The sequence below is a fragment of the Chitinophagales bacterium genome (genome assembly GCA_041392475.1).
GTDB lineage: Bacteria > Bacteroidota > Bacteroidia > Chitinophagales > UBA2359 > JAUHXA01.
Map to the genome: position 1 here is coordinate 2,215,928 of JAWKLZ010000002.1, position 115,343 is coordinate 2,331,270.

The window sequence follows — 115,343 nt, forward strand, 5'->3', positions numbered from 1 at the left end:
CCAAAAATATCAACCGCCATTCTCGCTCCAAAAAATCTTGGTCTTTGTCGCTGTATTCCATTTTCATAAACTCCTGAAACTTCAACAGGATTTTTTCAACATCCAAACCATTGTCGGGCAGGTAAAATTGGTTCTCAAAATTGTATTGGGCGGCTTTCTTTAATCCCACTTCCATATTGGAGGCCATGTAGTTGTAAATCAACTGTTCGTAGATTCGATTATGGATTTTGACATGCCCATTTCTTTTGAATATTCCATACAAAACTCCTTTATAGATAGTTGAATTATACTGGTTAAAAGCAATTTTATCTCCATCAATCAAAATCCTAAAGGTCAAATCGTATAAATCCTGATGGTTCTCCAAGTTCTTAATCAAGCTGTCAAAATTGGTGTTGTTCTCCAATAGCAATATCTGAACGGCTTCTTCAATATCATCCAATGTCCACAGCGTTTTCACCTCTCTTTTGGGCAGTATCTCTTCCGCCACTATTTTGCATAAACGACTCACCAAAAAGGGATAACCTGCTGTGTGATAATGCAAGCGTTCGGCAATCGCAGCAATATCCATAGTTGCGCCCTCTGCTTCCGAATACTGCTCAAGCATCGGAGCTATTTCTTGGGGATTGAAGCTCATGTCCACCTTAAAATCTATAGCAATGTTCCACGGAGAATTGTATTGAGCATCTTCAGGGTTGTGTAGTTTGTACTTCAATGATTTGATGTCGTGTACTCCTGCAAGAACAACGCTATGAAAAGTATAATGATAGGATTTTGTTCGTGACAGATACTTGGTTCGCAACATTCCTAAAAAACTCAAAAAGGCGTTGTAATTACTACTTGCATCTACTTCATCTATCAGCAACACCATTTTTTTAGGCATCTGATGAGCAAGCTCTGTAATGATGTCAGAAAGTTCATCCATCTTTTGTATGTCTTTCTTATCTTGAAGAAAAGCGGATAAATTGGGGGCAGTAACCTTTAAAACCATTGACAACTGATTGGCAATCATTTGTGCAAAACTTGTATCGGATTCAAACCATTCGCTATCTATTCCTTGGAAATTCAAGGCTATGGGAAAATACATTTCTGATGTTTCCAATTTTTCTGTCAAAAAATGTAGCGTAGTCGTCTTTCCATATTGGCGTGGGCGATTGATGGTGAAGTATTCTCCAAATTCTATCAATTCCATCACCTCTGATAACTTATTGTTGTTATCCATCATGTAATGCTGTTCAGGATAGCAGATTCCTGTCACATTGAATTTTTTCTTCATTGCTTTTATCTTTTCCTACAAATATACACCATTTCCATCCCTAAATCCACACTGCAAAAATCTCCTTATCTTCATACCTAATCCATTCCTTGCGCCAAGTTTTGGCGGTGCGGTACTCAAAAATCACCAAAAAGCCTTTTGTTTGGTTTTGAAGGTCGAGGTAGTCCGCCAACTGTTTTACTCCTTCTTCATGCAGTTGAGTCCATTCCACCGCTTCAATTCTGCAATGTATTGGCGTTGGAAAAAGGTAATGACCACATCCAAGCGTTTCTCTTGTGAGATTTGGGGTTCTTTGAAGGTGTAGCCACTGCCATTCACAATCGGACGGATAAATGCCAAAAATATCAACCGCCATTCTCGCTCCAAAAAATCTTGGTCTTTGTCGCTGTATTCCATTTTCATAAACTCCTGAAACTTCAACAGGATTTTTTCAACATCCAAACCATTGTCGGGCAGGTAAAATTGGTTCTCAAAATTGTATTGGGCGGCTTTCTTTAATCCCACTTCCATATTGGAGGCCATGTAGTTGTAAATGCGTTGCTCGTAAATGCGGTTGTGAATCTTCACATGACCATTTCGCTTAAAAACGCCATACAATATACCCATTTTGATGACCGAATTGTCGGGATTGTACGCCACTTTGTCTCCATCAATCAAAATCCGAAAGGTCAAATCGTATAAATCCTGATGGTTCTCCAAGTTCTTAATCAAGCTGTCAAAATTGGTGTTGTTCTCCAATAACAATATCTGAACGGCTTCTTCAATATCATCCAATGTCCACAGCGTTTTCACCTCTCTTTTGGGCAGTATTTCTTCCGCCACTATCTTGCACAAACGACTCACCAAAAAGGGATAACCTGCTGTGTGATAATGCAAGCGTTCGGCAATCGCAGCAATATCCATAATTACGCCCTCTGCTTCCGAATACTGTTCGAGCATCGGAGCTATTTCTTTGGGATTGAAGCTCATGTCCACATTAAAATCCGTAGCAATATTCCACGGAGAATTGTATTGAGCATCTTTACTATTGCGTAGTTTGTACTTCAATGATTTAATGTCGTGCGCTCCTGCCAGAATGATGCTATGGAAAGTATAATGTCGAGGGTTTTTGCGAGCGAGGTATTTGGTTCGCAACATTCCTAAAAAACTCAAAAAAGCATCGTAGTTGCTGCTTGCATCTACTTCATCTATCAACAAGACCAGTTTTTTATCAAATTGATTGACTAAATGGGTGATGACTTTTGACAAATCATCCAAATTGTGAATCGCTTCTTTTTGTTCTTTGATAAAATCGGCAATGCCTAGGTGAGGGATTTCAAAAAAGTCAAACAATTGATTGGCAAACATTTGTGCGAAAGTATAATCAGATTCATGCCAACTTCTATCAATGCCTTGAAAGTTCAGTGCAATCGGGAAATAGGTATCGGAACTGTTTAACCGTTCCATCAAAAAATGTAGCGTAGTCGTCTTTCCATATTGGCGTGGGCGATTGATGGTGAAGTATTCTCCAAATTCTATCAATTCCATCACCTCTGATAACTTATTGTTGTTATCCATCATGTAATGCTGTTCAGGATAGCAGATTCCTGTCACATTGAATTTTTTCTTCATTGCTTTTATCTTTTCCTACAAATATACAATATTCTCTCCTACTCCATTCAACGATTGAAGTAGCTCCCTTTTTTATCCCTATATTTGTCCTCCAAAAAAATCAACAATAAAATCCAATCAAACAATATGTACGACAAACTACTATCTCCTCTTGACCTCGGTTTTACGACATTGAAGAATCGGGTATTGATGGGTTCGATGCACACCAATTTGGAGGAAATCAAAGGCGGATTGGAGCGAGCCGCTGTTTTTTATGCAGAACGTGCCAAAGGGCAAGTTGGGCTGATTGTAACAGGCGGAATTGCTCCGAATTTGGAGGGAGCAGTGAGTTTCCATGCTTCAAAATTGACGACTATGGAAGAGGTCGAAGCGCACAAAGTGATTCCAGCAGCAGTTCACAAAGAAGGCGGCAAGATTTGTATGCAGATTTTGCACAGTGGTCGCTACGCCTATCACAACAAAGGAGTTGCGCCTTCGGCAGTGCGTGCGCCTATCAATCCTTTTACGCCAAAGGCTTTGAGTAGTGAGGAAATCGAACAGACAATTGAAGACTATGTACACTGTGCAGCAATGGCACAGTTGGCAGGTTATGATGGGGTAGAAGTGATGGGTTCGGAGGGTTATTTTATCAATCAATTCATTGTGCAGCGTACCAATCGCCGAACGGATGAATGGGGTGGCAGCTACGAAAATCGCATCAAATTGCCGATTGAGATTGTGCGCCGTACCAGAGAACGAGTGGGCGAAAACTTCATCATTATTTACCGCCTTTCGATGTTGGATTTGGTAGAAGGAGGCAGCACTTGGGAGGAAGTGGTGCAACTGGCGAAAGCGATTGAAGCGGCTGGTGCAACGATTATCAACACGGGCATCGGTTGGCACGAAGCGAGAGTCCCAACGATTGGTACGGTTGTACCGAAAGGTGGTTTTGCGTGGGTGACGAAGCGCATGATGGGTGAGGTGAACATTCCTTTGGTGGCTACGAACCGCATCAACATGCCCGATGTGGCAGAGCAGATTTTGGAGGAGGGTTGTGCGGATATGGTGTCGATGGCTCGCCCGTTTTTGGCGGATGAAAATCTGGTTCTCAAAGCAATGGAAAATCGAGCGCACGAAATCAATACCTGCATTGCCTGCAATCAGGCCTGTTTGGATCATACCTTCAATGGTCAATTGACTTCTTGTTTGGTGAATCCTCGTGCCTGTCACGAAACGGAATTGAACTTTGAGCCGACTGCGAATCCCAAAAAAATTGCAGTAGTCGGTGCTGGACCTGCGGGTTTGGCGGCAGCTACAATTGCAGCAGAGAGAGGGCATGAGGTGTATTTGTTTGAAGCGGCAAGCGAGATTGGCGGTCAGTTCAACATGGCGAAAGTGATTCCTGGGAAAGAGGAATATGCAGAAACGATTCGCTACTACGATGCGATGATTCAAAAACATGGAGTTGAGTTGAAGTTGAATCACCGAGTGAGTGCGGAGGAATTGAAGGAAGGAAACTACGATGAAATCATTTTAGCGACAGGCGTTTTACCTCGAAAATTGACTTTTGAAGGTATTGACCATCCCAAAGTATTGAATTACGCAGAGGTATTGTACGACAAAAAAACTGTGGGTAAAAGTGTGGCGATTGTAGGAGCTGGTGGTATTGGCTTCGATGTGGCGGAGTTTTTGGCACATGAGGGTAAATTGCCAAGCCTTGACACTGAGCTGTATATGGAAGAATGGGGCGTGGATATGGACTACAAAACGGCGGGTTCTTTGGAAGTGCCAAAGCCTTCTCCTTCTGCTAGAGAGATTTTCCTCCTCAAACGCTCGAAAGGCAAACATGGCAAGGATTTGGGTCGAACAACTGGATGGATTCATCGTGCGAGTCTGCAAATGAAGCGGGTGAATATGTTGGCGAATGTGACTTATCACAAAGTGGATGATGTGGGTTTGCATATTTCGGTGATGGATGAATACCGAGTTTTGGAGGTCGACAACGTGGTGATTTGTGCGGGTCAAGTGCCTTTGCGGAATTTGTACGATGTTTTGAAGGAAAGCGGTCAGGCGGTGCATTTGATTGGAGGAGCGAATGTGGCGGCAGAATTAGATGCGAAGAAGGCGATTAAGGAGGCTAGTTATTTGGTGGCTACTTTGTAGATTGAACGCAGAGGTTTTTGCTTGTGTAGTTTTGAAGTTTGAACGGAGATATAAAGCGTTTTTTTATGTTAAAAATTCGCAAATAATGGTTTAAAATGTTAATTTTGGTAAATATGATGAAGCACAAACACCCAATCGTAGAAAAACGCAAAATTTTGATCTATTCTTCAATCAGGCTGCAAAAGCTTATGAGCATTGAATTTAAACTTTTCAGTTTCAGGGGTGTTTGTGCTTTGTTTATTTATTTTATCATTTCCCAAAATAACGTAAAATTATGCGAATTATTTATTTATTGATGGTGGCACTCATTGGTTTTGCTGCCTGTACCAACTCGGCTGAACAAGCGAATAACAACGATACGAAAGCTCCTGAAACAGAAGCTAAAACTGCAGAAAATACGTCTGAAACACGAACAGTAAGCAATGCTCCAGATGCAATTCAACAATTGGAATTGGGTGATAAATTGCCGATGGATGATGTGGCTATGATGGATATTTCGGGTGGAAAGATTGCTCCAAAAGAGGCTGCAATGGAAAATGGTTTGCTGATAACATTCTCCTGCAATACTTGCCCTTATGTAGTGGCTTGGGCAGATAGATATGTGGCGGCTGCCAACCATGCTTTGAGCAAAAAAGTGGGCGTTTATACGGTGAATTCCAATGAAGCCCAACGAAAAGACGATGACTCTTATGATGCGATGAAAACCTATGCAGACGAGAATGGCTACAAGTTTTCGTATGTAGTGGATGAAAATGCTGCTTTTGCGAATGCTTGTGGTGCAACCAAAACGCCCGATGTATTTTTGTTCAATAACAAAATGGAATTGGTCTATAAAGGTGCCATTGACGACAGCCCGAAAGATGCTTCAACAGTGGAAGTGCCTTACCTCAAAAATGCAGTGGACAACATGATTGAAGGTAAACCAATCGATCCAGGTACGACCAAATCTATTGGTTGTAGCATCAAACGAATCAAGGCTTAATCGCAGATTTTGTAGATTTCGCTGATTAATGTGGATTTTGCAGATTTATAAATAAAATGCTCAATTGTTCTATCAAAACAATTGAGCATTTTGCTTTATAAATCAGTTGTTAGTTACCATTCACAAATCACAAATCACAAATCACAAATCACAAATCACAAATCACAAATCACCAATTACTAACTCAATACATCAACATCTTCTTAGTAATTACTTCACTATCCGTTCTCAATTGCACAAAATAAATGCCCGATTGGAGGGTGCTGCCATTGAAGTGAAGGCGGTAAGCTTCTCCCGCATTGGCTTGTTTGTCAAACAAACTGGTGATTTCTTGTCCATTTACATCATACACCAACACTTCTGCAAAAGTATCCGCAGTGCTTAAAAACTCAATATTGGTCGAGTAGGTGAAAGGATTGGGGAAAACTACAACATTGGTCATGTCCTCTGCCACAGCTTTGTTTCTACCTGCACGTGCTCTGCTTCTACCTCCCAAACGGTTGATGTAGGCATTGGCAGTGGTGAAAAAACCAGGATTGCTGCTATCGCTTACTTCAATATCATAACTGCCACCTGCTAAGTTGGACAAGGTAAAGCAACCAGAATCATCGACTTCTGTAACGATTTCGCCATTAGAAGCTTGGATAAGATAGGGTCTTGCGCCTCCTTCAATGCAAAACGTTGCAGTACCGTCGTTTTGTGCAACTCCGCTTTCTGGAGTGATTTGAATGTCATAAACATCCAACAATCCACCTTCATTACCATTTACATTTGGCTGAGGGTCATTGGTGAAAATACCAATTTGCCCTTTTGAATCAGTAGCTGTCACTTTCCAGTAGCTGCTGCCCAAATAAACAACCCTGAATATTCCTGGAGCTATTTCATTCCAAAATACCGTTCCATCGGTGTCCCATTGGTAGGTGTAAGGTGCTTGTCCGCCAACAAACTGAAACCCGACAACCGTATTATCGGTTGCATTGCCTTCGGTTTGGGGAGCAACAATAGACAACACTTCTGCCGTTACTCGTACACAAGTTTTGAGTGAAAAGGCCAAGTCCGAAGGAGTAGTAAAGTGTTCATTTATAATACAGTTATCCGTACCATCTACCCATACATTTTTACATTGCTCATAGATATTATCTAAGTAGGCTGCTGAATTCATTCGAGGTTTTCCTGGTGAAGATTGCACCCAAAACCAGTTGCCACATTCATTTCGCATAATCGGGAAAACAGACAACCAATATCTACCCGTTTCTACAATTGGTGGATTGTCAAATATCAGTTCAAAATTGGGACTGTTGGTGTTGATAATACTCGGAACTTCTTCTCGCCAAAGCAATTCACCAGGTAAGCCATCTTTATCGGCATAAACCTCCGCAACTACCGCTTCTACTACGGATTTTTCACAATTGCCTTGAAAATTGAGAATTGAAAAAACACCCTCTACACTTGCAGCATCAATCATCCACGTCATGCCTTCAGGTACTTCAAAATCATCGGCAGCTTTGAAGGATTTTCCCTGAGCAAACAACACAAATTGTTGGGAAAGCAGGAATGCCCTTCCGTCAAAAGGATTGGGAAATGCAGCAGGTTGATGGGAAAGGTTTTCATAGGTACACTGGGCGGATATTTTCAAGTTACTACACAAAACTAAGTAGCAGATACTTAGTAAAAGTATGGCTTTTTTCATGGTTTTAAATATTTAAGGATTGGTAAATTAGAGAGAATAGGCGAGAAAAATTACAATTATGTGACAAATTTAAAATAAAATGAAACCTTTGTTGCGTTTTTCCGTAGCTTTATTACAAACCTTGCATATAGATAGTCGTCAAGTGTGCTGTAAGCAGTTCACTGTCTATTAAATACAAAACGCCCTTTATCTAAAAAGACAAAGGGCGTTTCCATTCTTGTGTAGCAAATTGATGGAATCAGAAAGGAATATTCTCAAATTTACCGTTAGAAACAGCTACTTCTATTCCATCTGCATCTTGACAAGTAAACGAAAAAGTACCTGAAACCAATCGATTTGTCATATCGAACTTAGAGAAAGTGACTGTGCCTGTTTGAGCAATACAATCACCATTGATACCCGTTCCTGTAATGAATGCGGTATTCGTAATCATGTCAAAGTTGCCTGAGCGGGTAGTAAATTCTTCGCTATAAGTGATGGTAATAGTGAAGTCATTTCCTATACCATCACTATCCAAGCCTGAAATAGTCAGTGTTTCATTTACAATATCACCGCCAGCCTCTTTTGCAGACCAAGCAGTGCCGTTCACCTCTGCTTCAAAAACGGCATTGATTACAGGAGTTGTAGGTTGGTCGGGACAAGCAGCAGGACAAGGCCCACCACAATCCACCCCCAATTCTTCGCCGTTTTGAATACCATCCGTACAGGTACGCATATAAGCACAATTGGGACAAGGTCCACCACAATCAATGCCTGTTTCACCTTGATTTTGTTTGCCATCTTCACAAGAAAAACTATCATCGCCACAACCGTTCATGACCAAAAGACTACCGATTAGTAGAGTGAAAATTAAGATGTTAAGTTTCATTATTTTTTGTTTATTGAAGATTGATATTGAAGGATTAATATTGAATATCCAAATTCAAACGTTCTTGCATTTCCTTCAAAGCAGGATTTTCTTCTACCATTTTTTTGAAGCGGTCAATAGGAGAATACAATTTATTAGAAGTTTGTTCTTCTACCTTGCTTTTGTCCACTTCAATGTTAATGGTCAAGTCTGTTTCACCCAATCGTTGTTTTAAGAAATTCAAGAAGTTGTAGTTTTGTGCTTCAACAATTCCCTGTTGGGTAATGCCTGCAACGGTAACGAGTATTTCTTGCCCCTTCAGTTCGGGTTGTATGCCTCTGAAAAGCCCCTTACTACTTTCGGTATCTAACTGTTCGGCAAAAGACAACCAAATATTTTGGATGGTTTTGGTGGAAAGTTCTAATTTTGGGGCAGAGGCTCTTGCTTTGGCTATTTTTTCCTCTTCTTCCTTTTTGCGTCTTTCCTCTTCAATAGCTTCTTGCTTCTTTTGTTTTTTTAAGCCTGCCAATGAACCTGTAATAGAAGTACCTTTTTTCGATTTTAGAGCAGCCAGTTTTTCACTCATGCTCAATTTATCAGCAGTTGGCTCTTCAGTCTTTGGCATTGAAGGAACTGTTTGATAGGCAGTCTGAGGTTCTTCTACTTTCGGAGGAGTTGTAGGCGAAACCGTTGTTGTATTTGCAGCTACATTTGAAGGGGGCGAATTTGAATTTGTGCTTAAATTTGAGTTTTGAGGTTGGATTTGCGTTTGAACTTTGATTTCTCCCAAAGTTGTATTTTGAATTCGTGCTTGCGTTCTTGGCGCAGCCGAAAGATGTGTTACTGTTTTGGCTTCTTTCGACAAATCAATTGCAGCCATGAGGTAGCACATTTTCATCAAGCACAATTCTACTTGCAATCGCTTGTTTTTGGCAGCCTTGTAATTGATTTCACATTGATTGGCAATGTTTAAGGCCGTCAATAAAAACGAACCAGAGGTAATATTGGCTTGTTGGGCATAGCGATTTTTGAGATTGTCTGTCACCTCCAATAGCTGCACCGTTTGAGGGTCTTTGCAGACCAGTACATCTCGAAAATGACTCGCCAATCCACTGATAAAAATATCTCCATCGAAGCCTTTTTGCAGTATTTCGTTGTACAATACCAATGCAGTTGAATGGTCTTGTGATAATAGTGCATCGGTTATTTGAAAGTAATAATCATAGTCGAGTACGTTGAGTGTATGTAGGATTTTTTGGTATTCGATTTTGCCTTCTGCAAAACTCGCTACTCGGTCAAAAATCGAAAGTGCATCCCGCAAAGCTCCGTCCGCTTTTTGGGCAATAATATGGAGTGCATCTTGTTCTGCTTCAATGCCTTTGTCTTCACAAATAGATTGAAGATGCTCAACCGTATCACTGACCTTGATGCGTGAAAAATCGAAAATTTGACAGCGGGACAAAATCGTTGGCAAAATTTTGTGTTTTTCGGTGGTCGCCAAAATGAAAATCGCATAGGGTGGCGGTTCTTCCAAGGTCTTCAAAAACGCATTGAAGGCAGCTTGTGAAAGCATGTGTACCTCGTCAATGATATAGACTTTGTATTTGCCTGCTTGTGGCGCAAAACGCACTTGTTCAATGAGGTTACGAATGTCGTCCACCGAATTGTTGGAGGCCGCATCCAACTCAAATATATTGAAGGAAGCAGATTCATTGAAGGAAGTACAGGATGCACAAGTGCCGCACGGCTCTGTGTCTTCAGTGACGTTTTTGCAGTTGATGACCTTTGCCAAAATCCTTGCACAAGTCGTTTTGCCGACCCCTCTTGGGCCACAAAACAAGAAGGATTGCGCCAACTTGTCGTTTTTGAGGGCGTTCTTCAAGGTTGTAGTGACGGAGGATTGTCCGACTACTTCTTTGAATTTTTGAGGGCGGTATTTTCGTGCTGATACTACAAAAGCCATATTTGCTAAATGAAAATTAAAATGAAAATGAAGAGCAATTAAAAACCATGGAATATTTTTTGAAACTCCTCGATTACAATGCCTACAAAGATATTCAATTGCAGGCCATTATTGTAGTTTTTTGAAAGGAAATCACAAAAGTTCAAATTCAAACTCAAAGCTCAAATTCAAAGAATATGGCTTACTTTTGAACTTTTCCTATTACAATTGGTGTTTGCTTCAAAGTCTGTTAAGAGTCAAAAAAAGGATATACCACAAATTTGAAACACTTGAAAATCAGATTTTTCATTTCAATTTTGATTTTCATTTTAATTGTTTCCTTATCTTAGCAGTTCATTTTCTTATTTTTATATCAAACACATTTCATATTGAAAGGAAGAGTTTTAAAATCAATGGGTAAATGGTACATCGTTCAGCCCGAAAATCAAGATTTACCCGCTATTGAATGTCAAATAAAGGGCAAAATACGTTTGGATGAATTGAAAACAACCAATCCTATTGCAGTCGGTGATTGGGTTGAAATGGAAGAAGGTACAGGAATGATTTCTTCTATTTATGAGCGAGAAAACTACATCATTCGTCAATCTCCTCGTCATTATTGGCAGCGTCAAATCATTGCTGCCAATCTCGACCAGGCCTTGTTGGTCTTGACCTTCTCCAATCCTCGAACATCGCTGGGTTTTGTGGACCGTTTTTTGGTGACAGCCGAAATGTATGGTGTGCCTACTGTATTGGTATTCAATAAACAAGATGCTTATACGGAGGAGGATATGGAGAAGTACGAAGAAGCAAAGGTGACTTATGAAAACTTGGGTTATACCTGTATTCTGGTTTCTGCTGAAACGGGTTTTCAACTGGAAAAATTGGAGGCGCAAATGAAGGGCAAGGTGAGTTTGGTGACGGGGCATTCGGGCGTGGGTAAATCCACGATTATCAATCACTTTATGCCTGACTTGGAGCTTTCGACCAACACCATATCGAAATTTAGCGGCAAAGGAAAACACACCACAACTTTTGCTACGATGCACGAATTGGGTGAAGATACTTACCTGATTGATACGCCTGGTATCAAGGAGTTTGGCTTGGTTTATACGGAGATTGAAGAAGTAGCTGGTTATTTCCGAGAGTTTAAACCTTTGCTGAACCAATGTCGTTTTAACAATTGTCTGCACCGCAATGAACCAAAATGTGCGGTGAAAGAGGCTGTCGTCAATGACGAAATTGCCATGTCTCGCTATTCCAACTATTTACACATTCTGGACAATATTGAAGAAATAGATTATTGGGAGCGGAATAAGTAAATGGCTGAATGATTGGATTGCTATATTGCTTTGGTAGTTCAACAATATAACCATGTAGCAATTCAACCATTCAACAATATAAGCATTTTAAAAAGATGACTTTACACATCAAAAACATGGTTTGCCCTCGCTGCATTCGAGTAGTGCGAGAGGAATTGCTTCAATTGGGATTGGAGGTGGGAACAGTCAGTCTGGGTGAGGCTGAAGTGAAAGCTCCGAAGGGACAAATGTTGGATGTGCATTTGATTGGTAATACATTGCAGGAGAATGGGTTTGAGTTGGTGAAGGATAGAAATACACAATTGGTGGAAGATGTCAAACGCACGATTATTGACATCGTTCACCACGCCAAACAATTCAATCTTTCTGTCAAAAACTCCGATTATATTGCCGAAAAAGTGGGCTTGTCTTACAGCAGCTTGAGTCGCTTGTTCTCGAAACAAGAAGGCCTCACCATCGAAAAATACATCATTCTCCAAAAAATCGAAAAGGTCAAGGAACTACTCGAATACGAAGAATTGACTTTGAGCCAAATTGCAGATAAATTGGGCTATAGCAGTGTTCAACACCTTTCTAATCAGTTTCGCAAAGAGGTAGGAATGTCGGTAAGTGCTTACAAGGAATCACCCGAATCTTTGCGGAAGTCTATTTCGGATGTGTAGGGAAATTTGATGAGAAATTTAGCGTTCTTGTAAATACAATTTTTCTCCTTCAAAAAAACACCAAACCCATGACACGAGTAATCAGGCAGTTACCATTTTCACTAACCAAACTACTGCTGTTACTGACCGCTTTCTTTTTCTCAACCTTCAATTTATCCGCACAAGAACCCAATCCCCCCAAAAAAATCTCCATTGAAGAACTTCAAAAAGACCTAACTTTTCTGAAAAAAGCGTTAGAAGACATTCATCCTGGAATGTATTATTTTACCGACAAAGAAACCTACAATCAACTGTATGACAGCATTTATCAATCTCTCCAAACACCACTTTCCAGAGTAGATTTTCGAGAAAAAATTGCTCCGCTTATCCTTCAGCTTCAATGCGGACATACCCGCCTGTTGGCTTCCCATAAGGACGATAAGAAAAAACCTAAAAAATATTTTCCGCTGCAATTGAGGCAGATTGAAGGAAAAGTCTTGGTCAATAAAAACTATGGGGAAGATACAAGTATGATTTTCAAAGGAGTCGAAATTTTGGCAATCAACGGTATGCCGATTGACAGTATTCTCCAACTTTTTTACCGCAATACAACCCGTGGCTCGGACGGTGACAATGAAACGGGTAAACAATTCTACAACTTACGTTTTTTTACCAGTAGATTTGCAGAATGGTTTGGACGACCCGATAGTTTTCAAATCGAATATTTAACACCTAAAACAACTGATTATCAAACTATTTCAATAGCGGCTCTTACTTCAAAAGTTATGGCGCAAAACTACAAAACTCATTTTGGCAAACCACCCCAAAATATTAGCTTGGAGTGGCTCAATGATGAAACTGCTGTATTGAAAATTCGGTCTTTTGTGGATTTGGATAGCGATTACGGCTTAAATTTTTGGGGTCAAGTGCGGGCTTATTTTCGGGAAATCAAGCAATTAGAAGCTGAACATCTCATCATTGATGTACGGGGCAATGGCGGAGGAGCATTGAAGAACAGCTTCAAATTGATGCAATATTTGGAAACCGAACCTTTTAGTGTCAACAAAGCCTTGCTTGCCAAAGCAAAAGCAGTTTCTAATGTGGGTTTTCGGGAAAAACTGATGTTGGGATTTAGCTTTAAACGCACCGATAGCACCTATATTTCGAGCAAAAGTTTCACCCAAATTCGCCAACCCAAACAAAAGTTGGGCTACAAAAGAAAAGTTTATTTGTTGATAGATGGAGGTTCTTACTCTGCTTCTGCGCTTTTTGCTGCACATTTGCATTCCAAAAATCGGGCGACTATTGTAGGCGAAGAAAGTGGAGGTAATTATTATCTCGCTTTTGCAGGTTTTTGGACGGTCAAAACATTGCCTCACTCCAAAATCAGCGTGCGTATTCCGTTGATTAGATTGGAGTATGATGTGGAGTCGGATGTTCCCTTCAATAAAGGCGTACCTCCAAATATTGGAGTAACACAAACGTACAGTGATTTTTTGGAAGGAAAAGATACGCAATTGGAGGCGGTTTTGGATTTGATTGAAAGTGAGAAATGACAAAATAGAGAACAAAAAGCCATACAACAATAAGACAATTCAGCAGTAAAACAATAAAAAAATGTCCTCAACTTTTGAACAATTTAAGTTTACCCGTCAATTTCTCAATGCCATTGAAGATGCGGGCTTTAGCGAACCTACACCCATACAATTGAAGGCAATCCCTGCGGTCAAATCAGGCGAAAATGTGATTGGAATTGCGCCTACGGGAACGGGAAAAACGGCGGCGTATTTGTTGCCGATGCTGATTCAAATCAAATATGCGGAAGGTGAACAGCCGAGAGCTTTGGTTTTGGCACCTACTCGTGAGCTTTGTATGCAGATTGAAGATAGAGCCAAAATGCTGTCGAAATACACCAATATCCGAACGATTGCATTGTATGGTGGGGTGGGTAAAAAGCAGCAAATTGAAGAATGGGAAGCAAAGGGTGGTGCTGATATTGTGGTGGCTACGCCTGGACGTTTGATGGATATGTATAAGTTGAAGTTTTTGGAGTTTAAGAAAATCAAGTGGGTGGTGATTGATGAAGCTGACCGAATGATGGATATGGGTTTTATGCCACAAATTCGAAAAATTCAGGAGGTGCTGCCCAACAAACGCCAAAATTTGCTTTTTTCGGCTACCTATCCGCCCAAAGTGGAGAAGATGGCGGACGAATTTATTGACTATGCGATTCGCATTGAAGTAGCTCCACAAGCGACTACGGTTGAAACGGTTACGCTACGGGTGTATGAGATTCCGAACTTCAAAACCAAGTTGAATTATTTGCTGTGGATGTTGGAGGATGAGGAGCGGTACAATCGGGTGATGGTATTTGTGCGAACCAAACAGGCGGCTTCCAATATTACGAAATATTTGGAGCGAAAAATGGAGGATAGAGTGCGGGTGATTCACGCCAATAAAGACCAAAATGCCCGTATCAATGCGATGAATGAATTTAAGGAAGGTAATCTTCGGGTTTTGGTGGCAACGGATGTGGCTTCAAGGGGGATTGATGTGACGATGGTAAGCCATGTGATTAACTTTGATGTACCTGTTGTGTATGAAGATTTTGTGCATCGAGTTGGGCGAACAGGTCGGGCGCAAAATGAGGGTACTGCCATCACTTTCATGACTCCTGCCGAAAAATACCACCTCCGAAAAATCCAAAAACTCATCAAACAGCAAATTCCTATTTTTACGCTTCCACACGATTTGAAGATTGAAGAAACGCCCAAAGAGGAAGCGCAGGACATGGCTCGTGAAATTGACCACCAAAAACGAAAGGAGAACCCCGACTTCAAAGGGGCTTTTCATGAGAAAAAATGGATGCTGCAACAGGGAAAAGGTGGCAAATTGTATAAGGGGAAGGATAAGCCTAAAGAGAAAATCAAAGATAAGGAGAAAGACAAGGGTAAAGGGAAATTTGGTAAAAATAGTAGTAGCCATAAATTGAAGGGCGGAGCAAAAAATCGCAAAGGGAAAAAATGGGATTAAAATTATAAAAATTAAGATAGTACAATATGCAAACCGTTGAAGAATTATCGAATTTACTGAATTTAGAACGCTTGGATGCCAACCTGTTTCGGGGCAATAACTACCAAACTCCGTGGGGTATTGTGTTTGGTGGTCAGGTGTTGGCGCAGTCCTTGAACGCTGCTCGGCGAACCGTTCCCGAAGATAGATGTGTTCATTCGATGCACGCTTATTTCATTTTGCCAGGTGATTTGAGTCTGCCGATTATCTATGATGTGGACAGGATTAGAGATGGCGGAAGTTTTACGACTCGTCGGGTCGTTGCCATCCAAAAAGGTCGCCCGATTTTCAACATGGCTGCCTCGTTTCAGCTCAATCAAGAGGGGCTGGACCATCAAATCACCATGCCAAACGTACCACCTCCCGAAGCTTTATTGACAGATATAGAGCTTTCGGAAACTTGGAAAGAGGAAGCTCCCGAAGCCTACAAACGCTATCAAACGCCCCGTCCTATTGAGTTTCGTCCCGTAGAACGTTTTCACCCTCTCGACAAAAGAAAACACGAGCCGTTTCGCCATGTTTGGATGCGGGCTACAGGTTCGATGTTGGATTTGAAAGCTTTGCACTGCGAAGCATTGGCCTATGCTTCTGACTACAATCTGTTGGGCACTTCGGTTTTGCCGCATCGAGATGTGGTAAATGATACTGAACTCCAATTTGCAAGTATTGACCACGCCATGTGGTTCCATCGGGATTTTCGGATGGACGAATGGCTCTTGTATGCTTTGGATAGCCCAAGTGCTTCGGGTACAAGGGGTTTTAACCGTGGCAATATCTTTACAAAAGATGGTACATTGGTGGCGTCGGTAGTGCAAGAGGGATTGATTCGGAAACGGCGGAAGAAGTAGGGTTATTGGACAATCGCTTTGAATTCTCCTACAATGGGATAATTGCCATAAAATTTTCCTTGAATGACATTGCCCGGATTCTGTCCAAATTCGGTTATTTCCAATAGTACCTCATATTCTGAAAAAACATCGTAATCAAATAAAGATAAAGTTGTTTGCGGATATATCCCAACGCCTACTACATTTTCTGTGAGTATTTCGGCAAAACTATAGTAATTATAAGTCCATCCTTTAACCGACAAGTTGTTTTCGTCATCCACATTCGCTTCTAAACTAAATGAACAGTCTGTTTCGAAGCCATTTATAGTGATGTAAAAATAGGTTTCCAATTCATCGCAAACCGCTAAAGGACTCAACGCAATAGGCGTATCTGAAAAGTCAATGGGTACGGGGAAACTTGTTCTTTTATTCTTGGAGTCTATGATGCTGAGTTTGCCTTGAGTTGCCTCACATACATTTGCCACAAATTCAAAAGTGCCATTTTCCTGCAAAGGGTAGAAAGAAGAAACAATACTATTCAATTCAAATTTGACATCTCCATTTTCAACAGCATTTCCGTCACAATCCACACCAGAGCCACTGACCGTCACAAAATTACTGTCTGCGGACTGCACTACAATTGTTTCCAATTCAGTATCGCTTGCATAAGGGCCCAATTCTTCTTCCCACAAAATTTCTCCACACACACTTAAAATAGAAAGCGTAAAAGCCGTATTTGCAGGGAAATTATAAAACTCAAATTCGCCACTATCGTCCAAAAAACCACCTACTTGTGCTATTCCTTCAATGTCGACCAAGACCTCCAAATAAGGAATTTCCATATCTTCTTCATTCATTCTGACAAAAACTTTCCCTCTAACCGAAATAGGATTTGTTTTTATATCCACATTCCAAGAACTAAAATGCCCAACTTCTCCCACATAAAAACCATTCTCCAATGCTGCAGTACCTTCCTCTACCCATGTTCCCAAATTTTCGTCAAACGACCAAAGCGGAATCGTTGGAGGAGCTTGGTTTAAAATTTCGGCAGGAACGGGAAAAGAAAGCGTGGTAGATATTCCTTCTTTGAGCTGCAATTCCTTCCCATTTCCTGCCAATAATTCCACATTCAGCATCCCAAAAGTGCCCAAAGCTACGGGTTTACCCTCTTTGTCTATCCCACTCAAATCTCCTACCATTCTGGAGGCCAAATCCTCGGCAGTTGGATCAATCCAAGACATCACAACCTCTACATCTCCTGTATAGTCTTCGCCATTTTCATATCGAACACTGTTGGCGTTTAGTTGCACTTTTGCAGAACTCGAAACATCTTGCAGTGTTCCGCCTTCGATTGCAGAAATCGAACCAATGATGTTTTTATCCAAGAGTTTGATTTTGGTGTAGTTGTAGCTATTTTTGGTCAAACTCATTTTGCGAAAAGCATCAAACATTCCAGATTGCGCCACTTTCAGTAAAGCACCTTCTTTCAAGACCATGACATTGGAGTAGAGGAAATTTCCTTGTGCATCCGTTGTTGTGGTTTTGATGCCTCTTATTGTTTGCAGTGAAACTTCACTGTTCGCTACGGGATTGTCGTTTTCATCCACCACCAAGCCAAAAATGCTAGTCACCACTATTTCGCGGGAAGTCGGTGTGGTGAAAGGTTCTGTGCCATTGAGCGGAGTCAAGGGTGTGTCAATGAAGTTCTGCTCTTTGAGGCAAGAATGGAAAATTGCAGTTGTGCTGATGAAAAGGAGGAGGAAAAGGAGTGTTTTTGAAGTAAAGGCGAAAGAGTTCATAACTTGTGAGGTTTTGTATATTTAGAATGACAGCAATATACAAAATTATTTTGCAGTAACAAAACAATTTTATACCTTGTTATCGATTATGTCTATATTAAAGTTAAATCATTCATCTGATGTCGAAAATCATCAAAACCATAGGACAAATAGATAGAAAATGTAATAAATCTGATTTGATTGCATTAGCTCAACAACATGCAAGTGAAATTATGGCGAGCCCAAATTATGATTTATTGAAAGTGTATGTTGAGTTTAAGCGTTATGAGGTCTATTTAAAAACCCTCATTTGGGAAGTAAGAGGAGAAACTTTAAAAAGAGCAAAAGAAGAGGGGCGCAAGGATTTTGAATATGCAAGTGCAAGAGTAACACAAATCAAAATACGTAAATTTGATTATTCTATTGATGAGTATTGGGAAAATTTAAACAATGAAATAGAACGTTTGAAAGCCCTAAAGAAGGAAAGAGAAACCATGCTCAAAGCAATAAAAGGAGATTTCAAAGAAGTATTGGACGAAGAAACAGGAGAGATAATTAAAATTCCTGCTCCTTCTGTAGAATATACTGATTCTCTTAGAATAAAATTGTAAACAAAAAAAAGCCCATTGACGAAGAATTTTATTGTTTTTCTCCATCAATGAGCCATAAAATCTTTGTGTTATTGTTTGTTAGTCGGCGCAATGCAAAATCCACAGCATCACATTACAAATCATTTAGCAGCTGGTAAAGGCCTGTAATTTTAGGAGTTATCACAAATTCCGTTCTGCGGTTTTGCTGTCTGTTTTCTGGTGTCGAATTATCTATAATAGGATAAAACTCTCCATTTCCTACAGCCGACAAACGAGCAGGATTCACTTTTGAATCAGTCAGTTTTCGTACCACATTTACCGCACGAGCCACACTCAAATCCCAGTTATCTGCATATTTTTTGGTGCTAATAGGCACATTATCCGTATGCCCTTCCACATCTATATCCAAGCCTTGATTTTTTATAAAAATAGCAGCAATCGTTTCAATCATTTCGATTCCTTTTGCATCCAAATCTGCACTCCCACTTTTGTATAAAATTTGGTTGGGTAGAATGACATACAATTTACCGTTTTTTTCTTGAATCTGAATATCAGGATTTTGGCTATCTGCAAAAGCTTGTTCGATAGCAGCCTTCAATTTTTGAATCTTGTCATTGCTCTCTTTTATTTTTGCACGAATAGCATCCAATTCCGCATCTTTTCTTTGCAGTTCACCCTTCAATTGTTCATCTTTATTGGGTGTCTTGGGAGTAGTTTTCATCCGCATTTCAAGAGATTCCTTTTCAGACAACAAGGAATTGTACTTTTTCTTAGAAACGCAAGAACTAAAGGTCAGAATAACAGCAATAAGTCCGAAAACCAACGCATTGAATTTCATTTTTTGTTTTTTAAGGTTAAAAAAATCTAAAAGCGTAGTATAGACTAATGCCGAGATTAAAGGTAACACCACCTACTCCAAAATATTTGAGAAGATTTCACTACTTACAAAAATTCCCCAAAGAGCCTAAAAAAGTTCTTTGGGGAATGGTATATTTAATTGTAAATAAAGAGTTTACTGCTTATCAAAACCTTTCCTAAATCAATGTTCAATTTCCACTACCAATAAGCATCTGCGAAATCCTCTAATCCGAAAAATCTGCGATTTAGCTCACCACACTACCCTCTCCACCTTCGTCTCCAGCCCCAGCAAAAACCAATTTGCCATCTGAATTCGTAGCCATCAAAATCATTCCTTGACTCTCAATCCCTTTCAACTTTCGAGGCGCAAGATTGGCGAGCAACAAAACCTTTCGACCAATAATGTCTTCAGGTGCGTAATGTTCTGCAATACCCGAAACGACCGTTCTTTCCTCCAATCCAATATTGACCCTCAATTTCAGCAACTTATCCGCCTTCTTCACTTTTTCTGCCTCCAAAATCGTCCCTGTACGAATATCGAGTTTCGCAAAATCATCGTATTGAATCGTATCCTTCAAAGGCGTGTATGCAATTGAAGCAGTTTCTTCAACAACTTGCGCTGTTTCCGCTTCCTTCAATGCCTTGTTTTGACGCAATTTCTCCAATTGAAGTTCAATCGTTTCATCGTCAATTTTTGGGAACAAAAGAGAAGGTTTTGCAGTAATGTGACCTGCTTCAAGCGGATATTTACCCAACAAAACCGCCGAGCGTTGTGCTCCCGTCAGATTGAGCAAAGCCTGAATTTTGGGTGCAGAAAAAGGCAAAAACGGTTCGAGATAGACCGAAAGCCAAGTCACCAATTTCAGCGAATGCGCCAAAACCGCCGCAGTTTTGGCCTCGTCCGTTTTGATTAAATGCCACGGTTCATGGTCTTGCAAAAACTTGTTGCCGACAGCCGCCAAATTCATCACCACATCCAATGCCTTGCGGAACTCATATTGATGGATAAAACCGTCCAATTCTTTGGGCATTTCCTCCAATAATCGGTCAATTTCGTCCGCACCTTCGACTTCCGAATGACTTGCAGGAATAATGCCATCAAAATATTTGTGCAACAAGACCAAAGCACGGTTCACAAAATTACCCAACAAACCCACCAACTCTTTGTTGTTGCGCTCCTTGAAGTCCTGCCAAGTGAACTCACTGTCTTTCGTTTCGGGCATATTGACCGTCAAAACATAGCGCAATACATCCTCTTGACCAGGGAAATCTTCGAGGTATTCGTGCAACCAAACCGCCCAATTCCTTGAAGTCGACAATTTATCGCCCTCCAAATTCAAAAACTGATTTGCAGGTACATTCGTTGGCAATATGTATTCGCCAGCCGCATGAAGGATAATCGGGAAAATGATGCAGTGAAACACAATGTTGTCTTTCCCAATAAAATGCACCAATTTGGAGTCCGCATCTTGCCAATAGTCCTTCCAATCGTCTCGCAAAGCCTTTGTGGCAGAAATATAGCCAATCGGCGCATCCAACCACACATACAACACCTTGCCCTCTGCATTTGGCAAAGGAACCTTCACTCCCCAATCCAAATCACGGGTCATCGAACGTTCATACAAACCTCCTTCAATCCAAGAACGGCACTGCCCGAAAACGTGTTTTTTCCAAGATTCGGTTTCTTGTGCTTCTTCAATCCAGTTTTTCACCCAATCCTGAAAATCATTCATTGGCAAATACCAATGTGTTGTTTCCTTCAAAACAGGCGTTGATTCGCTCAAAGTAGATTTTGGGTCGATCAATTCCGTAGGACTCAAAGCCGAACCACATTTTTCGCATTGATCGCCATACGCTTCTTCGTACCCACATTTTGGGCAAGTGCCTTTGATGTAGCGGTCTGCCAAAAACTGTTGGTATTCTTCGTCGTAGTATTGCTCACTTGTTCTTTCGTTGAAAATACCTTTGTCGTAGAGGTTGGTGAAAATTTCTTGGGAAGTTTCGTGGTGAAGTTGGGCAGAAGTTCGGTGGTAAATATCGAAGTCAATCCCAAACTTTTCAAAGCTCTCTTTGATCATCGGATGGTATTTGTCCACAATATCTTGCGCTGTAATGCCTTCTTTTTTAGCCCTTAGCGTAATCGCTGCACCGTGTTCGTCCGAGCCACACACAAAACAAACGTCTGCTCCCGTCAAGCGCAAATAACGCACATAAATGTCGGAAGGGATATAGGCTCCTGCCAAATGTCCAATGTGCAAAGGCCCATTTGCATAAGGTAAAGCAGCCGTAATCAAATATCTTTTAGGATTTGAAGTCATTGTCTTTTCTTTTAATCTAACCAACTGCAAAAGTAAGCAATCGGCTTTAGAAATGAATGAATAAAATAAGGAAAGGGAATTTTGAAGTAAAGGATTCTACTTCAATCTGTTTATTGAAGAAAAGACATGAGAACGCCCAACAACTTCGCTGCAATGTTTTCTGCAAATGAAGTAAGCAAAGACTGCTTTTGTGGATATGTGAATTGTTGGGTCACGAAATTTTTATTTGTTTTTGAATGTGTTGGGTATAACTGTGATTCAGGGAGGAAAGTTCCCCTGCACTTCAAAAATAAGTTCCAAGGTCTTCAAAACAAGTTAATTAAAATCTCTCCGCCTCTCTATCTCTGCGTTCAAATACCAAAATCAGTTTTCGCAATCCATATTAATAAACATTACTTTAGACTTTGCATGATTTTTAATTATATTAACAATTTCAATGAAATAAATTGTTCTATCCACGTCTTTTCTAAGTATATTTGTAGTCACAACCGTATGTGTTTTGTACAAGCAGAACTCGAAGTACATACACACATTATTTGTGAAGGCGAAAAAAGTTGGATTCAATACAATCAGTTTGAACTTAGCGAAAATTGGCAACAATAAGTAGTCAGCCATATTTATCTTAACAATCAAAATTCTTTAAATAACTGTTTATCAGTGTGTTTTTTCATTTTAATTTACTGCTTACATTCAAATTCATTAAAAAATGACGACTTCAAAAACTACCTTACTACTATCCCTCTTATTGGTTTCTTTTTGCAGTTTTGCCCAAAGTCAAAACCAAAACCAAAAACTCTATTGGGGCTTTTCTACAGGCTTTGGAGGTGTCTCGACAACAATAGACAAGGAGGTCAACTTTTCTGATAAAATAGGATTTGCCATTCCAACCGAAGCAAACCTCAGCTACCATCTGAGTGATGCGTGGGCATTGCAATTGAGTGTAGGTTTTCACGCCAAACATTACCGAGTTTCAGCAGATAAATTTTATACAAACGACTTCCCAATACGCCCACAAGCCAACTTCTCCGAATGGCAGCCCAATTTGACCACTGGATTGAACGTAATCTTCCGCCAACCCTTCAATGCCCAGAAAAAAATGTATTGGGGAATGATGACGGGATATGGAATCAATTGGAAAAACGAAGGATGGGGAGGAAGGAGTTTATCAAGAAAAAATTGCGACAATATAATTTCCCTTCCTCCATTCAGTTTTGACCCTTCTGGATGCGAAAGAGCTTTGGAAGTCAATTATGATTTTAGCAATCAAGGGAGTCAATATTACCTATTCGGTTTGCTCACAGATTTTGTCTTACCTTCCCAAAAAACAGACAAGTCAAATATTTTGAGATTGGCAGTTGTCAATAGAACAGGCAGAGGGCTTCCGATGCCATTAACTGGCAACATCCTTTTTTATGAGGAAGGAGAACCTGTTGAAGATTTCGATTTTAGGAGCAATGGCTCTATGCTTTCTTTTGAAATAGGGTGGTTGATGGCTATTTAATCTTGAGGCACTTCAAAAGAATTATTAAAATTAAACCTATCAAGCCAATCGAAATACCATTGAAGGGCTTGATTTTGCTTTCTGCCATTTAAAATTCCGAAGTCTCAAATCACAGATTTTGTCAAAGAACCAAAATGAAAAGAAGATGTACTTCACGTTTTTTATTTTTTGATGAAGAATTTCTCTTTAGACAAGGAGAAAATTCAAATCCTTCTGTGGAGAGGAGAAATTCTTTTCATTGCCTTCTCATAACGCTCTATAGTTTATCAACAAATGATGAACAAAGCGTAACTTCTCTACTATGGAAGGATTAAAAATAAAAGGGTATAAATCAGGCTGCCCCATACTGCGATTAAGGCTATTGATTGCAAAAGTGAGCGATGCACAAGCTTCAATAATTCTATCAAAATCGGTTTGGTAATATGGATTAAAACCTGCTTGCATATTCATGGTTGATACCTTTTGCAGGTTGGGGTGCAGACTCAGACCAAAAGCATAAGCCGTTTCTAAAGTATCAATTAGGTGTAGGTAATGCGCCCATGTCTCTGCCCAATCTTCCCATGAATGGGCAGTTGCGTATTCACTAATATAACTATGCTGCCAAGAAGGAGAGGGGCCTTCTTTATAATATTTTTCTAAAGCCTCACCGTAATCTATACGTTCATCTCCAAATTTTTCCCGATATTCTGTCAAAATTTCTAGATTTGGTCGAACCAATACATCCCAATAGTAATGTCCAATTTCATGGCGAAAATGACCAATCAAAGTTCGATAAGGTTCATCCATTTTCTTACGCATATATTCTCGGTAGGCGGAATCGGCTTCTTCAATGTTCAAAGTAATGACACCATTGGCATGTCCTGTAAGTACGTTGGGTTCGTCTTCTGCTCTATTTTTATTAGACAAAAAATCAAATGCCAAGCCATTTTCAGGGTTATCCACTTTATTCTGTATGGGTAGTTCAAATCGCTGTAAGCTATAAACCAAACGATGTTTGGCTCTTTCTAACCGCTGCCATTTATCCAAGTCATCTGCATCTTGTGAATTTGGAATGACACGATTGATTTGGCAGGCTGTACACAATTCGTGCCTATGGTTGAGAGGTATCAACCAATTACAGGCATTGTAAGCAAAGTTGCCACAATATTGATAAAGGTCTGGTTTATCTGCGAAAAGCTGCCAACTATTTTTTTGGTTTGGATTCAAAGCATACATCTCAAATTCACCATCTAAGTATCCCAACCAATGTCCGCAGGATTCACAAAGCGTATTTTCAAAAAAAACAGGATGGTTGCAATTACTGCATTGAAATATTTTCATTTTTCACTTTTAATCGTTTCAAACAATTAAGTCATATCTTAGTTTAATTTTTCATTCATCAAATTTCACGGTATAACTCTGAGTATTTTGTAATTATTCAAAGGATAGCATCTTGTTCTTCAGGAGGGGGAGTTTTTTTAGACTTTGGACAGATTTAGAGTTATCAAATACTTGAAAAATACTTGAAAAATGCTTGTTTTCAAGTATTTGACAGTTAGTTTTTTGTGACTCAAACCATTATTTGGACTCTTGAACTTATGGGGTAATTTTCAAGAGTCCAAATAATGCTGCCTTAAATGGTTGGTTTAATCGTAACTGGTTCAATACCATACAAAATTTGTAATCACTAAACACAAATTTCGTCCAAAGTCTAAAGTTTTTATAAAATACGGAATATCACACAAAGTAAAAAGAAAAAGGTGTTGATAATTGAAGTAATTACCAACACCTAATTGCTATCATGACTTTAAGTTTGGGAATAATAAGGGATGTTATTACTCTTTCACTTTTCATCCTCCTAAAGACGGCTTTTTTTATCATCTGTCACCTTTTATGACAAAAAAAATAAATTTTCTTTTTGATTTGCACCTTCAAAATATTTGATTAAAATATATGTTATTTTTCAAATGTTTTTATGCTGGTTTTCCGCCTGCTTTGGTGAGAACTGCTATCATTTCGGTTCTGTGCAATATTTCTGCAAAATCAAGTGGGGTAATGTCTCTGAACTTAGCATTTACATTTGCACCTACTTCAATCAATATTATCAATGCTTCCAAATTATTAGTTGAAATGGCATGGGCAATCAGAGGAATCCCCAATATAGGAATATCTACACTGTCAATATCCATTGCCATATCTGATTGAAGTAGGCTCTTCAACATCACATTTTGGCGTTTTTTGATTAGAAAAGGGATGAGTTCTCCCACAGCTAATGCTGGTGTCACAGTCACTTTTGTATCAATTAATAACTGAAAAGCAAACTCATTGTTACAGTGTGCTGCAACGACCAATGGATTTCGGTAAGTAGTAGGATTGTAATCGTCCAAATCTACTTTTAGCGTTATTAACTCTTGAAGAATTCGGTGCTGATGCCTCAAGATGACTTTTCGCAATAGGAGGGCGTTGGTGGTATAAAGAGGTAGGTTTAAAGTTATCTTTATTTCATCAATACGGTTGTGTTGTTCTTCTTGCATGTATATTGGCAGTTGGTTTCTTATGAAAAAACGAAACTACAAATATTTGATTCATACCTCCAAAAAAAAGATGGTAGTCTATTGGTCAAAATATTGTTTCTTCAAATAGAAAAGCCGCCTATAGAAATGAATCAATAGGCGGCTCTTAAATCTAAACCTGAATTTGTCACTGAGATTTTCTTTGGTGGATTTATGGCTCAATGACCAATCTTGTACCAGGCTTTATATTTGTGTCTGCAAGTCCATTGCTTTTTTTGATTTGCTCCACTTTTGTATTGTACTTGCGTGCCAATCCATATAGGGTTTCTCCTTCTTTGACGGTGTGGGTAATTTTGCTTGAAGCATTTGGCTTTGGCGTTTCCTTTGTAGTAATTGCCTTTTCGTTTGTTGTACTGTTCTTTTTTTTCCAACTATTCAAAGCGGTGAATAGGTCTGCTTTAGCTTCCGTTTTAACTGTTTTTTTACTTGGTTTAGGAGTAACTTCTGCCACTGCTACGCTTTTCTCTGGTTTGGAAACAACCTTTGGCTTTACCTCTTCCTTTTTCTTTGGAGTTGGTTTAGTAGCAGCAATCGTATTTTTACTCGGTTCTGCTTCTTTTTTAACAACAGGTTTTGGTATTGTTTTTTTGACTTCTGCAATTGTAGTCTTTGTTGCAGTTTTCTTATTAGAAGCCACAACAACGGTCTTTACTACTTTTTTAGGTGCAACTGTTTTTGGTTCTGGTTTAGCAATAGAGGGTAGCTTAGCACTGGCAATTATCTTAGGACTGGATTTTTCTTCCGCTTTGGCTACTGTACTTTCAGTATCTGTTGTACTACTCCAACCATAAGTAGTGGTCATCATTGGTGTACGTCGTTTGATAGAGCTTAACAAACTTGGTTGTGATGGGCGATCGTTTATAAACCAAGTGGGATACAAATCTTCTTCATTCATCATGCCTTTCAATAAAAGTTGGTAATCACGCATAATGCGATCTAATTTCTCTTGTTGAAGTTGTTCTTTGCTTCTGTCAAAAGTATGGAGTTGGTATCTTTCTATGATGCGAATGAGGTGACTACCATATTGGGTATTGGTGGCATAACCTGCTTTGCCCAGACCTGTTGCCCATGAACGATAATCACTTGGTTTGTATCTAAATAGAAAAGAATAGCGGCTGTTATTTGCCAAAAAATTGGAGTGGTCTCGATAAGATGTTCCACCTGTGGTGTATTTTCTAAAGCACTCTAAGTCTTCATCGTCATTGGCATAAACTGTTTTTCCTGACCAACTGCTGTGGCATTTAATGCCAAAATGATTGTTTGCACTGCGGGCTAAATAGCTGTTGCCGTAAGCTGATTCTAGAATTCCTTGTGCTAAAGTAATACTTGCAGGAATACGAGTGCGTTGCATCTCGTTGATGGCAATGTTTTTATATTGGTTAATGTAGTGTAATACTGAAAATTTGGTTGGGGTACTCTTATTTGCAGAGAGAGTGGTGAAAGTCGCATCTATTACAAATAACAATACGACTAAGATTAAAAATTTGGTAAACCTACTCATAAGTGATATCTAAGTTTATTCAAAAAAAAATATGCAAAGTCTATGGGTTGATTTAGATATGGTCTTTTGATAAGTAATATTTAAATAATAGATTCGATATTGTTTTGTGGGTATTATTGAAGTGCATTTAGGTTTTGCAATGGATTAGTTTCAAAGAACTAAGATTATTTTTCAGCCATATTAAAAATAATTTCTACTATTTATTTTTTGATTATTATGGTTTAAACTCCTTAACAATTAGTTATAAAATAGTTTTTTGTATGACGTTTTTATGACACATTCCTTTTTTAGGAGCGCAAAGTTAGGGAAATATTTTTTTGTATAAAAAATTTACTTAGAAAACTTGACTATATGTTCCATAATTCCCACGATTTTTCTGCTTGAAGATAAAGCATTTCCATCCCATTTTTGAAGGCTGCACCTTTTAGCTTTCCTTTAATTAGAAAAATTGTTTTTTCGGGATTGTAAATCAAATCAAAAAATAAATGTTTTGGGCTTGCATATTGATAAGGAATGTCTGGAAAATCGTTTATGTTGGGTGACATTCCGAGAGGTGTTGTATGAATGATTAGGTGGTGGGTATTCATTATTTCTTCGTCTATTTCATCGTACTTCAATTGGTTTGCAGATGGATTTCGAGATACTAAGCGATAGGTGATACCTAGTCTTTTCAGTACATAGGTTACTGCTTTAGATGCTCCTCCTGTTCCGAGTACCAATGCTTTTTGGTGGTGTGGTTTCAATAGGGGCTGTAAGGAGGTTTCAAAACCATATGCATCTGTATTGAAGCCTATTTTTTTACCATCTTTGTCAATCCGAATAGTGTTAACTGCGCCTATGGCCTGTGCTTCGTTGCTAATTTCATCTAAAAAAGGAATTACGGCTTCTTTATAGGGAATGGTTACGTTTAGACCTTTTAAATAGGGGGTTTTATGAATTAAATTTTTTATTTCTGTTATATTTTGTAGAGGATAAGCATTGTAGCTTGCATCTTCAATTTCTTCTCTAAAGAACTTTTCATTGAAGTAGGTGGGCGAAAAAGTGTGGGATAATGGATATCCAATGAGTCCAAAAGTACGCATAGATGAATGTTTTAATGCTATTGTGTAGAAATGTGCTGCAAAGGTAATAAGGAAATCAAATAGTTAACCTAAGAGCCTTTGAAGCGTTGTTTATTTGAAGTTTATTTTCGAATTTTATTATTTTAGCCATTATGCGAAAGCCTTATTATAATTACTTGTTTTTAATTATTTTATATAGTTTATCAGTTGCTTTTTTTAGTAGTTGTACTGGATTGAAAACTTTGGGTGAGGGCGATGTACTTCACAATTCAACAAGTATTGTTTTCGATAGTACAGAGGTGATGAATAAAAAAATAAAGTTGAGCGATGACTTATATTTGCTTTCTCGTCCTATTCCTAATAGAAAGTTTTTAATTTTTCGCCCTAATTTGGCTTTTTATCATTTTGCTAGTAAATCTAAAAAGGAAAAAGGGTTTAGAGCGTGGCTCAAAAATCGATTTGGAGAAGCTCCTACGCTTTATGATACCTCTAAACTTCAGATTTCGACGATAAAAATGGAGAAGTACCTTAAAGATCAAGGCTATTTTGGCTCAAAAGTATCTCATGTTAGCACTTTTAAAAGAGATAGTACGCTGGCAGATGTTGTTTACCATGTTGAAAGTAATGGACAATATGTAATCAGTGAGGTAGAATTTCCAATTGCCGAAACGGGTGTGGGAAAAGTTGTGAAAGACAAAAGATCTTCTAGTGCATTGAAACTTGAGGAGCCTTATCAACTGTCCAATATAGTAGAGGAACGCAATCGGCTGACTTATGATATTAGAAATGCAGGCTATTATGATTTCAATAAAAATTATGTTTTTTTTGAAGTCGACAGTACATTGGGAGATTTGAATACAAAAATAAAAGTGAACATTGCTGAACCTTCCGACTCTACACAACACTACGATTATATCTACAATGATATTTTTGTGTTTCCCAATTATACTTTGGATAAGATGATTCCTCCCAGCGAAAACGATACTTTGTTGTATCGCTATTTTACATTTATCAATTCTAAAAACAATATCCAACCCAAACCGATTGACAAAAATACGCTTCTGAAGAAAGGGGTGTTATTTGCTCAAAAATCCCATGACTTTACGGTTAATCGCTTGATGTCTTTGGGGATTTTTAAGTTTATAAACATTAAGTATGAGCCTTTTGTGGATAGTATCACTGGACAGCATTATTTGGATAGTTACCTATATCTTACTCCAAGTGTTTGGCGACAATTGGGAGCAGATTTTGAAGTGAGTCATAAAAATGGTGTTGGAGATTTCTTAGGGATTTCTGGTAAATTTTCTTATACTAATAAAAATACTTTTCGTGGAGCAGAACGATTGGAACTGAGTTTGACGGGTGGTTTAGAAACACAATTGCAGGGTAAAGGAGGCTTGATTAACATTATTGACCTCAATCCTGCATTGGATTTGACTTTTCCGTGGTTTATCACACCTTTTAAGATTAAAAGCCCTTCGCAATACTACATCCCTTATACCCACTTAAATATCAATTACAATCTACAAAAACGACTGAATTTTTATAATTATAATGCTGCCAATATCAGTTTTGGATATAAATGGCAAGATAGCCCTAAAACTTGGCATGAAATCAACCCTATTGTGCTGTCATTGGTAGATTTGTCTAATACACAACCTGCATTTGACTCTCTTTTACTTGCCAATCCCCGCCTAAAAACGAGCTTTCAAGATATTGTTATCATGGGTTTGAACTACACCCATACCTACTCCAATCCCAGTTACAATGGCTCTGGAAACCTGCTTTATCACCGAATTACGGGCGATGTTTCTGGTAATTTGTTTAGGTTACTTGCAGGATTATTCAATAAAAATGGCACAAAACCTTATGAGTTTCTCAATGTGCCTGTCACGCAGTATGCTCGAATTGACGGTGATGTGAGATTTTTTAGAAATTTCTCAACGGGCAGTGTACTCGCCACTCGATTTGTTGGAGGAATAGGTGTTCCTTATAGCAATTCGGAAGTACTACCCTATATCAAGCAGTTTTTTATTGGTGGTACCAATAGCATTAGGGCTTATCGCTTTAGAACTTTGGGACCAGGAAGTTACATAAATACTGATGAAACTGCCAACAATCAAGTTGGCTTTTTTGACCAAGCGGGAGACATAAAATTGGAAATGAACATAGAGTACCGCTTTGACATGTTTTCATTTTTTAAAGGAGCATTTTTTGTAGATGCAGGAAATATCTGGCTGCTTGATTATGATCCAAATCGGCCAGGAGGCTGGATAAAGGAATCGAATCCCGACAATCCCTCCAAAGGGCAATTGAAGTTGGATAAAATACTGGATGAAATAGCCATTGGAGCAGGTTTTGGCTTACGACTGGATTTTGATTTTTTCTTGATTCGTTTTGACTTAGCAACACCTATTCATAGCCCTTTTCTACCCAAAGGAGAGCGTTGGACTTTTAAGGATTTTCGACCGCTATCCTCACAGTGGCGAAAAGACAACCTTCGTTTGAGTTTGGCCATTGGTTATCCGTTTTGATTTTAAACCTCAATTTTTTATATTTTGGATATTCAACAAACAACTACCCTAATTTGCAAGGATTTTGAACTTGATCTCCCTTTTGGCGAGCAGAATTATTCGTATGAAGAACTCCGCAATTGGTTAGCAGAAGTGATTGCGCTATGGATTGACAAGAATATGGAACATTTGCTATGGGTTTTGTACCGCTTAGATATTTCTGAGGAAAAAGCTGTGGAAGCATTTTCTTCAATGACATCTCCCAGTTTGGCATTGGCTGATTTGGTGATAGCTCGTGAACTACAAAAAATTAGTACCCGACAAAAATACAAGGAGTGGCAAGTGAATCAAGCTGATAGAGATGAAATAAATGATGTGGAGAGTTGGTAACAGAATGCATTAAAAAACCCCCACAGAAATCACGTGAAGTGATTAGTCTGAGGAGGTCAAAACTAATTATGAAAATAAGAAAAAGCGCCTAATTTTGGAATTGATTTCAACTATATTGAAATACAATTTCATTTATTAGAGTAGTTGTGTTATTTATTATGGATTAAACAACACATCTAAACTGACAAAAATAATGCCAAGCAATGTAGGCATGTTTTTTTATCAGTGAATGCAAAAATAAGATTTTTTTGTAGAAACCTACAAGATTCTGTATTTATTTTTTTGTGGCTTAAATTGAAACTGCAAAAAGTTATGGCATTTTGGAAGATTTTAAAGCCATTATTTCTCTACTTCAAACACTACAAAGACCCTATTGTTCTCAAAGCAACGCTTTTTTATAAACACACGTTGCTTTTAACCAATCGTTTTCTCAAAAAAAATCCCAATCTTTGCACCCTCAATTTGCAAAAACAATAAACATAGATGAAGCAAGCAACAATAACAGGTTTTATAGTAGTTTTTGGTTTTCTGTTTTTAGTAATGACCTCCGTCACCTCCTGCAAAAAGAACGACCAAGATGCCTGTGGTTTGACCTGTGAGAATGGTGGGATATGTGTAATCGACACCATCAATGGTAATTACTGCGACTGCGCCTTTGGTTATTTGGGCGATAACTGCGAAACGTTTGACTTATGTTCATCTCTCGACTGTGAAGCAGGCGGAGGTACGTGTGTATCAGATGGCAAAGGTGGTTTTGTGTGTGATTGCCCCAATGGTTTCGAAGGGGATTGCACTACTGAAATACGTGACAAATATATTGGCGAATTCAAGACAAAGGATATATGTTCGATTGGAGGCAATTATAGCTATACTGTTACCGTTGTTCCTATTGAAGGAGAACTCATGAAGGTGCGCTTTGAAAACTTTGGAGGCTTACTCTCCAGTGTGACTGCCAACCTAAAGGCTAAAAACCGATTTGAGATTCCGAACCAAAATGACGGTACTGGCAGGTTTTTTGAAAGCATTGGAGATGGAGTCATTGGTACGGTTACACACACCATGAACCTCAATTATAAAGTGACCTTCGATGATGGTTCTTTTGAAACCTGCGAATTGAGTTTAGAACAAAAATAACATGCAAATTACGCCAAATAACACATTCACTTTGAATTTTTTATCCAAATTTTCAGTTACCTGTTTCCTGTTTGCTGCTCTGGTTTTGGGCTTCGCATCCTGCAATAGAGAAAATCCTTGTGATGTACAAGTCTGTGCCAATGGAGAATGTATATTAGCCATAGATTCAGTGGCTACGATAGAAGGAGCGAATATTCAAATAAGCGATACGTTAACCCAAGCCATCCGAATTTTGGAGGAGGCAGGCACAGTAGTTCATCAAAATACAACGCTTACCTTAGCCCGTACAGTATTGATTGCTCCCAATTTAGAAATCTCCAGAACAACCCACATTGCCAATTCCGATGCGGTTATCAATCTATTCACTTACACTGCCTGCGACTGTTTCACAGGTTGGGACGGTGTGAAATGCGACATTCCTGCACCTTGTGACGGACGCAACTGCTTGAATGGGGGTATAGCATTAGAAATTGACGAAGCGACCTGCCGATGTGATTGTCCATTGGGTTTCACAGGTGACTTGTGCGAAACGGAAGATAAATGTGCTTTGATTACTTGCTCCAACAACAGTCATTGTGAAATCAACGAAGGAACAGGTGAGGCAGAATGTGTTTGTGATGCAGGCTACGATTTTCCGTGCAGTGTGCAAACCCGCCAAAAGTTTTTGGGTACTTACAATGTGACTTTGGACAGTTGCAGTTCTGTTCGTTCCCCACTTTCCATTCCTCCTTATACACTTGTGGTTGAAAAAAACAATGACAATGTTGAACAAATCGTTTTCAACAGCTTCAATAGTTTTGGGCCTATTGCAGCAACAGTCTTCACCAACAATACCGTTAGTGTTCAAGATACAACTGCTCAAATGGACATTCTTTCCTCGATTGAAGGTTCTTTTAACACCACAACCAAAACCATCAATTTGTTGCTCTTGGTGAAGTATGCCAATGGTGCGGTAGATACTTGTAAGGTGGTGATGAAACGGCAGTGAGGTTTTTATGAGATTTGATTTTGTGAAGTGTTCGATACAAAATCTGCTGCTGCTGCTTTCGATCCAAAACTCTCTATTTTCTTACACAATGCTTAGTTTTCCAGTTGTATTTCTGTGTCAATTCGTTTGTCAATAAAATATTTCTAAATGTCTAACAATTAGTGTATTGGAATGCTTTCTTGTTGAACTTAATTACTATAACACTCAAAAACTGTGTCAACTTCTTGGTTTTTTGTCCTTTGGATTGTGACTGCAATGGGTGAGATTTGGAAGGTATAAGGTAATTGTCTGTAAATAAATGTGATACAGCAATTATTTCAAATATTTATTTTTTCTAATTTTAAACTCATTTTACAATGAAACAAGCCCACTTTTCTTCTTTGAAGGCATTTTATATATTATGCCCCCCCCTATGTGTTTGGTAGATAGATTTTCTGTTCTTCGTTTTTTTGTTTTGCTCTTTTTTGTCTTTTCTGGTTTGGGAGAGGTGAAGGGGCAGAATGTGATTAATATTTATTATCCTGATGAATATTTGAATGAAAGTTCTGAAAAACTACTTGATAAACCAGGTGCTTATAGTGGTGAATATCAGGTTTTTGCCGATTTATTGAGCGAGCATTGGGGACCAATTTTGAATGGTGCTAATGGTGGAAATTATCGTATGCTTCATACTATAGAGATGGTATCTTACCCATTTTTTCCTGTAACAGATGGTACAAATAATAGGAAATTAACTACAATTCCTGATGAATTTTATATTACAAGTGAAAATAATGCTAATATTGATGATTATTCAAGATGGGAAAATACTAACTGGTTATCTGATTATAATGTAGATTTTGTTTGGAATCGTACACGTACAGGTGTAAATGAAATAAAAAAAACGATAGCAAGTATTTTTTTTAATGGTGGTCAAGTCAGTACTAATGGCGTTAATGATGGAAGAACTATACTTCCACATTCTGCGTTTAAGCATACTTTTCATCTACTTTATTGCGGAACGAGTAATCTTGAAACTCCTATTGACTCATACTCTTTTATAATTGACCTTACAAGAGGTAAAATGACAGAATATCCTTTTTCAGAGCAAAACTATGTCCAGACAAATGAAGGGCAACATGATGTTTTTATTTACCCTTTTATTGAATTAAGCAATAGTTTTGAGGCTACAGATAACCCTCCATTTCATACAATTGACTATTTCCCTGTAACTGATGTAGTTCCTTATCCAATAGAAGGTTTTGATGATTGTGATGAATATGTTAGTTTCAAGTTTTACCCTGAAATTGGTGAAGCAATTAATAATCCAAGTACCAATCCTGTTGATTATTTACACCCTTCACCTTTTTCATTGATAGGATTTCATATTCAAGGTTCGGCAGGTGCTTATCCGATAGGTTTGAAATCGACAGGATTTCCCTCTACTTATGAAGAGCAACATGGTATTGAACACGAATATGAGATCAACGAAAATTTAGACCTCACTTTAATCAATCCCGAAGAGAAGATTATCTACAACCCTTCTATGGTTCGTATTACTGCAACTGATTTGGTATTTCCTTCAAATTACAAATTTATGACCGTTAGACAGAACTATGCTACAAGGACGCAAACAGAAGCTGAGGCTAGTGAATCAACTTTATGTGATATGCTCAATTTAGAACACTTGGATTTAAGAGATGTTCCTGTTCCAACAGATTTACAAGATTATGTAAGTTATGAATGGACTACGGGCGGCACCACCACCACAATAGACGCTCCCTCTTTCTATATTCTTGAAGATAATAGCAAACTGACTATAGAGTCTTGTGTTCAAATTTTTGATGCTGTTTTTATTGTGAAATACGGAGGAGAATTACATTATGATGCTACGCAGACTTATGGAAACTTTCAAATAATGGCAGAAAATGGAGGAACTATTTTTAATGAATTGATAACTGGGAATAAAAGCTGCCATGATTGTAGGTGCATGAACGAGTTTAACCATGACAATGGACTGGAAATAGGAAATGGCAAAATAGTAGATTGGACTTCAGGTATGCATATTCAAGGGCAAATTGTAGTTCGAAATGGCGGGAAGTTGACTATTAATGATGCACATATAGAGTTTGCCGATACAGATATAGTAGGAACTCCTACAGGGATTACAGTAGAAGCAGGTGGAACTCTGGAAATCTACAATAGTCGACTTACTTCTTTGTTGGGCAGATACTGTGGAAATGGTACTCAAATGTGGGATGGAATTAGACTCGTAGGAACTGGCGACGGGGCAAAAGATTTCGATGCTACCTTGATTGTAGAGAATAGTTATATTGAGAATGCTCGAACTGCTATTGAAACACAGGGATATAAATACAGCAATATAAATGGGCAGATATGGGAAAGTGGTGGAGAGGTGATTGCTACCAATGTTAAGTTTCTGAATAACCATATCTCTTTTTACGGCAGTAGTTTCAATCCCAATTTTGAATTTGTGAGTTGTATATTTGACCAAACAGTACCAACGACTAATTTATTCGCTCATGCAGTATTTTTTGGGATAAGCAAAGGAACTTTCAAAAGTTGTCGTTTTGCTAATCAAATCAGCAATCAATTTGACATAGAAGATAGAGGAATAGGGATTTTTGCTGTCCATACACAAGTTGAAGTGAGCGAACTAAATGACGGTGAACTTCCCAATGCCATCAATCAAAATTCTATATTTGAAAACCTTTACAAAGGCATAGATCACTATGGTTTTTTGACTACTACCTACTTAGATGTAAGTAATACTGATTTTTCCAATGTACTGAGAGGCATTACTATGAACAGTTCACAGAATGATAAAATTATTAACAATCGTTTTGATATGGGAACAAATATATTAGAACAATTACCCCGAGATGGAAGTGGCGAAATTACTCCCCCTATTCTTACTTATGGTGTTTATGCTTTTGATGCTCAATCTTATGAGATAGAGAAAAATAGCTTTGATTTGAAAGTACTAAATGATGGAACTCTTTTTCCTAGCGAAATTACTGACTACAAAAATAGTTTTTCGGCTTACGGAATCATAGGAAGAAACAGTACAATTCAAGGCGGATTTATATATGATAATAACTTTGAAGAGTTGGATTATGGGATTCAAACAGAGGAGGATAATCAGTCAATAGAAATCACCTGCAATGAACACAGTAATTTGAATAAACAAGCATGGTACATCAATCCTACAGGGGGGAATCCTCAAATTAACGATTTATTTGCCGATCAAGGCAGTGGCTGTGCGGGAGACTTCGCTGTAAACCCAGCGGGTAATATTTTCTACTCAAATTGCCCTTCTACCTCCAATTCCAGCAAGGACATAAAAGTAGGTGTGATAGAATTATCTGAACTTCAACTGATGAACGGAGGTTTTACCTATTGGCCCAACGGCGGCCCTAATACAATTGAATATCCTGATTGTTATTCTGGTGCAATAAAAGTTGAGGGTCAATGTGATCCAGGTAATAGAAATATATTCTGCCCAGAAGCAGATTTAACATTGAAAGTCAATGCTTGGATGAGTAGTTATACACCTATTGAAATCGCTAACCTAATAGAAACAGGCAATTACTCATCTGTAGAACAAACTCAACTTACTTTCTCGACTATTAGCCTTTATCAAAAGGCGAATCAAACTCAAAAAATAACAAATTTTGTCGATGCTTTATCGAGTGACCAAGCACTTGATTTTGCTATGAAGCACTATTTATCTATAGGAAACGGGATAATAGCACAAAATAAGCTAAATGAAATGGACATTCGCAGTTTATACGATAGTGACTACATCGATTTCTATCAATTATTGATTGATTTGAAAGGGAATAATCGCTACTACAATGAACTGACTCCTACAGAACAACAACTTGTTGAAAGTATTGCCAACTCCAACAGTTATGCAAGTGTACGGGCACAATCTTTATTGACAATATTGAACCTAACACCTTATGAAAGAACACCTTTGGTTGCAGTCAATCACAGTGAGAAGAAAGCAAATAGTGGATATAGTGAATTACAGGTATATCCCAACCCCTCACAAAATCAATTTGCTATTGATGTGAGAGAAGATAATGCCTATTTGTCTGTTTACAAAATGAATGGAATTATAGTGACATCTATGGTGCTAAACAAAGGAAAACATAATATTGCTTTGGATCTACCAATGGGTACTTATATTGTTTCTGTAAAAACAGATAGAATCCTTAAAAGCAGTAAAATAATAGTCGCTCATTAGAATATACTTTTCATACATAATGTAGGGGTAGTTCTAATTAACAACCCCTACATTTAAATTAAAAATATACAAATGGTTTTAATTAGAATCATACTAATATATTCTTTTCTTTTTTCCACTCTTAGTTTTGGTCAAATATATTTCAATAAGAATTTTGACTATCAAATGCAATCAGAATTAATAGCAAAAATAGCAGTAAATAATAAATCATATATAAATATAGGTTTAGTAAATTCTAATCAGGGAAATAGCATTCAGATTCTAATGATAGATGAGTATGGCATTACACAACAAATCAAATTACACAATGAAAATCAACAAAAATATAGCGATATAGATATGATAGCTTCTCAATACGACATTACTGTATTAATGGGAACTAAACGTTACAATTCTGATAGCACTCAACAACAATTAACTAAATTTAATCATGATGGAGATATTCTTTGGACTCATAAGTATGGAACATTTAATAAGAGAAGTGTACCCAAAAGGATTATCAATACATCAAATGGCGGATTTTTAATTGTGGGATACACCGATAATTTTCCAACTCTAAATGGACTAGGTTATGTAGTAAGGACAGATAGTATAGGTACTTTATTATGGGAACAAACTTATGGAGATTTAGATAGTCTAGAAGCCATATTTGATGCTATAGAAATGGAAGATAAAAATTATTTATTATTAGGGCTACAATCAGATGGAGACAATAATGCAGAATTTGGTCAAAATCAGGATATTTGGCTAATAAAAATTGACCAAAATGGGGAGATACTTTGGCAGAAAAAGCATGGTTCTCCTTATTATGATGAAGTTTATGATATACAAAAAGTAGAAGGAGGCTATGTGATGGCTGGAGTTACCTTTGAAGGTCACTTATTGAAGGAGGAAGCAATTGGCTATGTAGCGAAGATAGATGAGGAAGGGAACATATTGTGGGAAAAAAAATATGCAGGAATTTCCTATACTGGGAAACATTGGGGAGATTCCTTTCGAGAAGTACGGGAATTATCAGATGGTAGTCTGATGGTAATGGGCATTTCTCGAAATTACAATGAGTTTTTTTCGCCTATGGGGATTTTGGTAAAATTAACTGCTGAAGGAGACAGTTTGTGGACAAAAGCCTATCACAACAATGTGTCCAATCACTATTTTTGGGATTTTGAGCCTACGGAAGATGGAGGTTTCGTCATGTGTGGATGGGCAAATTATGGCGTAGAAAGCGGCACGCAAGACGGTTGGGTTCTCAAAGTTGACAGCCTCGGCAACACCTGTCAGCCCGCCAATTGCGACAGTATTTTCACCACTTCTATCCATTACGACATCACCACACATTACCCGACTCAATTTTATCCAAATCCCGCCCAAAACCGAGTCACTTTTCAGCACCGACTGCCCAAAGGGAAAGAGTCGGTTTTGGAGGTGTACGATTTGAAGGGAGGAGAAGTGGGAGATTGGGTATTGGATATTGATATTGATAATGGAGAATTGGAGTTGGATTTGAAGGATTGGGAAAGTGGTTTGTACTTGTATCGGGTTAGGCTTGAAAGAGAAGAAGTGAGTAGTGGGAAGTTGATGGTGGAGTGAGTAGAAATTTCGGCGACACCTCAAAGGTTCGCCGACAATTGGAACGGGGGTATTTGAACAAGAACTTTTAGATGAAAAGGAACTCAATGCCTTGCACGGAGGCAGTGTTTACGATGCTTCCTACCTCCAATTTTATCAGTTGCTGATTGATGTGCGAGCAAGTGGTCGAAAATATACGGAATTGACTACTACAGAACTACAAACTGTAGAGAATATTACACAAGCAAATGCCTATGGTAGTGTATATGCGCAAAGCCTGCTCGCAATGTTGAATCAGACTATAGTTGATAGAATACCACATAAAGAAAGCACTCAAAGTAATAAAAGTGCTGCCATCAATGAATTGCAGTCTATGGTACAAATTTATCCCAATCCAACGAATAATACCGTTACCATAGAATCGGCTGTAAAAGTAGCAAAACTAAGCGTTTACAATATCACTGGTCAATTTATGGAACAACGAGACTTGGTAGAAGGAAAAAATGATTTGAAAATGGATTTTCCAAATGGTACTTATTTTTTCCAAATCCAATCCGAACAGCAAATGATTACCCACAAGGTAGTTATTGCCCAATAATTTTATTCATTCAAGAATCCTCAAAATCATTTTTTGGTTTTGAGGATTTTTTATAATTATTTGTACATGAAACATATTCTATTTTTTATATTATTCTCTCAAATCCTTTTGGGACAAGAAACTTACTTCAATAAATATTATGATGTTGAAAACGGTCGTCAAACAGTAAAGTCATTGGTAGCTTTTGAGGATGCATACTTTATTTTGGGGATAAATAGAGTTAATGGTGATGAGAATAAATATGCGATATGGGAAATTGATGAAATAGGTAACGTTGTAAATCTGAATGAGTATGGAACAAGTAATCATGTTTATTTAGAAGGACATCTAATAAGTGTGCATAACAAATTATTTGTTTTTTTTAGTCAGTTTGATACTCTTTTAAATAGTAAATATTTTTTGGCAAGTATTGATAAAAAAGGGAAACTTTTATGGGAACAAACTTATGATTTAGGAGAGTTTAATGAGGGTTCACGAAAATTAACGGCTACAAAGGATAATGGCTTTATTATGACAGGTTTTTCAACAAGTTTTCCCAATGAGTTAGGGCAAGCATTTTGTGTAAAAACTGATAGTATAGGCAATATGGAGTGGCAAAAAGATTATGGGAAATTAGATGGACATGACCAAGGTAATGAGATTATTCAAACAGAAGATGGAGCTTATTTGGTACTGGCATGGACTTCAAAAGAATTTAGCAATCGAGATGTATGGTTATTTAAAATAGATAGTTTGGGCAATATGTTGTGGGAGAAGAAATACGGTGGTTTTTATTTTGAAGAATGTACTGATATATTGGAGGTGGAGGATGGTTATGTGTTGGTGGGCTATCAATATCAGTCACCTATGCTGGATGAAGGTTCACGAGCTTATATTTTGAAGATAGACAAGGAAGGGAATCTATTGTGGGAGAAAACCTATACAGGCGTTTCGGAATATTATGGCACTCGACTGGACGATATTTTTCGAGAAGTGCGAGAATTGGAGGATGGAAGTCTAGCAGTAATTGGTCATTCTCGCAATTACAATGAATTGGAGCGTTTTTCGGGTACATTGATGAAATTAACTGCAGAAGGTGATAGTTTGTGGACGAAGATTTACCATAATAATTCTTCAAATCATTATTTATGGGATTTTGAAGTAACAGAGGACAATGGATTTGTCATGTGTGGGTGGAGTAAAGGCGTAGAAAGTGGCACACAAGACGGTTGGGTATTGAAGTTAGACAGCCTCGGCAACACCTGTCAGCCCGCCAATTGCGACAGCATTTTCACCACTTCAATCCACTACGACATCACCACACATTACCCGACCCAATTTTATCCCAATCCCGCCCAAAATAGAGTTACTTTTCAGCATCGACTGCCCAAAGGGAAAGAGGCGGTTTTGGAGGTGTATGATTTGAAGGGGAGGATAATGGGATATTGGGTATTAGATATTGGTGATGGAGAGTTGGTATTGGATATTGAAGGATGGGGTAGTGGATTGTATTTGTATCGGGTGAGCGTTGAAGAGAAGGAAGTGAGTAGCGGGAAATTGGTGGTGGAGTGAGTTTAACATGTATTTCATATTAAATAACTTAGAGAACAAAAATATTTTAATGTGAACTTTTCAACACTCCATTTGTTTAAAATACATCCATCTTCTTCAAAAAAATAACAGCAGAGGATGGAATAAATCAGACTTGCTCAGTTGTCTAAAGAGCACAACCCACTCACCTAAAATAAAAATAGAAACCCGTTTTAATTTCACAATTAAAATTGTTACCCATGAAGAATTTCCTTTTATTTTCAGTCCCCTTATTTGTGGCTGCAATGTTGTTTTCAGTTCCTACTTTCGCTCAAAAAAAACATGACCACAAACACAAGAAAGTGCATATAGAGCATCCCCACAAGTCGAAAAAAGCCGATAAACACGTTGTTGTTCAAAAAAACTACAACAATACACGAATCGTCAATCACAACCATACCACTATAGTGACTCCATCAAACAGCAAACACCTCAAAGTATTGCCTGCGGGTCATACCAAGGTTGTGATAGGAGGCGTTCCTTACTATCGCTATTCTAATAACTACTACCAATGGTATCCTAATTTGGGCGTTTACCAAGTTACCCGTTCGCCGATAGGTACTGTTGTAACCAATATTCCATCCGGGTATAGAGTGGTACAATACAATGGTGCAAAACATTATTTTGTAAACGGCGTGTATTATCGCCCCGAAATTCGAAATGGTTCACCAGTCTATATGATTGTCAATTTTTAACAGAAGGCGGTCTAAAAAATCCTAATATTGATGCAGATATAAGAGAAAAGGCTTCAAAAGTTAAATACTTTTGAAGCCTTTTTATTTTTGTAAATTTTACTGCCTTCAAATTACAATGCCTCAGCTGCGGCAAATTGCGTATCGTGCAATTCTCGATAATGTCCACCAAGTGCCAATAACTCCTCGTGTGTACCGATTTCTACAATTTGCCCTTTGTTGAGTACCATGATTTTATCCGCATTTTTAATGGTTGATAGACGGTGAGCAATGACAATAGAAGTCCGTCCCTTTATGAGTTTTTCTATAGCACTTTGGACGAGCCATTCCGTTTCGGTATCAATCGAAGAAGTCGCTTCATCGAGAATCAAAATGCGGGGGTCAAATACCAAAGCACGAATAAAGGAAATCAATTGACGCTGCCCCAAGGAAAGCGTTGCACCTCTTTCCATCACATTGTAGTCGTATTGATTGGGCAGCCTTTCGATGAACTCATTTGCCCCAACAATGTTTGCAGCCTCATACACCTGCTCAGGGGTGATTTCTGGGCTTCTAAGGCTAATATTGTCATAGACCGAACCCGAAAACAGGAATACATCTTGCAGCACCAAACCAATGTTTTTGCGGAGAGAATGAAGATCATAGTCCTCTACTTTTACCCCATCAATCTTGATAGTGCCTTTTTGAATGTCGTAAAAACGGTTGAGAATATTGATGATAGAAGATTTTCCCGCTCCCGTTGGGCCCACAATCGCCAATGTTTGCCCTGCTTCAATGCTAAAACTTACGCCTCGAAGCACCATGTCTTTCTCATTGTAGGCAAACCATACATCATCAAACTCTATTTTACCTTTGACATGATCCACTTTCTTAGCCCCTTCATTTGAGATGCGTTCTTCTCCTCGATCCAGTAGCGCAAAAATGCGTTCTGAAGCCACAAGTCCCATTTGTAGGGTGTTGAATTTATCTGCCAATACCCTCAAAGGGCGAAACAACATATTGAGGTACATGATAAAAGCAATCAACACGCCCAAACTTGCCTGCCCATTTATCACCAAATTGGAGCCAAACCAAACCATCAAACCCAATGCTGCTGCCAAAATGATTTCCAATACAGGAAAGAAAATAGAATAGTACCATATAGATTCAATGTGTGCATCCCGATGCCCTGCATTGATTTTGTGGTATTTTTTCATTTCTTTTTCCTCTGCGCCAAATATCTGCACAATGCCCATGCCTGTGATGTGTTCCTGTAAAAAAGCATTGAGGCGGGCCACTTGTGTTCGGACGGATTGAAAAGAAGATTTTACTTTTTCCTTAAAAACATAAGTGCTGTAAATAATCAAAGGGAAAGGGGCAAGACACATCAAGGTCAGTTTCCAATCGGTGTAAAACATCACCCCCATCACCATCACTAGGGTCAATAAATCGGCAATAATGTTAATCAAACCCTCCGAAAAAACATCGTTGATTGTTTCTACATCGTTGATAGTGCGAGTAGTAGAAGTGCCAATTGCCGTATTGTCAAAATAACGCAATCGGAATTGAAGGATGTGGTCGAAGACCCGAACCCGAAGGTTTTTGATGACCGACTGACCGAGCCAACTGGTGAGGTAAATAAAATTGTAGCGAAGTATAGATTCCAAAATCAATACCCCAATCAATATCATTGCCATGTTTTGCAGTCCTTCTTGATTGGGAATCAGGATATAATTATCAACCGTTAGCTGAATCAAATAAGGGCTAAGAGGTGACATAATGGCCAATAAAATAGCCAATACGGTAGCCCCAAAAAAGGCTTTTTTGAAGGGGCGAGCGAGTCGTATTACCCGCATAAACAAATCCCAATCTAAGATACTACCCGTTCGTTTTGTAATTGTACTCAATCGTTTGTGTGGTTTTGGTGAGAGGTCAGTTGTTAGGGAACAGAAGTCAGGTTTGGTTTTTAAAGTGAATCTGCTCGCCTTTTACTGTTTGAAAACACACTTAAAGAAAGATTGTTCGGAGGTGAGTTGTGAACTAAGTTCTTAGCCATTCCTCTACTTTCCAAAGATAACCAAAAAACCTCCAATGACTAATTGTGATACAAAAAATAAGCGGGCAATTTGGATAAGTGCGAAGTTTATTGTATATTAATATATATGATTAAGATAACGATGAAGAACAAGAGGTTAGAACAACAACTATTAAAAGATATTATTCTACGTCACCCCAAGCCTTACATGCGAGAACGAGCAAGTGCTGTACTTCAAGTTCATGAAGGCTCATCTAGTCGGCAAGTGGCACTCAATGGTTTACTTCATCAACGCAAACCCGATACAGTATATCAATGGCTGCATCGTTATAATGATGAAGGATTCTTAGGTTTATATAATCGCCCTGGTCGAGGTCGTAAACCCAATTATGATGAAAGCCAAAAAGAGCAAATCCGAAAGCAAGTTCGCTTGATTATTCTACATGAACATGAGGAGTTTGTGAGTGCCTATCCTCGCTGAAGGTTAGAAGACCTACAAGAAGCTTGTAAGGAAATATTGCCCTACACTTCTATTTCAGGTTTACATCATGTTTTACGTGAATTTGGGATTAGCTATCAAAGAGCTCGTCCTTATATTCATTCACCAGACAGAGAATATAAGCAAAAAGAGGCTTTTTTGCATCAAATTCTGCAAAATCGCATCCCTATTCAAGAAGAAGTGTTGTTTCAAGATGAATTTACTTTCTATGCTGAGGCAAGTCTGGCTAAGGACTTTGCCCCCATAGGAAGACAACCGCTTCAACGTTGGGCTTATAAAAATAAGGATAAACGTATTTGTGCTACTATGAACGCTTTTACAGGAGAAGTACATGCAATGATTGCTCCCAAAATTGGTATAGATGCCTTTGTAGAGTTTCTACAACAGCTACAAGAACAGTATCCTAAAGCACAGACCATTTATATGGTAGTAGATAATTGTCCTGTGCATTTTCACCCCGATGTACAAGCCACTTTGCAAGAACAAATCCATGATTTTGAACTACATTTGCCGTCTTCTTGGAGAAATGTACAACCAAAAGAAAAATTCAAACAATTGGATTTGAACGTCCAAATGGTTCCTTTACCTACGTATGCATCATGGCTCAATCCGATTGAGAAACTTTGGAAATTACTCAATCAAGAGGTGATACATCTACATCGTATTCCTAATCATTTCAAAGAACTGGTTGGCAAAGTGCAAGAGTGGTTTGAGCAATTTGAAAATGCCTCTGATAGACTCTTAAGTTTTTGTGGCCTGAAAAAACCAAATAGTATCTTTGCCAAGGACATCATAATCAATAGAAATCGCTCTGGGTAAATTACCCGTTTATTTTTTGAATGGCAATAATTCCGTTCCACTTTAATTCACTACGTGTTATTTAATGCCAAAGCTACATACTCTTTCATAATAATGTCCTTCACTAAATTGGTATTGAAAAAATCCATCAATACTAAATACCATTTAAGTACCTAACCAGATTTAAAAGGACACTAAAATCTTCACAAGAAATTAATAATAAACATTTTGTGATTTTTGAAATGTACCAATAATTTTGATTAGGTACTTATTTAGAGTACAGTTTGCGTTAAACAAATCGCAAAACTGTTTCAGGTAAAAAAAATATTCTATTCCAAGTCCTTTTTATTTACAAAGAACTCTTCAAATCCATAAAAAACTCTCTGAAATCCTTCAACTTCTGAGTCTTTTATTTCCATATTTTGCTTTAAATATAACAGAGGTACCTTCAGTTTTACATCTGAAGACAGTTTGGGTGCTTCATACAAGCTTACAAATTTTGCAGAAGACACAGTTTGTTCAATATCTGCATCGATGAAGATTGGTTTGACTCTAAAATCTCGCCCATTGAAAATATCAACGTTTAACTCTAAAGTATTTCCTTTAGCACTTGCAGCCAATTTTGTCGGTTGTGTTTCCCAATGTGAAAATGCTCTTGAAGGATCTACTGACTTTGCTTCCAAAGAAAAGTTTTTATTTTCCATAAGTACATTGTATTGGCTGTGGCTCAGCGTATCAGTTTTATTATCGTTAGTATTTTTAACAATCAGTCTTGCAGCTGAATCATTGGTATTTAGGCGAAAGTCACATACTTTTTGCTTGGTGACAACATCCTCGTAATCTCTTCTCACATTAAACTTTAGTTTCAATATTTCAACCTCACCATCCATGTTTTCCATTTTGGCGGACAGCTTTATTTTTGACCATGCTGGCTTGAGGGTAAACAGATTGTTGTAATTTACCTTGCCCCCATCGCCAATTAAATAATTAATCATATTGGCATAGATTTCAGAATTTTGACTTGCATTGGATCGCTTAGCTTGTTCATTTGAGCCACTTTTCGGTGCGCTCAAAGTCCAAGTCCATTTTTCCAAAGAATTTTTGTCATCTTCAAACAAATAGAACTTATCATCTTTTCGCAATACTCCTTTGTTGTCAAATGTTATCGTCAAATCAATTCTTTCGCTTCCTTTGAGGGGGCGAGATAACTCAAAATCTTCCAACTCAAATGAGATGATGCGTATATTGTTTTTGTCTGGCTGTACGATTGCATCGTTAAAATCATTGTATAAGTCAATGGTATAATATTTTTCGTCATTCAATGCTTCTAATGCGTTTTTGCTGTTCACAAATATTTTCGCTCCGTAGTATTCTCCCTCCTCATTTTCTGCATCTTGCTTATGGGTATTGGTGGCATGTGAAACAATTGCATTCTTTATGTTTTTCAAGCTGTTGCTATACTCCTGTTTCATTCTGTCTATTTTTGCAGAAATATCATTGGTAGATTTTAATTCTCTCGAAAATAGCTTTCTATAGTTGGCTACCTCATAAGGATAAGGCTTCAATGTGGTATAGTTATATACTTTGATCAGTTGATACTCCATCCATTTTAATCTTTCTAAGGACTGGGTTTGAATAAGAGACATGCTATTAGCCAGTAAAGGGTCCATATAGGCTTCCTCATCGGCTAAAATATTATTCAGTTCGTGTTTCTGATTGCTGAGGTTAAAAATTTTGCTGGTGATTTCCCCCTTATTCAGCAATTCCTTTCTCAATCTTACTGCAAACTTGCCGTTCTCACGAGCATTGTATTTTATCTCTTCTCCTATCAACCTGTATTCTTGTGACTTATTTATCACTCTATCAATAGCATTGTTGAGGTAAGAAGTGTTGACAAATGTGCTGTATATCTCTTCTCCTCCTTTTAGAGCGAAAGATGCCATGGCGTTTATCTTTTCATTTTTTTCATTCAGTTTATTGATTTTTCCTTCGAGTTCTCCTTTCTTTTCCTTGTATTGTTCGAGAGACGCTGGAAGTTTGGTCGTGATGTAATTGCCCGTAGTATCTACTTTCCAACCATTGAAGCCTTTTTGGAATATATTATTGTTTTTGCGGTACTCTAAATCAGCCAACTCACTCTGAACTGGTGCTAATTTGTTTTCACGCACTTTGTCCAAAAGAGGCACAATGTTTACCTCTTGCATCACAGCTTCTGCGTTTTCTGCTTTAGAATATATTTTATCCGATGCTACGCTCCCTAATTTATCTACCATAGAGTAAGTAAACTTTCCAGCAGCAGGTCCGCCATAAGCTGTTGCTACACAAGCACCTGCTACAGCTAAGGTTTTGGCACCAATTCTCACCCATTTTTCTTGTTCTGCATCCTTTTTCGCTTTTTCTCGAAGTTCTGTTTCCTTCTTTTTTAATTTCTCTTGTAGTTTTTTTGCCTCTTTTGCCAAACTTTCGCCCTCTTTACCCAATTCTGTTAATTGGGTTTCATTCTTGCTTAAATCGTCAAAATTTTTGTCTATTGCAGTATTCAGACTTGTCATCAACTTCGGAATGTCTTTAACCAGTTTTGTTCGGTCATTTATATTTTTCATCGCATCATTGGCTCTTATATAAAGCTCCAAATCTTCATCAATATCACTTTTCACCAATTGATTGATGGCTGGAAAAGATAAAACAGGTCTGTACCCCATCGGATTGTCGAATTCATCGAGGTATCGTTCATTTACATTTTTCGATGCCTGTGCCAAATCACCTCTTAGTTTCTTCGCTTCTTCTAATTTTAGTTTGAAAAAAGTTTTTTCATCCTCGTCAGAAGCATTGTTTAGGTTTGTACTAAACTCCTTCTCAAGGTTGTTCACTCCTTCACTGATTACTTCAATAGATTTCGATATTGAACTTTTATCATCTTGTGATAGACTTTGATAGTCTTTTGTTTTGTTTTTTTCTAAAATCAGTTTGTGTTTTAAATATATAATGGAAGGAGTAAAATTATTTTTAGTGGATCGTTCGTTTGTCTTTACTTTAATGGGGGGTGAATAGGAATAATGATCGTACAGATTGTTGAACTTTCGAAAATTATTTTCTCCTGTAGGTGTATTGACTTCATCAAAAAGAACCCATTCCCAACGAAAATTCTTAATCCAAAAATCATCACAAACTAAAGCCCCCCATTTCCTATACATATAATTATCACCCACTCCTATAACATATTTCTTTTTTTGTGTTACTTTAATATCCCCTTTTATGATATCCCCCTCTGTACTATATTTCAAAGAAATATCATCGATAGATGGCAAAGTCGATTTATAGTAAGGTCCGTGATGCCCCTGATTACTCCAGTGAGTATAGATATTCAAATCTTCTGAAGCAACCCAAACATTCCCTGCCATTCCTCCCTTCCCATAATCTCGATGTGAAAACTTCAATCGTGTATCTGCAAGTGCGTCTATCAAATTAGATATATCTTTTCCGTCCCATTTAAAATTATCATCGTTTGTACTTAATGTAGGTTTTTTCCCAGCTTTCTCACATCTTTGGTCTTTATTGGTAAATACAATTCCTATTGTATTATAATTTTTATCAAAGTCCCATCTCTTGCTACAGTCACCAAATTTTTCATCTAAATGAGGATAGCAACGATATACTTCAACGGATTCCATGGTTTTAGGAGGAGTAAAGCTCACTTGTGGAAACAGAACTCCAGCCCCATCTGAGCCATTTGCTTCTAGGTGGACATCTTTTATTGATTTTGTAATGATTTTGATATCTCCCGCCTGCAATCCATCTTTTCCTTCTATGGCTAATTTATCCTCTTTCCATGGGCGTGGGTCGGTTTTCAATATGGATTTATTGAGAAAGTTTACGTTTCTTGCGTGAATCAGAATATCTACTTCTGGCAACCATAAGGATTTGTTGAGTGTAAAGACATCACAGTGTATCTCTAGTTTTTTAATCACTCGCTCATTTGAGTCACGGTAACGTTTAGAGGCATCTATTTTTGAAACATCTAATTCAGTTAATATATCCGATGTTTCTATGTATTTGGTTAAAGTATCAGAAGTGATGATGTCGCCAATGATTATGTGGCTATCAACATCTTTGTAAAACACCGTTTCCTTTAGTTCATCTTCTTTTGAAAACGTGATATTCGTGTGCAGTACATCCAAATTGGGTATGAGTACTTCGTAAGGCTGAGTATTGTCGACATTGTAGTTTTGAGCGGTCAGATTTGTCAGAAAAAAAGATTGTATGAGGGCAATGCCTAAGAATAAGCTCATCTTCCCAAAAGAAGAATTGTTGGTTAAAAAATTTAGAAAGGCTTGTAAATTTGAATGTTTCATTTTTTTAATGAATTTAGTTAATGATAGAAATTGGCATGAATTCGCTTTTTTGTTACGCAATAAAATTAAAATAATGCCATAAGAGTAAGTGTTGAAATTGTTAATCGCATGTTTGTAATTGTTTTTAAGTAAATAAATTAAATGAACGTTTGTTATTGACGTAAAACCTCCAATGGGCAAAACCATTGGAGGGGCTTCAATTATTGCCGAATAAAATGTTGTTATTGTCCTTGTTGTTTGAGTTGTTGTTTCATCGCAGTGATTCGAGCAAAGCAGCTAGGGGTTTTCGTTTGGTTCGGCTAATGGGAATTGTATGTGATTTGATTTTCAATAGATTAGAGGCAAAGTCAACCGCATCAATACAAGCAACTTGCACGATGAATTGCCGATGAATCCGTATAAATAGCTTTGAAGGCAGCATTTTTTCCAGTTCGCTGATACCGATTCGAACCGTAAAAGCTTTTTCCGAAAGTAGGTAACATTCGCAGTAATTGTCATTGGACTTGACAAAGGCAATTTTTTTGATGTCGACCTTTTGTATGGTATCTTTTTGCTTAAAGAAAAAATAGTTTTTGTGAACAATGTTGCTTTTTCTACTGGGAGTGTTGGCGTTTTGATTTTTGAGGGTATAGGCTTTTGAAATAGACAATTCTATGGCTGATTTCAGCGATATTTTAGCGATGGGCTTCACCATATAACCAATCATATTCGACAGGCTTTTGGCTTTTTCATAGTATTGTTGGTCATTGAAGGAAGTGATGTAAAGAATCGGAATTTGTAAGTCTTTGATTTGATGCCCAACTTCAATGCCCGATAAATCTCCTTTGATGCCAATGTCCATCAAAATGAGGTCGGGATGATTTTCGTAAATGACCTTCAATGCCTCATCGGAATTGTCGACTTGCGCCAATACGCTGTAGTTCAATTCTTCCAGCAACATTTGCAGCTCAAGAGCAAACGAAAGGTCGTCTTCTACTATCAGTATTTTTAAGCTAAAATCAGACATTGTGTTTACTTAGGATTGCCAATAAAATAACTTCTCGATTTCTTTAACTACATCCCCCTTGCCCCCTTCAAAGGGGGAATTAAGGTCGGTAACTTATTTTATTAGAGTTACTTAAATGAAATAATAGGGAGGGCTTGGGCAAGAATGAAATCAGAAAAAAACAAGGAGCATACTGTTAGTAAACAGATTTTGAAGGTGTTGGAGTTGCTTAAGTATTTGATAAATAACATACGATTAAATTTATATTGGTTTAAATAAATAATTATTCGTTTTTTATCAAAAATATACCATGCTTCCCTATTTAGAAAGAAAAATGTGGCGAATGGTATGTATAATGTGGCGAATGGTAAATTAGGTAAAAAATTATAATATGAGTCTATTTTCAAGCCCTCGGTAACAAAACCTTGAAGCTTGTACCGCTACCCAATTGACTGAATACTTCAATGATTCCTTTGTTGAATTGGACGAGTTCGTTGATGAGGTACAAGCCCATTCCCGTACCTTTTTCGCCAGCAGTACCTTGGGTGCTTTTGTCTTTTTGGAGGAGGAAAATATGAGGAAGTTTCTCTGGTGAGATGCCGACACCTGTATCGGAGATTTGGAGTTGAATGTTGGAGTCCACAGCAAAAGCGGTGATGTTCACCTTCCCTCCATTTGAAGTGAATTTGAGCGCATTGTCCAGTAGATTTCGGACAATCACTCGCAGGGCATTTTCATTGGCATAGACAGTGAGATTTGAATCTATATCTGTCAGCAGTTCGATGTTTTTTTCTTTAGCCATATTGTCAAAAAGTTCGCCAATCTCGCATACGATAGCTGCTATATTTACGGATTGAGGATGGTAGGATAGAACATCTTTTTGCAGAATTGCCCAGTTGAGCAGATTGTCGGTGAGTTGATTGAGGGCGAGGGCTTCTTGCTCTATTTTGTTGCCCAATCGAATGAGGGTAGGATAGTCTTGTTTTTTGAGTAGATAGTTGACCTTCCTGCCGATTCCTCTAAAAGCGATGGCGGGTTTTCGCATATCGTGACCGATAATGGAAAAAATCTGGTCTTTGGTTAGATTGAGTTGTTCGAGTTTCTCTTTTTGCGCTTTGATGGTCTCCAAAAGTTCATTTTCCTTCGTCAAACGGGCGATTTCTTCCTCTCGCTTTTCGGCTTCAAAAGTCGTATTCAGTTCCGCTATCTTGTTTTGAGTTTCTACAGAGTACATTTCTTCCTTCAATGCCGTGTATTTTTCATACGCTTCAAGTGCTTTTTCAAAATTGCCTATTTTTTTGTTGCAATCATAGAGTTGAAAATAGTCGTCTTTTTCTATGTCTTTCCGACAGCCATATTGTTTGGCAAATGCCAATGTGCGTTCATAATGATGGATTGCGTCATTAAACCGTCCACAATTATAGTAAAAATTAGCCATGTATGAGCAAGTCTCAGTTATGTTTTGTAGGCTTCCTAATTCCTTTGCCAGTGCAATACCTTTATGAAGATACTCCCTCATAACTTGTTCCAATTTGGAATATTCTGCTCTATTCACTCGCTTGTCCAAAGCGGCTATCGAAATCGCCCGTTGCACCCCCATATAAGCATACAACAAGATATATTCATTATTTTCTTGAACAGCCCATTCCTCCAGCTTACCATAAGCTTCCCTCGCCTCGTAATACTTGAATTCTTGAACAGTCGTATCTCCTTCTAATATCCATGCTCGTATTTGGTTTTTTGAGGTCACATAGTTCAATGCTTCCTTTGCATAGCGTATTCTATCTTCCCGATTTTCGGACACAATAGCCGACATGTAATAATAATGGTCAAAAATCAAGCTTTTGTTTTCTAAATACTTAGCGGCTTCTAAGCCTAAATCCAACAATTCAACAGCCTCATGCACCCTGCCTAAACCAAACAAGTGTTGCGTTTTGGAGAGTTGCAATTCTAAGCGATATACCACATCCTGCTCCTGCTCAAAAACCATCATTGCCCGATTATATACTTGACTAAAGTTGGTTGTATCATTTAAATAGAGCATTATAATTTCTCGCCAAGCTTTGAAGACACTTTCTCTGTCTCCAAACTCTTCAGCCAACTGTGTGTATTCTTCATGAAAAGCTCCATCTGGATCCAACTCCAATGAATTGTGATAGGGGGGAGTCGAAAAAACCTGCTGGTAGATTTTGAATCTTTCCTGTTTGGTTTTGCTCGGTATTTGACTGAGCAGCTTCTTTGCTTGTTGGGGGTTGAGGTGTTCCATATTGATGTACTCTTCAATTTTTTTTAAAATAAAAGATTGTTGAGTGTAGGAATTTCAAATTCATAAGTTTCTAATAAAAATGAGAATATATATATTTTATTTTTTAAAAACAATTTGATTAAACGATATTGTACTAAAGCCTTATCCATTCTTGTGTTTCCCAAGTTTCTACATTTCGCTCTTTCTTGGAGAGGTTTTCCAATAGGGAATCCAAAGACTTCTTTACTTCAATATTAGGGAAACCCAAAAAATAGGTCATTTCCCACTTCTTCTGTTTAGTCTTTTTGATGGTCAAATAACCTGTTTGAAACAACAAACCTACAATGTCAAGATTTTCGAGGGTAAACTTGTCAAAGAAAGTTTCAGGAACTTCTTTGTTCTCCAATTCACTAGGTTTGATTTGGTGGTTTCGAATGCTTTTCACCAAAAAAGTAGGCGTTCCTGTTGCAAACCAAAAATTGCGAAATCGGCTTTGCTCAAAGAAATTGAGCAGCGAATAGGGATTGTATAGGCGTGTATTTCCTTCAAAAGAATAGCCATCGTACCAAAGTTGAATACCTGTTAGCAATTCCTCTTTTGGCATTTGCAATCGTTCTGCACTGCGCTGAATATAAGGGTCAAAATATTGAAGCAGTTCTTTTTGTGTAATGCCTAGTAAATCATGGGCAACAGGTGAGATGGACAAATCGGTCAAGTTGTTCAAATCAGAAAACAAACTCACCTTGCTGAACTTAGAAACTCCTGTAACAAATAGGAATTGAATGTGTCCATTTTTTTCTAAATCCTTCAAAGGACTAAAAAAATCCCTCAATACTTCTTGATTTGCTTTGGCTTTAGGTATTTCTATCAAAAAATCAACGATAGGTTTATCGTATTCGTCCACCAATACCACCACGGGCTTGCCTTTTTGAGCAATTTGTTCCACCAAAGATTTGAATTGAAGGGAAAGAGAGACGGTAGGAACTTGAAGTTCATATTTTTTAGCATATTCTCCTATTTCATAGCTAAGATGTTCTTCCAAGTTTTCAACTCGATGTCCATAGGAGGCAAAATCAAACTGCAAAATGGGATAGGATTCCCAATTGTATTCCGTTTTTTGTGCAATAGCCAGGTTTTGAAACAGTTCTTTTTGCCCCGAAAAAATATATTGAAGAGTAGAGAGCAACAAGGATTTGCCAAAACGACGGGGGCGAGAAAGGAAATACAATTTTCCTTCTAATATCAATTCATAGATTTGAAGTGTTTTATCTACATAAATCAAATCCCTCTCTATGATTTCTTTAAAATTTTGCCGTCCTGTAGGTAATCTTTTCATTTTCCAAAGATAAAGAAAAGAAGTGAAAAAAAGAGAGGCGAGAAATGCTTAAATGCACACTTCTCGCCTCTCTTTTCTCGCTTCTAAAAATTTCAATTATTTAGGCGCATTATTCGGATTCAACAAGTCGTAAAACTGATTCAACTTTGGCAAAATAATGATTCTGGTACGACGATTAATAGAACGTCCTTCTGCATTGTCATTGCTTGCCAAGGAGTTGTACTCGCCTCTGCCTGCTGCAATCAACCTATTGGGATCAATCTTATATGCTTGTTGCAATACACGCACTACGGCGGTAGCTCTCTTCACACTCAAATCCCAGTTGTCTGTCATACAAGCATTTTTAATCGGCACGTTGTCTGTATAACCTTCAACCATTACCTCCAATTCTGGTCTGGATTCGATAATTTGGGCAATTTTACCCAAAACTTCATTGGCTCTTGGAGTCAATTCAGCACTACCACTTTTATAAAGCATCTTGTCAGAAAGATTGACAAATACCACTGTCTTATCCACTTTTATCTCCACATCATTGTCTTCAATACCTTCCTTCAATACACTTTTTAAGTTGAAGGCCAATGCCAAGTTGATAGAATCAGCCTTGGTTTTCGCATTTTGAAGTAAATGAATGTATTTATCTTTTTTCTCCAATTGGCTCAAGGTTTCCTTGATATTGTCATTTGCAGTTTTTGATAAAACCGTCAAATCACCCACTTGTGAAAACTGTTTATCTCTTGTTTCTTTCGCATCTGTCACTTGACCTTGCAAGCCCATAATTTGCTCCTCTCTGAGTTTCAATGAGCTATTTGCTGTATTGAGTTCGCCTTGCAATTTTACTTTTTCTTGCTCACAACCAGAAAGGCGATTCAAAGCTGTGCTCAACTGCTCTCCACATTCGGTTAAACCTTTATTGGCCTCATTCAGTTGTGATTGCAGCGCACTGTATTGTTTTTTACTCATACAAGAGGTCATGACAACCACCATACATAAAAATACCACATACTTCATTTGTGACTTCATAGAAAAAAATGATTTTTTAGGAAATTAAAAAAATGTTGATGATAAAAATTTAAGTAACTATTAGACTTCAATACTTGATTATGGTAACGGCATATTATTTGTTTTCAAAAAAATAATTAACCAGCTAATAATCAAATTTTTATGCCATCGATATTTATAGGAAAAATGGTAAAAGCCCTATGAATTCGTACAATGCAATAACCTTAATATTGCATTTTTATTTTATCAAAAAGAAGACTGCAACTATTTAATTTTCAATACATCGGGATATTTATAGGGTTGCTTAAAAACTATCTAAGCTAAAATCTAATTATTCATTTGTGAATGAATAATTTTTGATAATTATCTTTAATGACTACAATCCATCAATGTTAAAAAAACAAAATAAACCTAAGGAAGTTTAAAGGTAGATAAAATTTCAAGAGAAACAGGATAAAACAACAACATGAAGGATGTATTGATCATTGGAGGAGGATTAGCAGGACTAACAAGTGCTATACACCTTTCTAAAGCGGGGTTGCAGGTGATATTGATTGAAAAAAAATACTATCCACTCAATAAAGTTTGTGGTGAATACATCTCCAATGAAGTCCTCCCTTATTGGCATACTTTAGGGATTCACCCATCTACTTTATCTCCCAAAGAAATGACCCGTTTTCAACTAAGTTCACCCTCGGGCAAATCCATTGAAAAGCCTTTGGATTTGGGAGGATTCAGCGTCAGACGCTATACATTGGATGAATATCTTTACCAGCATGTTCTGCAAACCGACACAGAAATACACTTAAATACAACTGTCCAAAGCATTGAATATAAAGACGATTTTTTTGCAGTAATGACCACACAAGGAGTTATTTTTGAAGCGAAAGTAGTGATTGGAGGCTATGGCAAACGATCGTTGATAGACAAAAATTTGAAGCGGTCATTTTTTCAAGACCGTTCGTATTATATTGGTGTAAAACAATATTTTGAAATGCCTTTTCCCGATGATTTAGTCGCATTGCACAACTTTGAAGGAGGTTACTGTGGGGTTAGTAAAGTCGAAAACGACTGGGTGAATGTAGCCTATTTGACCACCAAGCAGAGTTTGCAGAAATATGGCACTATTGACAATTTACAGCAAAAGGCACTGAGTAGCAATCCTTTTTTGAAGGAAATTTTTGAATTAGGCAAACCCGTTTATGAAAAACCTTATGTTATTTCCAATGTTTCTTTTCAAACCAAACAACAAGTTTGCGACCATGTTTTGATGTGTGGAGATGCCGCAGGAATGATCAGTCCACTTTGCGGCAATGGAATGGCTATGGCAATTCATTCAGCTAACATCGCATCTGAAGTGGTAATAGATTTTTTGAATGGAAAAATAAGCAGAACATCAATGGAAGAACGGTATAAAAATGAGTGGAATGACTTATTTAAAAACCGTCTTTTTTGGGGCAGACACTTACAAAAATTCATGGGACATTCACTCGTTTCAGAATTTTCGGTGCGTGGGCTTCAATGGCTACCTTTTCTACTAAATGGCATTATTAGACAAACACATGGCACGAATTGAGTTTTTTTATCGTAGGAACGCAATTATTAACGTTCAAAGCAGTAAATTAGCTTCAATATTATTTTTAACCTAAAAAATACTAAGACAATGCTTAAAAACTTATTGTTTGCATTTTGTATCCTTTTTGTTTGTTCAGCTCAGTTTGGCTGCAAAGGGTCTAAAAAATCTGTTCAAACCCCTATATTGATTGGTGGGTTTGATAAAAAAGACATCTACTTCAAAGTACAAGTAGGCGCATTCACTACTCCAAAATCAGAAGATGATCCTTTCTTTGAAGGAGTTGCAGGAATGGAAGTGATGATGGATACTAGTCCTAATGGCTTGACACGCTATTCTACTGGTGAATTCAATGATTACGACGAAGCAGATGCACTAGAACAACAACTCAAAGCCAAGGGATATGCTGAAGCCTTTGTGGTAGCGTATGGGCGACGAGATGACGGCTTTGACCAACGCATCGAAATGCCTATGAAACAACTCATGGAGTTGTACAACAAGGCGAACTAGTACAGGAATTAGCAAATTAACTGTACATTCATCAAATGAGGGCAAAACCAAACATGCCCTCATCTGATGAATAGCAAAATATTTATACAGTGACTTTATGAAACACATCTACCTCCTTACATTGATTCTTTTACTTCTATCTGCTGTTTCAATATCGGCACAAGATGGCTATCATCAGCGATTGTTGACGCAGTTGGAGGAGGAGTATGGCTTGGTCGGTGGCGAATGGATAGTGAGTGGCAGTGAGTTTACGACCATGAGCAATGTGTTTTATTGGGGATTGAGCCATTATACACTGGAAGATGCAGAAGGACAAACATTTACAAAGTCTATTACAGCAACAGTAAGCGAATTGGCAGAAAATCCTTGGAGTAGTGGTGTGGGCATTATCAACAATCAACCCATTGAAGTAGGTGACAAACTTTTGATAGTGGTTTGGATGCGTGGCACTACTGCAACGGCGGAAGGAGCGTTTACAAGTATGTATTTTGAAGACAATACAAACTATGTGAAGGAGGTAAATATGGAAGCAAAAATCTCCAAAGAATGGCAGCAATATTTTATACCTTTTGAATCCAAACGCCATTTTGATTCTTGGGAGGCTCAGATTGCTTGGCACTTGAATTTTCATCTGCAAACCGTTGAAATTGGAGGTTTGGCAGTCCTGAATTATGGTAAAGCGTATGAATTTCTTCAACTTCCAGAAGAAACGAACCTAACCTACGATGGTAGGGCAGCAAATGCTGCTTGGCGCACTTCGGCGGCGGAACGTATTGATACACATCGCAAAGCCAACTTACAAATAACAGTAGTGGATGAAAACGGCAGGCCTATTCCCAACGCTACAGTTGGCGTAAAAATGCAGCAACACGATTATGCTTTTGGAACATCAATAGTCGGTTGTGCGGTTGTAGAAAACGATTGTCAGGAGGATATTTATCAAGAAAAAATCCTCAATCTTGATGGCAAAGGACATGGCTTCAATCAGGTGACATTTGAAAATGACATGAATTGGAATGTGTGGGAAGAAAACGAACTCAGCACACCTGAGCAAACAATTTCTGCTATACAATGGCTGGTGGATCACCATATTCAAGTGCGAGGCCGCACACTTGTAGAACCTTCTTGGGATATGATGCCGAGTGATATGATTGGTCATAGTGGAGATATCAATTATTTAAAAAACCGTATTGACCAACATTTAGAAAATATGCTTCACTTCCCTGCTATTGCAGAAAATGTGCAAGAATGGGATGTGATGAACGAACTGCTTGGAAATAGGAGTTTGGAATTTGCTTTTGTAGGAAAAAGTAACTACTTGACAGGACGTGAGTTATATGCCGAAATTTTTAAAAAAGCCCGTAAGGAATCTCCCGACATGATTGCTTACCTCAATGATTGTGTGGCAATTTGTGCAGACGAAGGTAATGGCAATGCCGCAGACTACAACCGCTTCAAAACTTACCTTCAAGAACTCATAGACAAAGGAGTGCAAATTGATGGAGTTGGTTTTCAGGCGCATATAGGAAAAAATCCTATTTCTCCCGAAACGATTTATAATACTCTGGAAAATTTTTATCAGACATTCGGATTAAAGATAAAAATCACCGAATTTGATATGGTACAAATGAGTAAGAGTGTATCAGCAGATTATATGCGTGACTTTCTGACAGTTGTATTTAGTCATCCAAGCACCGAAGGTTTTTTAATGGACGGTTTTTGGGATTCTAAACATGGCTTGGGTGATGCAGTGCTATTTGACAACAATTGGCATCTAAAGCCTTCAGGACAGTCATTTATTGACTTGGTTTTCAAAGAATGGTGGACAAATAAAACATTGCTTACCAATGAAAATGGTCGCATCAATATCCGTGCTTTCAAAGGTTCGTACAACATTCCCGTCAATTTCAATGGCGAAACCTATTCGACTACGCTTCAATTGAAGGCGGATGAAACTTTGGTTATAGAATTGCCAATTACAACAAGTATTGAAGAAATAGAGCACCAAAATCGGTTTGTGCTGTATCCAAATCCTTCAAATGGTACATTTGAACTTCAATACGATTTTCCACAAAATGGAACTTTGCAGTTTGGAGTATATGATATCTTAGGTCGTCCATTGCAAAATTTCTCCAAAAATGTCATTCCTCAAAAAATGTTTACCCATCCATTTGAACTAAAATCGGGCATTTATTTTGTGAAAGTACAAGATGGGCAGCGAATCATGGTAGAAAAAGTAATCGTGCAATAGCACTGTAACCAATGTTACTATGAACCATTGGCGTTTTGCGTATCTTTGTAGGATAAAAATACCACATCATGAAGCAAAGACTTTGGACCATTCTAAGTTTAAAATGTCCTCGATGCCACAAAGGAAAATTGTTTGAGAACCCCAATCCATACAATATCAATGATATTGATAAAATGCCTTCTCACTGTCCTGAATGTAACCTAAACTATGAACCCGAAATAGGATTTTGGTATGGGGCGATGTTTGTCAGTTATGCTGTTACTGCCGTTATTTTGATTGTAGTACTGGGTTTTTCCTTGATTCTGTGGGGCTACATTAGCCGAACTTATTTGTGGATTTGCATTGCTTTTATATTGTTAATTTGGCCTTATATGTTTAGATTGTCGAGGTCTATATGGCTAAATATCTCTCAGTTTGTAGATAAACACATACAATAAGAAATTGTAAAAAAATAGCATCCTCTTATTCCCTTTGCATTTACATGCTCAAAACTATTGGACTTTGGATGTACCAAAGGCACAAGGGCAAAGAAAAATATTTAATATTTGATACCCAACGATTTAAAATCAAATAATACAACTCCATAAACCTGTTGCGATCATTTATTTGAAATCTTTAGTCTTGCATCTGTCATCCAAAATCTAAATTACCTAGCACTTTTAGAATTTTTGCCAACATGCGACTAAAGAATTATATCCCTATTCTCCAATGGCTGCCAAATTATGATAAGAAAAAAATGCGTGCAGACCTCATTGCAGGTCTGACATCGGGCATTATGATTGTTCCTCAAGCGATGGCTTGTGCCTTGATTGCAGGATTGCCGCCTATCTACGGACTTTACGCATCTCTTATTCCATTGATTGTTTATGCCTTTTTTGGAACGTCTATGCAGTTAGCAGTTGGTCCTGTGGCGATTGTGTCTATGCTTGTAATGGCAGGAGTAGGTAAATTTGCAGAACCAGAAACAGAGTTATTCATTCAGTTGGCCATCTTTACAGGATTATTGGCAGGACTGATGCAACTGGCAATGGGAATATTGAGATTGGGTGTATTGGTCAATTTTTTATCACATCCTGTATTGAGTGGATTCACTTCCGCAGCAGCATTGATTATTGGTCTAACGCAATTTAAGTATTTTTTGGGTATAGAGATTCCTAGAAGCAATTATATCCACGAAATTGTTTGGAATATTGGCCTTCACATTCAAGAAACACACCTTCTAACACTGAGTATTGGTATCGGTGGAATTATCTTGATTCAACTCTTAAAAAAAATCCATCCTGTATTTCCCTCTGCCCTTGTAACCATTATCATCAGCACACTTGCAGTATATGGTTTTGGCTGGTCAGAAATGGGTGTGAATACCATTGGAGAAATTCCCAAAGGCCTACCTCATTTTTCCATTCCCTCTTTTACTTTCGAACACTTCAATCAACTGATTCCCATTGCGATTACCATTGGTTTAATTAGTTTTATAGAGTCCATCGCCATTGCCAAAACGATGGAAAGCAAACACAAGAACTACAAAATTGATCCCAATCAGGAACTAATCGCTTTGGGTTTGTCCAAATTAATGGGCTCATTTTTTCAAGCATTTCCTACCACAGGAAGTTTTTCACGTACTTCTATCAATGACAAAGCAGGCGCACAAACCAATATTGCAGGTTTGATCAGTGTGGTTTTTGTCGCATTGGTATTGATGTTTCTGACACCACTTCTTTACTATATGCCCAAAACCATTTTAGCCTCTATCATCATGATATCTGTGGCTGGTTTAATTGATTTGCAGGAACCTAAATATTTATTTCGTAGTGATAGGAGCGATTTGATTATGTTGGTGATTACTTTCTTTGCTACCTTGATTATGGGTATAGGCACAGGTATTTTGATGGGTATTTTACTTTCTTTGGGTGAAGTTATTTATCGCAGCACCAAGCCACACATGACCGTACTAGGTCAGCTTCCCAACACTGTCTATTACCGCAATGTAAAACGCTATCCCGAAGCACTCAAACGCAAGGATATGTTGATTATTCGATTTGATGCCGAACTGTATTTTGCGAATGTCAATCACTTCAAAGACACCTTGGAAACATTCATAAATGAGAAAGGTAATCATCTGAAAGTGATTATATTGGAGGCTTCAAGTATACACGCTTTGGATTCTACGGGTATGCATACATTGGAGGAAGTGATTGAGGAATGTGCTCAAAAAGGAATAAGTTTCTATTTTACAGGTGTGATTGGCCCCGTTCGAGATGCTTTTTACAAAGGCAAACTCATCAGTACAATTGGTCGAGAAAATCAGTTTATGCGGGTACACGATGCAGTAGAATATTTCGATGAAATCACCCAATCCAGAATTGCAGAAAAAAACTTCAAAATAGCTTTGCAAACCAATTATGGGAAATAAAAGGATAGGCTATGTGATTATTAATTGGTTTTTCAACATGATTGTATTGAAGCAGTTAGTTGAAAAATAAGTTGCTATATATTTGATTTTTGCTTACTATATTTATAGCGTTACTATTCATCGGAATTGATTGCAGAATAGAAAGCATATCGTAGCAAAGTAATGATTCTGCACTAAGTCTCTAAAACAAACCTCCTTGATAAAGTAATAAAACGGAAATACAATACTTTTGGACTTTGGACGAAAGAAGTGAGAAGCGCAAGATGTAAAGGTTTGGTAATCAATGATTTACTTGTTTTTGTCGTTTAATCGTAAGTTATTCATTATCAATTGATTAATATCCCACTTCTCGCATCTCTGCTCCCTCGTCCAAAGTCTAAATACTTTAGAAGGTGACTTTGAGCTACTCTATAGTATCAAAAGCCACCTTTTTTAATTTCAAGTATCTTTAAACAAAAGGTTCTTTGATAATTTCTGCGGTGATGACACCAGCGAATCTATATTCGCTTTTCTCGTTGTTGATTATCAACACCTTGAAGATTTCGATGAGAGAGCAGAATATACATTCTGTGGTGTTGTGCAAAAATTGTCAGAGAACCAAACAAAAAAGGAAACCACCTCTCGATAGTCCCCCTGTTACACGTTTACCATCAATATTCTTTAAATTAAAACAGTAGGTTCAAGTTTGACTTTCTGCCATTAGATGTTTATTTTTGTTTGTATTCCGAAGGCGAAATACCATCGGAAGCATCAAACGGTACAATATTTTAGCACAGAAATTCAGAAATAAAAGCAGCGATCTGAGAGATAAGTCAATTTTGATTGCTGCTGGTCTCTGGAATTGGATTAAGGGAGTTGCCTTTAGTTAATCAGTAACAAATATAATATATAAACTGATGAATATTAATTTTACCTCTCAGGCTTTACTTTTTACTTTGATAGGATTAATTTCCTTGTCCTCATGTGGTGAGGGTGAGAGTAATACTGCTGGGACTGCAAAAGAAGGATTTCAAATTGAGTTTCGAGAATTGACTCCAGAAGAGTCAGGTATCGACTTTGCGAATACTTTTGATGAAAATAAGTTGATAGATCCATTCAGCTATGTCAATCTGTATAATGGAGGAGGAGTTGCTATTGGCGACATCAACAATGATGGATTGCAAGATGTCGTCCTAACAGGAAATATGGTTCCGACCAAGTTATATTTGAACAAAGGGGGGATGAAATTTGAGGATATTACCCAAAGTGCTGGTATTTCTTTTGACGGTTGGGCAACGAGTGTTACGATGGCAGACGCCAATAACGATGGATGGTTGGATATATATATATGTCGTGCTTATTATGCTCCCGCCTCTAAAACAGAAAATCTCTTTTTTTTGAACCAAAAAGACGGTACTTTTAGAGAAATGGCTTCTAAATTTAGTATTAATGACTCCAATTTGAGTATTGGAGCAGCATTTCTTGATTATGATTCCGATGGCGATTTAGATTTAATCGTTGCCAATCACCCTCGATATAGGCTTGTTGCCTTTGCTACACACATCAATTACTACCTACATCCTGTAAAAGAATTTTCGAGTAGATTATTTAGAAATGACCAACAAGGTTTTACGGAAGTGACAGAAGATGCAGGTATTTTGTCTTATGGATTTTGCTTGGCTGTCTCCACTTCTGATTATAATTCGGACGGATATCCAGATATATATTTGACCGTTGATCATGATGAGGGCGATATGTTATTTAAAAATAATAAAGATGGAACATTTACCAATGTCACTAAATCTTCGCTCAAGTTAGTAGCTCAAAGTGCTATGGGAATTGATGTGGGTGATTTGAATCACGATACACATCCAGATTATTCTGTGGTAGAAATGTCAATGACAGATTATTACCGTGATAAGGTAGCTATGGGTATGTCACCCATTCCGCATTATCGTTTTTTGACGGATTCGGTGGGTTATCCATACTACTCGATGCGTAATTTTATGTATTTGAATAATGGAAATGGCACTTTTACAGATATTGCTCAGATGTCAAATGTTCACAAATCAGATTGGAGTTGGTCAACGCTATTTATGGATGCGGATAATGACTCTTGGCAAGATTTGTTTATTTCAAATGGCTATTATAGAGACATTTATAATAAAGACAGGACGGCTATGCTTAATAAACAAATGGTGCGTTTAGGAGGTGATATGAAAGCCAAAAATAAGTTAGCTAAAGAATATGCACTATCCTCGCCAATTGATAAAATACCTAATTTCTTCTACAAAAGTAATGGTGATTTGACTTTCTCTGACTATTCAAAAGAGGTTGGTTTTACTAAAAAAACTGCGTCAACAGGTGCTGCTTATGGAGATTTGGATAATGACGGAGATTTGGATTTGGTAGTCAATAATGTCAATGCACCTTGTTCTGTATTTGAGAATCTAAATAACTCAGGTAACAACTGGTTGCGTATTCATTTTCATGCAGACAAAGGTTCTGTTAATTCTTTGAATTCAAAGGCGATTATCAAAGTAAATGGAGAAACGCAGTTTAGAGAATTGTTGACAACTCGTGGTTATCAAGGGTCAAGCGAACCTTATGCACACTTTGGTTTGGGCGATGCCGATAAAGTGGACGAATTGCAGGTGATTTGGTCGGACGGAAAAAAGCAAATCCTTAATAATGTCGCTGTGAATCAACTATTGACGGTCACTTACACAGAGGCATCTGGAACAGAAAACTATCAAAAGAACCTTGGTAATATGGCTAGTCTCGTAGCTACTTCGGAGTCAGGAATTGATTTCAAACACGAAGAAAAATTCTATGATGATTATGTCGACCAAATACTTTTACCACACAAAATGTCTGAACAAGGGCCGTTTATTGCCGAAGCGGATGTAAACAAAGACGGTCTTTCTGATTTTTATGTAGGAGCAGGTACAGAGCAAGCTGGCGCACTTTTTCTACAAACGGAGAATGGGAAATTCGCACGTAAATCAACACCTGCCTTCAACAAAGACAAAAAATACGAGGATGGTGGTAGTGCTTTCTTTGATGCGGATGGTGATGGTGATTTGGATTTAATGGTCGCAAGTGCAGGCTATCAATTTGATGCCAATAGCCTACTTTACCAGCCTCGTTTGTATCTCAATGATGGAAAAGGAAACTTTAGTTCAATAACTAATAATCTGCCAATCTGGACAAATAGTGGCTCTTGCGTGAGACCAGCAGATATTGACAATGATGGAGATGTTGACGTGTTCATAGGTGGCTTGCTTTCTCCTAAGCGTTATCCCGAAGCAGGAAAAAGTTGTGTATTTGTGAATCAAGGCAATGGTAAATTTGAGATTTACACAGACCCTACTTTTACCGATTTGGGTATGGTGAAAGATGCTATTTGGACAGATTTGAATCAAGACAAGCAAGCCGATTTAATTGTAGTCGGAGAGTGGACTCCCATTAGTTTTTTCGTCAATCAGAACGGAAAATTGGTCAACCAAACGGAGGATTACCTCCCAGATTCACCAAGTGGTTGGTGGAATTGTATCGAAACTGCGGACTTTGATGGCAATGGATTGCAGGATTTTGTGATTGGTAATTTGGGTTTGAATTATAAATACAAAGCCTCTTCCGAAAAACCATTTAAAGTATATGCAGATGATTTAGACGGAAATGGCTCGTTTGACATCATTTTGAGTTCTTATTATGGAGAAAAATTATTTCCTGTAAGGGGGAAAAAATGTTCGTCTGAACAAATTCCTGATTTGAAAAAGAGTTTTCCAACCTATCACGATTTTTCAATGGCGGAAGTTACCGACATTTATGGCGAAAATCTAAATAATTCATTGGAATTGAATGTAACAGATTTCAGAAGTGTGATTCTCTATCAATATGAGGCTGGAAAATTTTCTGTGCAAGAACTTCCGTTTATTGCACAGAAAGCACCCATTAATAGCATCGTTATTGATGATGTGAATAAGGATGGAAAAGACGACATGATAATTGCTGGAAATTTGTATCAATCTGAAATTGAAACAGGCAGGGCAACAGGAGGTACAGGGCAAATTCTGTTGAATACAGGAAATAAGACTTGGAAGACCTTAGAAGTTGAAGATACAGGTTTGTTCATTGATAGGGATGTAAAGTCTATGGCGTTATTGAATGTTGGGGAGGAGGATAAACCGTGGATAGTAGTAGGAAATAACAACGATTCATTGCAAATTGTCAAAATCTTTAAAAAGAAAAAGGTAGATATTCACAAATAGAGAGTTGTTGTTAAATGGCACTTTAAAATCGTAAAAGATTATGCCCCTTGTGTCCTTATGGTTACTTTACAGCTTCACAATTCCTCAATCACACAGTTCCAAAACCATGCAAAGTCACAAGTATCTGCAAACTATTCTCCAACAAACAACCCAACTTGTTGAACAACAGCAATATCAACAGGCTTCTTTCCTGCTTCAACAAACCATTGCAGCCCTTCCACTTGATTCGACTCAGGAACACATTGCAGCCATATATGCTCAGTGGGGTTTCTGCAATTATTATTTGGGACAATACAAAGAAGGTATCACCCATTTTGAAAGAGCCATTTCTGTTTACACCCAAATTCATGAAAATCATGAGGATAAAATTGCAGATTGCTACAATGACATGGGAACCTGTTATGGGCGTTTAGGCGATTATGAACAAGAATTGACCTGCTACGAAAAAGCATTGGTCATTCGGCTGCAACAACCCAATATAGAGCAAGAAAGCCTTGCAGAAAGTTACCACAACATCGGTCATGCGTATGGACAAATGAAGCAGTACGACAAACAGTTGGAATACCTTCACAAAACGCTGGAGATGAGTATTCAGCAACTTGGCAAAACGCATCTCGATTTAGCGTTTAGTTATCATAGCATTGCATGGGCGCATTATTTTTTGGAGGATGGCAAAAATGCACTTTTGAACCATGAAAAAGCACTGCAACTCCGCCAAGAAAACCCAACAACTGACCGACTGTTGATTGCTCAAAGCCACAATCACTTAGCATGGTACTGGTTTTATCTCGAAAAATATGAACTCGCCATACAGCACCATGAAAAAGCCTTAATTATTCGCCTTCAATACTTTGGCGCACTCCATGAAGACTGCATTATTTCCAATCACGGCATTGCCAAATGTTACCAAAGGCTTGGAAAGTACGACCTTGCATTGCAGCGACTTCAAAAATGCTTGCAAAATTTAGTGCCTGATTTTGGCGCAAACGATATTGGCGAAAATCCTTCCCTTCAATCCTACACCTTTCCCCTCCGACTGTATGAATGTTTGAGAGACAAATCATGGTGCTTTTACCTTCAATATCAAGTGTTTCCGCAATCAACTTCAACACTAAGACAAGCTTTTGATACTTATTTGCTGACCACCCAATTGATAGACCAAATCCGAAACAGCTATCAAGGAGAAGGTTCTAAATTGATACTTGCCGATGAAACAACTTGGCTATTCGAACATGCGATAGAGGCTGCAATATGCCTGCATGAACATACCCAAAATACCGACTACCTCGAAGCGGCATTCACTTTTTCTGAAAAGAGCAAAAGCCTCTTGTTGTTGAGTAGTTTGAAGGATGCGACTGCAAAAATTGCCGCCTCGATTCCAAATCATTTACTGCAAAAAGAACAACAACTCCGCACACAGTTGACGCAATTCGACCAGCAAATCACAGCCAAACAAGTAAGTCTCGAACACCAAAAATCGCAAAATTGGATGACAGACACCGAATTGCGTCAATTGCAGGGCAAACACTTCGACCTCCTTCAAACCTACACTGCTTTCATTCACCAACTCGAAAATGATTTCCCTGACTACTACCAATTGAAGTACGACATCACGACAGTTTCTTTGAAGGAAGTACAAAATCAATTGCCTGCAAAAACTTGCTTGCTGTCTTATTTTGTAGGTGAAAAGAAAATCTATATTTTTGAAGTAAGCACTTCAAAATCCACCTTTTCTGCAAAAGTTCACCACTTCAATAAGCCCGATGATTTTGGAGAAACGCTGGAAGAATATTTGGAAACTATAGAAGACATGAGCCGCAAACCATTCATTCAAAAGGCTTTTCAACTCTATGAATGGCTGATTGCGCCTACTTCCATTGAACAATATCCAATCGAAAATCTTGTCATTATTCCGCATGGTCAATTGAGTCAATTCCCTTTTGAAGCCCTCATCACCGAAGCTGTTTCACCCCGAACTCCTTACCCACGTTTGCCCTATTTGCTTCAACAATTTGATGTCAGTTATCACTATTCCGCCACCCTTCTTTGTCATTCTACTGCTCCTTCAAGCCATGTGTCAGAACCTCCAAGCTCCAATGGTTTTGTGGGTTTTGCCCCTGTTTACACCCAATTACAGTCCAAAGATTTACCCTATTTTGAAAATCTCTCCAACTTAGCCCTCGTTTACACCGAAAAAGAGGTGCAATCCATTCAGCAACTTTTTGAACACGAAGGTTTTACTGCAAAATCCTATTGTCATTTGGCAGCTTCAAAAGCACAATTTTTGGCTGCGATTGTGAACCAAAAATACATTCACATTGCAGCACATGGCATTGTAAATCAGCGACAAATGGCATTGTCTGGTATTTTGTTTTCACCCAAAAACACAACGGATGATTTGGAAACGGGAATGTTGTATATAGGGGAATCCTACAATTTGAAGTTGTCGGCAGATTTGGTGGTTTTGAGTTGTTGCGAAAGTGGGATTGGTAAGTTGGCAAGTGGTGAAGGAATGATGGCCATTAATCGAGGTTTCCTATATGCAGGTGCTAAAAACGTGATTTTCACCCTGTTCAAAGTCTATGATGAGGAATCAGCACAATTGACACAGTTGTTGTATGAGGGTATGTTGAAGGGTTTGAGTGTGGCTAAGGCTTTGGCGGAAGCAAAAAGGGTTTTGATTGAAATGGAAGATGTAATGCCGATTTTGTGGAGTGGATATGTGTTGATTGGGGGGGATTGATGCCTACCACATATGTTCAAAGCAAATTTCTACTTCGCTCTCCAAAACTGCAATTTTAACATTTTTCAATCGTTTTTAAGAATTAGCACTTCCTTCAAAAACATCAATCAACCTAACATGAAAACCAAACAAACATTTTTGGCAGTGTTTCTACTGCTCTTTAGCTGTACATTATTCGCCCAAACCAAAATCATCGCCCACAAAAGTCACAGCGGAAAACCATCAACTTTCAATGTCTTTTCGGCTCACAATTTTGGGATTACTCCCATCATCATCACGGACACTGTTATTCGTGTTACAGACTCCATTTTTGTGGCAGTCATGCACGAAGAATTTAGTAAAAGCACTTGGAGAGATACAGTAAGTTACAATGAACAAACCAAAAACTACTATTCACGTCACTATTATTTTGGAAAATCACTTGAAGTTCTACAAGCGGAAATGCCAAATACAGTATTCATTGGTTTTGAAGAAGATTCACAACTGCCTCCACAGATGCACTACTTTTATCCGCACAATCCCAATGCTAACCCCGATTATTTTCGTTTACCTCCGCCCCAAAAAAACACAAATGACCAGACTCCTGTGAAAAAGTATTGACATGGATAGCACATCAATTCAATGGTCATTTAGTCAAAAACTAGGTTTTCGGTTTGCATTTTGTTTTGTGCTACTGTTCATTTTTTCACTGCCGTTTCCCAATACCTTTTTGCCGAATGTAGGTGGTTATTTGCAGCCATTTTTTGAAGGACTGATCAAGTGGTTTGGAGATAATATACTGCAAATCAAACAAATTTATACATTCCAATTGATTTCCGACTCAACGGGAATGTACATTCATACTTTGCTATTGCTGCACATTGCAGTCGTCATTGCAATTGTTTGGAGTGTTTTAGATTCAAAACGAAATCACCTCATCTTAGCCTATTGGTTTCAAGTTTTCATTAGTTATTATCTGGCTTTTCAACTCTTCAAATACGGATTCAACAAGGTTTTTAAGCTGCAATTTTACTTACCCGAACCCAATATTTTATACTCCAATGTAGGGAGTTTGTCTCGTGATATTTTGTATTGGAGTGTGATGGGGGCTTCGTATTCCTACACCGTTTTTGCAGGTATTTTGGAGTTGATACCCGCTTTTCTGTTGTTGTTTCGGCGCACGAGATTGTTGGGGGCTTTGATAGCTTTTGGAGTGTTGGTCAATGTGGTGATGATTAATGTGAGTTTTGACATTTCGGTCAAAATATTGAGTAGTTTTTTGTTGCTTTTATCCATCTTGATTATCCTTCCCGATTTCTCCAATTTGTGCCGCTTTTTTCTTCAAAACCAACCCATTCTCACGAAACCTTACGCAATTAATTACACGACTAAAAAACAGTTTCTGGTATATTCCATTGGCAAATCTTTGGTCATTTGTTTATTGCTTTTAGATGTGTTGTTGCCTTACTTCAAAGCCAACAATTTCAACGATGATTTGGCTGCCCGACCTTTTTTGCACGGTGCTTATGAGGTGAAAGTATTTGCGGTAAATCACGATACCATTCCTGCATTATTGACCGAACAATACCGTTGGAAACGCATTTTCGTTCACCGAGAGGGCTATTTCATTGCAGAAAATATGCAGGAAGAAATGCAGGATTTTCCGCTTCAAGTCAACACTTATTCCAAGCAGATGACATTGAAGGAAAAAAGTGGACAACAGCTTGTTTTTGAATACAATTATTCCTCTACAGATAGTATTTTGAAATTGAAGGGTATTTTACAAAACGATACGATTCACATTGAAGCCCAACAAATTAATTTGCAGCAATTGCCACTTCTTCAAAAACAAACGAATTGGACGATAGATGATTATTTTAGGTGAGTTTGCTCAATAGCATCGGACTTTGAAGATCAATAATATTTAACAAATTATGCATTACATCTTTTCACTGTAAAAAAAACATTGCTATGAAGGTATGGTCTATAAGAGGCTTAGTGGTTTTTAATCCATTGCTAATCCTTAAAGGTAAGTAAGGCTCGTTAGAATCAGCTATTTTCAAGTTTCGCAAAAGAGACCAATTTACCTTTATCACAAGATTGGAAACCAAGTGATTCATAAAATCCCCTTGTTTCTTTGTTGTCATCGGTTAGCAAGACTTTTTGCCTGATGTGGCTAAAGTTTTCGAGCATTTGTTTCATCAGCAGAGTACCAATTCCCCGTCTTTTGTAGGCCTTCAACACCAAAATATCTTGGATGTAGGCGATGGTGAATCCATCTCCTATCACCCTTATCAAGCCGACTAATTCGTCTTTTTCTTTTGCAATCAGGACATAGAGTGAGTTTTTGATGGCGTTTTCCAATTGTTCTGGATTCTGCGTGTAGGCAGTCCAGCCTGCATCATTGTAGAGCTTCAAAAGGGCAGTTTGAGGGATTTGATTGGTTTGTTGGTAGGTAATTGGGGTCATGGGAAAAACTGTTTGAGCATCGAAAAAAAGGCAGGCAGCTTTTCGGCAGTTTTGTCTAAAAATGCTTCTACATCAAATTTTTCTAATATCCTTGCATTGATGTCATCTAACTGATTGATTCGCAACTGAATGAGATTTTTGTTCTGCAAATCCAACAAATCAATCATGTATTTTGCCTTTTGTTGATCTATTTGGTTTCGGTCAGTATTTGGAGCGATATTTCCTTCAAAATCGTATTCAAAGAAGTTTTCAATATCGGCGATTTCAATTGGATTCAAAAACAGGCCTTCTTCAATTCCTTGTTTTTGCCCCAACTCCCCTTTTGTATGTCCACAAAAATCTTCAATGACTTCTGGTTCTTCAATACTACAATCAAATCCATTGCAGGAAACCGATAGGTTTTTGTGTTTAAAGGTTAGGTGTGCGTGAAGGTTGCGCTCTTTGATGTGTTCGATATGAGAATAAGCTATTGGGTTTTCTAACTTTTCTGGAATGGCTTGTTGGCAGTAAATACACAAACCCTGTTGTTCATTCAGCAAATGGCTGTGCAAAGTGATTTTAATTTCTCCTCCTTCTCGTGATTGTGTGAATTTTTTCCAAGGCGTTTTGAGCTTGCTTCTTTTCTTGCTTTGAAGGTAAGTTTGCACATAGTTCTCTAACTTCTTTTTGACCACAAACGCTTCAAAATCATCACAAACGTTTTTCTTTTCAATGTGCCTCATGACTATGCGGTTTGCTTTTTTCGTTTGCGTTCTAAAAGTAATAGCTGGTTTTGAAGGCGCATAATATAAGGGTCTTTTCGCCCCAAATCTAAGGTTAATTCTTCAATCAATGCTTTTGCTTCAATGCTATCGAATTTTTCGGGAGTCAATAAAGTACGCAATTCGTCTATTTTTTCTTGTGTTTCTACATCTCTCAAGCTCTCTAAACCCATGATTTCCTGCAATACCCGATTGGGTTCTAAGCCTTTGGTGGGTTGGTCAGTTTTGCCCATGTTGATGACTTCTACTTTTTGGGTTTCTTCATTGATGGCAAGCAAGAAAAGGCTTTCGGGTTTGACAGAAGCGATGATATGAGGGGAATGAGTAGCGAGGAATACTTGGTTGTTTTTTCCTATGTTATTGTAAAATTTTGCCATTCGACTTTGCCAACTTGGGTGTAAGGAATCTTCTGGTTCATCTACTAAAATAATGCTATTTTTTATATTCAAATGATGAAGATAAATTCCTCTATAATACAAATGTTTTTCTCCACTTGATAAATCCTCAATTTTAACTTGTTCTTTATTTACGGTTTTAAATATGACTTGATTTGTTGAAATATCTTTAATCTTAGTATTGACATTAATTCCTGACAATACTTTATTGTAATTTTCAATCTTTTTCTCTATAATATCATTTGCAGGTCTATTTCTATTTTGTAAAATATCTTCTAAGACATCTTCTATCACATATTTTTCAATTATATTTTTATGAATTTGGAAATCTAATTTTCTTAAAAGTGCATTGTCTTGTTGATTAATTTTTGCTTCTAAATCCTCTTTTGGGTTATTTTTGTAACTATTATTTTGAGAGAAAAAGTATTTATCATCGTTAATGTACGTTTCAGAAGGAATAAAGTAACATCTAAAAACAGATGGTTCTGGTAATTTATTTTGACTACTTAATTTCAAGAAATGATAAAAATCATTTTTACCACTATGTTTATCAAAAGTAAACTTATAAAACCCTGTAATTTCATTTTTTAAACTTAAAATTTTATCTGCAATTGCTTCGCCATGTATTGATTCAATGAATGATGTGTGAATTTCAAGAACCATTTCTACTTTTTCACAACTAAATAATTCTGAAATCATTGATGGCACACTATAGTTTTCTAACTTATTTGAAAAAACATCACCAATCAATTTTAGCAAAGTAGTCTTCCCACTCCCATTTACCCCCGCCAATACAATCGTATCCAAAGTATTGCCGTCCTTGTCTGTAAAGTCAAACTCTACATCGTCAAATACTTTGTAGTTCTTTATTTTAAGTCGTCGGATTTTCATAGAGATTCATTATTTGTATGCTCAAAATAGCTAAAAACTTCCAAAATAAAAAGAGCTTCCTCCAATCATTGAAGAAAGCTCTTTTAGCGAAAACCAATTGAAGTGAGAAAACAAAAGTTTCTAAAACTTTTGTTTTCTAGCTGCTTACGCCAATCCGCCCTCTTCCCGAATTTTATTCAAAGCAGAACCTGCTACAAACCAGCCAATTTGTACATCGTTGTAGGTGTGTTTCACTTCAAAGCTATCACTTGTACCGTCTTTGTGGTTCAACACAACCGTCAGGTTTTTGCCCGGTGCGAACTCGGTTAGACCCAATATGTCCACGCTATCGTCTTGACGAACCAAATCGTAGTCAGCAGGATTCACAAAGGTCAAAGCCAACATCCCTTGTTTCTTCAAGTTGGTTTCGTGGATACGAGCAAAAGATTTGACAATCACAGCTCTTGTCCCCAAGTGACGGGGTTCCATTGCAGCGTGCTCACGAGAAGAACCTTCTCCCAAGTTTTCTTCACCAAAAATCACTGTGCCAATACCAGCAGCTTTATACACCCTTGCGGAATCAGGTACCCCCATAAATTCATCCTTCAAAGTATTGTAAACCTTGTTTGTCAATTCATTGAAGTAGTTGATAGCTCCTGTATAGAGGTTGTTGGAGATATTGTCTAAGTGACCACGGAAACGCAACCATGGACCAGCCATTGAGATGTGGTCGGTGGTACATTTTCCTTTGGCTTTGATAAGCAACTGAAGGCCTTTTAAATCTGTTCCTTCCCAAGCTGCAAAAGGAGTCAATAACTCAATTCGCTTGGAGTCGGGATCTACTTTTACTTCTACCTTGCTACCATCTTCGGCAGGAGCTTGATAGCCTCTATCTTCCACATCAAAACCTCTTGTTGGCAACTCATCACCCGTTGGAGGATCGAGCAAAATTTCTTCGCCGTCCGCATTGGTGATGGTATCAGTTAAAGGATTGAATTTCATGCTACCTCCCAACACCATTGCAGTCACTAATTCGGGCGATGCTACGAAAGAGTGCGTCAATGGATTTCCATCGTTTCTTTTCGCAAAGTTTCGATTGAAGGAGGTAATGATAGAGTTCTTTTTGTTGGGGTCTTTGGTGTGTCTTGCCCATTGTCCGATACATGGCCCACAAGCATTTGCCAATACGACACCGCCTATTTTTTCGAGTACGTCCAATTGACCGTCTCTTTGAACAGTGAAGCGAACTTGCTCAGAACCGGGGGTAATGGTGAATTCAGATTTAGCAATTAATTTTTTGTCAATTGCTTGTTGTGCGATGCTTGCAGCACGATCCAAATCTTCATAAGAGGAGTTGGTACAGCTACCAATCAAACCGACTTCCAATTTTTCGGGATAGCCATTTTCTTCAATTGCTTCCGCCAATTTGGATATGGGCCATGCCAAATCAGGTGTGAAAGGGCCATTGACATGAGGCTCTAAGGTAGAGAGGTCAATTTCAATCAGTTGGTCGTAATAGTCTTCTGGATTTGCTTCAACTTCTGGGTCGGTCTGCAAATGCTCCAAAACGGTGTTGGCTAAGTCTGCCAAATCTGCACGATCTGTAGAGCGTAAGTATCTGTCCATTGCATCACCGTATTCAAAAATTGAAGTAGTCGCTCCAATTTCTGCACCCATATTGCAGATAGTTCCTTTACCTGTACAAGAAATTCCTCTTGCACCAGGCCCGAAATATTCTACAATAGCACCTGTTCCGCCTTTTACAGTCAGAATACCTGCTACCTTCAAAATTACGTCTTTGGCAGAAGTCCATCCGTTTAGTTCACCCGTCAATTTCACACCGATTAGCTTGGGCATCAACAGTTCCCACGGCATTCCTGCCATAACATCTACTGCGTCTGCACCACCTACTCCAATGGCAACCATACCCAAACCACCTGCATTTGGGGTGTGTGAATCTGTCCCAATCATCATGCCTCCGGGAAAAGCATAGTTTTCAAGCACTACTTGATGGATAATTCCTGCACCTGGTTTCCAAAAACCTAATCCATATTTGTTAGAAATGGAAGCAAGAAAATCATAGACTTCTTTGTTCACATCTATTGCAACTTCCAAATCTTCATCTGCACCACTTTTGGCTTGAATCAAGTGATCGCAATGGACTGTTGAAGGAACGCCAACTTTTGGTTTACCTGCCATCATGAATTGAAGCAATGCCATTTGAGCTGTTGCATCTTGCATCGCTACACGGTCAGGAGCAAAGTTCACATAATCTTTTGCTCTTCCGTAAGGCTCACTGGGCATATCTTCCCAAAGATGGGTATAGAGAATCTTTTCGCTCAAAGTCAAAGGGCGGTTCAACTTTGCACGTACTTGGGCAATTTTACCAGGCAATTTATCATATACTGCCTTAATCATATCTAAATCGAATACTGCCATATCTTGTGGATTGAATATTGATTATAAAATATTGTTGTTTATTCGTTGAAGGCAAATATAATCAATTTTCAGTGAGCAATGAATTGAAAAGGGTAATAGCTTTGATAGCGTATATTTATAAGGCAGGATCCAAAGGTAAAATGAAGCCATCGAAGATTTTAGAGGGATGAAACTTTTGAAGTTTATTCTTGCAGATATGGAATGTTTGAAAATCACTATTCTTTCAAAAGAAAACTTCAAAAGTCCTTGATATCGCAGTTTACAAAGTTCTGGAATACAACTTTAATTCTTTTTCTCCCAATAAAAACAATTGACCACGTTCGATATTTATGGCATTGGAGCCAACGGTATTTGGTATATTCAAAGCGGTGATTTCTTTGGTGAAAAAGTCATAGACCATCACTCGGCCATCAAAAAAATACACAATCTTGTCGTTAATGATTTGAAAAGAATCCAAGTTTTCGGCTTGTAGGCTAAAATTGGGAATAGATGTATAGTAATTTCCAAATACATCAAAAACGATGATACCCATATTGGGTATGCCTAAAAATACCAATTGCCCTTCTGCAATGGTGCGCTCAATAATGAAATTGGGATGTACCTCTTCGCCCACCAGTTGTTGAATATCCAGACTTTGGTAAACGAGTTCGTAGTCGTGATTGATTTTTTTCAACCGGTGTTCATCCTCGTCATATATCCAGATATAGTTGTCGTTTGACAAAGCTGCTGCTGAAATGTTTTTGATTCCGATGTTTGAGAATTTATACAAACGGCGGGTATTCAAGCGCATATCGGTGGTGACAGCGGTTGCGAAATCCTTGAAGAAAATCAATACATTGAAGGGGCTGGTCGCATCTACTGAAGTAGGAATACCAAACTTACTTTCACTAAAACTACCGACCAGATTACCAATTGAATCGTATTTCATCACCTGATTTCGGTCGGTAATCACATAGGAATTTTTCAAAAAATCGGTGGTCATGAATTTTCCTTCTACAGGAACTGTACTGACTAACTGATAGTTATCGTCATTGGCATACGTAAATGCCAAAAACGCTCCTACCACCAAACACAAACTAACTGCCTTCAAAATAGCAGAGTTGTAAATTTTGTCCATCAAATTGTGCATAAGAATTGAATTTTATCCAGTCACCTAAGTTGACATAACGGCTTTTATCGTTCAGTCGTATGTCTAAGGGTATATGTCGGTGTCCGAAAATAAAGTAATCAATATCGGGGTTTTGTTCGAGCTTTCTTTTTGAATACAGAACGAGCCATTCTTTGTCGTCGCCCCAATATTTGTCTGTTGGTTTTTCTTGTCCACGACTTTTGCGAGAAAAGTAGTTGGCAAGACCAATGGCAAAATTGGGGTGAAGGCGTGCGAATAGCCACTGACAAACTCGGTTGGTGAAGACTTTTTTGAGCATTTTGTAGCCCTTGTCGCCTGGCCCCAAGCCGTCGCCATGACCAATAAAGAAAGTTTTACCGCCGATTGTTCGAGTGATAGGTTGGTAATATACAGGAATGTCTAATTCTTGTTGAAAGTAATCGAACATCCAAACATCGTGGTTGCCTGTAAAAACCGAAATTTCTACGCCCATGTCCTTCAATTCGATGAGTTTGCCAAAAAAACGCAAATAACCTCTGGGTACTACGGTTTTGTATTCAAACCAAAAGTCGAATAAATCGCCTACCAAAAACAAATCACTTGCATCGTATTTTATACTGTCAAGCCACCTCACAAATCGTTTTTCACGTACTTTGCTGGCTTCAAGTGTAGGCGTGCCTAAGTGTAGGTCAGAGGCAAAATAAACTTTTTTTTCGGCAATAGCCATTCAGAATTAAAATTAAAATGACCATGAAAATCAACAGATATTGTAGTTTTCATGAGTTTGTTAGGCAATAAGACCATTTAAGCAGGAAATTGACTGCTCATTTTTTCTGTACTTCCTTCCACAAAATTACGGAAAATCTTTGAAGGAAAAACGAAAAAGTGGGGTAGCAATTGCTGTTTTATAAATGAATGAAAATGAATACAAAACAGATTGTCATTGCCATTTTGTTTTCAATTCTTTATGCTGCTCTTTGGCTAAGATGATAGAGTGTGTTGAATTCGATTTCTTTGGTGATGAAACAGCCTGATTCCATGAATTGAAATATTGTCTGCGCTCGATCACTTTCATATACAAATTCGCTGATGTTGAGCTGAATGGATTTCCACATTCTTGCATCAAAACCAGAGAGTAAATTGGAAACAGAGGCATAACGGCATAAATTCAACTCAGTTCCAGCATTGATTTGAAGGTTGATGACGACTGCTTTTGAGTCAAGAAGTTTGTAAACCTTCAATTCTTTGTCGGTACGCTGTTCTAAAAATTCAATTTCATTTAGATTATCTTCCATCACCAAATCACTGAAATCATCTACCAATTTTTGGACATATTTCGGATTGGTTTTTTGTAAATCAGACCATTGAGACGTATCAATGGCATTTTGAGCTAAAAATTGTAGAAACTGAGAGGTGCGGTCCTCAAGTTCTTCATAAGTAAGTCTTCGAAATTTCATAGGCAGTTAATTATTTTTGTGATCAACTTCTCTATCGCTTATTCAGTAGTTTTCTGAATGACTATAAAAGAAGTCAAAATGTTCATTGGTTTGAGTTTAATTTTAATGCATACTTTTACTGGCTGAATAGTGGTTTTAGTGCTTTATTGGTTTCCGCATTGATTGTTTATATTACTTAAACCCACCCCTTACCCCTCCCAAGAGGGGAATTTCCCACTTGGTACAAGTATTCCCCTCCTTGGAGGGGCAGGGGTGGGTTGCGATTTATTCCTTTTTAATGTGACCGAGAAGGGCAAAATCGCCAACGCTATCGTTTTGGTTTACCTGTTAGGGCGCTCAAAAAACAATATCGTAAAATTAGAGCTAAATTATCGGCAGGTTATGAACGGTTTAAGGAATTGGATAGGGATAAGAATAGCCAACTAATCAGCATGATAAAAAGAGCATTGAAACATGGATATGTACCTGATTATGTGTTGTTTGATGCTTGGTTCTGCTGCGAAAAAACATTGAAGGCTATCCGTTTACTTCGACAAGGAGTCATTCACATAGTGGCTGCTTGTAAAATGGGCAATGCCAAATACAACTATTTATCCAAAGAAATGTCAAGCTGGGCAGATTTTAAAAACATTGCGAAAAGTTCATAAACGTAAGCCCAAAAGATGCCGCCTACTTGGGTGTTATTATTATACCGTGGTGGTGGATTATAAAGGTATGGAAGTCAAGTTGTTTTTTGTTAGGTATACTAAACGAAGCAAATGGAGACTTTTACTGACTACCCAAACAAGCCTTCGTTTTACTCAGGCTATGGAAATCTATGCTATTCGATGGTCTATTGAGGTCTTTTTCAAAGAAGTAAAGCAACTTTTAGGTATTCAAAAATGTGCTTCCAGAGATTTTGATGCTCATATTGCTCATACCACTTTAACTTTGATTCAATATGTTATGTTGAGTTTGCATAAACGCTTTTCAGATTATGAAACGATTGGCGGCTTATTCAGAGCTATCAGAGACCAATATATTCAAGCAACGATTGCTCAAAGACTGTGGCAAATCATGATTTCTATTCTCACACGATTGGTTCAAAAGATAGAATGTGATATGGAACTGGTCTTGCAGTTAATTATTCATGACAACGATTTCAGGCAATTATTTTCGGGTATGGTGCAGCTTAAAGTACAAGATGAATAGGAGATAAGCATTTGTTTAGAACCTAAATGGAAAAACATAACTAAGTGGCTTATTTACAATTATTTATAATCTATCAACATCTATAAATATCTTATATTAAAACATAAAAACAATTAACTAACAAATGCTTACTTTTTTAAGTGGCGATGCGAAACTTAAATAAATTGTAAAGGTAATTTTATTGGAGGTTTAAAATATTAAATTAGGCTTACATTCCTGTTATCTTTTCAACAAAAATATGAAACTGCTTCAAAAAAATGAGTTTGATTGGTGAAAAAATAAATATTTTTGAACATAATAATTCTTGTAGGATAGTTGTTGCGCCATTGAATTGGGGGCTTGGTCATGCAACTCGCTGTATGCCTATCATTAATGCCTTATTGCAGAAAGGAGTCACGGTAATTATTGCAAGTGACGGGCGAGCTCTGGCATTGTTGAGGGAGGAATATCCTACCTTACAATACATCGAATTACCTGCTTATGATATTCGATACAGTGGCCATGCACTGGGACTGGTGCCAACGATGCTCTGGCAAATCCCCAAAATTTTGAAGGCCATCAGAACAGAACAAAAAGCCATCCAGCAAATTGTTGAAATAGAAAAAGTAGATGCCATTATTTCGGACAATCGTTATGGTTGTTATTCACCTGCTATTCCTTCTGTTTTTGTAAGCCACCAACTTTTTTTGAAGATGCCTTTTTTTCTTCAATTTTTGGAACCAATGGTTGCCAAAACCCAAATGCGTTTTATTCGTCCTTTTAATCATTGCTGGATTCCTGATTTTTCTCAAAAAGACCAAAGTTTGAGTGGTGATTTGGCACACAAAGAACCTTTAGCTCATGATCGGTTTCGTTTTGTAGGTGCACTTTCGAGGATGCGAAGACAAGTGGAGGAAAAGTTTGTGAATAGAGAGGAGGATAGGGGGGAGATTGGTTCTTTTTTGAAGGAACGTTATGATATTGTTGCAGTATTGTCTGGACCTGAACCACAGCGCACGGTTTTTGAAGAAATGCTGCAACAGCAAGTGTTTCAAACAGATTTGGATGTATTGATAGTAAGAGGTGTGACAGAAAAGCAATCTTTACAGTTTTTGACTGATAGAGTGCAAGCTGTCAATTATTTAGCTGCAAAGGAGTTGAATTGGGTATTGTTGGCAGCTGATGTAGTGATAGCAAGGTCGGGTTATAGTACGATTATGGACTTGGCTGCTTTGGGTAAAAAGGCGATTTTGATTCCTACGCCAGGGCAAACTGAGCAAAGTTATCTATCAGCGTATTTTCAATCGAAGGGTGTTTTTTACTGCACTTCTCAGTCCAAATTTGACTTGAAAACAGCATTGAAGGAAGTGGAAAATTATTCGGGTTTTGGTTTTGAAGTAGCAAAAAATCATTTATTGGAGGATACGATTGAAAATTTGTTAAAAAACAAAACCCCTCACTAACGTAGGTTAGCAAGGGGTTTGTTCATTTAATCTTTAATTTAAGTCTATTTGACTTTCCTTATTGGATGATGATTTGGCGGTTGCTGGTGAATTCACCATCGTTTACTTCCAAGATATAAGTTCCTGCAACCAATTGAGTGACATCCAAAACAGTGCTATTTTGACCTGTTCTTGCCTCTTTTGTTTCTTGTTGCATCATTCTACCCATCATGTCGTAGATTGTAATAGTAGAAGTACCATCTTCTGCTGCAAAGTAGTCGATGTTGAGTACATCTGTTGCAGGCATTGGATAGATGTTTCGGATGTTCATGATTTCTACCAATGGTGAAGCAATTGCATCTTCGTCTTTCTCTTCGTTTTTAGAGCTGCCTGGGTTTACTACATGAATAGTGTAGTCTTCTACCTCTCCGTAGCCAAAGTTTCCACAAGAATTGATGCCATGGTAGCCATATTTCATGGATACTCTCATGCGTGTATTGCCTGTTGCAGCACCTTGGGGAACAGTGACATGACCACTTTGACTGTTGTATCCATATCCTTTATAAACACGCTCTCCGTAATCATTGAAATCACCATCTTGGTTCCAGTCAATCCATACTCTCCATTTCTCGATGTATTGTTTACCGCTAAACGCAGGTGACATGTGCAAGTTGTATGTTTGACCATGCAATACGTCAGTAGACATTGAAGTATAATTGCCATACCCCCCATTGTTGCCACTTGTATTGTTGATAGAGCCAAATTGAACGCTTGCGATGTGTTCATATTTAGTAGAATTTCCTTTTGAGGTGCAATAGCCATCTACTTGGCCACCAGGTTGTCCACCTACTTGACCTCCTGTGATATTCACTGTATAATCTTCTACTTCACCGTATCCAAAATCTTGACAAGTGCTTGGGTAATATCCATATTTCATAGATACTCTCATTCTGGTTTCACCTGTTGCAGCAGAGTTAGGGATGTTGAAGTAACCTGTTTTTTCATAGTAGCTACCACCTTGATATACTTCCTCGCCGTAATCGTCGAAGTCACCATCTTGGTTGAAGTCAATCCATACTTTCCATCTTTCATAGTAGGCATAACCTTTAAACCCTGGTTTCAAAGAGATAGAATAGTTGTTACCTCGTGTCAAATCTGTGCTTTGGTCTGTGTAATTTCCATATCCATGATCATCTCCACTGTAATTGTAAATGTCACCCAATGATACACGCTTGATGTATTCATATTGTGTGCTGTTGCCTTTTGAGGAACAGTAAGCAGCATCTTCTCCTACAGTCACTGTGAGAGTCTCGGTTGTAGATCCGCAAGGGTCACTGTCAGAAACTTCAACAGTGTAAGTGCCTGCTGCAATTCCTGTCAAATCTTTGCTTGTTGATCCATTGTTCCAAGAGAAAGAATAAGGAGGAATTGCTCCTGATACGGTCAAGTTAATGCTACCCGTAGAACCATTGTAAGTAGAATTGACAGTTGTTGCATTTACACCCAAGTCTGGTGATGTTGTATATACTGTTCCAAAACCGCCAAGAATGGTACCGAGAAAGATATTATTAACAGAGTTGTCAAATATGACTCCATTGTTGATAGTGAGAAGACCAGGATTAGAGTTGCCCAAGTTGCCTACTATCAATTTGCCACTATTAGTAAAGCTCATACCACCACCATTCTCAAATCTATCGGCTGCAATCGTTGCACAAGCCTCATTTCTTAGGTTTGCTGTATTGATAAATGTATTTGCTTCAATGTTTCCGCCATATTGATTGACAAAATCACCGCCAAAGCTGAATACATCGTTGGCTACGATGTCCCCTTTATTGGTCATCACACCAGAACCGAAGTTTTGGAATGCTCCTGTAAGATTCAATGAACCTTCATTGAGGAATGTTCCTGTATTTTTAAGATCTACGGTCAAGATAACCGTCAATGACCCTAAGTTGTGGAAAGTACCTCCAACGCCTCCTGTGTTGAGTAATGTTACAGTAGCAACACCTCTTTGTTTGTTCAAGAACAAGCCATAATTGGTCATTTCTTCTGTAGTGATAATCGCATCGTCTTCGTTGGTGAAAGTATGACCTGCGGCGTTAATTAAGTGGTCGCTGACATTGATCTCTCCTCTGTTACTCAAGGCATTTACGTTTGTCCAAACACCCGTCACATTCATTTCACCATCATTGATGGTAGGGCCAGAAGTTCCTAAGTCTGTGTTTGTTGTGAAAATAGCACCTGCCTCATTGGTTAGGCTACCAAAACCGCTGAAGGCGTTTGTGTTAGTTGTACCACCATTGGTAAAGGAAGCATTACCCAAATTGCTGAAATTGTCAAGAACAGTCAATGTACCATTGTTTACAAATGCACCCGCATTGCTAACGGTCTGAATAGTTGCAGTTCCGTTATTCACCATATTGGAAGGAGCATAATAAATGATTGTGCTATTGACGGTAAAACTTCCTTCAATAGTAATTGAGCCTGATACATTGGAGTTTCCGTTGATGGTTAGGCTACCATTTGTGGTGACACTTAGTTCTGCATTGGGTTGAACGTTTAATACTCCTGTGGTAATGTTCGATGCAATAACAGGATAATTAGCTGCATTGTTAGGACTAATACTCACATTGGCACCAGAAACTGGTACTTGTAGGACATCCCAATTCAAAGGATCATTCCAATCGCCTGCTGCACCATTTCCGCTCCAATTTTGGGCAGAAACGAATAAAGAAGAAAGACTAAAAACTAAAAGAAATACTAACTGGTGTGGTTTAAAGAGCATAGTTGAAGTTGTGGGAAGGACAGACTTCGTCCATTCGCCAAAATGTAATTTGTTTCTCATGGCAAAAATTTAAGATTTATGATAAAATTTAATAGTCACTTAAAATGAAATGTAAGGGGAAATTTGTGGGCTTGAATCAATACAAAATGATTGCAGTAGAGAGCAAGCATACTTGCATTGGTTGGCTTCAAATAATTGCCACTTACAAAAAGTATTTGGTGAAGGGGATTGAGGAGTATTTGGATGTTTGGGCTAAAATGTAATAAAAACGGGGATGTTAATTTCAAGAACTATTAAGACAAATTTATTGCCACTTTTGGAATATGTTGCATTTTTAGCCAATTTTTGGGGTAAACTAGATGAAGTTGAAGTAGTGAAAGACAAACTTTTTTTTGCTGCTTGCTTTAATAATAGTATTGTATTTCAGGAAATTATGTCTTATTTAGGTAATTGGTTGAAGAAAAATAAAAAGAGAATTGAAATTGAAATTCAGTTTTGGACTGCAATGGTTCAGGATGGAGATTGAATTGCAGATCTACTAACTGAGTGGACACTTGCCGCCATTTCTTCAATCAATGTGGGGTCTGTTTCCAAAGCATTTCCGACAACAATCAAATCAGCTCCTGCCATACAACTGTTTTTGGCCAATTCGGGAGTGCGGATTCCTCCACCTACTATCAAAGGCACTTCAATTTGACTGCTGACAGCTCGGATCATTTTTTCGGAAACAGGCATAATGGCACCACTTCCTGAATCGAGATAGATGATTTTCATACCCAACATTTGACCTGCTAATGCAGTAGCAACGGCAATAGAGGGTTTGTTGGCAGGAATAGGACTGCTGTTGCTGATATATGAAACCGTGGTCGGTGCGCCACCATCAATCAACATATAGGCCGTCGACATCACTTCAATGTCCATTTTGTGTAAAATAGGTGCAGAAACTACATGGTGTCCAATTAACAATTCGGGATTGCGACCCGAAATGAGCGATAAGAAAAATAGGGCATCCGCTTCGCCATTGATTTGAAGTGGGCTACCAGGAAAAATAATTACGGGAATATTGCAGCTATTTTTGATCAGTTTTATCCAACGAGATAAGCTATTGTCCAGCACCAAACTTCCGCCTACAAAGAAGTAATCTACGCCTGCATCTACGGCATGACGTACCATTCGTTCCACCTTTTTTTGATTCACCTTGTCCGGATCAATCAAGGCAGCTATTTTTTTGCGACCCTGCTGTTTGCCTGTTGTCAAACTGTTATATACCAGCTCTGCTCTCATATAAACGGTTTTGACAAAAGTACGCTTTTTTTAGGCACTTTTCAATTTTCGATTTTTCTAAATCTCGATTACCTCCAGTTCCGGCGATGGCGAAAAAGCATTGTTGGTAATCAGAATATTTTGTTCCTTGATGTCTAAATGACAGATAAAAGGTTTTTCTTGTTGTTTGTCGATAGTCGAACAAGGTAAAAATTTTACCATATTATTTTCAGTTCTTCGGTTGGAGTCTGAGTCGGATGTTTTTTCTTCAATTTGAACAGCTACCTCTGCCAGCGAAGTTATTTTGGGTGCGTTTGCAGCATACAAAAAATAAGCTGCAATCAGCAAAATGGGTAATAGGCTACACAAACCCATAAGTTTTCCCACTTTGTGTCGTTTATCTTTATCCCTCGTGGCTTTGCTGTGCTGAAAAATAGGCGCAAACTTAGCAAGATGTGAAGGCACATTTTTGGTGGAGGTGAAAAACTGCTCCAATGTTTTTTCTTCTTCAATAGTTGTGCTGGCTTCCCAATATTTGTGTAGTAATTGTTCTATCTCTTGGTATTTTGCTTGCATAAATGCTTCTTTTTCCATGATTAATTTCATTTTTTTGCGAATTCTGGCAACCTGCCCCGTTGCACTGCCAACGCTAATGCCCAATTCTTCTGCAATCTGTTCGTATTTGTATCCTTTCGCCCTCATCCACATCATTTGTTGCCCACGTTCATCCGAATTTTTGGCAATCAGTTTTTCTATTTCTTCCACTTTTTCCTTGTCTTCCAGTCGCTTGTAGGGGTTCATGGAAATTTTGGTCGTTGCAAATTCCCAATAAGCGTCGAAGGTTTTTTGAATGACTTTTTTCTTTCGTAGTATGTCAATTGCACTCCTTTGAAGAATGGTTTTGCAGAGAGCTTTCCAATCTCCTTGAGTAGCCAACTCTTTTTCGTAGCGCATCATTTTGATGTATGTTTCCTGTACGGCATCATCAGCTAAATGACTGCATCTCAATATTCTGGTAGCTTTGTTGTGCAACTCTGAGCGTAGGTGAGGATCTGCAAAAAGGTCAAAGTGTTGTTCATTAGGCATAACGGCGAAAATTGTATGGAGGTGGAGAATAGCAATGTACCTACTTATAAGAACGGTTGTAGTCTGGAAAATGCTACAATTGAAGGGAAAAAAATGAAAATTTTTGGTGGAATAGAGAGGTCTTGGATGCAATAAAAAAGACGCAAGATACAGGATAAAAATCTTGCGTCTTACGTCTAAAGTCTTTCATCTTAGGTCTAATGCACCACCAACTTTTCTGTCAATTGCCCACTGTTGGTTGTCACCGCTAAAATGTAAATTCCACTTGGAATATTCTCCAATTGAAGGGACTGACTGTAAGTGCCACTCCAATCATATTCCTGTGTTCGATACACCACATTGCCATTTAAACCCACCAATTCTACCTGCAAATCAGTTGTTTCTGCAATGGTAAAGCCAATTTGAAAAACACCATTGTTTGGATTGGGAAAAACTTGTAGTTTGGAGATGTTTTCCTGCAATGCAAAACCTGTTTTGTTTCCTCCAAATCCATTAGCGGTACTTCTTCCCAAGCCTCTATGTGGTCTGCCACCACCATTGCCACCACCGTCATTGTTGCAGCCTCTCGCAAAAAACACATTGTCTGCAATATTGACTACTTCTGAATTTCTAACAATAATGTCCGAAAGCCTTGTCCTTCGGATGTCTTGTCGTTCGTTGTTGGTCAATTTCTTATCGTATTCGTAGTAGAACGCATCTCCATCCCGCAATCTTTCAAATTGCGATTTCAAAATGGCGTGTAAGGTAGGTCCAACCGAACTATTTCGGAGTTTGTCTTCTGCTAACAAACCTACCCAAGCGTCAATGTTTTCAATGTCTTTGATATAGGCATTGCTCAGTGCGGTACTCAGTGCATGGTTTTTGGTTATGTCACGAAATTTGTTTGCTCGTTTTCCAGTGTATTGTTTTCGGATGCTGTTGTAGTCGGGTAATCCGTGGTCACGACCTCTTTGGATGTTGAGAGATGCCAAGTCCAACCCAAAAACGACTTCCGCCGTTGGATCTCCAAACAAGAAATTGCGAAGATTGTCAATGATTTGTAAATCTACAGCTTCTTGTACTTGCACCGACAAACCCTTCAAAAGTGGGTCGAGGCCGTAAGTTTTCACCACATCCGGATTGAAGAAACCTTCCAACAAAGAAACCGAACCGTCTTCAATGTCTTCACATTGATTGTCCAAAAGCAGCAATTCTTCTGTTACCATTGTATGCCCCAAGCGATAAGCCGCTGTTGCAAAAAGGTTAGAAATATCTGGCTGAACATGTGGTCTATAGTTTTGGTAAGGAGTCAATTGAATGCCCAAAGCAGGCAGAAATTCACGGTAGGTAATAGCCTGAAGATAAGCCCCCACTCTCTTTCTTGCTATTTGGTACATTTCTTCGTCATCGTTCATTCCGTTTTGCTTCAATTGTTTGCAAATACGGTTGTGTTCTCTGACAAATAAGGTGTGCAGAACGGTCAAGCCAGGTTGTTCATTGGCTCTAACATCCCCTGCCACGAAAACCTTGTTGGTACCGCCACCGTCTCCTGCCATGCTCGGAGCGTTTTCATCCATATTGCTTTCATGTTCACCATCTATGGTATTGAAGGGAAGCAAATCACCCGTTGACGTTTTTAGTTTTCCGTCCACAAAAGTTCGCAGCCAATCGGCTCGTGTTTGCTCTGAACCATAGACATTGGAGGCATCTATCCAAGAGGTAATCAAATTGGTCTGTTGTCGGAAGTTCGTTTCACCTGTTCCTTCGTGAATTTCGGAACGAAAGAACGGAATACTGGCAGTAAATAAGGGTTCATCTTCGGGCATTTGGACGGGTTCATATTCTGTTTCACCTTCGGGAGTTAGGTCTATGTCGTGGTCTATAAACTGCCCCCAAGTAAAAACAAAAGAACTTAGATTTCGAAGGCTCGGCGTACTTTCTGATTGTGCTACGACATAATTGGAGATAGCTCTTGGACTCAATCGGTCACTTCCCGCCATGTCGTTCCAAGTATCAGGATAGCTATAATCAGTGGTCATTGTTCGCATGAGTTGGATGTCTGTTGCGCCCCATTCCGTATTTGCTGGATTGTTGCATGTGCCATCAATGGTTCGGTAAGGAGAATTTTCGCAAGTTAAAGCCTTGTTATTGGTGCGAGGAATGTGCATAAAGGATTGAAGTTCGGTGTGTTTTTGTACTTTTTTTGCAGCCTTATTGGTTTGAGCATTCACCAAGTTTAAGCCTATAAGTAGGCACACGATTGCATATACACTGCTTTGAACTAATCGGTAAAGGGTTGAAGAAGAAATGAGTGTTTTCATTCTGTACTAATTTTTAGCGTTTATTAATGAATGTATATTCTATTTTTGTGTAGGCATAGTTCTTCCATGCTGCAATCGATGATTTTTTTGCCGGCTCATCCAATTGTAGTCAAATGATGGTAAAAGACATATGCTTGTAGATGAGGTAAAACTTGTGGTTTACCCATCAGATACAAAAGCAAATACACTTGATTTTGCTTTTACAAAAAATCAAACATTAACATTAATAATAGAATAGCGATAGCGGATAGGATAATAGGATGGTCAAAAAAAATTGCGAGGGTGTTGACATACCTGAAAATATCCCAAATAATAGCAGTAGTATAACAATAGAGGAATCGAGAAATAAAACAATATTCCCGATTATATGAAGTATTAACCTTTGCAATTTAACATATATTGTACGCAAATCCAAAAAAAATAAATAAATTTAAACTTTGATTGCAGAGAGGTTAGGCAAATTCAAATGGAAGACTCCAATGCAAATTCAACCAATCAATTATATTACTTAAGTCAATTTTCTGCTGATTTATAGTATTTTTTGATGTATTTTTTGTTTTTACAGATTACCCTATTTGCGGATTAACGTAAAAAATGGTAATATACGTTTCTTAGTTCATCACCACATTAAAATAAAACGATGAGAAAGTTCATAATCCTTTTTTTTAGCCTTGTTTTGGTATTATTTAGCACTTTTAGCTTTGCAGGAATCGTAGATATGCGATTTACCAATCCTGTATTGAACTCCAATGAAGGAAACATAGAAACGTACTGTGTTCATGTTCAAATCAAAGCACAAGATATCAGCTTTGAAATCGGTAGTGCTACTGTTTTTTTCTCCTACAATGCAGAAGCTATTACCAAGCCATCTTTTACCTCGATTCACTTCAATGAGCAAAATAAATGTGCGATGAATGGCGCAACTGCACCCTACCAAAACAGTTTCAACTCTTTAGAATCCAATACGAAAGGAGAGGGGAATTATGCCATTTTACTCAATACCGCCAATATGGGCTGTCCAACCGTCACAAACGATTGGGTGGACGTAGCCGAATTTTGCTTTGAAGTAAAAAACAAAGATTTGACCCCCAACCTTCAATTCAATACCAAATACACTGCCTTCAATACCAACGACAATCAAGGCAACAAACACGAATTGGGCGCATTGGAAGGTTTGGACGATTTCACCACAGACATTGACGACCTCGCCGAAAAATTGCCTGTTCGATTTTTCCCCAATTACACCAACAGCGTGGTCAATATCGAATACACTGCAACTGCCAATGAAAATTTGACGATTACGGTTTATGATATGTTGGGTAGAACGATTCAGCAAGAACGCTCTTCGGTTTCGGCTGGTAAAAGCACGACTCAAATCAACCTCGCTAAACACAGTGCGGGTTATTACTTTGTAGAGTTGGACAATGGGAGTCAGAAGGTGAGTGAGAAGATTGTATTGACGAAGTAGGTAAAAAAACTTACCCATACGTAGCCCACGAATTAATTCGTGGGCTACGTATGGGGTTGATAGCCAAAAGGAATAAACTGCCGAATATAATTCGTATTCGGCAGTTTGTCTTACTGAATCTCAAACAACATATCCTCCATATCCCGAATACTCCCATCGAAATCCCTTATTTTGATGTCACTGAAATAATATTTGTCTCCTATTTGTACTTGCCCGATTAATTGAGATGCTTGAGCGTCAAAACTAGGCCCATTGTTGTAAACACTTTGATTGTCGGCTCCTACTCTAATCAAGGCAATATTATACCCTACAACACGCATTCTTGCATCAATATCCATTCCTGTCACATAAGCTAATAATCCTCTTTGCGCTCTAAATTCACCAATACCCATTTTACCTCCTGATTTGTTACCAAGCCGACAAACAATTGGTAGGCTTTTCACACGAAAATCTTGCCGATAACTACAAACTTCTCCAGCCCGATTTTTACCCCTAACAGAAATGGTCACTTTCCCAATTTTTGTTGTTCGCACGTTGAATTTTCCATCTCCAAACGGAATAATCATTCCATCATCTATCCCAACTTCCAGTGATTCTGAAGGTACATTCGTCATTGCTATTGTAATGGGATTTTCTAACCCTACCAAAAACACATTCATTCTATCCACTCCAATAGCAGTCGTAGAATTACACTCAGGCTGCATTGCTGCAAAATGAAAATCGGTTTGTGGCTTTACTTCAATGATTGCAGTGTCAGCCTTATTGACTTGCTGCAATTGATAGGTTTGATAGGCTGCAAAAAGGGTGATTAGGAGGGTGAAAGTGAGGTGGAGAATGGAACGCATGGTTATTGAAGGGGTTTGGTAAACGAAGCATTATTTAATTTCAAACAGCATATTGTCCAATGTTCGTATGCTTCCATCTATGTTTTTTACTTTGATGTCGCTGAAAAAGTAAAAATCTCCTGTTTGGGCTTGTTGAACCAACTGCAATGAAGCATCCGTAAATGTTTCTCCTTCATTGTAAATTCGTTGAATAGCTGCCCCTTCTCTAAAAAGAGAAATGTGAAAACTTACAATTGGTAACCTGCCATCTATACCAACACCTGTTATAATTGCGGTCAAAACTCTTTGTGACCTCATGTCGCCCGCCCATATTTTACCTCCTGATTTACTTCCTATACCAATAATAACAGGAAGGTGTTTGACAATAAACATCCTTTCAAATTGGCAAAGTTCTCCCTGTCGATTTTCTCCTTTCACGCTAATTCTATGAAGTCCTATTTTATCTGGTTTTAATGCAAAGTCACCATTCCCCTGCGAAGTAACTTCGCCTGAAAAACTCACTTCCAAATTTTCAATGGGAACATTAGCCAGTCTTACCGAAATAAAATTTTCTATTCCTGCAAATAATACATTCGTTCTATCTACTTCAATAACAGCTTTGGAATCACAACCTGACTCAATGCTTGCTTTAACGGGATGTGTTTTTTTGATTTGCTGCAATTGATAGGTTTGATGGACTGCAAAAAGGGTTATTAGGAGGGTAAAAGTGAGGTGAAGAATGGAACGCATGGTTATTGAAGGATTTGGTGAGTAATTGCAAATTTTTAACGGCAAAGGACTTATAAAAATTGAATGGGTGATTCTTTTTATCTGCTTCAAAAAAAAAGTGTCCAGATACTGTCTGGACACTTTTTGAAAATACTAATTCTATTTTTGAATTTGTTCCTGCGATTCAACCTTACTCAAACCTCCCCTTCAAATCCAACCGATGCGCCCTCGCCGTATCCTTCGCAATGTCATAGCCCGCATCCGCATGGCGAATCACACCCATTGCAGGGTCATTGTGCAGAACACGCTTCAATCTGCGTTCGGCATCCTCCGTTCCGTCTGCCAAAATCACCATTCCAGCGTGAAGTGAATAACCCATACCAACACCTCCACCATGATGGAAAGATACCCAACTTGCGCCGCCAGCCGTATTGATTAGCGCATTCAAAATCGGCCAATCTGCCACCGCATCCGAACCGTCCAACATCGCTTCCGTTTCCCGATTTGGAGAAGCGACAGAACCCGTATCGAGGTGATCACGCCCAATCACAATCGGAGCTTTCACCTGACCCGTTCGCACCAATTCATTGAAGGCCAAAGCCGCTTTTTCACGTTCACCCATTGCCAACCAACAAATACGGGCAGGTAAACCTTGAAAAGCTATTTTCTCTGTTGCCAACCGAATCCAACGCGCCAAACCTTCGTTTTCGGGAAACAATTCCAACAGCTTTTTATCACAAACTGCAATGTCAGCAGGGTCGCCCGACAAAGCCACAAAACGAAACGGCCCAGAACCTTTGCAGAAAAGAGGGCGAATATAAGCAGGCACAAATCCTGGGAAATCAAAGGCATTTTTTATGCCTCGTTTATCGTGTGCTTGCCCTCTGAGGTTGTTGCCATAATCAAAAGTGATTGCGCCTCGTTTCTGCAATTCCAACATCAATTCGACATGATGTGCCATCGTGTCCAAAGAACGTGACCGAAATTCATCGGGATTTGCCTCCAATAGTGTTTTGGCAGCTTCAATGCTCATTCCTTCGGGGAAATAACTGCCTTCGTCGTGTGCAGAAGTTTGGTCGGTGAGGGTGTCGGGAGTGATATTGCGTTCTATCATTCGCTGCAATAGTTCGGTGGCATTGCAGACCACGCCAATCGAAATGGCTTTGCCCTCGTTTTTGGCTTCAATGGCTGCATCAATCGCCTCGTCAATGTCCAAATATTTTTCATCTATATAGCGGGTTTCCAGGCGTTTGTCAATGCGCCATTCTTCGATTTCTGCAATGAGGGCTGTGCCTTCGTTCATCGTAATTGCCAAAGGCTGTGCGCCACCCATTCCGCCCAAACCTGCGGTGACATTAAGTGTGCCTTTGAGCGTGCCATTGTAGTGTATGTTGGCAAGCGAAAGGTAGGTTTCATAAGTGCCTTGCACAATTCCTTGTGTGCCGATGTATATCCACGAACCTGCGGTCATTTGTCCATACATCATCAATCCTTTCTGCTCCAATTCTCGGAAATGTTCCCAGTTTGCCCAATTGCCGACCAAGTTGGAATTGGCGATGATGACTCTTGGCGCATCTTTGTGGGTAGGTAGAATTCCTACAGGTTTACCCGATTGTACCAACAGCGTTTCGTTTTCTTCCAAATCCTTCAATGCTTTGACAATTAAATCGAAGGATTCCCAATTTCGGGCAGCTTTTCCTGTTCCGCCATAGACCACGAGTTCTTCGGGTTTTTCGGCTACTTCTTCGTCTAAGTTGTTGTGCAACATCCGCAATGCGGCTTCTTGTACCCAACCTTTGCAATTGAGGGTTGTGCCTTTGGGGGTGGTGAGTTTTCTTTTTGTGGGGGTTATTGAGGTCATGTTTGTTGTTTTAGGTTTGGAGAAAATTATTAATAGGCTACAATTCCATCTCTTTTGAAGGCAACAAGTTCATGTCCTGTTTCAAAAAAATCTACAATCACTTCAATATTGCCATCAAACAACTCTAAAAGTTCTGTATTTGCAATATTCCCAAACTGCATCAATAGAACTTTTGGAGGCGCACCTTTCAGAAAGAAATGGTCGAAAAAATCACTATCTTTAGTAACAACTGTTCTTTCTTGGTCTTTGGCAATAGCAACTATTTCATCATCTTCTAATAAGTTTCCTTCGGAGAAATGAGTTGTATGAATAGCATCATAGCCTTTGGTTCTTAAAAATCGAGCTAATCTTGGAGGAAGTTGCGTATTAACTATAAATTTACACATATTCTAAGCTGCTATTGGAGTTATGCTCTTTGCATTTGCCATCAAAGCAGCGTAAAATAAACAAGCGTAAATATCCTCTATTTCTAAATAAGGATAATCTTCTAAAATTTCTTCATTTGTCATTCCAGCAGCCAATAATTCTAATAATTGTGTAACTGTAAATCGCATGTTGCGAATAGTTGGCCTGCCTTTACAAACTTTTGGGTTGAGGGTTATTCTGTTTAATGTTGGGTTCATAATAGATGATTTTATCTTTTACTTTAAATATTTTTCCTTTCTATGCCAACGGAAATTCTCAATTGCAGGATAGTATTTTCTTTCATGAGGTAGTAATATCTTTTTGCCTTCAAATTGTTTAATATTGTAAATACTTTTATTGTTTTCTTCAAACTTATTAGAAACTAATACCTTATAATCGTCACTTATTGCAATTAATCCTCTATCAAAAGCTCTATGTAAATTTGGGCAAAGAACAAAGCCATTCTTTATTGTATCATCTTGTGTTTCACTAAATTGTCTGATATGGCAAGCGTCAATCATACTAATATTTGAAATAGAAGATACTTGCAATTCCGAAATACAACAAGTGTATTTGTAAACTTTTGGAACTAACCTTTTAAAAACAGCACTTCGAGTAAATTTATCTTCCTCCAATTGAAGTAGTTTGTATTTAGTTTGATAATTGATAGGATTTTCTTCTAAAATTTCATCTTCAATATTCTCAATACTATTGGGATAACGGTTATTAGAATATTTCCATTTTGTAGTAGGAAAGTAAGTGTCTAATAATATGGCTTTCAACGCTTCTCGTTTTTCCTCTTGTATTAAAAAAGTAAATAGCTCTGAAACAAAATGAGCGTACTCTACTGCTAAATCAAGGTTTCTAAGGCTACGCATACTCCCTTTCAATTTTATCGCTTCTTCATAACCTTTATTTGGTATTAATTTCCAAAATCCATCCCCTTTTAAATGATAGAATGGTAGAGCAAACCTTAAATCATGGTCTGTAGTTACCAAATCAGACCAATTATTTTTAAAAGATTCAATGAGTTCAGGAGTTATAAAAATTTTATTTTCTGTAATAAATCCTTGCTCAACTTGTTCGATAATTGAAAGCAGTAATATTGGCTTATGAGGTGCACCTCCTTTTTTAGGGTCTCGTCTTAGTTTTTGAAATTTGGTAATGTAATATTGAATTTTCCTCATAAAGGCCAATGATTCATCTCTTGTAATATTAGAGTCCGAAAATTACTACTTTATTATCATTTCTTAACAAAATCCCCCCCTTTTTGATTTGGATTTTGAGTTTTGCTAGTTCAAAAAAAACAAACTAACACTCAAACCATGTCAGTCAATAAAAAATTACGTATTTTCATGTTTATTTTCAGCAACAAAAAATCAAAAAAATGTCGCCACTTTCCTCAACCTCCCACAATACTGAATCCATATCCAAAGACCTACAAAACAGCAATTTACTCCATCAACTATTTGCTAAGAATGAAAGCGAAAAGCTGTTGAATGTCAGTGATTTTAACCAACTGGCAAAAGCGGTCAAACGCAGACAAATTCCCCCTAATACCTCTCTTTTCCAACAAGGAGAAACAGGTATGAATGCAGGCATTTTGGTGAAGGGCAAACTGTTTGGCGAGATAGCCTACAAGGATTTGGGAAAACCCGTCACTTTTGAGATCAAAGAGGGTGACTTGTTTGGTGAAATCAGTTTGGTGACGGGATTGAAGCGAAACGCCAGTATCTATACCGAAGCAGAAGGGGCAGAAATATTGGAATTGTCGGTAGAGAGTTTCGCCATTTTGTTGTCTTTGCATCCCGATATTCCGCACTTGTTGACGAGGATGATTGAGCAGCGTTATGAAGCGAACAAGGCTCAGTACCGAAGTTTGCAGTCGGTTTCGGCAAAGGAGGTAAAAAAGAAATTTAAGCGTAAAAATCTTTTGACCCGCTTTTTGGATACCCTTATTAGTGCCGATAAAATTCCTTCCTTTTTTCCACAGATTGAAACAGGCAGTACCGATAAAAAACTATTTCGTTTAGCAGAATCTTTGCAACAATCGGATTTGTTTGCAAAAATATTGACCGATTCACATGGCAATTCCTTGCTTTCTGGGCAAGCTGTTTACCAATTCTGCAAAAGAACCAAGCTACTTCACTTCAAAGAAAAAAAGCGAATATTCAGACAATACGATAAGAGCGACAGTGCTTATATCGTCGTAAAAGGTAAGGTAGAGTGCAAGGTAGAATTTTTGACTACCCAAAAAACGCAGACCTTCAAGTTGGGACAGGGGAGCATTTTTGGAGAAATGAGTTTGTTGACGGGTCAAGTGCGTAGTGCGAGCATTCGAGCGATGAAAAATGCGGAGTTGTTGGAAATCAACACAAATGATTTTGCTTACCTGCTCAAATTACATCCCAAAGTTTCGGCTGTATTGTTGGAACTTGTGGTACAGCGAAAAAATGCCAATCTTGCCAGCCAACAAACACTTGAAGAACAAGAGGCTTTCAAAAAGGAAGTTTTGCATCGTTTTGAACAAACGGGTATGAAAGCTTTTGGACAGTTTGCCAAAATGTCTTCTACAGCTTTTGACTATTTGGGAACGAAGGCTGAAAAGAAAAAATTGGAGGAAGTTTTGTCGAGTATGTTTTTGGAGGGGAATTTTGCGCCTGTCAAGGAAGAATTGGAGGTCGAGAATCTTTCTGTTATTGGTGAAATCCCACCTGAATTGGATGGAATCTATATCCGAAATGGTCCTAATCCACAGTTTCAACCTATTGGAAGACACCATTGGTTTGATGGAGATGGCATGTTGCACAGCGTTGAATTGAAGGATGGAAAAGCTACTTACCGAAATAAATTCATTGAAACGGAGGGCTTTTTGATAGAAAAAAAGGAGGGTAAAGCGATTTGGTCGGGCCTTTTGGAACTTCCTCAATTTGAAGCCCCTCACGGTCTGGTGATGAAAAATGTAGGCAATACGGGTTTGGTGTGGCATCACAACCGTTTTTTGGCTTTGTACGAGGCGGGAATGCCCTACGAAATCAAACTTCCAAGTTTGGAGACGGTTGGAGAATATGATTTTGACAAACATTGGGATACCTGCTTCAGCGCACATCCAAGAATCGACCCCAAAACGGGCGAAATGTTTGGCTTTAAGTGCAATCCGATTAGTGCGCCCTTTTTAGAGTATGGGATTTTTTCGCCCGATGGAAAATTGAAGCGAAAGGAAGTAATTGACATTCCTCATGCAGTTTCGATTCACGACTTTGCGATTACGCCCAATTACATCGTTTTTTTCATTCCTCCGCTTCGTTACAGCATTGCCAAAGTACTTCAAAATCAGCTTCCTTGGGTTTTTGATATCGAAGGAAAGTGCCGCATTGCAGTTGTGCCTCGTTATGGAAAGGGGGGAGATGTACAATGGTTGGAAATTCCTGCTTGCATGGTTTTTCACCTCTTGAATGCGTATGAGGAAAATGGAAAAATCCATGTTTTTGGCTGCAAAGCCAATGCCACAACGATGTTGATTCCTTTGAATGAGGATGGTACGCCCTTCAATGACAGTTTTGGGGGCAACAACATAGACATCAAACACTATTTGTACCATTGGGAGTTGGATTTGGCGACTAAAGAGGTGCAGGAAGAACGCTTGTCGGATGCGACTTTGGAGTTTCCGATGCTGAACGGCTTGTATTTAGGGCAGAAAATGCGCTATGCTTACTTTGCGAATGTGGGAGAATGGACACTTCAAAACCACCGTTTTGGAGGAGTGGCAAAGTACGATTTTGAAGAAGGAAAAATAACCATTCACCATTTTGCAGCGCATGAGTTTGGTGGTGAACCATTTTTTGTTGCCCGCCCCAATGCTGTTGAAGAAGACGATGGTTGGATTTTGTGTTTTGTTTACAATGAACAAACGAATGGTTCGGAATTGTTGATTTTGGAGGCTCAAAATATTGAAATCCTTCCTGTTGCACGTATTCAGATGCCGAGGCGGGTGCCTTTTGGATTTCATGGGATTTGGGTTTCGGAGAAAGATATGAAGGTCAAATAAAAATTAAACAAATATGAGTAATCTCCACAAAATCCTAAAACTCGGCAACTCGCTCCTCTACCAAAAAGCCATTGAAGTAGAACCCTCTGAAGTGGCAGAACTCCAAAGTGATATTGATTTATTGCACAATTTGGTCTTGGAGTTTAGAGCCAAGTATGGCGCAGGTAGAGCGATTGCAGCTCCTCAAATTGGGCTGATGAAACGAATTATCTGTATGAACACCGATAAGCAGTACACGATAATCAATCCTGTATTGAGTGAATTGAGCGATGAAATGATGGAACTTTGGGATGATTGTATGTGTTTTCCGAACCTGCATGTCAAGGTGCGAAGGCATCGGTATTGTGTGCTGAATTTTCGGGATGAAAACTGGATCGAACATCGTTGGGAATTGAAGGATGATTTATCGGAATTGATTCAACATGAATACGACCATTTGGAGGGAATTTTGGCTACGCAAAGGGCGATTGACGGGAAGGCTTTTCGGGTGGTTTGACCTTAGACAGTTTCAAATCAAAGTAAGTCAAGTAATTCCTTTTCGATGTCTTCCCAAGACTGATTTAAATCAACTGTGCAGACTCGAATACGGTGCTTTTTGTAAAGATACTCAAGTCGAAGCCGTTCTTTTACTTGCGGATAAAGCAAAAAACCTTCACTGTGTTCATTCAATATAGATCCATCCTCGCTATTTAGCAAATAAGCAAATATCTGATAGAGGTGTGCAGAACGAGCCTTGTTGGTATCATAATGATGAGCTAATGCCTCTTTGTAAAATTTTGTATCAATGATAATTTTATGAGGCTGATCTTTATGCTCTAAAACAATGTCTGTCCGCATTGAAGGAATATGTGTGAATTTTAGAGAAAACAGCTTTTGAAAGAACGATATTTTGAACCCCATGAAATCGTTGATACAATCGAAACAACTGCTGTTTAAGTTTTTTATTCAAACCCTCTATTTTGAGCAAATGCAAAATGGACGATTTTAGTATGCAATTGTGAATATTATTGTAGCTAAAATCATCGAAACTGCAATAGGTGTTTCCTGTTAAAACAAGACCTCTCTTAACAGTAGTCGCAATATCGAGTTTCCCTTTGATGCCTGTTACGATACTATTCTGTGTAGTATAATCCCTTTCCAATCCTTTTTTGAATAGGTAGGAAGTGCTATTGATGGTTACTCTTGCAAACAAATCGAACAAGGTGTGACTATCTTCTGTATTAACTGCAATGGTCTTGCCCTCCTCTAGTCCATTCCAAACATAACAAAGAAGATAGTAAATATTGTTTATCGGAATATTATCAGCACTTTTCATGACGTTGATTTTGTTTATGTATTTAATTCTACATTAAGACTCTCATTTTTATTCATGTTGGAAGTGCCAATCAATGGATTTTTGCCTACTTGAATGCCTCTTTTTCATTCTGTTAATCTCCTGTTGAACAGGAGATTTTGGCTGTACTATTGATTGTGCGATTAATGCAAGGACCATCTTTCGGGCATCTGCAATACTCATAAGAGGATATGAACTTTCATGGTCAATTTGCTCTTTTAGCATGAATAACATTGCCATGAGTACAATGGCATGATGGTGATGCCAAGCCTTCCATTTACGGACTTGATAATCAGACATTCTCAATTCATTTTTTGCATCATCAAAATTTCGCTCCACCCAGTACCTTTGTGCTTGAAAATAAGCAAATTGTTCTATTGTATAGTCTTCTAAAGTTCCGTTGCTCAAAGAATACTTAATTTCACTTACTTTGCTGTGCTTACCAATCGTTTTACGAATAATCAAAGTACGTTTATGAGCTTTGGACTCTTTTTTATCCCATACCCATACTGGTTTACAATGTACCCAAGCCTTTAACCAACCTTTAGTTGTTTTACGAATTTTAACTTTTTGCCAATCCTCATTTTCTAAATTCTCTTGATATTGTCGCACCTCAATGGACTCTTTATCAGACTTATATAGAGTAGGAGGACGACCTTTACCTGTTTTTTTAGGAGGTATTGAAATAGGCGGCTCTTCCTCATAAATTCTTTGGTCTTTATGCACATCTAAAACAAATAATACATTGCGGTTCTCTAAAGCACTACAAAGCTCATAATTATGCCCATATAGACCATCGCCACCTACCCAATCAAAACTAATTCCTTCTGCAATAGCCGTATCTACTATCTCTAAGGCTAATTCAGGCTTCGTTTTATACGCTATCAAATCTTTTGGAATACCTGCCTTTTCACACCTGTCTTCATCCTCTGTCCAACAAGAAGGTAAAAATAAGCGTTCATTCAAAAGAGTGCTACGAGTACCATTGACCAAACTCGCATACACTCCTACTTGACAATTATCCACTTTCCCCACTGTGCCTGCATACTGCCGAGCTACTCCTACTGAATATTGCCCTTTTTTGGGGTGACTACTTTCATCCACAAGTAGTCCAGTAGGTTCACCTGTTTTATCTTGTTCTGATAACATCACCTTATTGGCATCTTGACCTACTTGATAAATCAAAGCCTCATGACTCCAAGGTGAATTGCTTAGAAAATGTTGATACTGATGATAAGGCAATGAATCTGTTGTTTCTTCCATTCGCTCCATATTTGCTTGTCCTTTTTCACTTTCCAGTAATCCCTGTAAATAATTCCACCCTTGAGTACTTACATTATTTCTATATACAGCAAAACAATGGCGATAAACCTCAAAATAATCATTATACTTACTTCTATAGAGAGGCTTAACTAGTGAAGTATTCTTTTTTTTATAACCATAAAGCCAATATAATCATTTTTTTGCTATTTTTATAGCTCATTCTTTAGAGTCTTAATGTAGAACTAAATATAGCTCTAATAAAGAGAAAGCCTCATCGTCTCCAAAACTACAATCATAAATGGGCAGTTCTTTTTTGTCCATTTTTCCATGCTCATCTATAAGGCTAATGACGAACATTTTAGGCTCTCTCCAAGGTGTTGCAAAACACTTCCACTTCTTATTGTCTGCTTCAGTATTTTTGTAAGCCCTTGTTCTACTACGGCCTCCATCCATACCTATTATCACACGTTTTCCTGCTAAAGTTTCTTTTTCTGCTAATTGGATATTTACTCTATGCTTCATACAAGTAGTTGCCATGTCCAAAGAAACTTGGCGAATACGGTAGAAGTTACTTTTTACACCAAAAAAAAGTAAAATCATACTCGTCACTACAAAAGAAGGGCAAATAACACTCAGTAAAGTACACAAACTACTAAACGTTGGAGAAGCTTTCGATTGGGTATTCCAGTATAGATCGCTAAGGTGACGTTGTTCTTGGTAATCTACGGGGATTTTTTTGGCATATAATGAACGATACCTTATTCGAGTACCTGTTCGTAACTGAAGTTTGGTAAATCGTAAGGTTAATTTTTTTAGATTCTTTGTTTGGGCTAATGCTTTTTGCTTGCTAAGAAAAATTTCCTGTTGGCTTATATACAATATCAAAACTTTGCACATCTTATCATATAGGCCTAATAACGACCCATGTAGCTTTTCTTCAAAATTGTACAACTCTCCGTTTACCAGCATATCAAGCCAATTTTCACTTGCCAATAAATCATTAAATTCTTTTTTTAGTACTTTTGTAACTGAGGGAGAAATATCCATTTTTTTGTATTTTTGGTTGAATTCAAAAATAAGGAGTTTCTCTCTCTTTTTTCTATAGTTTTACAGGGGACAAATCCATATTGCACCCATGTAGAACTTATTTTTTAGTTGCTTGCCCCACAATCTCTCTAAAAGGCGGTTTGTTTTGCCAAATAAAGCCATCTTTATCTACCGCATAAGTGATGTCTGCCAGCTTGAGCATAAACACAAAATTGATCCAACCATAAGGAGAAAGAACTTTTGTGCCGACCTTTTTAAACTCATTGCCAATATCGTATATCAAAATGTCGTCGTTAGGCATCACATAATAAATGGTGAGGTCATCGTGCATTCTACATTCATAGACGTAATTTTCGGGAGCTTTTTCGGTGATTCCGTAGTGTTCCTGTGCAGAAGCATTGAAGGAAAAGAATGAAAAGGAAAACAAAACAAAGAACAAACCGCAAAAAAGATTGGATAATCGCATAGAAATTCAAGGTTTTAACGTAAATTAACAAAAAAGAAATCTCATTTTTTACAACAAAAAAATGTTGAATAAGTTATTCAACTGAATAAAAAGATAAATTGATAAAGCATGAAGAAATTTGTAGCTCTTTTTGTACTCGTATTTTTTAGTCTTCAAACGCAAGCGGCCTACTTGCTATTGCACATGGACGAAAAACAAAAAGAACATTTGAAAGCCTATGGTATTGCTTATTGGGCATTGGACAATGGGGTAGATGTGGATTGGCTTTTGAACTACCGAGGAGGTAGTTTTGCGTTAGAATACAATCCCTTGATTGAAGGAGAATGTAAAATTCGTGGCGTGAGTTATGAGGTTGTACCTGATGCGAAATATACCTTGATTTTGCAGGAAATTAGCCAACCCGATGTGAATATGGACATTGTGAAACTCGAAAAAGCACCAAAGATTGCAGTCTATTCACCCAAAGACAAACCGCATCACCCCGATTTGCCGTGGGACGATGCCGTAACTTTGGTGTTGGAATATGCCGAAATTCCTTTTGATGTGGTGTATGATGAAGAGGTTTTGGACGAAAAACTGTCAGAATACGATTGGCTTCACTTGCACCACGAAGATTTTACAGGGCAATACGGCAAATTCTATTCTGCCTATCGCAGTCAAAGTTGGTACATCGAACAGGTTCGATATGAAGAAAGCAAAGCGAAGTCACTGGGTTTTGAGAAAGTGTCTCAAATGAAATTGGCGGTGGTCAAAAAAATCAAAGAATATGTGTTAGGCGGTGGTTTTATGTTTGCCATGTGTTCGGCTACCGATACTTACGACATCGCTCTTTGTGCCGAAGGGGTAGATATTTGTGACAGAATGTTTGACGGAGATGGCCCAGACCCCAATGCTCAGGATAAATTGGATTTTGACAAAGCCTTTGCTTTCCACAATTTCATCCTCAATCGAAATCCAACGCAATACGAATTTTCAAGCATTGATGCGACACAAACACGCCAAGCTCTTGTGCCGAAAAATTTGGACTACTTCACCCTGTTTGAGTTTTCGGCAAAGTGGGATCCTATTCCAACGATGCTTACCCAAAACCATACCCGAACGGTCAAAGGATTTATGGGGCAGACAACAGCATTTAGAAAACAATATGTGAAGCCAGAAGTATTGGTGATGGGAGAAAACAAAGCGGCTTCAGAAGCGCGATACATACACCATGAATATGGCAAAGGATTTTGGACATTTTATGGTGGTCACGATCCCGAAGATTACCAACATTATGTGGGCGAACCTGCAACAGACCTCAACCTACACCCAAGTTCGCCAGGTTATCGGTTGATTTTGAACAATGTATTGTTTCCTGCTGCTAGGAAGAAGAAACAGAAAACCTAAGTATAGTGATTAGTAGGTGGGCGATTGGATGAACACCCATCTAAAAACAAAAAAAGCAGTGGAATATTCCACTGCTTTTTTTTATGAACAATATTTATAACTCTTCAAAGTACAATGCCTATCCTTTGAGTAGGCTTTGTATCATGAATCTGAAACTTTATTATCTACTGTGATGCGGCAAAATCTTCCAAATGATTTTCGAGGTATCTTTATCTTGGTTGTTGAAGCGAAATTCTAATTCCTTCAAATATAGATAAATGTGGTCTGATTTTACCCCATAAAATTTAGCTAATTTTTCCTTGGCGTAGTGGTGAAAATCTTTGGCTGTTTCGGAAAGCGTTTTTTCTATCTCATCCCTTTCTTCCTGTGAAAGTGCGTGACCATTTTCTATGTCGTCCTCACCTTCAGCTATTACAACCTCTTTGGTGGCAGCTAGTATTTCTGCCATATTGGGATTAACAAACACTTTATCTTCTCGTTCAATGAGTTGATAAGCAGAGTTATCTTCTGATTCAAAACAGATGCCCTTGCTTTTATACCAGCTAAAATAAGCGGCATTTGTATGCGTTGCATTCAGAACAACATTACTACCACGTAGTTCTTGATAATCTGCAACGGCCAATCTGATTTTCTTGAAATACTTGTTTACCGTATTTCGATTGATCTTCAACTTACGTGAAGTAGCAGTAGCCGTCATTTCGTCTGCAAAACAATTAATAATCTTTTTAATATAGTACTTACTTAAACCATTCATTTTCATTGCTTACTATGGTTAACAATTATACTTTCTAGTCAAGTCACAGTGTAAATGTAACATTATTTATCAAAATTATTTTACATTTCCGTGACAATTATTTAAATTTGCCAAATCAAACCAATAAAGATTTGTCTGTACAATAATTAGCAAATATACTTTTTCATCATTTTTTATGATTTGCTAATCATATACTGCAATAAGTCGTATTGTCATTTGAAAGTAAAATAATCAATAACTATGCCAAATATCAAATAAAAAATAGAACTGTTTTACTTATAAAAATAATAAAGATTTTGGGTTGTTTGTCAAGCAATAAGAAAGTAGGAAGAGTGTGACATATAGGCAAGTTCTTGACGAATAACCAATTTAGGCGTGATTATAGCATGAGTGAAGTGTATTCAAATTTATCCACAGAGCAAGCCCACCCATATACGAATACGAAGTCCACGCAACATTAGTTTCATTCAATTATCATTGAGATCATTATATAGACTTTCTACATCAATAGTGTTGATTTGTCTGTCTATGTAGTATTTCTGTTCTTTCCGCTTATTTCAAATTCAAAACAAAGAAGTATGTAATATTATCTAAAAAGCAAGCCAGAACCATGAAATCAAGCTTTACCAACTATATACCCGTATTCGTATGTTTTTTATTGTTCTTTTTCTTATGTGATAGTACAAATCTATTGGGCGCAACCATTGGCGACTGGATTTGGGCAGATGCCAACAACGACGGTTTATTAGAAGCTGGAGAAGGAGGTATTGGGGATATTGGAGTTGAACTGTTTGACAATGCAGGCAACCTTATTTCTACCACCCAAAGTAACCACGATGGATATTATTCTTTCAAAAACTTAGCCGCAGGTACTTACACTGTTGCAGTGATAGAAAGTATGCTCGTTGCACCATTGACGACTCCCAATAGTTATACCGTTACACTTACAGAAAACGAACAATTTTTGACGGCAGATTTTGGGATGTTAACAACCTTCTCTACTAGTAATAAGCCCCCCGTAATTATTACGAAAAATGCCTGCACAGCCCCTCAGACCCCTGTGACTATATGTCTCGAAATATTTGAACCAGAAGGAGACGAAACGACCATTACAGAAGGTTCTACCCAAACAGGCGCAACATTTACCATACTTAATAAAGATTGTTTCAGGTATAACCCTTTGCCAGGATACCAAGGCATTGACACGATTTCGGTGACAGTATGTGATGATGCAAACCCTCCTCGCTGTGTTGTAGGAAAGATTGCTATAAGCGTACCTTGTCCTGGAGGGCCTTTGGCAGTAGATGATGAAGTCACAACAACACAATCAATGCCTGTTATTATTGAAGTGCTGGCGAATGACAATGGACAAGCACCTTTAGAAGTCGTCAATGTAGAAGATCCTCCTAACGGCATTATTACTTTGGTAAACAACATAGTGATTTATGTGCCTGATGCAGGATTTATTGGAATAGACAGTTTTACCTACACCATTACAGACATCAGCAATCAAATTTCTTCTGCAACGGTGTATGTTACAGTTGGGGAAACACCTATTGAGTGTGAATTGGAAATGATGGAATGTGTAGAAGCAAATACTCCTATGGTGTTATGCCCAGAATATTGTGAAGTAGAAGGTAGTTCTTTGAATGTAATAGAAATAGTTAGCGAAATTGGCGGAGAACTGGTAGGCTCACCTACCGAAATTGGGTGTTATAAATACATTCCACCTTCAGGTTTTCTGGGAAATGATGTCGTAACAATCCTTGCTTGCAATGATGAAGGAAATTGTGCTCAAACAACCATTAATATCACAATAGCTACTTCCTGCAGTGACGCAGGAAACAACATTGTAGCACAAGACGACTTTGCTCTCGCTATAAAAAATACTTTTATTGTAATCAATGTGCTTGGCAATGATTTTGATCCACAAGGAGATAATTTTAGTTTGCAAAGCTTTGGACAAGGTATAAACGGAGCTGTAAACCAAGTAGATAACTTCCTGCAATATACTCCTGCCCCTAATTTTGTGGGACTGGATTCCTTTATCTACACTATCTGCGATGTAAACGGCAATTGCGATAATGCAACCGTCACCATTGAAGTGATTGGTGATGGCATACAAGATTGTACCTCTTCCGCAAGCGTATGCGATAATACAACGACCGCTACTGAAGTTTGTGTTGAATTTTGCAATGTAAGTGATGCCATGATTACTGGATTGAGCAGTGTTTTTGAAGCTACATTAAATATCAACAGTACAAGTTGTTTCGGTTATATCCCTCCAAGTGGATTTACAGGAGTGGACGAAGTAGAGGTTTTTGGCTGCAATGCCTTGGGCGAGTGCGATACGATATTAGTAACCATTGAAGTAAAATGCCCTGCTCCCAATGCCAATGACGATGCAGGTGCCGCAATGGTCGGACAGCCATTGAATTTGAATGTTTTAGAAAACGATGCACAAACGTGTGACTATACCCTATCTGCTACATTAATAGGGGATGCTCAAATGGGTTCTGTTTCGCTTCAAAGCAACGGCGATTTGAGCTATACCCCCAATGAAGGCGCATCGGGACAAGAAATACTGACTTACTTAGCCTGCAATGATTGTTCGCAGTCACTTTGTGATACTGCAATTGTGACGATTACAATTGGAGGAATGGGGAATAATCAGCCACCTATTGCAGTAGATGATAACATTGTAACACAATTGAATCAATTGATTGGAATTGGTGTGCTTGGAAATGATAGCGACCCAGATGGCGACAATTTGACCATTACTGCCATCAGCAGCAATCCTTCAAACGGAACCGCAGTGATTGTGGGATTTAACAATAGTTCCATCAATTATACACCGAACTTCAATTTTGTTGGAGTAGATAGTTTTGAATATGTGATTTGCGACCCTTTGGGTTTATGTGATACTGCCTTGGTAAAAGTGACAGTGATTAATGTAGGTGGAAATTTGCCTCCTACTGCAATTGATGACAACGCTACTACACCATCCAATGCGCCAATCACTATTGAAGTATTGGCAAACGATAGCGATCCTGAAGGGGGAGATTTGACCATTAGTACAATTAGTGTCATTCCTTCAAATGGAACGGTAACGATTGACGGAGATGTGGTGAATTACAGTCCAAATACTGGATTCACAGGGACAGATAGTTTTGAATATGTGGTGTGTGACACAGAAGGAGCTTGTGATACAGCATTGGTGACAGTTACTGTGACGGGTGTAAGCGAAAACCAGCCTCCTATTGCAGTGGATGACAATGCAACAGCGGCAGTGAATACACCTATCGGAATTCCTATTTTGGCAAACGATAGCGACCCTAATGGTGATCCGTTGACCATCACTACGATTAGTGCGAACCCTTCCAATGGAACGGTGACAATTGACAATGGTACAGTCGTTTATATACCCAATACAGACTTTATAGGAATAGATAACTTTGAATATACGGTTTGTGATCCATTGGGTTTGTGCGATGTAGCAGTGGTGACAGTGACGGTGATAGATGCGGGTGACAATCAACCACCTATTGCAGTGGATGATGCCATTGTGACCCAAATCAATCAATTGATTGGCATTGGAGTACTCGGAAATGATAGCGACCCGGATGGCGATAATTTGACCATCACTTCCATCAGTAGCAATCCTTCAAATGGAACAGTACAAATTGTTGGATTTAACAGTAGTTCAATCAATTATACACCAAATAATAATTTTGTTGGAACAGACACTTTTGAGTATGTGGTTTGTGATCCGTTGGGTTTTTGTGATACAGCTCAAGTAGTGGTGACAGTCATCAACCCAGGCGGAAATCAGCCCCCAATCGCAATAGATGACAATGCTACCACAGGTGTTAATTCGCCTGTAAGCATTGATGTTGTGGCAAATGATGTGGATCCGGATGGCGACGATTTGACCCTCTCGACTATCAGCAGCAATCCTTCCAATGGAACAGTGACCATTAACAATGGAACAGTTGTTTATACACCCAATACAGACTTTATCGGAACAGATAGTTTTGAATATACGGTGTGTGATCCATTTGGTTTGTGTGATGTAGGTTTGGTGGTAGTTGTAGTAAATGCAGATGGCAATCAAGCTCCTATTGCAGTAGATGACAATGTAATTACGCAAATAAATGAGTTGATTGGAATTGGAGTTTTGACAAACGATAGCGATCCTGATGGAGATAATATAATCGTTACTGCGATTAGCAGTAATCCTTCAAACGGAACAGTGACCATCGTTGGCAATAGCTCGGTGAATTATACGCCAAACAATGGTTTTGTTGGGATGGATAGTTTTGAATATGTGATTTGTGATCCAGCAAGTTTGTGCGATACGGCTTTGGTAATTGTGACCGTGCTGGGTTCAGATGAAAATCAACCGCCCATTGCAGTGGATGATGCAGAAAATATTGAAGCAAATACGGGTTTGGCGATTGATGTATTGGACAATGATAGCGACCCCAATGGTGATGAAATTGTTTTGACGACTATATCAGTATTGCCTCAAAATGGTACAGCAAATTTCAATATTGACAGTTCAGCAATAGTTTATACCCCCAATACTGATTTCATTGGAGTAGATAGTTTTGAATATGTGATTTGTGATTCTTTTGGATTGTGTGATACGGCTTTGGTAGTAGTGACGATTACAGAAGCAGATGACAACCAAGCACCTATTGCAGTAGATGACAATGCGACTACAACGCCCAATACACCGATTGATATTCCGATATTGGACAATGATAGTGATCCTGATGGCGACGAATTGGCCATCATCACTTTCAGTTTGCAGCCTTCAAATGGTTTTGTAAGCATTAATTCGGAAGGTACGGGCATTGTTTATACGCCCAACGAAGATTTTGAAGGAGTGGATACCTTAGAATATGTGATTTGTGATCCTGATGGTTTATGCGATACAGCTTTGGTTATCATTACCATTGTAGAACCGCCTTTCCCAATTATTGCAGATACAACGGATGAAGATACACCTTTGAGCATCTGTGTGGAAGAGTTCTTTGATATCAATTTCCCGATAGACAGCATGACCGTTTTTGTTTTACCTATAAATGGAACGGTTTTGATAAACAATCCTTTGACGCTAAGTGATTCCTGTTTTATCTATACGCCTACCGAAAACTTCAATGGCAACGATGAATTATTGTTGGGCATCTGCAATGAAGCGGAGGGAATTTGTGATACAATTACGGTGAACATCACGGTTTTACCTGTGAATGATGCGCCAACTGCAACGGATGATTTGACAAATACAGACGTAAATACGCCGATTGTCATTCCAGTGTTGGGCAACGATTTTGATATAGATGGCGATTCTTTGGCGGTAATCACCATTGAAGTAAATCCTTCAAATGGAGAGGCGACTATTGACCCTGAGGGTACAGTGACCTACACACCTGATACAGATTTTGTAGGCATAGATACCTTTGTTTATGTGATTACTGACCCTGATGGACTGACCGACACGGCGTTGGTTATCATTGGAATAGGGCAGGAGATAGGTGTTATTGCAGTGGATGATGTGGACACCACCGAAATGGATACAGCGATTGAGATTCTTGTGTTGGACAATGATTTGTTTGGCGATTTTCCAATAGATTCAACTGTGATATCGATTACTTCGAATCCTTCAAATGGGATAGTTCTCGTGAATGGTAATGGCATTAAAGATACTTCGGTGACTTATACGCCACTGCCTGATTTTGCAGGAACTGACACTTTTGAATATGTGGTTTGTGTAGCAGAATTGTGCGATACAGCTACGGTCGTAGTCGTAGTGACAGAAGTAGATTTAAGTTGTGAATTGTTTATTCCCAATGCTTTTTCTCCAAATCAAGATGGATTCAATGATCTTCTCATTATTCCAAATCTTGGGGTTTGTTTCCCTGAAAATGAGTTGGTCATCTTCAATAGATGGGGTGATGAAGTTTTTAGACGACAAAATTACAGCGATGATGAAGGATTTTGGGACGGTACTTGGCAAAAGAATGGCGAGGATGTACCTGATGGCACGTATTTCTATATTTTGACAGGACAGGATGAAGAAGGTGTAGCAGTAGAACCGAGGTCTGGATTTATTGAGGTATGTCGGTAGAAGACGTAAGATAAAATACGCCCATTCAAAGCTAATGTAAATGAAATGACCACTAATTAGACAACCTAAAAACATGAAGAATCAATTTTACAAATTTTATATACCCTTAGTTCTGTTTTTGTTCTTTGTTTTGGCGGGAGAAAACATGATGGCACAACAAGATGCTCGATATAGCCAATATATGTTCAACAGTCTGTTAATCAATCCTGCGTATGCGGGTAGTACAGGAAAGGCAAATGTATCGGCTTTTTACCGCACACAATGGGTAGGACTAGACGGTGCACCAACTTCTATTACACTAAGCGGCAATGGTGCATTGGGTGATGGCGACCAAATTGGAGTAGGTGGTTTTTTGGAATACGATAAAGTCGGTTTGCACAATACTTGGCGGGTGTTCGGAACCTATGCGTATCACCTCAAAATAGGAAGCGGAAAACTCGGTATAGGATTGCAGGCAGGTGGTACATTGTTCAGTGCAGATTTGAGTCAAGCAAATCCAACGGAAGTTCCCGGCTCGGATGATCCTGTTTTTCAAAATGATTTGAGTCGGTTTTTACCCAACTTTGGAGTGGGTTTGTACTATCATACCCCAGCATTTTATGCGGGAGTTTCTGTGCCGCAATTGGTAACGAATCGCCTCAAAAGCGGAGAATCGAGCATTAGTTTGGTGGGCAAACAATACCGACACTACTTTTTTACGGCAGGTGTGGTGATTGAAGCAAGCGAAAGTTTCAAAATCATTCCTTCTACTTTGATAAAAGCTGTTCCTATTCAAGCTCCTACACAGATGGACTTCAATGTGAACTTGATGTTTAGGGATGCTTTTTGGGTGGGAAGTTCGGTGCGATTTAGCGAAGAATTTGATGCCGAATCACTGGACTTTTTATTGGGGTTTCAACTGAAAAATGGTTTGCGAATTGGGTATTCGTATGATTTGACCTTGTCCGATTTGGCAGACTTCAACAATGGTTCGCACGAAGTAGGTGTGGGTTTTGATTTCGGTTCGGATGATAGAAGGTATGTTACACCAAGATTTTTCTAAAAATCTAACAATCAATAAAATAAATAGCGTCATTTGAAAAGCAATTGTACTAAAACCAAGAAGAATTAAGAAAAATAAGAATTAGCACAGTTGTATAGTGTCTTACAAGGTCATGACGAAGAATGGGCTTGCTTTAGATTGACAGTAAGATACTTGCGCTGTGCGCTTAGTTGTAATTGTTTTTCATAATAGTTCTTTTAGTAGAGAGCTGGCACAGGGCGTTAAGCTTCGTATTGAACGGTGCGACTGTATGGGCTTGCAGTTATCATTGTTTCGTATGCGAGGTGCTCTGTGCCGTTTCTACTAATTTTCTTTACATTTTTAGTTCTTTAGTTTAGTGGAAAGAAAGCATAGAGTAGGGGGTTTTTTAGACATCTTTTGTAAGGGCTTGCGATAGATGGCAGTTTTTTAACCCTCACTCTATGTATTTCTTTTCCTTTTTGTGAACAGTTTTGCCGTAAAGCGAAATGATTTTGGCTATAAAATTAATGGAATTTCACATAAAAAATAATTTTTTAGCAATGGACAAGAATTGACTTTTCGATTTCAGGCTTCTAATTTATTGATTAAAAGCTGTTTATTCCTTTTTGATTCTGCTATTAATTTTTATTCATTGCGTACTTTATTCCTTCGTTTTCGTCAATTCTCCTTTCTCATACCATTCTGTTTTAGCCACTTTTTCCTCTTTATTGTAGTAAACCCATTTTCCATCTTTCTCTCCATTGTCATAAGTTCCTTCTTTTTCCAATTTTCCATCGGGGTAATAAGATTGGTAGCTACCATTCAGCTTGCTATTCTTATAATTTGAAGCTGTTTTTACCTTGCCATTATTGTGGTAAGTATTTGATTTCCCTTCCAATGCTCCATTGTTGTATTCAAAATCACTCAATATATTCCCTGTTTCATAATACCATTTTGAAGCACCATGTTTCACTCCATTTCTGTAATTAGAAACTTCTTGGGTTTTGCCGTTTTTGTGGTATTGGGTAAATTCACCATCCAATTTTCCTGCCTTATACGATTCTTCAATGAGGGGTCGGTAGGTGTGGTTTTTTCCTTTTCCTACAAGGACATAGGTAATTTTCTGGCCAGAAAGCAAGCCTTTCTCATAATTTGCCTCCTCTTTGATTCCTCCTTTTTCATCAAAAATATAGTCTGCGCCATTTTTTTCATTATTTTGATAAGCAGTCATTTGCGAAACGCTCCCATTGGGACTAAATTCTCGCCAAACACCCGTTTTTTGTTTGTTCAACATACTACCCGTTTGCGATAATTGCCCTGCCTTGTCATAAATAGTATAGTGCTGCAAAGCTGGAATTTGTTCGTCTTGCACAATAACCGTGTCATTCACAAACTGATGGTTCACCTGTTTCTCTCTCATACCCCTTTCATCGAAGTCCACCGAAACACCTACCAATACGTCCTTTCGATACTCCGATAAGCTGGCTATTGCGCCATTTTTGTGGTAGCTTTTCCAAAAACTTTCCCTATTTCCATTCACCAAATCACCAGATGAGGATTTTACATTATTTTTCAGAATCGTTAGGTGTTTGATTTGTGCATTTGCAGCATCGACAGTCACCAGCGTATCAACTTTTACAGGCTGTTTTTTGGCTTTGGGTTTGCCTTTTTGTGCAAAAGTTGTGGTAGAAAAAGCAAGACTTAGCAATAGAAAAAGGAGTGTTCTCATGGAATTGAATTTCGATTGAAGGTATTGGATAAAAAACTACGCAAATTTAAAATTAAATTGGATTGCAGCGAAAAGTAAGCTACAACAATTCTGCAATCCCTTCCTCCACACTCAACCAAGCCTCATTCGTATCCACTGTAGATATACCATTCTTCCAAATGCATTAGTTCAAAAAATTCAGGCACTTCTTTTTCCAAATCCAAACTTTTGGCTTGTGTACGTTTATTTTCTGCAATCAATTTTTTATTGGTTTGGTTGGGTTTGGTTTTCATTGCAGAAGCCTAGAACGAACTGTATTAAAAAGCAAGAAAAAATCGGATTATTTTTGGATTTAATCACTTTTTTCTGACTGTTCTTTGAATTTCAAGTGATATTGCCTGTCAAAAGGGACACCTGATTTTACAACGGCAAAAGTCTGTCGGAGTAACTTGTTAATCACTGCTACTCTGGCGACTTTGTGAGGCTTGCCCTTGGCTCTAAGCCGATGGAAGAGTTCCTTACAATCCTCATTGTATTGGACAGCTGATTTGGTGGCATTATACAACACAGACCGAATTTGTGCTGGATCTGCTTTTGTTATTCGTCCTTTGTGAAAAACAGAGCTGCCCGATTGATGTGTCAAGGCTGTGCCGATGAATTTCACAAGCTGCTTTGCATTGTCAAAGGTCTCAAAACCATTGGTATAAGTATAGAGTAAATGAGCAGTCTTTTCTCCTATACCAACTACGGAGCAAGCCAGTTTTTTGAAGTCTTCAAATTGGATATCAATCATGTCATTTAATGCTTGTTTTATTTTTTCTATATTACCTTGCGTTGATTTGAGCATATCTTTAAAGACTTCTAAAACAATATCTTGCGGGTCTTGATATTGCTCTACACTATGCATTTGATTTTTCAGTTGCCTTTCTTGTTTTTCTAGTGCGTTGAGTGTCATTTGCAATTGTTTTCTTTTTCTGATGTTTTCATCAAAGGGCTGATAATCAGGTATTTCAAGCGATGAACCCATGATAGCTAAGGCTCTTGCTGCTTGTTTATCGTCTTTGGTCGTAATTCCCAAAACCTTCATGAAAGCACCACTTTTTTGAGGGTTAATCAATTTCATTGAAAAATTTAATTTTTCTAAGGTTTTGACTAACTTATCACTATAAGTACCCGTAGGTTCTAATACAAAGGCAGTTTCTTTGTTATCAAAAATTTGATGATTGCTTCAATAGAGTTTTCTATCTGACAATCAACCCATTGGTTTGCTTTTTTGTAAGCGATGTCCAAAAGTTTGTAACTTACATCAATACCGATAATTAATAGATAATGCATAAAAAATAAAATTAAAGTGAGCTAATTATGAATGAGATATATCCGAAGAAATCTGCGTCGTAACTCAGGCTTAGTGCCTACCGAACTGTCCGATTTTATTGGATATAAAGAACGAGGGACAATCGTTCAAGACGGTCTCAAAGGATAACAGGAAGATCGGTTTGCCCTCGTTCTTATTTCAATATATCGCTTTTTAGTTCAATGTTTATCTTTTATGACTTTTTTCGTCTGCAATGTACGACGGAAGAACAATTAGAGAATTTTAGAAACAAAAAAAGGCTTGAAGGAAATTCCCTTCAAGCCTTTTTACAATTTGTCTTTTCTCGCTTCTCACCTCTGACTTCCCGCCTCTCAATTTTACCCCTTCACCACATTCTCCCAAGCCTTAAACTGAATACCCATTTTATCGGCTTCTTGGTAGTATTGCGAATTGGCAATCATGTAAATGATAAAAATCCAATTTTAATCTCATTGGAAGCGTGTGTATAGAGTAATAGTTGATTCTTAGAAATCTTTCCACTTGCAGAAGTAAATGAGACCAAACTTATCTTTTTTATAGTCAATTAACTCATTTACGTCAATACTCACGTCTTAATTTGACAATGCGATAAGTAAAGTTTTTTGAGTTGTCGAGCCTGTAGCCCATAAGTGAGTAAAAAAAATAAATTGTTCGTTTAAAAAAAAACACTATCTTTATCTAAAAGAACAACTTACAAAAATAAATCAGCCCTTTTTTAATCATCAATTCATTTTATAATGAACAAGAAACCCATTTTTTCTATTTTACAAAAGCGCAAATGGAGTGCTTATCAAAAGTTTTGCCAACGACTTCAAAAGAAATGGAGACTAAGAAAATGGCATACATACTCTCA

Annotated in this window: 86 protein-coding genes and 1 pseudogene (2 of these 87 running past the window's edge); 41 read left to right on the plus strand and 46 right to left on the minus strand. The window is 38.2% G+C overall.

The features are described 5' to 3' along the window. The 3 genes in view from R3E32_22250 to R3E32_22260 are tightly spaced (at most 40 nt apart) and all read right to left on the minus strand, a layout consistent with a single transcriptional unit that may run on beyond the window. Positions 1-1,273: the 5' portion of an AAA family ATPase gene (locus tag R3E32_22250; protein ID MEZ4887471.1), read on the minus strand. 296 nt of this gene lie to the left of the window's left edge; the window shows 1,273 of its 1,569 coding nt (coding positions 1-1,273); its start codon is at positions 1,271-1,273; its stop codon lies beyond the left edge, outside the window. A 40-nt stretch (positions 1,274-1,313) separates the two neighbouring features. After that, entirely contained in the window at positions 1,314-1,484 is a 171-nt protein-coding gene (locus R3E32_22255) for a hypothetical protein (GenBank protein MEZ4887472.1), read from the minus strand. Next, entirely contained in the window at positions 1,451-2,884 is a 1,434-nt protein-coding gene (locus R3E32_22260) for an AAA-like domain-containing protein (protein MEZ4887473.1), read from the minus strand. Before R3E32_22260 ends, R3E32_22255 begins: the two co-directional genes overlap by 34 nt. A 126-nt stretch (positions 2,885-3,010) precedes the next feature. Between R3E32_22260 and R3E32_22265 the strand changes: the two genes are divergently transcribed. After that, entirely contained in the window at positions 3,011-5,026 is a 2,016-nt protein-coding gene (locus R3E32_22265) for an NADPH-dependent 2,4-dienoyl-CoA reductase (protein MEZ4887474.1), read from the plus strand. Positions 5,027-5,300: 274 nt separating this feature from the next. Continuing rightward, complete coding sequence (locus tag R3E32_22270) at positions 5,301-6,008, plus strand: thioredoxin family protein (protein ID MEZ4887475.1); 708 nt, start codon at positions 5,301-5,303, stop codon at positions 6,006-6,008. Positions 6,009-6,192: 184 nt separating this feature from the next. Here the strand turns inward: R3E32_22270 and R3E32_22275 are convergent, their stop codons facing one another. The 3 genes from R3E32_22275 to R3E32_22285 form a co-directional block, all read right to left on the minus strand. Next, positions 6,193-7,698, minus strand: a complete 1,506-nt coding sequence (locus R3E32_22275) for a T9SS type A sorting domain-containing protein (GenBank protein MEZ4887476.1) — start codon at positions 7,696-7,698, stop codon at positions 6,193-6,195. 238 nt (positions 7,699-7,936) lie between these two features. Further along, positions 7,937-8,566 (minus strand): DUF6252 family protein, encoded by a 630-nt coding sequence (locus R3E32_22280; protein MEZ4887477.1) that lies wholly within the window; start codon positions 8,564-8,566, stop codon positions 7,937-7,939. 34 nt (positions 8,567-8,600) lie between these two features. Then, positions 8,601-10,508 (minus strand): DNA polymerase III subunit gamma/tau, encoded by a 1,908-nt coding sequence (locus R3E32_22285; GenBank protein ID MEZ4887478.1) that lies wholly within the window; start codon positions 10,506-10,508, stop codon positions 8,601-8,603. A gap of 368 nt (positions 10,509-10,876) precedes the next feature. On the opposite strand from R3E32_22285, the gene rsgA reads away from it, so the two are divergent. From rsgA to tesB, 5 genes are all read left to right on the plus strand, one after another. After that, the gene (gene rsgA / locus R3E32_22290) at positions 10,877-11,809 is read left to right on the plus strand and encodes a ribosome small subunit-dependent GTPase A (GenBank protein ID MEZ4887479.1); all 933 of its coding nucleotides are present in this window, start codon (positions 10,877-10,879) and stop codon (positions 11,807-11,809) included. A 95-nt stretch (positions 11,810-11,904) separates the two neighbouring features. After that, positions 11,905-12,471 (plus strand): AraC family transcriptional regulator, encoded by a 567-nt coding sequence (locus R3E32_22295; protein MEZ4887480.1) that lies wholly within the window; start codon positions 11,905-11,907, stop codon positions 12,469-12,471. A 68-nt stretch (positions 12,472-12,539) separates the two neighbouring features. Further along, the gene (locus tag R3E32_22300; GenBank protein ID MEZ4887481.1) at positions 12,540-14,006 is read left to right on the plus strand and encodes a S41 family peptidase; all 1,467 of its coding nucleotides are present in this window, start codon (positions 12,540-12,542) and stop codon (positions 14,004-14,006) included. Between the two features lie 61 nt (positions 14,007-14,067). Further along, on the plus strand, positions 14,068-15,483 hold the full coding sequence (locus R3E32_22305) for a DEAD/DEAH box helicase (GenBank protein MEZ4887482.1): 1,416 nt from the start codon (positions 14,068-14,070) through the stop codon (positions 15,481-15,483). Between the two features lie 26 nt (positions 15,484-15,509). After that, complete coding sequence (gene tesB, locus R3E32_22310) at positions 15,510-16,370, plus strand: acyl-CoA thioesterase II (GenBank protein MEZ4887483.1); 861 nt, start codon at positions 15,510-15,512, stop codon at positions 16,368-16,370. Between the two features lie 2 nt (positions 16,371-16,372). Here the strand turns inward: tesB and R3E32_22315 are convergent, their stop codons facing one another. Next, entirely contained in the window at positions 16,373-18,148 is a 1,776-nt protein-coding gene (locus R3E32_22315) for an astroprincin family protein (GenBank protein ID MEZ4887484.1), read from the minus strand. A 119-nt stretch (positions 18,149-18,267) separates the two neighbouring features. Here R3E32_22315 and R3E32_22320 point away from each other — a divergent pair, with 119 nt between their 5' ends. Next, positions 18,268-18,738 carry a hypothetical protein gene (locus R3E32_22320; protein ID MEZ4887485.1) on the plus strand — a complete coding sequence of 157 codons (471 nt, stop codon included), beginning with the start codon at positions 18,268-18,270 and terminating at the stop codon, positions 18,736-18,738. A 112-nt stretch (positions 18,739-18,850) separates the two neighbouring features. Here the strand turns inward: R3E32_22320 and R3E32_22325 are convergent, their stop codons facing one another. Next, positions 18,851-19,555: an OmpA family protein gene (locus tag R3E32_22325; protein MEZ4887486.1), complete on the minus strand. Its 705-nt coding sequence runs from the start codon at positions 19,553-19,555 to the stop codon at positions 18,851-18,853. Positions 19,556-19,820: 265 nt separating this feature from the next. Beyond that, the gene (gene metG, locus R3E32_22330; protein MEZ4887487.1) at positions 19,821-21,893 is read right to left on the minus strand and encodes a methionine--tRNA ligase; all 2,073 of its coding nucleotides are present in this window, start codon (positions 21,891-21,893) and stop codon (positions 19,821-19,823) included. Positions 21,894-22,599: 706 nt separating this feature from the next. Here metG and R3E32_22335 point away from each other — a divergent pair. Next, a complete protein-coding gene (locus R3E32_22335) occupies positions 22,600-23,394 on the plus strand; it encodes a hypothetical protein (protein ID MEZ4887488.1) in 795 nt (264 codons plus the stop codon). A gap of 246 nt (positions 23,395-23,640) precedes the next feature. Here the strand turns inward: R3E32_22335 and R3E32_22340 are convergent, their stop codons facing one another. From R3E32_22340 to R3E32_22355, 4 genes are all read right to left on the minus strand, one after another. Continuing rightward, positions 23,641-24,714 (minus strand): putative zinc-binding peptidase, encoded by a 1,074-nt coding sequence (locus R3E32_22340; GenBank protein MEZ4887489.1) that lies wholly within the window; start codon positions 24,712-24,714, stop codon positions 23,641-23,643. A gap of 632 nt (positions 24,715-25,346) precedes the next feature. Next, positions 25,347-25,907, minus strand: a complete 561-nt coding sequence (locus tag R3E32_22345) for a hypothetical protein (protein ID MEZ4887490.1) — start codon at positions 25,905-25,907, stop codon at positions 25,347-25,349. A gap of 190 nt (positions 25,908-26,097) precedes the next feature. Next, a complete protein-coding gene (locus R3E32_22350) occupies positions 26,098-27,447 on the minus strand; it encodes a glucosaminidase domain-containing protein (protein ID MEZ4887491.1) in 1,350 nt (449 codons plus the stop codon). A 347-nt stretch (positions 27,448-27,794) separates the two neighbouring features. After that, positions 27,795-28,529, minus strand: coding sequence for a shikimate dehydrogenase (locus R3E32_22355; protein MEZ4887492.1), 735 nt, complete (start codon positions 28,527-28,529; stop codon positions 27,795-27,797). A 281-nt stretch (positions 28,530-28,810) separates the two neighbouring features. On the opposite strand from R3E32_22355, the gene R3E32_22360 reads away from it, so the two are divergent. From R3E32_22360 to R3E32_22400, 9 genes are all read left to right on the plus strand, one after another. Then, positions 28,811-31,042, plus strand: coding sequence for a BamA/TamA family outer membrane protein (locus R3E32_22360; GenBank protein MEZ4887493.1), 2,232 nt, complete (start codon positions 28,811-28,813; stop codon positions 31,040-31,042). A gap of 24 nt (positions 31,043-31,066) precedes the next feature. Next, the gene (locus tag R3E32_22365; protein MEZ4887494.1) at positions 31,067-31,411 is read left to right on the plus strand and encodes a hypothetical protein; all 345 of its coding nucleotides are present in this window, start codon (positions 31,067-31,069) and stop codon (positions 31,409-31,411) included. Between the two features lie 483 nt (positions 31,412-31,894). Next, positions 31,895-32,545 carry a calcium-binding EGF-like domain-containing protein gene (locus tag R3E32_22370; protein MEZ4887495.1) on the plus strand — a complete coding sequence of 217 codons (651 nt, stop codon included), beginning with the start codon at positions 31,895-31,897 and terminating at the stop codon, positions 32,543-32,545. A gap of 31 nt (positions 32,546-32,576) precedes the next feature. Then, positions 32,577-33,533, plus strand: a complete 957-nt coding sequence (locus tag R3E32_22375) for a hypothetical protein (protein MEZ4887496.1) — start codon at positions 32,577-32,579, stop codon at positions 33,531-33,533. 400 nt (positions 33,534-33,933) lie between these two features. Beyond that, positions 33,934-37,785: a T9SS type A sorting domain-containing protein gene (locus R3E32_22380; protein MEZ4887497.1), complete on the plus strand. Its 3,852-nt coding sequence runs from the start codon at positions 33,934-33,936 to the stop codon at positions 37,783-37,785. 264 nt (positions 37,786-38,049) lie between these two features. Further along, positions 38,050-39,375, plus strand: a complete 1,326-nt coding sequence (locus R3E32_22385; protein ID MEZ4887498.1) for a T9SS type A sorting domain-containing protein — start codon at positions 38,050-38,052, stop codon at positions 39,373-39,375. A gap of 91 nt (positions 39,376-39,466) precedes the next feature. Continuing rightward, positions 39,467-39,952, plus strand: coding sequence for a T9SS type A sorting domain-containing protein (locus R3E32_22390; protein MEZ4887499.1), 486 nt, complete (start codon positions 39,467-39,469; stop codon positions 39,950-39,952). A gap of 66 nt (positions 39,953-40,018) precedes the next feature. Then, positions 40,019-41,503: a T9SS type A sorting domain-containing protein gene (locus R3E32_22395; protein MEZ4887500.1), complete on the plus strand. Its 1,485-nt coding sequence runs from the start codon at positions 40,019-40,021 to the stop codon at positions 41,501-41,503. Positions 41,504-41,721: 218 nt separating this feature from the next. Then, a complete protein-coding gene (locus tag R3E32_22400) occupies positions 41,722-42,216 on the plus strand; it encodes a DUF6515 family protein (GenBank protein ID MEZ4887501.1) in 495 nt (164 codons plus the stop codon). 110 nt (positions 42,217-42,326) lie between these two features. Here the strand turns inward: R3E32_22400 and R3E32_22405 are convergent, their stop codons facing one another. Next, positions 42,327-44,099 carry an ABC transporter ATP-binding protein gene (locus R3E32_22405; GenBank protein ID MEZ4887502.1) on the minus strand — a complete coding sequence of 591 codons (1,773 nt, stop codon included), beginning with the start codon at positions 44,097-44,099 and terminating at the stop codon, positions 42,327-42,329. A 255-nt stretch (positions 44,100-44,354) separates the two neighbouring features. On the opposite strand from R3E32_22405, the gene R3E32_22410 reads away from it, so the two are divergent. Together R3E32_22410 and R3E32_22415 are read left to right on the plus strand one after the other, a co-directional pair. Continuing rightward, a complete protein-coding gene (locus R3E32_22410) occupies positions 44,355-44,708 on the plus strand; it encodes a helix-turn-helix domain-containing protein (GenBank protein ID MEZ4887503.1) in 354 nt (117 codons plus the stop codon). Between the two features lie 36 nt (positions 44,709-44,744). Beyond that, the gene (locus R3E32_22415; GenBank protein MEZ4887504.1) at positions 44,745-45,545 is read left to right on the plus strand and encodes an IS630 family transposase; all 801 of its coding nucleotides are present in this window, start codon (positions 44,745-44,747) and stop codon (positions 45,543-45,545) included. A gap of 308 nt (positions 45,546-45,853) precedes the next feature. Here R3E32_22415 and R3E32_22420 read toward each other — a convergent pair whose 3' ends face one another. The 5 genes from R3E32_22420 to R3E32_22440 form a co-directional block, all read right to left on the minus strand. Further along, positions 45,854-49,813: a hypothetical protein gene (locus R3E32_22420; protein MEZ4887505.1), complete on the minus strand. Its 3,960-nt coding sequence runs from the start codon at positions 49,811-49,813 to the stop codon at positions 45,854-45,856. Positions 49,814-50,126: 313 nt separating this feature from the next. Then, positions 50,127-50,882, minus strand: a complete 756-nt coding sequence (locus R3E32_22425; protein ID MEZ4887506.1) for a response regulator transcription factor — start codon at positions 50,880-50,882, stop codon at positions 50,127-50,129. Between the two features lie 382 nt (positions 50,883-51,264). Next, the gene (locus tag R3E32_22430) at positions 51,265-53,127 is read right to left on the minus strand and encodes a tetratricopeptide repeat-containing sensor histidine kinase (protein ID MEZ4887507.1); all 1,863 of its coding nucleotides are present in this window, start codon (positions 53,125-53,127) and stop codon (positions 51,265-51,267) included. 133 nt (positions 53,128-53,260) lie between these two features. Then, positions 53,261-54,442, minus strand: a complete 1,182-nt coding sequence (locus R3E32_22435; protein MEZ4887508.1) for an AAA family ATPase — start codon at positions 54,440-54,442, stop codon at positions 53,261-53,263. Positions 54,443-54,538: 96 nt separating this feature from the next. Beyond that, positions 54,539-55,462, minus strand: a complete 924-nt coding sequence (locus R3E32_22440) for an OmpA family protein (GenBank protein ID MEZ4887509.1) — start codon at positions 55,460-55,462, stop codon at positions 54,539-54,541. 445 nt (positions 55,463-55,907) lie between these two features. Between R3E32_22440 and R3E32_22445 the strand changes: the two genes are divergently transcribed. The 9 genes from R3E32_22445 (at position 55,908) to R3E32_22485 (ending at position 71,048) form a co-directional block, all read left to right on the plus strand. After that, on the plus strand, positions 55,908-57,017 hold the full coding sequence (locus tag R3E32_22445; GenBank protein MEZ4887510.1) for an NAD(P)/FAD-dependent oxidoreductase: 1,110 nt from the start codon (positions 55,908-55,910) through the stop codon (positions 57,015-57,017). An 87-nt stretch (positions 57,018-57,104) separates the two neighbouring features. After that, on the plus strand, positions 57,105-57,524 hold the full coding sequence (locus R3E32_22450; GenBank protein ID MEZ4887511.1) for an SPOR domain-containing protein: 420 nt from the start codon (positions 57,105-57,107) through the stop codon (positions 57,522-57,524). 97 nt (positions 57,525-57,621) lie between these two features. After that, positions 57,622-59,775: an endo-1,4-beta-xylanase gene (locus R3E32_22455; protein MEZ4887512.1), complete on the plus strand. Its 2,154-nt coding sequence runs from the start codon at positions 57,622-57,624 to the stop codon at positions 59,773-59,775. Positions 59,776-59,843: 68 nt separating this feature from the next. Continuing rightward, positions 59,844-60,212, plus strand: coding sequence for a DUF983 domain-containing protein (locus tag R3E32_22460; GenBank protein ID MEZ4887513.1), 369 nt, complete (start codon positions 59,844-59,846; stop codon positions 60,210-60,212). A 239-nt stretch (positions 60,213-60,451) separates the two neighbouring features. After that, positions 60,452-62,188 carry a solute carrier family 26 protein gene (locus R3E32_22465; GenBank protein ID MEZ4887514.1) on the plus strand — a complete coding sequence of 579 codons (1,737 nt, stop codon included), beginning with the start codon at positions 60,452-60,454 and terminating at the stop codon, positions 62,186-62,188. Between the two features lie 896 nt (positions 62,189-63,084). Beyond that, positions 63,085-66,441: a VCBS repeat-containing protein gene (locus tag R3E32_22470; GenBank protein ID MEZ4887515.1), complete on the plus strand. Its 3,357-nt coding sequence runs from the start codon at positions 63,085-63,087 to the stop codon at positions 66,439-66,441. 106 nt (positions 66,442-66,547) lie between these two features. Then, a complete protein-coding gene (locus tag R3E32_22475) occupies positions 66,548-69,184 on the plus strand; it encodes a CHAT domain-containing tetratricopeptide repeat protein (protein MEZ4887516.1) in 2,637 nt (878 codons plus the stop codon). 117 nt (positions 69,185-69,301) lie between these two features. Then, the gene (locus R3E32_22480; GenBank protein MEZ4887517.1) at positions 69,302-69,784 is read left to right on the plus strand and encodes a hypothetical protein; all 483 of its coding nucleotides are present in this window, start codon (positions 69,302-69,304) and stop codon (positions 69,782-69,784) included. 1 nt (position 69,785) lies between these two features. Next, positions 69,786-71,048 carry a hypothetical protein gene (locus R3E32_22485; GenBank protein MEZ4887518.1) on the plus strand — a complete coding sequence of 421 codons (1,263 nt, stop codon included), beginning with the start codon at positions 69,786-69,788 and terminating at the stop codon, positions 71,046-71,048. A gap of 164 nt (positions 71,049-71,212) precedes the next feature. Here the strand turns inward: R3E32_22485 and R3E32_22490 are convergent, their stop codons facing one another. From R3E32_22490 to R3E32_22520, 7 genes are all read right to left on the minus strand, one after another. Then, positions 71,213-71,632 carry a GNAT family N-acetyltransferase gene (locus R3E32_22490; GenBank protein ID MEZ4887519.1) on the minus strand — a complete coding sequence of 140 codons (420 nt, stop codon included), beginning with the start codon at positions 71,630-71,632 and terminating at the stop codon, positions 71,213-71,215. Beyond that, a complete protein-coding gene (locus tag R3E32_22495; protein MEZ4887520.1) occupies positions 71,629-72,354 on the minus strand; it encodes a retron system putative HNH endonuclease in 726 nt (241 codons plus the stop codon). Before R3E32_22495 ends, R3E32_22490 begins: the two co-directional genes overlap by 4 nt. A 2-nt stretch (positions 72,355-72,356) precedes the next feature. After that, the gene (locus tag R3E32_22500) at positions 72,357-73,679 is read right to left on the minus strand and encodes an AAA family ATPase (protein MEZ4887521.1); all 1,323 of its coding nucleotides are present in this window, start codon (positions 73,677-73,679) and stop codon (positions 72,357-72,359) included. Positions 73,680-73,823: 144 nt separating this feature from the next. After that, on the minus strand, positions 73,824-76,097 hold the full coding sequence (locus R3E32_22505; GenBank protein ID MEZ4887522.1) for an aconitate hydratase: 2,274 nt from the start codon (positions 76,095-76,097) through the stop codon (positions 73,824-73,826). 259 nt (positions 76,098-76,356) lie between these two features. Next, complete coding sequence (locus R3E32_22510) at positions 76,357-77,226, minus strand: hypothetical protein (protein MEZ4887523.1); 870 nt, start codon at positions 77,224-77,226, stop codon at positions 76,357-76,359. Beyond that, positions 77,174-77,932 (minus strand): UDP-2,3-diacylglucosamine diphosphatase, encoded by a 759-nt coding sequence (locus R3E32_22515; protein ID MEZ4887524.1) that lies wholly within the window; start codon positions 77,930-77,932, stop codon positions 77,174-77,176. Before R3E32_22515 ends, R3E32_22510 begins: the two co-directional genes overlap by 53 nt. Positions 77,933-78,170: 238 nt before the next feature. Further along, positions 78,171-78,662, minus strand: a complete 492-nt coding sequence (locus R3E32_22520; GenBank protein ID MEZ4887525.1) for a DUF6495 family protein — start codon at positions 78,660-78,662, stop codon at positions 78,171-78,173. Between the two features lie 431 nt (positions 78,663-79,093). On the opposite strand from R3E32_22520, the gene R3E32_22525 reads away from it, so the two are divergent. The 3 genes from R3E32_22525 (at position 79,094) to R3E32_22535 (ending at position 81,295) form a co-directional block, all read left to right on the plus strand. Continuing rightward, positions 79,094-79,309, plus strand: coding sequence for a hypothetical protein (locus R3E32_22525; protein ID MEZ4887526.1), 216 nt, complete (start codon positions 79,094-79,096; stop codon positions 79,307-79,309). After that, positions 79,293-79,853 (plus strand): transposase, encoded by a 561-nt coding sequence (locus tag R3E32_22530; GenBank protein ID MEZ4887527.1) that lies wholly within the window; start codon positions 79,293-79,295, stop codon positions 79,851-79,853. Before R3E32_22525 ends, R3E32_22530 begins: the two co-directional genes overlap by 17 nt. A gap of 257 nt (positions 79,854-80,110) precedes the next feature. Continuing rightward, complete coding sequence (locus R3E32_22535) at positions 80,111-81,295, plus strand: glycosyltransferase (GenBank protein ID MEZ4887528.1); 1,185 nt, start codon at positions 80,111-80,113, stop codon at positions 81,293-81,295. Positions 81,296-81,353: 58 nt separating this feature from the next. Here R3E32_22535 and R3E32_22540 read toward each other — a convergent pair whose 3' ends face one another. Further along, the gene (locus tag R3E32_22540) at positions 81,354-84,119 is read right to left on the minus strand and encodes a GEVED domain-containing protein (GenBank protein ID MEZ4887529.1); all 2,766 of its coding nucleotides are present in this window, start codon (positions 84,117-84,119) and stop codon (positions 81,354-81,356) included. Between the two features lie 44 nt (positions 84,120-84,163). On the opposite strand from R3E32_22540, the gene R3E32_22545 reads away from it, so the two are divergent. Together R3E32_22545 and R3E32_22550 are read left to right on the plus strand one after the other, a co-directional pair. After that, a complete protein-coding gene (locus R3E32_22545; protein MEZ4887530.1) occupies positions 84,164-84,322 on the plus strand; it encodes a hypothetical protein in 159 nt (52 codons plus the stop codon). An 11-nt stretch (positions 84,323-84,333) separates the two neighbouring features. Then, positions 84,334-84,585: a hypothetical protein gene (locus R3E32_22550; protein MEZ4887531.1), complete on the plus strand. Its 252-nt coding sequence runs from the start codon at positions 84,334-84,336 to the stop codon at positions 84,583-84,585. Here the strand turns inward: R3E32_22550 and R3E32_22555 are convergent. The 3 genes from R3E32_22555 to R3E32_22565 form a co-directional block, all read right to left on the minus strand. After that, positions 84,570-85,343: a geranylgeranylglyceryl/heptaprenylglyceryl phosphate synthase gene (locus R3E32_22555; GenBank protein MEZ4887532.1), complete on the minus strand. Its 774-nt coding sequence runs from the start codon at positions 85,341-85,343 to the stop codon at positions 84,570-84,572. The genes R3E32_22550 and R3E32_22555 overlap by 16 nt on opposite strands. A 57-nt stretch (positions 85,344-85,400) precedes the next feature. Next, positions 85,401-86,408: an RNA polymerase sigma factor gene (locus R3E32_22560; GenBank protein ID MEZ4887533.1), complete on the minus strand. Its 1,008-nt coding sequence runs from the start codon at positions 86,406-86,408 to the stop codon at positions 85,401-85,403. A gap of 197 nt (positions 86,409-86,605) precedes the next feature. Continuing rightward, complete coding sequence (locus tag R3E32_22565) at positions 86,606-88,708, minus strand: peroxidase family protein (GenBank protein ID MEZ4887534.1); 2,103 nt, start codon at positions 88,706-88,708, stop codon at positions 86,606-86,608. 640 nt (positions 88,709-89,348) lie between these two features. Here R3E32_22565 and R3E32_22570 point away from each other — a divergent pair. Continuing rightward, positions 89,349-90,176, plus strand: coding sequence for a T9SS type A sorting domain-containing protein (locus tag R3E32_22570; GenBank protein MEZ4887535.1), 828 nt, complete (start codon positions 89,349-89,351; stop codon positions 90,174-90,176). A 110-nt stretch (positions 90,177-90,286) separates the two neighbouring features. Here the strand turns inward: R3E32_22570 and R3E32_22575 are convergent, their stop codons facing one another. The 6 genes from R3E32_22575 to R3E32_22600 form a co-directional block, all read right to left on the minus strand. Next, positions 90,287-91,021, minus strand: coding sequence for a GldM family protein (locus R3E32_22575; protein ID MEZ4887536.1), 735 nt, complete (start codon positions 91,019-91,021; stop codon positions 90,287-90,289). A 30-nt stretch (positions 91,022-91,051) separates the two neighbouring features. Further along, the gene (locus tag R3E32_22580; GenBank protein MEZ4887537.1) at positions 91,052-91,750 is read right to left on the minus strand and encodes a GldM family protein; all 699 of its coding nucleotides are present in this window, start codon (positions 91,748-91,750) and stop codon (positions 91,052-91,054) included. Positions 91,751-91,919: 169 nt separating this feature from the next. Then, entirely contained in the window at positions 91,920-93,590 is a 1,671-nt protein-coding gene (gene hutU, locus R3E32_22585; protein ID MEZ4887538.1) for a urocanate hydratase, read from the minus strand. Positions 93,591-93,619: 29 nt separating this feature from the next. Next, complete coding sequence (locus tag R3E32_22590; protein MEZ4887539.1) at positions 93,620-93,976, minus strand: DUF5615 family PIN-like protein; 357 nt, start codon at positions 93,974-93,976, stop codon at positions 93,620-93,622. 3 nt (positions 93,977-93,979) lie between these two features. Beyond that, entirely contained in the window at positions 93,980-94,213 is a 234-nt protein-coding gene (locus R3E32_22595) for a DUF433 domain-containing protein (protein MEZ4887540.1), read from the minus strand. An 18-nt stretch (positions 94,214-94,231) separates the two neighbouring features. Beyond that, on the minus strand, positions 94,232-95,182 hold the full coding sequence (locus tag R3E32_22600; GenBank protein ID MEZ4887541.1) for an HNH endonuclease: 951 nt from the start codon (positions 95,180-95,182) through the stop codon (positions 94,232-94,234). Between the two features lie 200 nt (positions 95,183-95,382). Between R3E32_22600 and R3E32_22605 the strand changes: the two genes are divergently transcribed. Both R3E32_22605 and R3E32_22610 read left to right on the plus strand, forming a co-directional pair. Next, positions 95,383-98,043, plus strand: coding sequence for a carotenoid oxygenase family protein (locus tag R3E32_22605; protein ID MEZ4887542.1), 2,661 nt, complete (start codon positions 95,383-95,385; stop codon positions 98,041-98,043). A gap of 13 nt (positions 98,044-98,056) precedes the next feature. Then, the gene (locus tag R3E32_22610) at positions 98,057-98,539 is read left to right on the plus strand and encodes a peptide deformylase (GenBank protein ID MEZ4887543.1); all 483 of its coding nucleotides are present in this window, start codon (positions 98,057-98,059) and stop codon (positions 98,537-98,539) included. A 17-nt stretch (positions 98,540-98,556) separates the two neighbouring features. Here the strand turns inward: R3E32_22610 and R3E32_22615 are convergent, their stop codons facing one another. From R3E32_22615 to R3E32_22635, 5 genes and pseudogenes are all read right to left on the minus strand, one after another. Beyond that, positions 98,557-98,880: a hypothetical protein gene (locus R3E32_22615; protein ID MEZ4887544.1), complete on the minus strand. Its 324-nt coding sequence runs from the start codon at positions 98,878-98,880 to the stop codon at positions 98,557-98,559. After that, a complete protein-coding gene (locus tag R3E32_22620; GenBank protein ID MEZ4887545.1) occupies positions 98,852-99,358 on the minus strand; it encodes a hypothetical protein in 507 nt (168 codons plus the stop codon). Before R3E32_22620 ends, R3E32_22615 begins: the two co-directional genes overlap by 29 nt. A gap of 48 nt (positions 99,359-99,406) precedes the next feature. Beyond that, positions 99,407-100,693: pseudogene (locus R3E32_22625) on the minus strand (IS701 family transposase). A 177-nt stretch (positions 100,694-100,870) separates the two neighbouring features. Further along, positions 100,871-101,686, minus strand: a complete 816-nt coding sequence (locus R3E32_22630; protein ID MEZ4887546.1) for a hypothetical protein — start codon at positions 101,684-101,686, stop codon at positions 100,871-100,873. Between the two features lie 97 nt (positions 101,687-101,783). Beyond that, on the minus strand, positions 101,784-102,152 hold the full coding sequence (locus tag R3E32_22635) for a hypothetical protein (protein ID MEZ4887547.1): 369 nt from the start codon (positions 102,150-102,152) through the stop codon (positions 101,784-101,786). Positions 102,153-102,260: 108 nt separating this feature from the next. On the opposite strand from R3E32_22635, the gene R3E32_22640 reads away from it, so the two are divergent. Then, complete coding sequence (locus tag R3E32_22640; GenBank protein MEZ4887548.1) at positions 102,261-103,538, plus strand: hypothetical protein; 1,278 nt, start codon at positions 102,261-102,263, stop codon at positions 103,536-103,538. Positions 103,539-103,698: 160 nt separating this feature from the next. Here R3E32_22640 and R3E32_22645 read toward each other — a convergent pair whose 3' ends face one another. Continuing rightward, the gene (locus R3E32_22645) at positions 103,699-104,298 is read right to left on the minus strand and encodes a hypothetical protein (GenBank protein ID MEZ4887549.1); all 600 of its coding nucleotides are present in this window, start codon (positions 104,296-104,298) and stop codon (positions 103,699-103,701) included. Between the two features lie 604 nt (positions 104,299-104,902). On the opposite strand from R3E32_22645, the gene R3E32_22650 reads away from it, so the two are divergent. Both R3E32_22650 and R3E32_22655 read left to right on the plus strand, forming a co-directional pair. Next, positions 104,903-110,425 (plus strand): Ig-like domain-containing protein, encoded by a 5,523-nt coding sequence (locus R3E32_22650; protein ID MEZ4887550.1) that lies wholly within the window; start codon positions 104,903-104,905, stop codon positions 110,423-110,425. A 73-nt stretch (positions 110,426-110,498) separates the two neighbouring features. Then, on the plus strand, positions 110,499-111,467 hold the full coding sequence (locus R3E32_22655) for a type IX secretion system membrane protein PorP/SprF (protein MEZ4887551.1): 969 nt from the start codon (positions 110,499-110,501) through the stop codon (positions 111,465-111,467). A gap of 622 nt (positions 111,468-112,089) precedes the next feature. Here the strand turns inward: R3E32_22655 and R3E32_22660 are convergent. The 4 genes from R3E32_22660 to R3E32_22675 all read right to left on the minus strand — a co-directional run bounded on the left by R3E32_22660 (position 112,090) and on the right by R3E32_22675 (position 114,471). Beyond that, positions 112,090-113,157 (minus strand): hypothetical protein, encoded by a 1,068-nt coding sequence (locus R3E32_22660; protein MEZ4887552.1) that lies wholly within the window; start codon positions 113,155-113,157, stop codon positions 112,090-112,092. Positions 113,158-113,279: 122 nt separating this feature from the next. After that, a complete protein-coding gene (locus R3E32_22665; protein ID MEZ4887553.1) occupies positions 113,280-113,429 on the minus strand; it encodes a hypothetical protein in 150 nt (49 codons plus the stop codon). 59 nt (positions 113,430-113,488) lie between these two features. After that, positions 113,489-114,352 (minus strand): transposase, encoded by an 864-nt coding sequence (locus R3E32_22670; protein ID MEZ4887554.1) that lies wholly within the window; start codon positions 114,350-114,352, stop codon positions 113,489-113,491. Then, a complete protein-coding gene (locus tag R3E32_22675; protein ID MEZ4887555.1) occupies positions 114,319-114,471 on the minus strand; it encodes a hypothetical protein in 153 nt (50 codons plus the stop codon). Before R3E32_22675 ends, R3E32_22670 begins: the two co-directional genes overlap by 34 nt. A gap of 756 nt (positions 114,472-115,227) precedes the next feature. Between R3E32_22675 and R3E32_22680 the strand changes: the two genes are divergently transcribed. Then, positions 115,228-115,343 carry the 5' portion of a T9SS type A sorting domain-containing protein gene (locus R3E32_22680; GenBank protein ID MEZ4887556.1) on the plus strand. 1,555 nt of this gene lie beyond the right edge of the window, so only the first 116 of its 1,671 coding nucleotides appear in the window; it begins with the start codon at positions 115,228-115,230; its stop codon lies beyond the right edge, outside the window.

Excerpts from the sequence above, each read along its gene's own strand:
- R3E32_22260 (MEZ4887473.1), bottom strand. The coding sequence starts at position 2,884 with ATGAAGAAAAAATTCAATGTGACAGGAATCTGCTATCCTGAACAGCAT.
- R3E32_22265 (MEZ4887474.1), top strand. The coding sequence starts at position 3,011 with ATGTACGACAAACTACTATCTCCTCTTGACCTCGGTTTTACGACATTG.
- R3E32_22270 (MEZ4887475.1), top strand. The coding sequence starts at position 5,301 with ATGCGAATTATTTATTTATTGATGGTGGCACTCATTGGTTTTGCTGCC.
- R3E32_22275 (MEZ4887476.1), bottom strand. The coding sequence starts at position 7,698 with ATGAAAAAAGCCATACTTTTACTAAGTATCTGCTACTTAGTTTTGTGT.
- R3E32_22280 (MEZ4887477.1), bottom strand. The coding sequence starts at position 8,566 with ATGAAACTTAACATCTTAATTTTCACTCTACTAATCGGTAGTCTTTTG.
- R3E32_22285 (MEZ4887478.1), bottom strand. The coding sequence starts at position 10,508 with ATGGCTTTTGTAGTATCAGCACGAAAATACCGCCCTCAAAAATTCAAA.
- R3E32_22295 (MEZ4887480.1), top strand. The coding sequence starts at position 11,905 with ATGACTTTACACATCAAAAACATGGTTTGCCCTCGCTGCATTCGAGTA.
- R3E32_22300 (MEZ4887481.1), top strand. The coding sequence starts at position 12,540 with ATGACACGAGTAATCAGGCAGTTACCATTTTCACTAACCAAACTACTG.
- R3E32_22305 (MEZ4887482.1), top strand. The coding sequence starts at position 14,068 with ATGTCCTCAACTTTTGAACAATTTAAGTTTACCCGTCAATTTCTCAAT.
- tesB (MEZ4887483.1), top strand. The coding sequence starts at position 15,510 with ATGCAAACCGTTGAAGAATTATCGAATTTACTGAATTTAGAACGCTTG.
- R3E32_22315 (MEZ4887484.1), bottom strand. The coding sequence starts at position 18,148 with ATGAACTCTTTCGCCTTTACTTCAAAAACACTCCTTTTCCTCCTCCTT.
- R3E32_22320 (MEZ4887485.1), top strand. The coding sequence starts at position 18,268 with ATGTCGAAAATCATCAAAACCATAGGACAAATAGATAGAAAATGTAAT.
- R3E32_22325 (MEZ4887486.1), bottom strand. The coding sequence starts at position 19,555 with ATGAAATTCAATGCGTTGGTTTTCGGACTTATTGCTGTTATTCTGACC.
- metG (MEZ4887487.1), bottom strand. The coding sequence starts at position 21,893 with ATGACTTCAAATCCTAAAAGATATTTGATTACGGCTGCTTTACCTTAT.
- R3E32_22335 (MEZ4887488.1), top strand. The coding sequence starts at position 22,600 with ATGACGACTTCAAAAACTACCTTACTACTATCCCTCTTATTGGTTTCT.
- R3E32_22340 (MEZ4887489.1), bottom strand. The coding sequence starts at position 24,714 with ATGAAAATATTTCAATGCAGTAATTGCAACCATCCTGTTTTTTTTGAA.
- R3E32_22345 (MEZ4887490.1), bottom strand. The coding sequence starts at position 25,907 with ATGCAAGAAGAACAACACAACCGTATTGATGAAATAAAGATAACTTTA.
- R3E32_22350 (MEZ4887491.1), bottom strand. The coding sequence starts at position 27,447 with ATGAGTAGGTTTACCAAATTTTTAATCTTAGTCGTATTGTTATTTGTA.
- R3E32_22355 (MEZ4887492.1), bottom strand. The coding sequence starts at position 28,529 with ATGCGTACTTTTGGACTCATTGGATATCCATTATCCCACACTTTTTCG.
- R3E32_22360 (MEZ4887493.1), top strand. The coding sequence starts at position 28,811 with ATGAATAAAAAAATAAAGTTGAGCGATGACTTATATTTGCTTTCTCGT.
- R3E32_22370 (MEZ4887495.1), top strand. The coding sequence starts at position 31,895 with ATGAAGCAAGCAACAATAACAGGTTTTATAGTAGTTTTTGGTTTTCTG.
- R3E32_22380 (MEZ4887497.1), top strand. The coding sequence starts at position 33,934 with ATGCCCCCCCCTATGTGTTTGGTAGATAGATTTTCTGTTCTTCGTTTT.
- R3E32_22385 (MEZ4887498.1), top strand. The coding sequence starts at position 38,050 with ATGATAGATGAGTATGGCATTACACAACAAATCAAATTACACAATGAA.
- R3E32_22395 (MEZ4887500.1), top strand. The coding sequence starts at position 40,019 with ATGAAACATATTCTATTTTTTATATTATTCTCTCAAATCCTTTTGGGA.
- R3E32_22400 (MEZ4887501.1), top strand. The coding sequence starts at position 41,722 with ATGAAGAATTTCCTTTTATTTTCAGTCCCCTTATTTGTGGCTGCAATG.
- R3E32_22410 (MEZ4887503.1), top strand. The coding sequence starts at position 44,355 with ATGATTAAGATAACGATGAAGAACAAGAGGTTAGAACAACAACTATTA.
- R3E32_22420 (MEZ4887505.1), bottom strand. The coding sequence starts at position 49,813 with ATGAGCTTATTCTTAGGCATTGCCCTCATACAATCTTTTTTTCTGACA.
- R3E32_22425 (MEZ4887506.1), bottom strand. The coding sequence starts at position 50,882 with ATGTCTGATTTTAGCTTAAAAATACTGATAGTAGAAGACGACCTTTCG.
- R3E32_22430 (MEZ4887507.1), bottom strand. The coding sequence starts at position 53,127 with ATGGAACACCTCAACCCCCAACAAGCAAAGAAGCTGCTCAGTCAAATA.
- R3E32_22435 (MEZ4887508.1), bottom strand. The coding sequence starts at position 54,442 with ATGAAAAGATTACCTACAGGACGGCAAAATTTTAAAGAAATCATAGAG.
- R3E32_22440 (MEZ4887509.1), bottom strand. The coding sequence starts at position 55,462 with ATGAAGTCACAAATGAAGTATGTGGTATTTTTATGTATGGTGGTTGTC.
- R3E32_22445 (MEZ4887510.1), top strand. The coding sequence starts at position 55,908 with ATGAAGGATGTATTGATCATTGGAGGAGGATTAGCAGGACTAACAAGT.
- R3E32_22450 (MEZ4887511.1), top strand. The coding sequence starts at position 57,105 with ATGCTTAAAAACTTATTGTTTGCATTTTGTATCCTTTTTGTTTGTTCA.
- R3E32_22455 (MEZ4887512.1), top strand. The coding sequence starts at position 57,622 with ATGAAACACATCTACCTCCTTACATTGATTCTTTTACTTCTATCTGCT.
- R3E32_22460 (MEZ4887513.1), top strand. The coding sequence starts at position 59,844 with ATGAAGCAAAGACTTTGGACCATTCTAAGTTTAAAATGTCCTCGATGC.
- R3E32_22465 (MEZ4887514.1), top strand. The coding sequence starts at position 60,452 with ATGCGACTAAAGAATTATATCCCTATTCTCCAATGGCTGCCAAATTAT.
- R3E32_22470 (MEZ4887515.1), top strand. The coding sequence starts at position 63,085 with ATGAATATTAATTTTACCTCTCAGGCTTTACTTTTTACTTTGATAGGA.
- R3E32_22475 (MEZ4887516.1), top strand. The coding sequence starts at position 66,548 with ATGCAAAGTCACAAGTATCTGCAAACTATTCTCCAACAAACAACCCAA.
- R3E32_22480 (MEZ4887517.1), top strand. The coding sequence starts at position 69,302 with ATGAAAACCAAACAAACATTTTTGGCAGTGTTTCTACTGCTCTTTAGC.
- R3E32_22485 (MEZ4887518.1), top strand. The coding sequence starts at position 69,786 with ATGGATAGCACATCAATTCAATGGTCATTTAGTCAAAAACTAGGTTTT.
- R3E32_22490 (MEZ4887519.1), bottom strand. The coding sequence starts at position 71,632 with ATGACCCCAATTACCTACCAACAAACCAATCAAATCCCTCAAACTGCC.
- R3E32_22495 (MEZ4887520.1), bottom strand. The coding sequence starts at position 72,354 with ATGAGGCACATTGAAAAGAAAAACGTTTGTGATGATTTTGAAGCGTTT.
- R3E32_22500 (MEZ4887521.1), bottom strand. The coding sequence starts at position 73,679 with ATGAAAATCCGACGACTTAAAATAAAGAACTACAAAGTATTTGACGAT.
- R3E32_22505 (MEZ4887522.1), bottom strand. The coding sequence starts at position 76,097 with ATGGCAGTATTCGATTTAGATATGATTAAGGCAGTATATGATAAATTG.
- R3E32_22510 (MEZ4887523.1), bottom strand. The coding sequence starts at position 77,226 with ATGCACAATTTGATGGACAAAATTTACAACTCTGCTATTTTGAAGGCA.
- R3E32_22515 (MEZ4887524.1), bottom strand. The coding sequence starts at position 77,932 with ATGGCTATTGCCGAAAAAAAAGTTTATTTTGCCTCTGACCTACACTTA.
- R3E32_22520 (MEZ4887525.1), bottom strand. The coding sequence starts at position 78,662 with ATGAAATTTCGAAGACTTACTTATGAAGAACTTGAGGACCGCACCTCT.
- R3E32_22525 (MEZ4887526.1), top strand. The coding sequence starts at position 79,094 with ATGATAAAAAGAGCATTGAAACATGGATATGTACCTGATTATGTGTTG.
- R3E32_22535 (MEZ4887528.1), top strand. The coding sequence starts at position 80,111 with ATGAGTTTGATTGGTGAAAAAATAAATATTTTTGAACATAATAATTCT.
- R3E32_22540 (MEZ4887529.1), bottom strand. The coding sequence starts at position 84,119 with ATGAGAAACAAATTACATTTTGGCGAATGGACGAAGTCTGTCCTTCCC.
- R3E32_22545 (MEZ4887530.1), top strand. The coding sequence starts at position 84,164 with ATGAAATGTAAGGGGAAATTTGTGGGCTTGAATCAATACAAAATGATT.
- R3E32_22550 (MEZ4887531.1), top strand. The coding sequence starts at position 84,334 with ATGTTAATTTCAAGAACTATTAAGACAAATTTATTGCCACTTTTGGAA.
- R3E32_22555 (MEZ4887532.1), bottom strand. The coding sequence starts at position 85,343 with ATGAGAGCAGAGCTGGTATATAACAGTTTGACAACAGGCAAACAGCAG.
- R3E32_22560 (MEZ4887533.1), bottom strand. The coding sequence starts at position 86,408 with ATGCCTAATGAACAACACTTTGACCTTTTTGCAGATCCTCACCTACGC.
- R3E32_22565 (MEZ4887534.1), bottom strand. The coding sequence starts at position 88,708 with ATGAAAACACTCATTTCTTCTTCAACCCTTTACCGATTAGTTCAAAGC.
- R3E32_22570 (MEZ4887535.1), top strand. The coding sequence starts at position 89,349 with ATGAGAAAGTTCATAATCCTTTTTTTTAGCCTTGTTTTGGTATTATTT.
- R3E32_22575 (MEZ4887536.1), bottom strand. The coding sequence starts at position 91,021 with ATGCGTTCCATTCTCCACCTCACTTTCACCCTCCTAATCACCCTTTTT.
- R3E32_22580 (MEZ4887537.1), bottom strand. The coding sequence starts at position 91,750 with ATGCGTTCCATTCTTCACCTCACTTTTACCCTCCTAATAACCCTTTTT.
- hutU (MEZ4887538.1), bottom strand. The coding sequence starts at position 93,590 with ATGACCTCAATAACCCCCACAAAAAGAAAACTCACCACCCCCAAAGGC.
- R3E32_22590 (MEZ4887539.1), bottom strand. The coding sequence starts at position 93,976 with ATGTGTAAATTTATAGTTAATACGCAACTTCCTCCAAGATTAGCTCGA.
- R3E32_22595 (MEZ4887540.1), bottom strand. The coding sequence starts at position 94,213 with ATGAACCCAACATTAAACAGAATAACCCTCAACCCAAAAGTTTGTAAA.
- R3E32_22600 (MEZ4887541.1), bottom strand. The coding sequence starts at position 95,182 with ATGAGGAAAATTCAATATTACATTACCAAATTTCAAAAACTAAGACGA.
- R3E32_22605 (MEZ4887542.1), top strand. The coding sequence starts at position 95,383 with ATGTCGCCACTTTCCTCAACCTCCCACAATACTGAATCCATATCCAAA.
- R3E32_22610 (MEZ4887543.1), top strand. The coding sequence starts at position 98,057 with ATGAGTAATCTCCACAAAATCCTAAAACTCGGCAACTCGCTCCTCTAC.
- R3E32_22615 (MEZ4887544.1), bottom strand. The coding sequence starts at position 98,880 with ATGCGGACAGACATTGTTTTAGAGCATAAAGATCAGCCTCATAAAATT.
- R3E32_22620 (MEZ4887545.1), bottom strand. The coding sequence starts at position 99,358 with ATGAAAAGTGCTGATAATATTCCGATAAACAATATTTACTATCTTCTT.
- R3E32_22630 (MEZ4887546.1), bottom strand. The coding sequence starts at position 101,686 with ATGGATATTTCTCCCTCAGTTACAAAAGTACTAAAAAAAGAATTTAAT.
- R3E32_22635 (MEZ4887547.1), bottom strand. The coding sequence starts at position 102,152 with ATGCGATTATCCAATCTTTTTTGCGGTTTGTTCTTTGTTTTGTTTTCC.
- R3E32_22640 (MEZ4887548.1), top strand. The coding sequence starts at position 102,261 with ATGAAGAAATTTGTAGCTCTTTTTGTACTCGTATTTTTTAGTCTTCAA.
- R3E32_22645 (MEZ4887549.1), bottom strand. The coding sequence starts at position 104,298 with ATGAAAATGAATGGTTTAAGTAAGTACTATATTAAAAAGATTATTAAT.
- R3E32_22650 (MEZ4887550.1), top strand. The coding sequence starts at position 104,903 with ATGAAATCAAGCTTTACCAACTATATACCCGTATTCGTATGTTTTTTA.
- R3E32_22655 (MEZ4887551.1), top strand. The coding sequence starts at position 110,499 with ATGAAGAATCAATTTTACAAATTTTATATACCCTTAGTTCTGTTTTTG.
- R3E32_22660 (MEZ4887552.1), bottom strand. The coding sequence starts at position 113,157 with ATGAGAACACTCCTTTTTCTATTGCTAAGTCTTGCTTTTTCTACCACA.
- R3E32_22665 (MEZ4887553.1), bottom strand. The coding sequence starts at position 113,429 with ATGAAAACCAAACCCAACCAAACCAATAAAAAATTGATTGCAGAAAAT.
- R3E32_22675 (MEZ4887555.1), bottom strand. The coding sequence starts at position 114,471 with ATGCATTATCTATTAATTATCGGTATTGATGTAAGTTACAAACTTTTG.